The following is a 115,343-nucleotide window of genomic DNA, read 5'->3' on the forward strand; positions in this document are numbered from 1 at the left end:
TATTTGGAATCCTAAAAACGATCTTTTTATTCATTACCTACTCTTTGCATTTTATTTATAAACTAACTTGTTATTTACTATAAACTTTAATCAATCTTATAAATAATAAAGTTATCAGAATGTAATTAGAACTAATGAGTTTAAATTCTAATTTTATTAATAGAAAACATTTAGAAGTAATGGAGAATAGTTTAAAAATTAATTCTAATGGTAGTGAATTAAATCAAAGAAAAGAGAAGCGCTATAAGCCGGATTCTGTTAAAGCTTGTTATTTATCTAAGTTTTACATTACTACAAAACTTGAGCTGCTTACCCCTCATCAACGGACGGGCCGCCCTTTACTGATGATATACTTAGCATTGCACCGCATAGAGTTTACCTGGTTTCACTACAGCCGAACTGTACATACTTTCTGTTGCACTTGTCCTATTCTCTCGAATGACGGATGTTATCCGCTATGCTGCCCTACGGTGTCCGGACTTTCCTACCCAAATTGAAATTTGAATCAACAAGCCACGCTTCTCACTTGCAAAAATAATTAATAACTTTTTAATTCTTGATCATTTTTCTAGATAATATCATTTCACCCTTATTATATACATTAATGAAATAAATTTGAGAAGTTAATTTTGAAACATCTATTTTTTCTCGTTTGTTCAAATCGATAGTTTGCTTTTTGATAAGCTTACCAGAATTGTCAGTTATTCTCACTTCTGTTTTCTCTGTAAAGCCAGATTTGCTTTCTATAATAATGAAATCTTCCGCAGGATTTGGATATAAAGTAAAATCATATTGTTTTGACCTTAAATCTGAAATACCTAACTCAGTTTTATTAATAGTCCAGGAAATTGTAGAAAGATGTATTGTACTATGATTGTTCGTTCTTACCATTGTTGTATTATCATAAACACTGAAGAGAACCGTATTATTTCCTATATTCAATTGACTTGGTTGAATTGTAATATTGTTGGTATCATTTTGAAAAGTAGTCCCATTGATTTTCCATTCAGATTTTAAAGTATTAGGAACTGGTAAAATTAAGTTTACAGATAAATCAACATTAGAATTTGTATTAATTGTAGCAGAATTAGACGGTGTGAAGCTATCGATAGGATTTTTTACGGTATGTATTTTTTCGATTAATGTTTCTCTGCAGACATTACAAAATTGTCTATTCAGGTAGCGCATTTCACAATTTTGATGTGGACGATACCAAGCTGTATTCTCTGTAAATTGATAGATTCCGATATTTCCTGTATTGAGCCAGTTTTTCCAACGAACCGTTTCCGGGTCTGATGTTTTTGTTTTGTTCGGAGACTCGCCGGAGCCGGAGAACCAATATTCATCTGCTAATTTGCCGAATGAATGCCCTAACTCGTGATAAGCTACATCAGGAGCTTGATCATTTCTGGAAAGAAAAGCGTAAGTTCCACCACAACCACCATATTCGGTATTATTTCCTAAAATTAGAGCAATGTCAAATTCAGGAATGTTTGCGGCCAAAGTTTGAGTCACTTTAGTCGTGTTTCCGTAGATGCAGCGATGCGTTCCGGAGGTATCATAAGAAGTATTAAAATAATTGGTTGGGTTTGAGACGGGAATAACAGGTTCTGTAACGTCGGAAGCAGTTCCAGGATGTTTTACACCACTTTCTTGGGAAATCACTTTCAGGGCGTAGACATTAAAATAATTTTTATAGTTGGAATAAGGCGGTTTATTCATTAAATAATTCGAAACAAAAGTTGCATCTTGCATAAAGTCAGCCTGCTCACTAGCTGTATAGCCATCTCCTAAGATTACCAGATTGATTCTTTTGTCCTTTGTGCCGTTTTCTAATAAAGGAACCAAATCAAATATCTGGCTGTACGATAAATTGAAGATTAGAAAGCATAATAAGTAGAAATTTTTCATAATTATAGTTTTAGAGTGAAAAGTAGGGTAGAGCGATCATTTTCTGACTTATGGATTTCCAGTTTTGAGATATTGCCATAGTCATTGTAACGGTAAAAAAACTCAGCTTTATTAAGTTGTCCAATTTGTTTTTCCATAGATTCTTGTCCATAAGACTCAAAGACCGGTGAGAAAGGATTATCAATTTTAGCGGTTTTATAAACCTGATTATTCCTGTCGAAAAGGATTATTTTATAAAATGTATTGGTGATGTCTTTTGCTGTTCCAAATTCTTCATTTTTAAAAAATCCATCAGATACTTTTTTATCGACTAATGTTATGATCTCTTTCCCGTCAGCCGTTTTTTCTCCTTCAAAGAAAAGGTAAACCATTTTAGGTTGTGGTTTTTCATTCCTTTTATCCATTTCCGGATCTGACCGTACAATTGATTGATTGGTACAACTCATAATCATAATGAAAAGAAAAAAGAAATTGGCAACTTTATTGTTAATCATAAGTCAAATATAATCAATAATATATAATTAAATTAACATTTGTTTAACAAAATAATTTAAATCTCAATAAATATCTCCCAAACGAATAAATTCTTATCTTCGTCTCCGGAATGGAAAACAAACAGAAAGAATTTTCTAAGTTAATTAAAGATAATCAGGGACTTATCATAAAAGTCTCGCGTCTTTATACCCATTCTTTGGAAGATCAGGAGGATCTTTTTCAGGAGATTGTGTTACAACTCTGGAAATCTTACGACTCATTCCAGGGCAATTCGAAGATATCCACTTGGATGTATCGTGTGGCGCTAAATACAGCTATCACTTTGTTCAGAAAAAAGACAAAGCAGCCACAGACAGATGAATTGCAGGATTTTCACAGCAAAAACTATTTAGAAGATTCGGACGAAAAGCAACAGCAGATCTCTTTGTTGTATAAAGTGATCAAAATGCTGCCAGATGTAGAGCGGGCTATTGTAATGATGTATCTGGATGATGAACCTTATAAAGAAATTGCGGAAACGCTTGGTATCACAGAAGTGAATGCAAGGGTGAAAATGAACCGATTAAAAAAAACATTAAAAGAATTAATGATAAAGCATGCCTAATCAAGACTTTGATATAGATTCTCTGAAAAAATCTTGGCAAGACCAGGTGATTTCTGATGATTATAATCAGGAGGAAATCGAAGTGATGCTGAACAAAAAATCCAGAAATTATGTGAAATACATTCTGTGGATCAGTGTTGCAGAATTTGTAATATTCGGGATCATCAATTTTATAGCCTTGTTCTCCAACAGCTTCCATACAGATTTTACCAATATTCTTAACAAACTGCAAATCAGAAATCAAAATGAGGTAGAGTTTTCTTTGGACAAAATTTATAATGTAATGAAGGTTGCTAGTCTTGTGATAACCGGCGTCTTTGTTGTTATTTTTTATTCCAATTATAAAAAAATCAATATAGAAGCGAATCTCAAAAAATTCATTATTCACATTATCAAATTTAAGAGAGCAGTTAATCTGTTTATTTTCAGTAATATATTGTTGCTGTTTTTATTTATAGGAAGTTCTACTGCATTTATAGTTTTCACCATAAAAAAGCAAAATATTGAGATTGACAATCCCACATTTTGGAGTTTAATCATTGCGGTGATTGTAAGTTTGTTGGTATGTATAGTTCTGGTTCTGCTCTATTACAAAATCGCCTACGGAATTATATTGAAACGACTTTCTAAGAATCTGAAGCAGTTAGAAACCATAGATTCTCAAAAAGACTATTAATTAGTTTTAAGATTACGCGAAGCTCGACTCGTACGATTCGGACACCAGATAGTTCAAGTATAATTGGTTTTCAATTATGACATTGCGACATTTTTCCCTATCTTTGCACCCATTAAAAGTTCTTTGAAAATGCTGGGAAGAAGACAAATCCGCGAAAAAGTTATAGAAACGCTCTATTCTTATTATCAAAACCCCATCAAGTATGATGTTCTGGAGAAAAATATGTTCTCAGAAATCAACAAAATCTATCATCTTTATATTTACGAACTTAATTTTCTGGTAGGTCTGAAGCGTTTAGCAGAAGATCAGATCGAAATCGGAAAAAACAAATTTCTCAAAACGGATGAAGATGAAAATCCTAATCAAAAATTTATCAGAAACCAAATTCTCGCTCAGATAGAAGATAATGAAGAGAGAAGAAGCTTTTCTGAGAAACACAAAGAATTGATCTGGGATCCGAATGATGAAATTTTGGTAAAAACTTTTCAAAGAATCAAAGCTGGAAAACGTTATCAGGATTATATGGCTGATAGCGAAATTTCTTTCGAAGATGACCAAAAATTTATTGGTAAATTATTTTTGAGATATGTTGCGGAAAATACAGATCTGCATGACAGATTTGAAGAGAAAGAGATGTCTTGGGCGGATGACTTCCATATTGCCAATTCAATGATTCAGAAAACGATTGGTTTTATGAAGGAATCAGAAGCTTCTCACACATTAATCAAAATGCTGAAAGATGATGAAGATGAAGATTTTGCAAGAAAACTGGTGAGACAGGCGCTTAATAACTGGGACGAAACCGAAAAAAAATTGGAGTCGAAACTATTAAACTGGGATCTGGAAAGGATTTCTTTAATTGACAGAATTATTTTGGTTGCGGCAATTACGGAATTGGACAGTTTCCCATTGACAGCTTCAAGAATTATCATTAATGAATATATTGATGTTTCCAAAGTGTACGGAACAGACAAGTCCAATGTTTTTATTAATGGGATTCTTGACAAATACACAAAAGATTTAAATCGAATTTAATCAAAATATATTTTTAGTATTATGAAATCAATCAAAATATTAGCAGTAGCCGCACTTTGCACTCTTGCTTTTTCTTGTAACAAAAAAGAAGAGACAACTTCTGTTGAAAATAAAGATTCTGCTCAGGCAACAACAGTTGTGGAAGCGCTATCTCAAGAGTCTGCACATCCGGATGATGCAGCGTTAGTAAAAGAGGCACAGAGCAAACCACTGACAACTATTGCATTCAGTGAAACTGACCATAACTTTGGTGACATCAAAAAAGGTGAGAAAAAAGAACACGTTTACGAAGTAACCAACACTGGAACCAATCCGTTGATTATCTCTAATGTTAAGCCTGGTTGTGGATGTACAGTTCCAGATTATACAAAAGAACCAATCTTGCCGGGACAAAAAGGTAAAATCACTTTACATTTTGATTCTTCTAACTTTGATGGGGCAATCTACAAAGCAGCTGACGTTTTCTTAAACGTTGAAAAAGCACCGGTTAAATTAACATTCTCAGGTAACGTTATTCCATAATATATGTTGACAATATTTTTACAAGCAGCTCCAGCACAATCGATGACGCCAACGTTGTTGATGATTGGATTGATGTTCGTCGGATTTTATTTTCTGATGATCCGTCCACAGATGAAAAAACAAAAACAGGAAAAAACATTTCAGGAAGCTTTGAAGCCGGGCGCCAAAGTGGTTACAACTTCTGGAATGCACGGAACAATCTTCTCTATTAATGAAGATGGCGTAGTTTTAGAAACATTAAGCGGAAAATTGAAGTTTGAAAAAGCAGCAATCTCCAGAGATTTTACAATGGCCAGATTCCCGGAAACTTTTGGAGTAGAAAAGAAGAAATAATTTCAATCATTATTCTAAATATAAATCGCCCGAAATCGAAGATTTCGGGCGATTCTTTTTATCATCAAATCAACGATTTAACAAATTACCAAATCATCATTTCGTCACTTGATCAATAAACTCAAGAACAGAATCCTTGCTCCAATCCATAGAACTATCTTCTTTTTTCAGGATTCTTCCGTCTTTCCCAATCAGATAAGTTGTAGGAAAAGCAACAGGCAAAACTTTCGGATCCAATGGACTTTCAGCGATATAAACAGGAGCCGTATAATTATTTTCTTTCAGGAATTTTTTCACATCTTCCTCTTGATCCTGCATCGCAATGAGAGCAAATTCCAACTTATCTTTTCTCAGGTGATAAAGTTTCTCAATCGTCGGCCATTCAGTTCTGCAAGGTGGACACCATGTTCCCCAAAAATTAAGGAAAAGCACTTTTCCGCGCAGATTTTTCAGATTGGTACTACTTGTATTGATGCCTTTCAAATCGATGTTGAGAACATCGTCGGAAAGTGTTGTCTCATCATTGATTTTTGCAACTGTCGGACTCATCGCAATCTGTTCCGATACAAAATCACGAAGCGGTTTTATTAACGCAAAAGCCGACAAAACAACAACCAGTACAATATAGATTAGATTTTTTCTCAGAAAATTCATATCAAATAATTTAAAAATTGGGGCGTATCCCTCGCCAACGCTTATCATCCAGCCGCTCGGGTCGGGCTATCCACTACTATCTTTTGCTTGTCTTGCAAGACAAGCAAAAGGATATCCGTTTCTATCCCTTACGCAGATTCGTCATCAGTAGAACATTATAACAATTCCAGAAGTTCCTCTATCGTATCGAAGCCTCTGTTTTTAGCATAATAAGTCTGCAGTTCCACGTAGAATTGGTCTTTCGTGAATTCTTCAGGATTTGCTTTATGTTTATTCAAAAGTTCAGTGCCGTGCTTTGGTCTCGGCCCCCAATGAGCGATTTCGTTGAATTCTTCATCCAGAAAAATAACAATCGGAATTGATTTTCCGCCATTGGTTAAATAGCTGTCAATCAAACTTGGTTCTTGGTCTCGATAAGTAATTCTAACTTCAAACTGTTCAAAAAACTTCACAACAACAGGAATCACCTGACTGGCGTCGCCGCACCAAGACTCAGAAATAATCAATATTTTTCCCCGGAAGTTTTTTTGTGCAAACTTTTCAACCTGTTCAGAATTAGGAAGATATTTCTCTGTCATTCTGTTCATTCTTTGGATTCCTAATCGATAATATTCTGCGTAGTCGGCTTCTTGAGTATCTTTCGGATTTCCTAATCTCTCTCCGGCATCACGAAGATATTCTGTGTAAGAAACAGCGTTGTCCCAATATGGTTTGATGTCCATTATATTTTTCTGGTTTTATTGATTAAATACATATCTGCCAAAACAAAAGCAGCCAAACTTTCTACAATTGGCACGGCTCTTGGAACCACGCAAGGGTCGTGTCTTCCTTTGCCTTCAACAGTTACAGATTCTCCATCTTTATTGATGCTTTCTTGCGGACGAAGAATCGTTGCCACAGGTTTGAAAGCTGCTCGGAAATAAATGTCCATTCCGTTAGAGATTCCACCTTGGATTCCGCCTGAAAGATTAGATTGTGTTGTTCCATCTTGATTGAAAAGGTCGTTGTGTTCCTTTCCTGTCATTTTTGCACCGCAGAAACCACTTCCATATTCAAAACCTTTGCAGGCGTTGATATTTAGCATTGCTTTTCCTAATTCAGCGTGCAGTTTATTGAAAATAGGTTCACCCAACCCGGTTGGAACATTTTTTATGACACAAGTCACCGTTCCTCCAATCGTGTTGCCTTCTTTTTTAATTTCTTTGATTCTTTCAATCATCTTTTCGGCAGTTTCCTGATCTGGACAACGTACGATATTGCTTTCGGTTTTAGAAAAATCCAAAGCCTGATAAGGTTTCTCACAGAAGATTTCTCCAACTGAAGAAACATACGCATTAATTTCAATTTCCGGAAGAAGTTGTTTGGCTAAAGCGCCTGCAACAACCCAATTCAGAGTTTCACGTGCAGAAGATTTTCCGCCGCCGCGATAATCCCGGATTCCGAATTTTTGGTCGTAAGTATAATCGGCGTGACTGGGGCGATAAGCCTGTGCGATGTGATCGTAATCTTTGGAACGTTGGTTTTCATTTTCTACGATAAAACCAATTGGAGTTCCTGTAGATTTTCCATTAAAAATCCCTGATAAAAATCGAACTTTATCGCCTTCTTTTCTTTGTGTAACAATAGCAGATTGTCCTGGTTTTCTTCGATCCAGTTCTTGCTGAACTTTCTCAATATCGATTTCAAGACCAGCGGGAAAATTAGTAATAATTCCACCATAAGCTTCTCCGTGACTTTCGCCAAAGGAAGAGAGCGTCAAAAAGTTTCCTAAAACATTAAACATATTACAAAATTAAGGATTTTAAAGTGTTCTATTCTATATTTTTGTAAAATGAATTCTAGTAAAACTGTTCTGATTCTCGGTGCTAATTCGGATGTTGCAAAGCAAGCCATCAAACTTTACATTAATAAAGGCTATTCTGTGATTGCGGCTTCCAGAAATCTAAAATCTCTGGAAAAATTTGCTGATGAAAATCATCTAGATAAATCAAAAATAGAGATTAAATATTTTGATGCAACTGACTTTTCTTCGCATCAGAATTTCTATGATGAATTATCTGTAAAACCGAATATCGTTGTTTATGCAGCTGGATTTTTAGTAGAAAATCAGGAGGCTTTGAAGAATTTTGATGGAACTTTTGAAATGATTAAAACCAATTACATTGGAGCAGTTTCTATTCTAAATATCATAGCAACAGATAAGTCGAACAAAAATCTGGAAAGAATTGTTGGTTTGTCGTCACTTTCAGGAGTTCGAGGCCGTAAAAGTAATTTTGTTTATGGAAGTACAAAATCAGCTTTTACACAATATTTGGCTGGACTAAGACAGGAATTAAATTCAAGAAAAATTACTGTGAATGTTTTGGTTATCGGTTATATCAATACCAAAATCAATTCTGGATTGGAACTTAACAAAAATCTGATAATGGAACCGGATTATGTCGCTAAGTTCATTGTTGATGCTGGCAATTCTTTCACAATCGTACCGAACTGGAAATGGAAAATTATCTATTGGATTTTAAAATTATCTCCGGAATTTTTGGTTGCGAGATTGCCTTAATTTAACTCTAAATTTCCCTTAACCAATCGCTGTATGGATACCAAGATCTAAAAGCAAAAACAAATAATAAAAAAGGCAATTGCAAAAGCAATCACCTTCTATATATCGTTTTTGTGATTCTATGCTTTTGGTCTGAGTCGTCTGGACAAAAACACTAGTGCAGCGATGCCCAAGCCTGTCAAAAGCAAGTTTTTTTGTTTCTTCGATGGACTTAACATTGTTTGACCATAGATTCTCATTGGATTTTTGGAAGGTGTCAGAATGTTTCCGTCGGTATCTGCTTCGCTGCCTTCTTTCATTAATAAACGCAATGCCGCTGAAGTCGAATTGATAAGTGGTTTAGGAATCAGGCTATACATCCCTTTCATCACTAGAGAAGAGAAATCTGTAAATTTACTTTTTTGCGGATTTTTTGCCATTTCCACCATTGCTGCAGCTAACTTTTTTGGGTCAGAAGCTGTTGGCGGAATTTTAAAATCCAATCCGGAATATTTTGCCGAATGCATATTGCCTGTCGATTTTTGGATACTTGGATATAATCCACAAATATGAATATCCGGTTCATCCGAAACTTCGCCCTGAAGGCATTCCGTCATTCCACGGATGCCATATTTGGAAGCAGAATAAGCTGTGCCGTAAGGAGCCGGCATCCAGCCACCAATCGAGATGTTATTAATAAGAACACCGTGCTTTTGCTTTTTGAAAATAGGTAAAACACTTCTAGCACCGTGGAGATAGCCCAAAAGGTTGGTTTTGATGATCTGGTCTATGACCTCAATCGGTGTTTCTTCATATCTTCCGGTTGCCATTACACCGGCATTATTAACCCAGAAATCGATTGTTCCATTGATTTTCAATGCTTCTTCTGCCAGATGTTCAACATCCTTAAAATCCGAAACGTCAGTCGCTACACCTATAGCTATAGCACCAAGATTTTGACAGGTTTCAACTGCGCTTTCCAAGGCTTCTTTTCCGCGTGCTGCCAGTACAACATTGCAGCCTTCCCTGGCAAAAGCTTCCGCAGCCGCCAATCCTACGCCACTTGACGCACCGGTGATGACAACAGTTTTCTGACTGATAGACACTGGTTGTTCTGTACTTTTCATAAGAATTCATTTTGTGATTAGGTCAAATTCAAAGAGTATACCACCAGAGCTCTTCATTTTCATTATTGTTAAAATAAAATTAAAAAGTTAAATAATTGATAATGTCATAGTGACAAATAGAGGAAGAAAGAATGGATACACTCTAGAGCTGTAAATGCAATTTCAAAAAATCAACTCTTCAATAATAATTGAAATTAATTATCAAGTTTCTATCATCTTGGCAAAGCTTTTGTTTATAGGTAGGAACACTGAATTTATAATCACTAATACTTTTTTGATATGGAAGCCACAGAACTTAGACTTAATAATTTGCTGATGTACGGGGATTCGATTGTCCCGATTATGGGTGTCGAAAATAATAACGAGAGTGTCTTGGTCAAAATTGATGAAGATACTGCGATTGATTATAGAAAGTTAAAACCGATTGCACTCACGGTTGATTGGTTTTCAAAATTGGGATTCAAAGAAGCTTATCGCTCCAATAGCAGAATCAGATTCGATTTGCCAAATTGTTGCCGTTATGATTTTGATTTGGATTCAAACAAAATTTTGGAAGGATTTTTATTCTTCGGCAATTATATCAAGTGTAATTATCTTCATCAGCTTCAGAATATCTATTTTACATTAACTGGTGAAGAGCTCAAAATAGAGCACAAATCTCCCAAGATCCAAACCACTCTATCATAAATATTCTTGAAACCTGATTTTTATAAGTCAGGTTTTTTTTATTTTATTAATAATGAAGGAAATCTCACTTCTCACTTCTAATTTCTAACATCTTTCAAAGAAAACTCCTTACTTTTGTGTAAAATTGTTTAGAATTGAAAACCCATTTTATTGCGATTGGCGGTTCTGCGATGCATAATCTCGCTATTGCACTCAAAGATAAAGGCTATCAGGTCACTGGTTCCGATGATGCTATTTTTGAACCTTCTAGATCCCGACTGGAAAAGAAAGGAATTCTTCCCGAAGAAATGGGCTGGTTTCCGGAAAAACTGACTTCGGATATTGATGCCGTGATTCTCGGGATGCATGCCCACGCTGATAATCCGGAATTGGCAAAAGCAAAAGAATTGGGACTGAAAATCTATTCTTATCCGGAGTTTCTTTACGAACAATCCAAAGAAAAAACCAGAGTTGTGATTGGTGGTTCGCACGGCAAAACAACTATTACATCAATGATTCTTCACGTTCTGAACTTTCATCAGAAAGACATCGATTATATGGTTGGTGCGCAATTGGAAGGCTTCGATTGTATGGTTAAGATTACAGAGGATAATGATTTTATGATCCTAGAAGGTGACGAATATTTGTCTTCCCCAATCGATCTGCGTTCCAAATTTTTATTATACCAGCCCAATATCGCTTTGATTTCAGGAATTGCCTGGGATCACATCAATGTGTTTAAAACATTTGATGACTATGTGGAACAATTTAGAAAGTTTGTGGCGAGTATTACGCCAGGCGGCGTTCTCGTTTACAACGAAGAAGATGCTGAAGTTGTAAAAGTAGTTGAGTCTGCCGAAAATTACTTCCGGAAAATCCCTTACAAAACACCTGATTATGAAATCGTCAACGGCATTGTAAACCTTAAAACTGATATGGGTGACATTCCGTTATCCGTTTTCGGCAAACATAACCTGCTGAATATGGAAGGCGCAAGATTTATCTGTTCTCAGTTGGGCATAATGGAAGAAGAATTTTATGAAGCTATTATGAGCTTCAAAGGCGCTTCCAAAAGATTGGAGAAAGTAGAGAGACAAGATGGCGGTTTGCTTTATAAAGATTTTGCCCACGCACCAAGTAAAGTGAAGGCGACAGTTGCTGCTTTTGCAGAGCAGTTTTCAAAAACTGAAACATTTGGTTTTTTAGAATTGCACACTTACTCAAGTCTTAACCCGGTTTTCCTGGAACAATATGATCACGCTTTGGATGGATTAGATAATGCCGTCGTTTTCTATTCGGAAGATGCTTTGAAAATCAAAAGAATGTATCCGATTTCTCCCGAATTGATCAAAGAAAAATTCAAAAACGAAAACCTGAAAGTCTTTACCAATGCAGAAGATCTGCACGCTTATTGGAAGAATCTTGATAAGACTAAAGGTGCTTTTGTAATGATGAGTTCCGGTAATTTCGGTGGCTTGGATTTGACAAAATAATAATGACAACACTTCCTAAAAAAATATTAGCCAGACAAAAAGAAATCACTAATGATTTTCTGAAAATTGTTGACCAGAATCTGGCTGATGTTTTATCCGGAAAATCCGAAAACATCTACGAAATACGAGATGTTGCGGAGTTGATGCATATCCATCCGCGACATCTTAGTAATACCATAAAATTAGTCACGGGTAATTCGCCGTGTTCTTTTGTTGAAGATAAAATTCTTGATATCGCCAAGCAACATCTCGAAGACAACAAAATCAGCATCGCAGAAATTGCCAAAATGCTCACTTACGATCCTTCCAACTTTACTAAGTTTTTCAAGCGATTTGCAGGAATGACGCCGAAACAATACCGTGAAGCACATCTGGAAAAATCTGAAACTGTCACCATTTAAACTGAAACAGTCACCATTTTTTTTATCGGTTTAATTCTAACTTTGTGGTATAAAATTTACATTATGTCACAAAACAAAATTGCATTAATAACAGGCGGAAGCCGTGGACTTGGAAAAGAAATGGCTTTCCGGATTGCAGAAAAAGGATTAGATGTTATCATCACTTATAATAGCAAAAAAGAGGAAGCGGAAGCAGTAGTTTCTGAAATCGAAAAAACGGGGCGGAAAGCTTTGGCTATTCAATTAGACGTTTCTGATTCCAGAAATTTTGATTCTTTTTTCTCTCAACTCAAAACAGCTTTAAAAGATAAATTCGGTATTGAGAGATTTGATTATCTAGTAAACAATGCAGGAATCGGCATCAATGCGCCAATTGCAGAGATGAATGAAAATGATTTTGATGCTTTGGTTAATATCCAGTTCAAAGCCCCTTTTTTCCTGACTCAAAAATCTCTTGAACTAATGAATGACGGTGGTGGAATTATTAATATCTCTTCCGGATTAGCGAGGTTTTCAATGTTAGGTTACGGCGCTTATGGTGCTTTGAAAGGCGCTATCGAAGTTTTGACAAGATATGAAGCTCAGGAATTTGGAAAGCGCGGAATCAACGTCAATGTTGTTGCTCCGGGCGCTATTGAAACCGATTTCGGAGGTGGTGTTGTAAGAGATAATGTCCAGATCAATCAGCATATTGCCGGAACAACAGCGCTTGGCAGAGTTGGACTCCCGTCTGATATTGGTGGCGTTGTTGCTTTTCTTTGTACCGATGATGCGAAATGGATTAACGCACAAAGGATTGAAGTTTCCGGTGGCGTTAATCTTTAAAAATACTCAAAGCCTTTTGTATTAATCAAAAGGCTTTTCTTATCATAGTTTTCAGCGACTTATTATCAATCAATCCTTCCTGATAAAACAAAACCTTTCCTGCAGAATTAATCAAAATCCAGGTTGGATAAACCGGTTTTTTGTTTCTTTCCAATTCTAATGCCAATTCGTGGATACCTGCATTTCCATTCGAGATATACTGGTAAGTTTTGCCAAAGAATTCAATTTTCTCTTTCGATTTTTCTGTATCGAAGATGACAAAATAAACTTTTTCATTCATTTGATTTTTCAATTCGGGATCTTTTTCAATCTGGTGCATCTGGATTTTACAAATCGAACACCAACTTGTTTTCATATAAATCAAAGTTGGTTTCTCTAATTTCTCAGGTAAATTTTGGAATGAATAAGTTTTCAATTCCTGAGAATGAAGAATTCCAAAAGTCATTAATAGTAAAGAAGTTAATAGTTTCATCTTTTATTTTCTTAACACAAAGTCACAAAGGAATCACAACGAACACAAAGCTTTGTGATTCCTTTGTGTCTTTGTGGTTTATTAACTATCTGATTTGATACCGAATACCAATAAAACTTCGGATTCCCTGCATTGGCGCATAGCCGTATGTCGTATCAAAAGTATAACCATAAGGATTATTTATTACATCATCTACATTTTTATCAAACGGATCAAACGGTCTCAAAATCGGATTTTTTGGAACAAAATTCAACAGGTTTCTGATTCCACCATAGATTTCAAAACCATTTTCAAATTTCTTACTTAGCTGGATATTCATCAGTGTGAACCACGGCGAATATTCCGGTCGGAAATCGTTGGGAACCGTCGGTAAGCGCATTGGTCCGTATAATTGCCCGGTTAAATCCAGCGAAAATTGATTCTCGAATTGATAAGTCAAATTATAAGTTCCGCCCCATTTCGGAGCGTGCAATTGTTGTGTTTTTTCGTTGTCGTTCACAGAATAGACATCCATATAAGTTACACCAAGCATCATTTGGAATGGTAAAGTCCAATTCGTGCTCACATCAGCCGAAATTCCTCTGGAAATGGCGTGACCAGATAAATTGTTGTAAATGATTTTGTCCGGCTCCGAATCAAAATCACCAATGATCTTATTATTGAAATAAGAATAAAATCCATTCAAATCAACATTGATAAAATAATTGTTTACCGGAATTTTCATCAAATAACTAAAATTCGTGTTCAGAGATTTCTCCGGTTTCAAATCTTCTTTGATGACAACTTCCCTTGAACCAGTGAGTGCTGCGTGGTCTTCTGTAAAAAGATTCACAACACGAAAACCAGTCCCGAAACTCAATCTCAAAGTATTGTATGGATTGGGCTCAAATTTCCAGGCCAGTCGTGGCGAATGCACAGATTTGTGAGTCTTGTGATAATCATAACGATAGCCGATCAGTAAAGTGTTTTTGTCATTGATTTCCCACTTATCTTCTACATAAATTCCCGCAATGGGCGATTTCATTGGTTGATTTTCTCCTAATAAATTGGCTGTTCCAGGTGTATTGTCATCGTAGAAATTTGATTTATAACTGATTCCTGATTTCAGGTTATGTTTTCTCAATTGCTTTTCCCAATTCAGTTGCAGAAACAACACTTTTTGAGTCGCCATATACGGCGTGTTACCGTAGAAAGAATTTTGATCGTGATAATTATAGGAATATTGAAGCAGAAATTTTTCTTTCATCGGCAGTTGATAAATCCCAAAAAGTTCAAACCGATTAGTATAAATGCTTTCACCGTAAACATTGTCCGAACCTCGGTTTTTCTTTTTCCACTGCATTTCTCCGCCAAATCTGTCCTCATAAAAATACCTCAAAGCAAAACTCGCCAATCGGTTTTCTTTTCTTTTAAAATTCCATTTGTTGAAAATGGAGATTCGGTGTTGCAAAGCAGTGTCGGTAAAATTATCTTTATTCAGGTCAATTCTGTTTCCAAAATAGAAATAATTTAAGCTCAATAAACTCGAAAAATTTTTGTTGTCAATCACTTTTTTCGCAATGTCTAAATTGATTTCTCCTTGATTTCCGGTCATCATATCCGCTGAAAAATTCGGTGCTTGCAAGGCATTTTTTGTAATGATATTAATGATGCCGCCCATCGCTTCCGAGCCATAAATTGATGAAGCAGGGCCTTTTGTAATTTCGATTCTGTCGATCAGACTATTCGGGATTCCGCTCAGTCCATAAACTGTAGACAATGAACTTACAATCGGCATTCCGTCAATTAAAATCATCGTGTAAGCGCCTTCCAAACCATTAATATGAATGTCGCCTGTATTACAAACCGAGCAATTCAGCTGAGGCTTCACGCCGTTTACCATTGCAATGGCTTCGAAAACATTGGGTGTTGGATTCTTTCTGAAAAATTGTTGCGAATAAACATCCGTTGAAATAGGACTGTTTAGTTTTTTTACAGAAAACTGGGTGATTGTGACTTCATCAATCTCATTAGATCTCTTAATAGAATCAACAACAGTAGTTTTCGCAGAATCAATTTTGATGGAATCTGTCTGAGCAAAAATAAAATTTGATAAAACAAAAAAAGAAAGCAGGATTAATCTCATTAAAACAAAAATGTTAGACAAAGCTAACAAATTTATTTTAAAATGGAAGTTTTGTTTTAAAGTTAAATTTCAACGTAAAAAAAACTCACCAAATTTTGGTGAGTTAATTATTTATATCTGTCTGAATTTATAAAATGCAGTCCGAGGCTCTCGAAGATTACTATACTAATCTCTTCTGCTCAGAAAGATTCTCAGTATGTACCAGAACAAAAGCATAATCGAAGCAAACATCTGCAAAGCTGCACCGACATATTGCTCCTTATTGTAGATATTTTTGATGTTATATGTTTCGTAAAGAATGCTTGCACTTGCCAATCCAACCATTGCCAAAGAAAACCAAAGTCCCAGATTAAAACCAAAAACTGCACCTGCGACAATGACACCCAAAGCTACAAATCCGCCGATAACAATGATGTTTCTAAGAAAAGAAAAATCTTTGTTGGTGAAAAAAACAGTAGCAGTCAACCCTGCAAACATAAAAAGCGTTACCAGTGCAGCCTGAGTGATGACTTGTGGTGCATACAAACTTGCGATGCCCAACATCGGCAGAAAGATCACGGCTTCTATCAGAACATATAGTCCCAATCCCATATATTGTGTATTTCTGGAGAGAGAAAATGATAATTTGGTAGCCAGCATAGATGCTAGCCAAAATACACCGATAACCAAAAGCCAGATGTATTTTCCGGAAATCATAGTTAGGATAGTTTCCAGCGGTATCATTTTCAATAATAAATATTCTACTGCGCCGAAGGCTAAGATTGCCACCGCAACGTGCATATAGGTTTTTCTGTAAAATTCTGCTTTTTCGATTTCTGACAACTGAGAAACCATTAACGAATCATTCATTTGTTGTAAAATTAGTTATTCTCAAAGATAACATTTTATATTGATAAAGCTATCTTAACATTTTCATAATTCTTTTTAAAGCCGGGATTTTCAGGAGCCGGGAACCTGCTGTCCGCTATATCTTTTTTGTCATTGCGAACAGAGTGAAGCAATCTGTTCAACATTGTACAATCGCAATGACAAAAAAGGATGCCGCTACCATCAGGGCTAGGGTTTTTGACACCAAACAACTTTCAATACATTATAACTTTTTGCTGAGGTAACTGCCTTTGCGAGCCTTGTAGTCTTTCAATAATTAATAAAAATCTTTATGGACTTTGCGCTCAAACAAAAAAATATTACATTTGAGAAAAGCCAAATCTAATAAAATGAGATACGTTCAGCTGGGGAAAGTTCCTCAAAAAAGACACACGATTTTCAAATCCGAAGATGACCAGTTTTACTACGAGCAACTCTTTGGGACAGAAGGTTTTCACGGGATTGCATCGTTGCTTTATCATACGCATCGTCCGACTCAAATCAAATCGATTGGCAATGTGAAAGATATCACGGCAAAAATTGCGGTAGAAAAAAACGTAACGCCCAGAATGATAAAAGGGGCAAAAGTGACCGCTGAGGATGATTTTTTGGAAAGCCGAAAAGTCCTGATGCTAAACAACGACCTCAAAATGGGCTTGGCAAAACCTAGAAAATCCACAGATTATTTTTATAAAAATGCAGAATGTGACGAACTCCTTTTTGTCCACGAAGGAAAAGGTGTTCTGAAAACAATGCTCGGCAATATTGAATTTTCTGTTGGTGATTATCTTATTATTCCAAGAGGAACCATTTACCAGTTGGAATTGGAAACGGAAAATAACGTTTTCTTTTTTATAGAAGCACATTCGCCGATTTACACGCCAAAGCGTTACCGGAATGAGTTTGGGCAATTGCTGGAACATTCGCCATTTTGCGAGCGTGATATTATTCCGCCAACTTTCGTGGAACCAAAAAATGAGAAAGGCGATTTTCTCATCAAAGTCAAAAAAGAAAACCAAATTACCGATTTCGTCTATGCAACGCATCCATTTGATGTTGTCGGTTGGGACGGTTATTTTTATCCTTACAAATTCAATATCAAAAACTTCGAACCTATTACAGGTAGAATTCATCAGCCGCCTCCGGTTCATCAGAATTTTGAAGCGCACAACTTTGTGGTTTGCTCGTTCTGTGCACGGATGTACGATTATCATCCTCAGGCTATTCCTGCGCCTTACAATCATTCCAACATCGATTCAGATGAGGTTTTGTTTTACACAGAAGGCGATTTTATGAGCCGGAATCACGTGGATCTGATGGATTTTTCATTGCATCCGGGCGGAATTGTTCACGGTCCGCACCCGGGTGCGATGGAACGAAGCATTGGCAAAAAATTCACGGATGAATATGCGGTGATGGTGGACCCGTTCAGACCTTTGAAACTGACAGAGGAAGCTATAAAAGTAGAAGACCCGACTTACAAAACGAGTTGGTTGGAATAATATAAAAAACAAATAAAAGCTAACACAAGTGTTAGCTTTTATTATCTCATCCAGCCTTCTACCATATAATTCTTCTCAATTAATTTTTGTTCAGGTTTATTATCTGGTTTAAAATAAACTGAAATTTTTGAGCCATAAGGTTTTCCCCAATCTCCTTCATAAATTGTAAAAATTTTATGGAATAATTGTAAGTTGTCGTTTGGTTTTACTTTTATCAAACTTTTCTCCTTTATTTGTTGTTTAGATAATGGAATATTCTGTGTGATTTCGGATGCTTTCACATATAATTCCCCTTTTTTACTCGGCTTGTACCAGAAATAATATTCATAAATCCCAGGTTGAGAGTCATTTTTAATTTCTAAAGTATTATGTTCTCTGATAGTTAATGTGTCAATTTCAAATTTCGGTTTTTCAAACTTTATATTTTTTGGAATTTCTAAATCATCAGCAAAAAAATCATTAGAATAAAACATTAAAAAAGTTATTAAATAAATTATTGTGACTCCCAAAACTCCAAATTGTAAAAGACTGTAATACCATTTCGATTTGAAAACAATATACACTGATGAAATTATTACAATGATAATTGGGAAATATAATAACCATTCAAATATTTCTATGATAAATTTGTTGGCACATAATAAACTAATCAGGTAAATTCCGTAAATAACTAAATACAGAATAATTGGTTTCCACCAAGTTTTAAGAAAGTTACCAATCATTATCCTAACTTCCGGCAAAAGGACTTCCGAAAATCCCAACCGCCAATTCTGCCCAAACCAAAAAAAGAACTGCTAATGTTATCATTATCAATATCAATCTGCTTTTGGTTGTTTTGAATTTCTCCAGAATTAACTTAACAGTCAATGCTGTTCCGAAAAGTAAAATTCCTCCAATAACAAAATCAGATAACGACCAATTGACTTCTTTAGTAAACTGCATCGCAATCAGTGGAATGCTTAACAACGCTGCCGGAATCAAAAATAGAATAGTGTTTCTTTGACTTTTTGTAATCATAGCTCAAAAATATTAAATTAAACAATTGTAAAGAACTTTGAATTACAAAGTAAATAAATTTTATTTGAAATTTGAAAATTTATTTTCAATTATTTCTCAAAAAAGACTATTGAGTTGCATTAGCAAACGATTGGTTTATAAATTGATGGGTTTCTATATTTTAATTTATATGACTTTTTACCAAACTGATAACGCTCATTTTTTTGCTTATCTTTAGAAGGTAAATTTGTAAAAAAATAACTCGTTATGATCAATTACGTCAGCGCAGAAGAAGCGGTTTCAATCATTAAAAGTGGTGACAGGATTTTTGGACACGGTAGTGCCTGTACGCCAAATCTTTTGTATGATGAATTAGCCAAACAGTCTTCCCGTTTGAAAAATGTGGAAATGGTTTCCATCACACAACAAGGAAATGTAGAAATTGCTAAACCCGATTATAAAGACAGTTTTTATATCAATTCTCTATTTACATCAACGCCTGTGCGTGAAGCGGTTAATTCCGACCACGGTGACTTTGTCCCGATATTCCTAAGTGAAATTCCGATTCTTTTCAAAAACGGGATTCTGCCGATTGATGTGGCTTTGATAACGGTTTCACCACCGGATAATCACGGTTACTGTACCTTGGGAACTTCGGTTGATGTTGCTAGAAGTGCTATTGATACGGCTAAATCCATTATTGCTATCGTTAATCCAAAAATGCCGAGAACCCACGGTGACGGAATGATCCATATCAATAGAATTGAGAAAATGGTTTGGAGCGAAGAAGATCTTTTAACCATTGATTATGGTGCAAAAGTTGGTGCTGAGGAAATGCTTATCGGAAAACACGTTGCGGAATTGATTGATGACAAAGCGACGTTGCAAATGGGAATCGGAACCATTCCGGATGCAGTTTTGAAATGCTTGGGTAATCATAAAGATCTGGGCGTCCATACGGAAATGTTAAGTGACGGTGTTATTGATTTGATTAAAAATGACGTTATTAACAATAAATATAAGGGAACACATACCAACAGAACAATCACGAGTTTCTGCTTCGGGACGCGAAAATTATACGACTTTGTAGATGATAATCCATCGATTGCTTTTATGGATGTTCAGCACGTTAATTTCCCGATTAACATTATGAAAAACAAAAAAATGCATGCTATCAATTCGGCAATAGAAATTGACTTGACAGGTCAGGTTTGTGCAGATTCCATCGGGACTTATCAGTTCAGCGGTATCGGCGGACAAATGGATTTTATGCGTGGTGCTGCTTTGAGCGAAGGTGGAAAACCAATTATGGCAATCTCATCCAGAACCAAAAAAGGCGTTCCGAGAATTGTTCCTTTTCTGAAACAGGGCGCTGGTGTGGTGACGACCAGAGGACATATCCATTATGTGGTGACGGAGTTTGGAACAGCTTATCTGTATGGCAAAAACCTGCGTCAAAGGGCAAAAGCTTTAATCGAAATTTCGCATCCGGATGATCGAGAGATGCTGGACAAAGCAGCATATGAAAGATTCAGATAAGTTAATTTATTATTGAAAAGCCTTTATGTAAAGGCTTTTTATGTATATTTGATTGACATTATAACATATTTGATTGAAATCGATTTATAATTTAATTAAAGAAGAGATACGCCGGCAACCTAAGATCCAGGATTCTATTTTGGCAGATACTGACCCTTGGAAACGGAGTCATTATATTATTCTTGCCGAGATCATAAAAGAAGAATTGGCGCATAGAGAGGAGCTGCAGAATGACAGAAAATTTGAGTTAGGAACGAGTATTTCTCATATTACATTACAACGTTTCTTTGAGAGCGATTATGATTATAAAACGCATAATGATCTGCGTTTTCTTAAAACACTGGACAAAATATGTATTTTTCTGGGTTTCAAAGATCTTAACTCTTTTGTGAAAAGTGTCAAAGGCAATAACAGCTATGACGAATCCAAAGTTGGAAAGGAGTTTACAAAAGATATTGTTTATAAATACTGTCGGACCAATTTTGAATTTTTTAAATTTTTTCCGGAGCTGAGAATTGATGTTTTTGAAGACCTTATCTTCACAGAGTCGCCTTTTATTGAAAGAATCAAGAACTATAGTTCTCAGCTTTGTAAGAAAAAACTGAAACTTTTTACCAATAACAACCGTTCCAACTTCGAGATTTTTGACATCGATATTATTTCTGAAGAGAAGGAAATGGTGGTTATTAAAACTCAGGAATTTTGGAATCTTGTCTTTGTTGTAGAAAATTCCGACGAAGAATATATCGTTAATGAGTTGGATACACAGATCTATTTTATCAAAAAGATAAATAATGTCTGGAAAATTTGGGATAATTATAATCCTAATTCTGGATTGCTCAATAACGTAATACAAAAAAAGCCGTAAGACTGACGGCTTCATAAATCGTTCGGAAACACTTATGTTTTTAGAATCTTCGTAATTCTTTAGCAAATATAGAAATACTCCTTTAACGATTGCGAACTTAAACAAACTTAAAAATACATATTATTTATTTCGTATTATTTTACTGTTTTTTATATTTTAAAAATTAATAAAGTGTAATTATTTTTGATTATTTTATATAATAATTTTGAAAAATAATACTGATTAATATTTGTAATCATTTGAATTTTATTATAGTAATTATATTTATTTATTTTTAAGAAATTCATTTTTAGTGAACCTTCAAAATAATAATTCTTATAATTATAATAAAACTAACAACTGTTAGTTTATTGCTGAAAAATGCTTATCTTGGCATCATTAGATATAAAAGTAAAAAAGTAAAATGTCAACACTCACTTTTGCCGAGAAAATCGCACAAGCCGAGAATTTTCTCCCAATCAACGGAACCGATTTTATAGAGTTTTATGTAGGAAATGCCAAGCAGGCCGCTCATTTTTACAAAACGGCGTTTGGTTTTCAGTCTGTCGCTTATGCCGGCCCGGAAACGGGTGTCAGAGATAGAGCGTCTTATGTTCTGCAGCAAGGAAAAATCAGATTGGTTTTAACTTCTGGTCTTAAGTCAGATTCTCCAATCTGCGAACATCAGAGAAAACATGGTGATGGTGTCAAGATTTTGGCACTTTGGGTAGATGATGCTTACAAAGCTTTTGAAGAAACAACTAAACGTGGAGGAAAGCCTTATTTAGAACCTCAAACTTTGACCGATGAATTCGGGGAAGTCAGAATGTCCGGAATTTATACTTATGGCGAAACGGTGCATATGTTCATCGAGCGCAAAAATTATACAGGCGCATTTATGCCAGGCTACGAAAAATGGGAAAGCGATTACAATCCTTCAGATGTTGGATTATTATATGTTGACCATTGCGTAGGCAATGTCGGCTGGGATAGAATGATTCCGACAGTAGAGTGGTACGAGAAAGTAATGGGATTTGTGAATATTCTTTCATTTGATGATAAGCAAATCAATACAGAATATTCTGCATTAATGTCAAAAGTAATGTCCAACGGAAATGGTTTTGCTAAGTTCCCAATCAATGAACCAGCCGAAGGTCAGAAAAAATCTCAGGTGGAAGAATATCTGGATTTCTACGAAGGCGAAGGCGTTCAGCATATCGCAGTGGCAACAAAGGATATTGTAAAAACTGTAACAGAACTTAAAAATAGAGGTGTAGAATTCCTTTCTCCACCACCAGAAGCATATTATGAGATGATTCCGGAAAGAGTAGGTGCTATTGATGAAGATATTAAAAAACTTCAGAATCTTGGAATTTTGGTGGATTGTGATGAAGAAGGTTACTTGCTTCAGATTTTCACAAAACCTGTGGAAGACAGACCAACATTGTTTTACGAAATCATCGAGAGACACGGCGCTCAGAGTTTCGGAGCTGGGAATTTCAAGGCGCTTTTCGAAGCTTTGGAAAGAGAGCAGGAGAGACGCGGAAATCTTTAAACCCAAATTATTTTCTTATATTTTTACAATTAAAGCATTATTTTTAATGCTTTAATTTTTTAATCTAATTCTAAATTCAAAAAATGAAATCCTTCATCAATTATCCTTCAGATTCCGATTTTTCAATTCATAATATTCCGTTCGGCGTTTGTGTTTTCAACAAAGAATTTATTGCCTGTGCTACAAGAATCGGCGATATTGTCATCGATTTGGCAACGTTATTTGATCTTGGTTATTTTGAAAATATTAAAGGCTTTGAAGAAAATGTTTTCGAAGGGTATACGATTAACGAATTTATAGAATTGGGAAAACCAATTACGAATAAAGTTCGTGAGAAAATTCAGGAATTGTTGTTAGAAGATTCTTTGCTGTCGAAAGACGAAAGAGCTCTGGAAGAATGTTTTTACAATCTGGATGAAATCCAAATGATGATGCCTTTACACATCCCGAATTATACTGATTTCTACAGCAGTATCCAGCACGCCACCAATGTCGGGATGATGTTCCGTGATCCTGCGAATGCGTTATTGCCCAATTGGAAACATTTGCCGGTGGGTTATCACGGTCGTGCTTCGTCCATTGTTTTATCAGGAATTGATATTACAAGACCTTGCGGACAAATCAAACCTGCTGATTCTGATAAACCGATTTTCAGCGCATCGAAACAACTCGATTTCGAATTGGAAATGGCTTTTGTTGTCAATAAAAATACGGATTTGGGAGAAAGGATTTCTATTGCAGAAACTGAGGATGCGATTTTTGGAATGATGATTTTCAATGATTGGTCTGCAAGAGATATTCAAAGTTGGGAATATGTTCCGTTGGGTCCATTTTTAGGGAAAAACTTCGGGTCTTCTATTTCGCCTTGGATTGTGACTTTGGAAGCTTTACAACCATTTAAAACTGAATCTCCGAAGCAGGAACCTGAAGTTTTGGATTATTTGAAGTTCGAAGGCAATAAAAATTATGACATCAATCTTCAAGTTTATCTTAAGCCGGAAAATTCTGAAGAGAATCTGATTTCTGAAAGCAATTACAAATTTATGTATTGGAATATGTGTCAGCAATTGGCGCATCACACAGTGAATGGTTGTAATGTGGAAGTTGGTGATGTTTACGCCAGTGGAACGATTTCCGGTGAAGATGAAAAATCCTACGGTTCTATGTTGGAATTGACTTGGAGAGGCACAAAACCTTTGCAACTCAAAAACGGAATCGAAAGAAAATTCATAGAAGACGGTGACACTATTACGATGAAAGCCTGGTCAGAAAAAGACGGAATCCGGGTTGGATTTGGCGAAGTTTCGGGAAAAATTTTACCAGCTATTTAAATTTAATGAAAGTTTCTATTTGTTTATTTGTTCTCATCATTTTATCCAGTTGCAAAAAAGCTTCGGAAGGAATTAGCGATTGTATTTGTATGGTAAAAGACACTACGGATTCAATAATCACGATTACAAATCCTGCTTTTGAAATTAAAAATAATCAAGGATTTATAAATTACAATTGTGCTGAAGTTGAAATTGCAATCGCTTCTATAACAGATTCTGCTGGAGATGAGGTTTGTGAAAATTTAGTGGATGTTAAATGTATTTCGAATAAAACTTACAGTTTAAAATTGGCGAGCAAACTAAATTACTCATCTTCAAAATTCAAAGAAATAAATTCGACCGATGAATCTGATAAACGTTTCCTGATGAATGAATTAAAGGCAAATGCAAAACAAATTTTTGAGTTGAATATTAATAAGCAAAGAGAAATTATATCAATTAGAAAATTTGAAAAATAATACTTAATGAAAACCATCATCCCTTCCGATATTTCCGCAGTTCAATTGCAACAAGTAATGCAAACGGCGATTGCACCAAGACCAATTGCTTTGGCAAGTACGATTAACAGCAAAGGAGAAATCAATCTTTCGCCTTTTAGTTTTTTCAATATGTTCAGCACGGTTCCGCCGGTTGTGATTATTTCGCCTTCCAGAAGAGTGCGTGATAATACCACAAAACATACTTTGGAAAATCTGAAAGAAGTTCCGGAATTGGTGATTGGAAATGTCAATTTCGATATGGTTCAGCAGGTTTCTTTAGCCAGTACAGAATACGAAGATGGCGTAAATGAATTTATCAAATCCGGATTGACAATGAAACATGCTGACATCGTAAAACCACCGATGATTGCAGAATCTCCGGTTAATTTTGAATGCAAAGTTTTAGAAATTAAATCGCTTGGGAATTTTGGAGGTTCAGGAAATCTTGTGATTGCGGAAATTGTCAAAATTCATATCCAAGAAAAATATCTGGATGAGGCTGGAAATCTTGAACAGAAGCAGTTGGATTTGGTGGCGAGATTAGGAGGTAATTTCTATTCCAGAAACAATGAAAATAATATCTTCGAAGTTCCTAAACCATTAGTAACAAAAGGAATCGGTTACGACCAACTCCCTAACGAGATCAAACAAAGCGATGTTTTTACAGGCAACGATTTGGGAATGTTAGCGAATGTAGAAATTTTACCGATTGGGAATTTTTCTTCGGAAAAAGATGTACATTTATCAGCACAAAAGTTTTTAAAAAACAATGAAATCGATAAGGCTTGGGAAATTTTGAAACTTTAATAATGATTTAAAAAACTATAGCTTATAACCAAAAACTAACCCAAAACTATGAGAAAAACGGTATATAATGCCATCATCAGTATTCTGATTATGGTTATTTTGGTATCCGTTTTCGGTGTTATAAATACTCAAGTCAATCTGAAATATGAAACCGAAAATCCAAAAGGTTGTATTTCTATCATTACTGGTAGAGATCTTTGTTTATGGATTAAAAGTCTGAAAATTATCATTATCGTTTGTCTGATCTTGACTTCCGGAATGATAAGTTTTAGGTATAAATTGATTAAGGATTGAATTGATTATTTTTCTCGTTCAATTTTTAACGGATTTTGGCGAGTGTCAAAAATATCAACGATTCTGACTTGTAGACTCTCATCGTTTATTGAATATATTATTTTATAATTCGATTCTATAATATAGCGGTACTCAATATTTTTATGTTCTAAGGAGATTTCTCTTTGTCCAATTCTTGGAGTATTGATTAACTTATCAGGAGCTAAAAGAATTTTAACTATGATTTTTTGTGCAATTTCATAACTTTTAGATTTTTCTTGATAGTAAAGAAAAATTTCATCAATTTGTTGTTCAGAAAACTTTGACCAGACAATTTTATAAACCATATTTTGAAAGAAGTTCTTCGGTTGTTTTGAATCTCCCATTTTCAAAATCTTCTTCAGATTTTGCGATTCTTTCTTGAAGTTCCTCAATTGTAAACGGTTTCAACTCTTTTTCAGATTGTTTGGCTTTTTTCAGAAGTTTTTCGAATTGAGAAATCAATTCCTCATTTTGAAGATTCAGAAAAGCCTGAACAAATTCTATTTTTCTCGATTCGATATTCATTTTCAATAGGTTTTTAATCAAAATTACAAATTTATTCAATTCAATTTTAAATTAAATCGTCGTATCTCCATCCTCATTCACAACCTGCGCTTTGTAAAGAACAGAGTAATAACCATTTTTAGCAAGAAGTTCCTGATGCGTTCCTTCTTCCACAATCAGTCCGTGGTCCATTACGATAATTTTATCTGCTTTTTCGATGGTGGAAAGTCTGTGCGCTATGATGATTGAGGTTCTGTTTTTCGTGATTTTTTCCGTTGCTCTCTGGATGAGTTTCTCACTTTCGTGGTCGATGGAAGAAGTTGCTTCATCGAGAATCAGAATTTTTGGGTCAGAAAGATAAGCTCTTAAAAATGATAATAATTGTCTTTGTCCCAATGAAATAGAAGAACCTCTTTCACTCACCACATAATCATAACCGTTGGGCAATCTTTCGATGAACTCATCAACCTCAATTTCTCTCGCCGCTTTTTTGATATTTTCGAGTGTAATATCTTCGTCACCCAAAGTCAGGTTTTCGAAAATACTGCCGTGGAAAAGGAAAACATCCTGAAGTACAACACCAATATGACTTCTCAGATTGTATAATTCGTAATCTCTGATGTCCACATCGTCCAGCATTATTTTTCCTGAATTGATATCGTATAATCTGGTAATTAAACTGATAATCGTAGATTTTCCAGCTCCGGTTGCTCCAACAATCGCAACAGTTTCGCCTGGATTTACTTTGAAATCAATACCTTTCAGAACTTCCTGTTTTTCATCATAAGCAAAATGAACGTTTTGGAATTCGATCTTTCCATCAAAATGGTCTTTAGCAATTGTTCCGTTATTCGGCATCGCTTGGTCTTCGTCCATTACTCCGAGAACCCTTTCTGCTCCTACAATTCCTCTCTGAATATTATTAAATCTATCCGCAATCTGCCTCAAAGGGCGAATCAGCATATTAATAAACTGAATAAATGCAATGATAATTCCGGGTGTAGATTTAATAAAACCACCATAAAATAAAATGAATCCAATAAAAAGCGATGAAATCAATTCAACAACGGGAAAGAATAATGAGAAGATGAAAACTGTTCTTAACAATGCTTTTTTTAGTTCAATATTGATTTTATCAAATTTTGAAAACTCGGCTTCTTCTCTGTTAAAAACCTGAATCAAAGGCATTCCCGCCAAACGCTCCTGAACAAAACTGTTTTGTGTCGCCGTCCAGCTCCTTTCCGAGCCAAAAGCTACTTTTAACCGTTTTTGGAAAGCTCGTGTGATGATAACCATCAAAGGCAGAATCGCCAAAGAAATCATACTAAGATGGGTGTCCACCTGAAACATCGCAAAAAGAACCATTACGATTCTCAGGATATCGCCAAAAACCATCAAAAATCCATCGGTATAAACCGTTGCAATGGTTTCAACATCACCGACAGCTCTGGTTACAAGATTTCCAATGGCGGTTTTGTCAAAAAATGCAGTTTTGAAATAAATGAGCTTGTGATACAATCTTTCGCGGATATCACGGATAACATTCTGCGAAATGAAATTCGAGAAATAAACCAGGAAAAAATTAAGTATCGTTTCAGCAACAACTAGTCCGATGAGCAAATAAATATGCTTCATCAGCTGGGCTTTATCCTTTAGCTGAACAATGTCTATATCGACAACATTTTTAGTAAGAATCGGTCTGTAAGTGGAAACTATGGCGAGAAAAATTGAAATAATCAGTGTGAAAATAAACCACGACCTAAATTTCATTCCGATTAAAAATAATCGCTTGACAATGTCCCAGGTATTTTGTTGCTTCATCTGTTTTTATTAATTTTTCTAAGGTCAGATGGAACACCTTTAATTATACAAGGATAATTAAAAGAAAATTTGGTGAAGAGGTGTTTCATTTTACTCTTAGAATTCCGGCGTTTTTTCAATATCGAAAAAAATCTTTGCAAAAATAAGACTTTAAAAATTGAAATCTCAGCTTAATGATTTAAATATAAATTAAAAATCATAGCCAACGTCTACCAGAAAAAGACCTTGTGCAGGCGCTGAAACACCAGCAGAATTTCGGAATTTGTCTTCGATGATTTGTCGCAAATCGTTTGGCGTAATTTTTCCGCTTCCGACTTCAACCATCGTTCCAACGATTGCTCTTACCATATTTCTCAGGAATCGGTCAGCAGAAATCGTGAATTTTAATTGATTGCCAATCTGTTCCCATTCTGCTTTGTAGATTTTACAGATGTTGGTTTTGTTATCAGTATGAAGTTTGGCAAAGCTCGTAAAATCATCGTAGTCAAAAAGGATTTTGCAGGCCTCATTCATCAATTCGGTATTCAGAGGTTTCTGACGCCAATATTGCCAAGAGGAATCTTTGGAAAACGGATTTTTTTCCAATGAAATATAATATTCATAAGTCCTGTAAGTCGCACTGAATCTGGCGTGCAAATCAGCTGGAACTTCAAAAATTCTTTTAACGGCGATATTTTCTGACAAAAAAGAATTGAGTTTATGAACTAAGTTATCATCAAGGTTTTGTTCAGTTTCAAAATGCGCAAACATTTTCTTAGCGTGAACGCCAGTATCTGTTCTTCCTGCTCCGGTTGTTTTGATTGGTTCGCGGAGAATTGTTGACAAGGCTTTTTCCAATTCTTCCTGAACAGAAATCTGCTTAGGCTGAATCTGATAACCAAAATAAGCCGAACCGTTGTAAGAAAACTCTATAAAATATCTCATTTCAGCTGTAAATTTCCTGATTTTTTTTTAATTATAAAGTCTAATAAACCACAAAGTCACAAAAGCTTTTTATTATCTAAATTTTTGAAGTTTAAAAAACGGGGAAGAATTTTCTTTTGTGACTTTTTGTGGTTGAGAAATGTATTGTTACATAATTCGTAATTTCGTATTTCAAAATTCATTAAAAATGAAACCACTTAAAACCAACAAACTTTCCAATCCTTCCGAATTCATCAAGCTAATGATCATCATTTTTGTTTTGGTGTCAGTTTTTCTTTTCAGTCAGAAAACATCGGAAGACCAGTTGATTATCAACTTTTTTGTTTTGGGAATTCTGTTTTTTATCCTGCAATTGGTTTTTGTGATCATGTATAAAAAAGGAACTAAAACGTTGGCATTTTGGTTTCTGATTTTACTGGGATTATTACTCGCTGGCTCAATTGGAACAATTTGGTATATATTAAAATATGGTTCGGCTTTCCAGCATTAATGAAAAAATCAGTTCGTATTTTTGTAATCGAATCTAATTAAAATGAAACGTATTCTTCTTTTATCAGACACTCATTCTTACATCGATGACAGGATTCTCGATTATGCAAAAGATGCCGATGAGGTTTGGCATTGTGGCGATTTCGGAAATATGACTGTGATTGAGGAATTAGAAAAAATAAAACCCATTCGGGGTGTTTATGGTAATATTGACGAAGCCAAAATCAGAACGATTTTTCCGGAAGTTTTAAGTTTCAAATGTGAAGATGTGGATGTTTTGATGATTCATATCGGTGGTTATCCAGATAAATATTCGCCGCTAGCGAAAAAAGAAATTGCTGAAAAAAAGCCGAAATTATTCATTTCCGGACATTCTCATATTCTGAAAGCAATGTTTGATAAAAAGAATAATCTTCTTCATCTTAATCCTGGCGCCTGTGGAAAATCCGGTTGGCACAAAGTGAGAACAATGATGCGTTTCACGATCCATAAAGATGAAATTAAAGATTTGGAAATCATAGAACTCGGAAGTCGGGTTTGAGAATTTTAGAATTTTGTGAGTTTTTTAATCATTTATCATCACTTATCAATTATTATGAATGTTGGAGATTTAGTTTCTGTCATTGATGAAAATCTTAGAGGAAAAGTTCTGAAGATTATTGCCAATCAGGTAAAAATCGAAGATGAACACGGTTTTACCTATCAATTTTCTAAGGATAAATTAACAATCATTGATTCCGATTTGTATAAAAATTCTCCAATTATAAAGAAAAAAGAAACGCCCAAAATCACTTCAAAAAAGCATAACAAAGCGCCTTTGAAATTGGATTTGCATTTTGAGTTGTTAGTCAAAAATCCTTCGGATTACGATGCCTTTGAAAGACTGATGATTCAGAGAGAAAAATTACAGGAAACGATTGATTTTTGCAGAAAAAACAAAATCAAAACCTTACAAATCATCCATGGAATCGGCGATGGTGTTTTGCAAAAAATGGTTTATGATATTTTGGAAGGTCTTACAAATATCGAATACGACAGCGACGGATTTTTTTATCATCAATCCGGAAATGTTGAAGTCAAATTTTTATAAAAGTTTCAACTTCTATAAGCGAAGCGCCTTTGTGAGCCTTAAAGTAATTAATACTAAAAAAAATCTTGGTGTGCTTTGTGTTTAACAAATAATAAAAAATAATTATGTTCAGAAAACAAATCAGTCTTATTTTAATTTTAGTGTTTGCACTCAGCTTTGCTCAGACAGAATATAAAACTGAAAGCAATATCTCTTATTATCCTGAAAAAATCGGTAAAACGGATACTTACATCAGTTCTCAATGCAAACTGAATTTTTATTATCCAACTAATGTGAAAAATTTCTCAACCGTAATTTGGTTTCACGGTGGCGGATTAACTGGTGGAAATAACGAGTTGCCAAAAGAATTATTGAATGAAAATATTGCTGTGGTAAGCGTGGAATATCGGTTAGCTCCAAAAGTAAAAGCACCGGCTTACATAGAAGACGCAGCCGCTGCAACCGCTTGGGTTTTCGAGAATATTGAAAAATATGGCGGAAATAAGAACTTAATTTTCCAATCCGGACATTCGGCTGGAGGTTATCTGGCGATGATGATTACACTGGACAAAAAATATCTTCAGAAGTATAAAATCGATGCGAACCAAATTGCTGGACTGATTCCCTTCAGCGGACAAGCCATCACACATTTTCAGGTCAGAAAAGAACAAGGGATTCCGGAGCTGCAACCGACAATTGACCAATATGCACCATTGTTCCATGTCAGAAAAGATGCGCCGCCAATCGTTTTGATTACCGGCGATAGAGAATTGGAATTATTCGGACGATACGAAGAAAATGCTTATTTGGCAAGGATGTTGAAATTGGTCAATCATCCATCTGTAAAAATGCTGGAAGAAGATGGGTTCGATCACGTAGCGATGGCAAAACCTGGTTTTCCATTACTATTAAAAGAAATCAGAGAATTATCAAAGAAGATAAAAACACAGAAAAATTTAGAATAATGTTTACATTAGCACAAATAGAAGAAGCGCATTCCAAAGTTGAAAGCGGGAAAGGATTTCCTCAATTCGCAAAAACCATAAGAGAATTGGGCGTTAAAAGTCTGGAAACTTTTGTAGAAGACGGCTCGACTAATTACATAGGAGATGATGATTACAAAGTTTCCGCACCACAACAATACGCACCATTGTTGATTTACGGAATTGCAAATCCGGAGAAATTTTTAGCTGATTTACGAAATCATCAGCAAGGCGGAACCGATTTTTTCCAATTCTGCAAAGATTGTGCAGACAGCGGAATTTACAAATGGATTGTCGATATAGATGTTAAAACCTGTACCTATTATACAGAAAACGGAACAATCGTTTTTGAAGAGCGAATCCCGATTTAATAGGGATTTTTATTTTAATTCAAACTCACATCTTCCGGCGCATTTGCCCAGAGAAGAAATTCCCCACCAAGATTCTGCATAATGTTTTTCCAAAGATTCTGGTCATTCGGAAGTGTGTAATCCAAATTGTAAACATCCACAATTGTCCACATTTTACGTTGGATTTCGCTTTCCAATTGCAACGGAGACCAACCGGAATAGCCGGAAAAAACCTTGATGTCTCCAATGTTAGTAGAACCTTCAACAATTGACGAAACAACCGAATCAATATCTTCCGTAATGTAGAATTCATCATTGATTTCAGAATATTGTTCCGTAATTTTTTGACCTTTCAGGATAAAATAAACCTTATCATTTTCCACAGGTCCGCCTTCATACAAATCCACCGGAAACCCGAAAATATTCAGCAGACGGGAACTCATATTTTTGTTCTTTTTGTTCAAAATCAGCCCAAATGCACCATTCTCGTTATGCTCAATAATCAGCACCACGGAACGCGAAAATATATCGCCGGAAATATCAGGCGTTGAGATTAAAATTTTACCTTTGTAAGAGTAATTCATCTATCAAAGCTATTAAAAAATATTTTTTTTGAAAAAGAATTCAATGAAAATTTAAGTTAAATTGATTCAGATTCTAATAATTGGGGTGCCTTTATCCGCCCTCCGTTCCCGCTTCGCAAAGTTGAAGATTTTTCATTCAAATATAATTTCCCCATAATTTGAAGTTTTTATCTTTGATGAGTTTTACGTCTTTGCGAACTTAAAACAGTAATTATCTGAAAAATCTTAGCGAACTTTGCGTTCAAATAATTTCCAGCATTCAAATAAAATGAACAACGAAAACCTCCACGATAAAAGAAAAGTTTACGACAAATCTCAGTTAATCGAAAGCGAAATCAAGGAAAATCCAATCGAACAATTTCGCAATTGGTTTCTGGAAGCCGAAGAAAATCCACAAGTTTCCGAAGCCAATGCAATGGCAATTTCTACAGTCGAAGACGATGGATGTCCAAGAACCAGAATGGTTTTGCTGAAGTCTTACAATTGGGAAGGTTTCATTTTTTATACGAATTACGACAGTCGAAAAGGAAAATCGTTGGAGAAAACTCAAAAAGCTTGTCTTCATTTTTTCTGGCCAAGTCTTGAAAGACAAATTATTATCAAAGCCAATGTTGAGAGAATTGCAGAAAACCTAAGCGACGGCTATTTTCATTCTCGTCCAAAAGGAAGTCAGTTAGGTGCAGTTGTTTCGCCGCAAAGTCAGGAAATTCCAAACAGAGAATTTTTAGAAAGCAAGTTAAAAAATTTAGAAACCGGATATGAAAATAAAGAAATCCCAAGACCTAAAAATTGGGGTGGTTACATCGCAAAACCCTACGAAATCGAATTTTGGCAAGGCCGTCCGAATCGTCTTCACGATAGAATTCTTTACTCGTTGACAGAAGATTTTGATTGGAAGATTTCCAGATTGGCACCTTAAGTCTTAACATTTTTATAAAAGCTTTAACTCAGATTTTGGTTAGATTTTTCGTTATTTGTTTTATTAATAACAATCAAAACAATAATTATGAAGAATCTATTGAAAATTATCAGTGTTGTTGCGCTCAGCATTTTGCTGTCTTTCAGCTTATCAAAGGAGAAAAAAGTAGTGGTCATTGATGCTGGTCACGGTGGAAATGATTTGGGAGCTAACAGAAATGGGATTTCTGAAAAAGAAATTGTCCTTAATATCGCTAAAAAAATAAAAGCTCTCAACCAAAATCAAAATCTCGAAATCATATTGACTAGAGATGATGATAGTTATCCATCATTAGCGCAAAGAACAGAAAAAATCAATGAATTAAAACCTGATTATGCCATTTCTCTTCACGTCAACAACTCACCGAGACAAAGTACGGAGATGAAAGGCTTTGAAGTTTTCTTTCAAGACAATGAAGCTTCAAAAAATTTGGCAAATAAGTTTTCAGAAAAATTTAAAGATTCTAAAGTGAAAACTGCAAATCTCCATATTTTGAGAGAATCCAAAACGCCAACTGTCTTACTGGAATTGGGATTTATCAATAATCCGGACGAGAGAGATTATCTTGCCAGCGAAAAGGGACAAACTGAAACTGCAGAAAAAATATTAAGTGTGATTAATGGGCATTAATCATCCCAATAAAATAGATAAAAATCCAGCAAACGCTGGATTTTTTATTTATTTCTGGATTTCAAAATTTTCTCGACATCTTCTATTGTAAAACCTTTAGCTTTTAGTAAAATTAAATAATGATAAAGCAAATCCGCTGCTTCATTCAGGAAAAGATTATCATCATTATCTTTAGCTTCGATGACTAATTCTACGGCTTCTTCGCCTACTTTTTGTGCGACTTTATTAATGCCTTTTTTATACAAAAGATTGGTGTAAGAGTTTTCATCATTATTGTCAATCTTGTCAGAAATCGTTTGTTGCAATTCGTATAAAAATCCTTTTTCAGATTCTTCTGCAAAGCAAGTCGTTGTTCCGTTATGACAAGTTGCTCCAAGCGGTTTTGCTTTGATAAGAATTGTATCATTGTCGCAATCTAATTTCCAATCTATTAATTCTAGAAAATTTCCCGAAGTTTCGCCTTTTGTCCAAAGCCTATTTTTGGAACGGGAAAAAAAAGTCACTCTTTTTTTCTGCAAAGTTTTATCAAAAGCTTCCTGATTCATATAACCTAACATCAAGACTTTTAGATTAAGATAATCCTGAATAATAACAGGAACTAATCCTGTGTTCTCATCAAATTGTATTGTCATCTTATTGGTAAGTTTTTGGATTTGAGATAATTTTTAAGTTCCGGAATTTCGATTTCATTAAAATGAAAAATACTCGCTGCCAAAGCTCCGGTTGCTTTAGTTTTTGTGAAAACGTCTTCAAAATGTTGCATCGTTCCAGCGCCTCCCGAAGCAATCACGGGAATATTCACCAATTCCGAAAGTTGTTTTGTAATTTCTATAGCAAATCCTGATTTTGTTCCATCTGTATTCATCGATGTTAGGAGGATTTCGCCGGCGCCTAGATTTTCAACTTCTTTTGCCCAAGAAAATAATTCTTTTTCAGTTTCAGCTTTTCCGCCGTTACTAAAAATTTTGTTTTGATTTTCAACCAATTTGGTGTCAATTGCCACAACCATACATTGCGAACCAAATCGTTTGGAAACTTCGGTTATCAGATTCGGATTGGAAATCGCAGCCGAATTAATCGTGATTTTATCTGCTCCGTTTTTCAAAAGTTCTTCCACGTTTTCAAGTGTATTAATTCCACCTCCAACTGTGAAGGGAATGTTGATGTATTTTGCTATTTCTCTCACCAATGGAATCAAAGTTTTTCGACGTTCTTCGGTTGCAGAAATATCAAGAAAAACCAATTCGTCTGCGCCTTGGTCAGAATATTTGATGGCCATTTCCACAGGATTTCCGACTTCTTTCAAATCCAAAAAATTGACACCTTTTACCGTTTCTCCGTTTTTGATATCGAGGCAAGGGATGATTCGTTTTGCTAACATTAGAGAAATGGTTTTAAATCGTTAAACGTAATTCTGTTTTCATACAAGGCTTTGCCGATAATTGCGCCTTCACAACCCAAAGATTTTAATTGAACTAAATCGTTAGTAGAAGTAATCCCACCAGAAGCAATTAATTTGATATCGGGATTTTCGACAATTATTTTTTCATATAATCCGAAAGATGGACCTTTCAGCATTCCGTCTTTATCGATGTCTGTTGAAATGACGTACTTGATTCCGGATTCTGTTTTTTCTTTGATGAAGTCATAAATATTGGTTTCACTTTCTTCTAACCAACCGGAAACAGCAATTTTTTCTTTCCTTGCGTCAGCTCCCAAAATGATTTTTTCCGGGCCGTATTTTTCCAAAATTTCTAAAAATAATTCAGGGTTTTTGACAGCAACGCTTCCCAAAGTCACTTGTTTTGCGCCACTTTCAAAAGCGATTTTGATGTCTTCTTCGGATTTCAAACCACCCCCAAAGTCTATAATTAAGTTGGTTTTGATTGAGATTTCTTCTAATATTTTTTGATTGATGATTTGATTTTGTTTGGCGCCGTCCAAATCAACCAAATGCAAAAATTGGATTCCATTATCCTCAAAGTTTTTGGCGACATCCAAAACGTTTTTGCTGTAAATTGTTTTCTTGTTGTAATCGCCTTTGGAAAGCCGGACGCATTTTCCGTTGATGATATCTATTGCTGGGATTATTCTCATTTTCTATTTTGATTTTTAATGATTAAAAAGTTCAAACCACAAAAGCCACAAAAGATTTTTTTCATATTTGTTAGATATTCAAAAGCTTAAAAAAATCGGTTTCTTTTGTAAGGTATAATTTTCAGTAGTTGCTTTTGTTCCTTTTGTGGTTTTAAAACAATCATAATTTCAAAAAATTTTCTAATATTTTACTTCCGAAAACGCCACTTTTTTCTGGATGAAACTGGACGCCGAAAAAATTGTCTTTTTGCAAAGCTGTGCTGTAAGTTTCGTAATAATCGGTTGTGGCAATTGTATTTTCATTTTTCTCAGCATAATAACTGTGAACGAGATACATATAACTTTGCTCAGGAACATTTTTGAACAAATCCGATTTCAAATTATAAATCTGATTCCAGCCAATCTGTGGAACCAGCACAGAATCAGGAAATTTCTTCGCCGAAACATCAAAAATCCCCAAAGCTTTGGTGCCGCTTTCCTCCGAATATTTACAGAGCAATTGCATCCCAAGACAGATTCCCAAAAGGGGTTGTTTTAATTCAGGAATCAGTAAGTCCAGGCCAGTTTTTTTCAGAGAATTCATTGCAAAATACGCTTCTCCAACACCTGGAAATATCACTTTGTCAGCTTTGGAAATCTCGTCTGGATTGCTGGTTAATTTTGCTGAAAATCCTAATCTTTCTATCGCAAACAGAAGACTTTGCACATTTCCTGCTTTATAATCTATGATGACTGTTTTCATATTTTTTAATTTTGAGATGATAGATAAAAGACGGATAGATAACAGATGCAAGATTCAAAATCTATTATCTATCTGTCTGTCATCTATTGGTCTATTACAACATTCCTTTTGTTGATGGTAAAATCATTTTGTCCGAATCACGTTTTACTGCTGATTTTAAACACTTTGCAAAAGCCTTGAAAATCGATTCAATTTTGTGATGTTCATTATCGCCTTCGGCTTTGATATTGAGATTCGCTTTCGCCGAATCTGAAAAAGATTTGAAGAAATGGAAGAACATTTCAGTCGGCATTTTTCCAATCATTTCTCGTTTGAATTCTGCATCCCAAACCATCCAATTTCGTCCGCCAAAATCCAGTGCCACCTGCGCCAGACAATCATCCATCGGCAAAACAAAAGCGTAACGTTCGATTCCCAATTTATTTCCTAAAGCCTGATAAAAAGCTTCGCCTAGCGCAATTCCTGTGTCCTCAATTGTGTGATGTTCATCCACTTCCAAATCGCCTTCAACCTTGATTTCCAAATCCATTTGTCCGTGTTTTGCAATCTGGTCCAGCATATGGTCGAAGAATGGAATTCCCGTATCGATGTTGGATTTTCCTGTCCCGTCGAGGTTAAGTTTGATTTTGATTTTAGTTTCGTTGGTATTTCTGATAATTTCCGAAGTTCTGTTTTTGAGTTTCAGAAATTCATAAATAGCTTTCCACGAAGTCGTTTTTAGAGCAATAACATTTTCCAAATCATCGTTTTCTAAAATCTCGTCAGCTCCAAGACTTTCGTCATTATTAATGAAAATCGCTTTTGAGCCGAGATTTTTTGCCAATTTCACGTCCGTAATTCTGTCGCCAATCACGAATGAATTTTCCAAATCGTAACTATCCTTATCAAAATATCTCGTCAATAGACCTATATTCGGTTTTCTGGTTGGCGCATTATCTTTGGTGAATGTTTTATCTATGAAAATGTCTTCGAATTTAATACCTTCACTTTCAAAGGTTTCGATAATGAAATTTTGAACTGGCCAGAAGTTTTCTTCCGGATGTGACTTTGTTCCCAAACCGTCCTGATTCGTAACCATTACCAATTCATAATCCAATTCTTTCGCAATTTTTGATAAATAAGTGAAGACTTGCGGATAGAATTTCAGTTTCTGAAAAGAATCAACCTGATAATCTTCCGGTTCTAAAACCAAAGTTCCGTCACGGTCTATAAATAGCATTTTTTTCATTTTTTTATGGACTTTTTATTTTTATTAAGGCTTCGAGAGCCTCAGCCTGACAGCGTTTGATAAGCAATGTCACGCTGAGCGGAGTCGAAGTGTCTGTTTTTAGTTATTAATATTTTGAAGAGCTTGTATCAATTTTTCATTTTCTTCAGGAGAACCGATAGTAATTCTCAAACAGTTTTTAATTACAGAATTTCGGTTTCTGATAATCACATTTTTATTAACTAATTTCTGATAAACTGAATCTGCATTTTCTACTTCAATCAAAATAAAATTGGTGTCGGAAGGAAATGTTTTTTTTACCAAATTGATTTTTTTTAGACTTTCAATTAGATTCTTTTTCTCTTTCTGAATGATTTTGATATTTTCTGAAACCTGATTAATTTTTTCATTACTAAGTGTGTTTAGAATCGTATCCTGATTGAGCTGACTGATATTGTAAGGCGGTTTCACATTATTATAAAATTTGATAATTTCTTTGGAAGCGTAAGCAATCCCAACCCTCACAGAAGCCATTGCCCAAGCTTTACTGAACGTTTGGCTCACGATAAGATTCGGATAATTTTTGATCTGGTTTCTGAAACTTTCTTCTGGACTGAAATCGATGTAAGCTTCGTCAATGAAAACAATTCCGTTAAAATTTTCAAGAATATATTTAATATTTTTAATCGAATTTCCTGTCGGATTGTTTGGCGAGCAGATGAAAATAATTTTCAAATTTTCGTCATTCAAATAGGATTTTAAAGTCCCAAAATCGATTTGAAAATTCTTGTCCAAATCAAGATTGATTAGCTCTACATCATTGATATTGGCTGAAACTTCGTACATCCCGTAAGTTGGCGAAAATGTCAAAACCTTATCTTTTTTCGGTTCACAAAATATCCGGAAAGCCAAATCAATCACTTCATCGCTCCCATTTCCTAAGAAAATATTTTCAGTTGGGATTTGATTTATCTCACTTAATTTCTGTTTTACTTTGCTCTGATAAGGGTCAGGATAACGATTCAGTTCTCCGAAAGGATTTTCGTTCGCATCCAGAAAAATACCGTTTTCACCTTTGAATTCGTCTCTTGCTGAAGAATATGGTTCAAGATTCAGGATATTTCTTCTGATTAATTTTTGAATATCAACTTTCATTTTCTAAATATTTTAATCTTACCGAAACGGCATTTTTATGAGCCATCAACTCTTCGGCTTCCGCCATTAACTCAATGGTTTTTCCAATGTTTTGAATTCCTTTTTTTGTGATATTCTGAAATGTGATTTTCTTCACAAAACTTTCCAGAGAAACACCGCTGTAATTTTTGGCAAAACCGTTGGTAGGCAAAGTATGATTGGTTCCGGAAGCATAATCGCCGGCACTTTCCGGACTGTAATTTCCAAGAAATACTGAGCCTGCGTTCTTGATTTTATCAGTGAAATTTTCAGCATTTTTAATTGCTAAAATCAAGTGTTCCGGAGCATAATAATTCGAAAATTCAATCGCTTCATTAATAGAATTCAACAAAATGGATTTGCTGTTTTGTAAAGCAATTTCTGCAATTTCTTTTCTTGGTAAATCCGTTATTTGTTTCTTAATTTCAATATTAATTTCATTAATAATTTTCTCAGAATTACTTAATAAAATCACTTGAGAATCTGTTCCGTGTTCGGCTTGTGAAAGCAAATCTATAGCAACAAATTCAGGAGTCGAAGTTTCATCAGCAATCACCAAAACTTCACTTGGACCGGCTGGAATATCAATTGCAACACCATAATTCTGAGCCAGCTGTTTGGCCGAAGTCACATATTGATTGCCTGGTCCGAAGATTTTATCAACTTTCGGAATGGTTTCTGTGCCAAACGTCAAAGCTGCAATCGCTTGACTTCCGCCAATTTTGAAAATGTTTTTAATCCCAATCAAATCAGCTGTAAATAAAATCGCGGGATTTATTTTTCCGTTCTTATCGGGTGGCGAACAAAGTGCAACATTTTGACAACCTGCAATAGTCGCTGGAATTCCCAGCATCAGAACCGTAGAAAACAGAGGCGCAGTTCCTCCAGGAATATAAATCCCAATATTTTCAATTGCCCGACTTTCTCTCCAGCAAAAAACACCCTCTGTCGTTTCAATGATATTCTTTTCCTCTTGCTGTGAATTGTGAAATTTTTTAATATTTTCAGAAGCGATTTTAATGGCTGATTTTAGTTCCTCAGAAACTAATTTCTCTGCTTCATTGATTTCCGATTCAGAGACTTTCAAATCTTGGATTGAAACTTTATCAAATTTTTCTGTGAAGAATTTTAGTGCTTTATCACCGTTATCTTTAACTTCAGAAAAAACTTCTTTAACTTGACTTTCAAGATTTTCTTGATTTTGTAAAGGCCTCTCACAAAGCGATTTCCATTCGGAAATTGGTGGATATTTGTACTGCTTCATCATAATATCATTTTTTCAATTTCTAATACCAAAATTCCTTGCGCGCCTTCGTTTTTTAAATTCTCAATCACGTCCCAAAATTGATCTTCTTTGATTACTGAATGGATGGATGACCAGCCACTTTCTGCCAGAGGTAGAACCGTTGGCGATTTCATTCCGGGTAAGAGATTGATAATTTTTTCAAGATTCTGATTAGGTGCATTCAGAAGAATATACTTGCTCTCGGAAGCTTCTTTTACGGCATTAATTCTGAATAAAAGTTTGTTTAAAATCTCCAGATTTTCATTAGATAAATTCTCATTGGAAATCAAAACGGCTTCGCTTTCCAAAACAGTTTCAACTTCTTTCAAACCATTAGTCAGTAGAGTAGAGCCGGTACTGATGATGTCAAAAATGCCGTCGGAAAGTCCAATTCCTGGCGCAATTTCTACACTTCCGCCAATCTTTTCGATTTGTACATTGATGTTATTTTCTTGGAAATAGTTTGAAAGAATCTCTGGATAAGAAGTTGCTACTTTCTTATTTTCAAAATATTGGATTCCGTTATAATTTTCTTCTTTCGGAATTGCCAGAGACAATCTGCATTGCGCGAATCCAAGTTTCTGAACAAGATCAATATTTTTCTTTTGTTCCAGGACTTCATTCAGTCCGATGATTCCGATATCAGCAACGCCTTGCTCCACATATTGTGGAATATCATCATCACGAAGAAATAAGATTTCTAATGGAAAATTAGAAGAAACAGCCTTGAGCTTTCTGGTTCCGTTGGAGATTTTGATGCCACATTCTTCCAGCAGTTTCAGAGACTTTTCGCTCAGTCTTCCGTTTTTTTGAATGGCTAATTTTAGTTTACTCATTTTTGATTTTTATAGATAAAGCCTGAGTAAACAACAAGGAAAATTGGGAAACAAAAAACCGCCTGATTACTCAGACGGTTAATATTATTTTGAAGTTATGACATATCACTACCTTCCCGCCTGAACGTGAAAATGGTGATGATGATGCATAAGTTGTATAGACATTTCTTGCTTTTTTGTTGGGACAAATGTAGAACTAATTTTTAAATAATTATAAAATTATGTAAAAAAATTAATTAAAACTATCTTTCCATTGAGTAATCATTTCTGAAAATCTCGTGTTCTCAAAAGTTTTATTTCTGATTTTTGAAACTGTGTGAATGCCTTTTTCATCGGAGATTCTCAGGATTTCTTCAGCTTTTTGAGATTCGAAGGCGATGATTTCTGCTTCTTCTATTTCAGCCAGTTTATTTTTGTGGACAAAAGTGACAAAGTTTTCCATCAAAGGCGAAATGTATGCGCCTTCCGTTTGTTTTGGAATTTTAATGACATTCTCTTGAAGAAACAAAAGATTTCCAAAAATACTTCTTGCGATTTTTTTGTTCGGATTCAGAAGAATAACGTCATCCAAATCATTTTCTTTCGCATAAATTTCAGCATAGATATTCTCGGTTGAATGAACTCGGATATTACTCAAAAGATTCGCATTAACATTGATTTCCTTAATGAGATCCAGTTCAATATTACCTTGGATATCAAGAATGTCTCCCGATTCTTCCACTTCAAAATAGAAAGCGGTTTCAGATTTCGGAAGCGGTTTGTCTTCCTGCTTTCTGTAAGCCATCAGTTGGATAATTCCATTCTGAATACCTTTACTCATAACTTCTCTTTGGAATAATTCCTGAAAAAATTCTAAGGTGTATGTCAGCGGAATATTCAACCTCATTTTTCGCATCGATGCCATCAGGAAAAAATAAGATTCCTCGGCCATTATGAGATTTCCGTTTCTTACAAAGAACGATACCCAAACCGAATCACCATAAAGAAAAGAACGGTTGATAAGTTGAAGATTTTCTTCGGTGTAAACTAATTTTTGCATTGTAGTATAAAAAAATAATGAACGATAAAATCGTTCATCCATTTATTTTTAAGCGGCGCCTAATTTTATCTGTAAGTTCTCTATCAGGTTTTCCCAATAGAGTTTGTTTTCTTCCTCATCGCCAGGCTCACAAAAGTCGGTGATGTTAAGCGAAAGGTCATCCGTTATTTCATCAATGACGATAGAAAGCTCGAAGAAATATTTCGTCCCTTCATCCTCTTCCCAACGGAAACGCACAAAACTTTCCGGCTTGTAACGGATCAGTGTCGCCTTCTCAGCAGGGCCACCGCCCCAGCTGAAATAGAAATCGTCTCCACGTTCTACAACGTCGTCTGCAAACCATTCAGATAATCCTTCTGCACTTGCAAGATACTCATACAAAATCTCCGAGAGACAATGCATATTGTATTCATACTGCACTTTCGTTTTCGCCATATACTAATTCTAATTGTGGCGCAATATATAAATTAATTTCTTATTTCCAAATCAAAATGTCTATGGAAATTCAATTTTTTTATAGAAAATAAATATGATTTTTATTAGCTGATTTTGTACAGTTGATGAACACTAATTTTTATAATTATTAGGGCAGCTTAATCCGCCTTCCGCTCCCAATCTTTTTTGCAGACCATTCCAGATTTCCTAGAAATTGAGTGCCAGCAAAAAAGGATTTCCGCTCAAGTCGGGCTGCAGATTCGTCGTTAAATCAAGATTTTTTCTAAAAACTCAATATTGTCATTCCGTAGGAATCTCGACAGCGACGTTTAGATTCCTACGGAATGACAAATTGGATTTTAATTTAAAATCTATCCCACTTCATTTAAAGCTTCAATAATAATGGCGCAGCCTTTTCGGATTTCGTCTTCGGAGATTGTCAAAGGTGGTGAGATTCTCAGATATTCGTTTCTGTATAGTTGCCAGAAAACAATCAGACCTTTTTCCATACATTTTGAAGCGACTTTCAAAGTATATTCCGGAGAACCGAGATTCACTGCTAACATCAGTCCTTTCCCGTTGACGTTTTTGATTTTCGGATGAACCAATAATTCCCGGAAGAGTTTTTCCTTCTCATCTGTCTCATTCATCAGTCCGCTTTCCAAAACTTCTTTCAGAGTAGCGTGAGAAGCCGCAGCAATTAGTGGATTTCCTCCGAATGTCGTGATATGTCCCAGCTTCGGCGAATGTGAAAGGCTTGTCATAATTTCTTTCGAACTCATAAAAGCGCCAACCGGAACACCGCCGCCCATCCCTTTTCCCATTACCAAAATGTCAGGAACAATGCCATAATGCTCAAATGCAAACAATTTTCCTGTTCTTCCAAATCCAGGCTGAATCTCATCCAGAATCAACAAAGCACCAACTGCTTCGCAGCGTTTTTTCAGGTTGATGAAATAATTGTCTTTCGGAGTAATAAATCCAGCCGCTCCCTGAATGGTTTCTACAATGACGCAAGCTGTTTTCTCCGTGATTTTATCAAAATCATTTTCATTATTAAACTCGATAAAATTAACCATTGGCAACAAAGGACGGAATTCTCTTTTGTGAACTTCGTTTCCTGCAACAGACAATGCACCGTGTGTATTTCCGTGATAAGCATCTTTGAAGGCGATGATTTCTTCTCTTCCAGTATAACGTTTAGCTAATTTCAAACTGCCGTCAATCGCCTCTGCTCCAGAATTCACAAGATAAGTCACTTCCAAAGGTTCTGGTGTTGCTTTTGCCAAAAGCCTGCAAAGTTCCACCGGTTTTTCCTGAGCATATTCGCCGTAAACCATAACGTGCAGGTATTTATCTGCTTGTTCTTTGATGGCGTTAACCACTTTTGGATGAGAATGTCCAAGTGTATTGGCAGAAACGCCGGCTACAAAATCCAAATAGGCGCGTCCGTCTTTTCCATAGATGTAGCTGCCTTTCGCTTTTTCCACTTCGAAGCCTGCTGCATAAGGTGTTGTTTGAGCTTGATATTGATAGAAATTTTCTTTTAAATCCATTGTAAATAAAAACTGTTACAAAGTTCGCGAATTTTTGAATTTTTTAGTGATTCAAATGACAAAAATTTCAATCTTGGCGAAGCGCGCCCCGACTTGAACGGAGCTCTTTTTTTGTCATTGCGATTGTAGAAAGGTTCTACAGATTGTTTCACGTTGTTCGCAATGACAGAAAAAGCGGGAGTGGAAGGCGGATAAAGGCGCCACATTTTTACTCTACTCAATGCGAAAGATATTCTTACTTCTTAACCCGAACCGGTGTTTTTGGTTTGTTTTGCTCCTCAAGTTTTTTACGCTCAGCTTCTGCACGCTCAAAAAGAGAATTGTCGGATTGATAAACAATTTCCGGATAGTTCGGCGTGTCTAGAAAAATATCGCCCCATTTCTGCAGCCGGTCTCTGGTATTCCAGTTAAAATCCTTGAAGAAACGTTCATCTTTGGAGATTTTACTCATTGGATAAATATCCGAATTGGCACCGATATTACAATCGACCTGTTCCAGTTTTCGTTCTATGAAATGGGCCACAATTTCACCGCAAGTGGACAATGCGACGCCAATTCTGGTCACTTCTTTTGTTTTCTCGTTGGTGTCGTCTGCATAAGTTATGGCCTGTGCGTTGCCAACTGCTTTTGCAATATCTATGGCGTTATCTTTGAGATAAACAATCATATTCTTGCTTTTGATTTGATTGAACTCATCTTTCAAATTCAATGAGTCGGCTTTGCTGATGGCAAAAGCATTTCCAAGAACACGGATGGAATCGGTGATTTCTTTTTCAGGATTGCTGTAAACCCGGATTTCGTCGCCGGTGACCTGTTTTGCACCCATCCAGAGAATTGGTTTGCGCATTAGATGCATCTCGCCATCGGTCTCGTTGAAGCTCAATGAATCTGCGCGGCCCTGCATATTGGTTTTAAAAATCCGTACTTTTCTGAAGGCTCTCAGAAAGCTTTTCTTTTTCAAAGCGTTGGCAGAATCTGGCCTTTGAAATGTCAGAAATTTCTCTGCCGACATATATACCGAATCTTTGCTAAGAATTTTGACAGCGTAAGGTTTGTCGGTAATCATAGCCGAATCTTTTTTCTCGTAGATTTCTCCGTATCCTCCTTTGATATAGCGTTTTTGCTGTGGGTCGTCCAAAGTCACATTGCCGTTTCCTTCCCCGAAGCCTGTATTCCTGTTGAAGTATAATTTGTCTCCTGTCAGAATTTTATCGTTGTAATGGATTCTAGAGTTTTTATTAAGGAAAGATTCTCCTGTTTTAGAATTATATGTTCCTAATTCTGTGTAAACATATTGTTTGTAATTTTCCTTACTCCTGATGGTTGTTGGCCCAAAAAAATCGGATACGCCTGTATTTTGATTAGTCTTGATGTTATCGCTGACAATGGTATATTTATCCGTTTCGATGTTGGATCGGCCAACGAAATCAATCATTTTGGTATTGAGGTAATAAGTTGCCGTTTTGGTATACATTACGCTGCCATCATTGCTGTAGATGGTTCCGCCGGTGTTGAAATAAGCCGTGTTAGGAATTTTGTCGTAATAAAGCGTTTCGGTTTTTATGGTTTGCTTGGGGTCTGTCAATACTACATTTCTTTTGGCAATGCCTCGCTGTGTGTTGCCGTCGTATTCCATTTCTTCTGCGGTGATTCTGTTACCTTCGGCTGTAGTTAATATGACATTGCCAATAGCTTTGAGGAAATTTTCTTTTTGATAGAAAACAACTTCGTCAGCCGTCAAAACAGAACCTTGATGTTCAAACTGGACATTCCCAGAGAAAACCATATTTCCATCATACTTATCAGGGCTTATACCTGCAGTATCGGAATGGACGTGCTTTACTTTCTTAGAAGCATCAGTTTTAGCAGTAGGATTCTGATTATTGAAAAAAGGATCTTTTACCAGACCTGGATTTTGGGTTGGTGGTGTAACCTGTGAAAATATTCTAACAAAAATCAGAAATAGAACAACAAAAAAGGATTTCTTCATTAATTTTCAGACTTCTTGTGTCCGTAGAAGTATAAAGAGTGCGTATCAATACTTACGCCAAATGCTTTCTCGATAGAATCTTTGATCCCTTGGATTCTTGGGTCACAAAACTCGATGATTTCTTCTATTTCTTTATCAGAATTTTCTTTATAAATAACCAAGTGGTCGTGCTGCTTATCAAAGTAAGATTTCTCGTAGGAAGATGTGCTCAATGTTTTTTCCCCAAATTGGTGCTTCCTAATCAATCCGGCATCCAGAAAAATCTCAATTGTATTATATATCGTCGCTTTACTTACGTGATATTTTTTCTGCATCATCAGCAGATAAAGGTCATCCACGTTGAAGTGGTGCTCCATATTGTAAATCTCCTCAAGAATTGTATATCTCTCGGGCGTATTACGGAAGCCTTTATCCATAAGATATTGTCTAAGGACGTCTTTTATAGTTGCGATATTCAACTCTTTTTGTTTCGTATCCATAGTACAAAATTAAAGAAATTTTTCGGGATTATTCGTAATGCTTCTGTTCTACTTTTTCGATTCTTTCGATTTTTATTTTTTGATCAAGAAGCGGCGCCGATTCTACAACAACGTTATGACTTGCAACACCATAGGCGGTAAAATCATTGCTTCCCAATTTTTTCACGAAGTTATAAATGTTAAGAATAATCTTGTCCCTTATGGTCAGAAGGAAGTCATTGATATAAACATTATCGATGATAACGAATTTTAAATCCGGAGGTATGTTGTGCGCTCTCAGTGACGGATGCGAACTTCTTGGCGGAATCGTTCCATCTTCCATCATTTCTGCTAAAATCTGCTGAAAATAATCGTTGATTCTACGGTCTCTTTTGAATCCTAACAGGAAACTGATTTTGTAGATGGTTCCAGGCAGGATTTCCTCCACATGGTATTTAAAAGTGTAAGGATCTTCCTGATTGACGATGTTGAGGATGAAATAATGGTCGGCTCTTTTTGGTTGTGCTCTAATAATTGAATAAATGATTTTCGATTCTACTTCATCATCACGTTTTGCACGGCTGAAAAAGGCGAGGTTGGTCGCATATTTCGGAATCGTCTCATCCAGTTTCATATCCTTGATGGTCGAGATATATTTTTCAAGTTTTACGAATTTAATAAAAGTCGTCTTGATGATTCTGCCGTTGTACCAAGCATACATACAGATGCCAATGAAACCTGCGAGCAAAACCGACATCCAACCACCTTCGAAAAACTTGATGATATTAGCACTGAAAAATCCACCTTCGATCAGGATATAAACGACAGCGAAAAGACCAATCCATACTTTGTTAGTTCGTGTTTTAAGAAACCAGAATACCAGCAAGATTGTGGTCATCAGCATTGTGACTGTAATAGAAAGTCCGTAGGCAGCCTCCATTCTTCCCGATTCTTTGAAATACATTACCACCACGAAACAAAGCAACAAAATGCCCCAGTTGATTTTCGGAATGTACATCTGGCCTTTGATTCCGGACGGATATTCGATTTCCTGATTCGGCCAGAAATTGAGCGCCATAGCTTCGGAAAACATTGTGAACGCACCGGTGATTACGGCCTGACTGGCAATAATCGCAGCAGCTGTTGCAATCACGACGCCAGGAATAATAAACCATTCCGGCATAATTCCGAAAAATGGGTTCTTGCCGCGGAATACCTCGTGATAGTTGCTCAGTAACCAGGCGCCTTGACCTAGGTAATTGAGAATCAGCATTACTTTAACGAAAATCCAACTGATGCGGATGTTCTTGATGCCGCAATGTCCCAAGTCGGAGTATAAAGCTTCAGCTCCAGTTGTACAAAGAAAAACAGCGCCGAGAATGACAATCGCACTTGGTGAATTGTAAATGAGCTTGACCGCATAATAAGGATTAAAAGCCTTCAAAATCATTGGATGTTCCACCAAGTGAACCAATCCGAAACCGCCTAAAACTAAGAACCAAAGCACCATTACCGGTCCGAAAAACTTCCCGATAAAGCTGGTTCCAAATTGCTGAACAACAAAGATAATAATGAGAATTGCCAATGTAATCGGAACCACAGGTGGCTTGTGCATAACCAGCTCAAGACCTTCGATGGCCGACATTACGGTTAAAGAAGGCGTGATGATGCTGTCTGCAACCAGAGCGGCTGCGCCAATGATGGCAATGATGTAAAGCCATTTTTTCTTGAACCTTTTGACCAAAGAGTAAAGCGATAGAATGCCGCCTTCGCCTTTGTTATCGGCTCTCAGCGCAATGATCACATATTTGATGGTCGTTTGTAAGGTCAATGTCCAGATGATACAGGACAGTGCGCCTTCGATATATTCTTCGGAGATGATACCGCCAGCTTTTCCTGCATTGATAATGGCTTTCATCACGTAAAGCGGAGATGTTCCGATATCTCCGAAAACGATTCCCAAAGAGACGAGAACGCCTACCCAGGAAAGTTTTTTGAGGTCAAAGTGACCACTGCTATCTTGCGACATATTTTGTGTTGTCTTGAAAAATAATTCTGCAAATTTAGATTATTTTCCATTCAGAGAAATTTTTTTGTTGAAAATGTAATATTGAGCGAAATTAACCTCAAATCAGACATTGAAATTATATTGTTTCAAAAGCTTAAATATATTTGAAAAAGCTCCAAAATTTTCGGCTCATGAGATAATCAGGATTGTGCTCATTGGCGTAAGCTTCTCTTTCGAAACTAATATTTCGGTATGCGAGGTCAGGATTTTTATATTTCAGATATCTGAGATAATATTCGGTGAGATACCAGATATAGAAAGGTACCACTAATAATTCCAACTGCTGGCGGATGTGGATTCTTTCGTGGTTGATGAGCGTGCTATTTTGTCTGTACTCACTTTTTCTCAGCAATATAAACGGGAACAATGTAATCCCCGAAATTTTAGTATTTTTGAGTAATCTTTGGCAGATAATAATTATCATTTTGAGAATTTAGAGGTTAGAAGCTGACGCTAAATGGCATTGAAAAATTGGATTGGAGGACTAATCTGCAGCCCGACTTGAACGGAGCTCATTTTTTTGCGGTTGGAAAAGTGAGGCAAAAATAGCGGGAGTGGAAGGCGGAAAAGCTGCCATAATAATTTACATCAATAATCTATCAAAGATAAAAATTTTGGTACAGTTTTTTAACTTATGAAACTAAATGGCATCAAAGAAAACGAAGACTTTTATTATAACGAGCAAGGTTATAAGGTTTTTACAGAAAAATTCCACCTGAAGCGTGGTTATTGCTGTAAAAGCGGATGCAGGCACTGCCCGTACGGTTACGATAAAAAGACGGATACTTTTATAAAGAAAGCTAAAAATTAACAAATAATCTATGTTATGAAAAAATATATATTTATCCTACTGACGGCTGTTTCTCTTGGAATTACTTCTTGTAGTCCCTTTCAGGTAAAATCTGATTATTCTGCAACGGCCAATTTTGCTAATTACAAAACTTACCTGCTAAGAACAGATGATTTGAAACTGAACGATCTTGATAAAGACAGAGTTTTGAATGAATTGTCCAAGCAGATTCAGGCAAAAGGATTAACATCGGGGCAAAATCCTGATTTGATTATCAATGTAAAAGCGTCTCACAAAAAAGTTCAAGACATTACCACTTCTTACGGCGGAGGCTGGGGTTGGGGAAGACCTTGGGGCTGGGGTGGCGGTTTCGGTATGGGAAATACCTGGACCAACAATTACAACAGCGGGACAATTGTGATTGACATCATCGATGCAAAAACTCAAAAACTGGTTTGGCAAGGTGCGGGAAGCGGAATTTCTGTAGATTCGCCAAGATCGAAACAAAAACAAATTCCACAGGTTGTGGCTGAGATAATGGCTAATTATCCGCCGCAGAAAGGGAAATAATTTTAAATATATCTCAGATTTTATAGATTTCGCAGATGAATATTTGAGAAAAAATCTGCCTATTACAAAAATCTGCGGGAAGCATAAAAACCGCTATCATTTAGCGGTTTTTTTTTATTCCGAAATTTTTGTTATCATCAGTTCTTTAGCTTCTTTCAAAACTTCTGATTTCTTTTCTTGATTAAGTTCTAAAACATTCAACAAATTCTGATTATTGAATAATTCTTTTACCAAAACACATTTTTTCTCCAGCAATTTCTGCTTTTGTTTTCCCTCTAAAGTCGTCAGGCAAGTGATTGGATAAAGAGCATTTTGGTCCACCAAACTTTTGATGTTCTTATCTTTCGGATAATCCCAGGACAACAATCTCAATCCATAATATTCTGAAAAGGCTACGGAATCTTTGGTAAAATAAGTATTGGTAATCAGCCAGCCGTCGGTAAATTCGGTTTTGGTTCCGAAAAGATTGTATTGGATATCAGAAATATCTTTTATTCGGGATAAAACATACATTGGCGTTGTTACTGATATTTTCGTGTCTCCCGCATTCCGGAATTTACATTCTACCCAATAAGTTTTGTCGTTTTTCTTGGCGATGACATCCGCTTCGTGTGTCACCGAATGTCCTTTTATCAGTTGTCCCGTTTCGGTCTTGTAGCCGATGTTTTGAAAAACTCTTGATATCCATTGTTCAAAATAAAACCCTGCAGGTCCTAATTCCAGCAAAGCTTTTTTCAAACTATATCTAGCAGCGACAGAATTCGAGATTTTTTTCAGCTCTTCAAATGCCATTTTGTAAAGTTCGCCGGTTGTGATGCCTTCAAAACATTTTGGTAAAACTATTTCCAAAACCCTTTTCACAGATTGTTCACCTGCTCCCGAATTCCGGAGTGAGTTTTCTAGCTTTGAAATTTCAAATTCTACCGTTTCGCCAGCATTATTTTTTATTTTCATAATTTATATTTGAATTTATCGCAAAGTTTCTTTGCGTCTTTTAAACTTAGAATTTAATAAATTTTTGTGCCTTTGCGATAATTTTTTTTCGAATCTAAAGTCTTTTTTTCTTTTATTCCACAAACCAAATCTCAAACCGGCTTCCCTGTTCCAGAGGTTTATAATTCAAGTAGCCTTTATGGGCTTCGATAATACTTTTGCTGAGCGTTAAACCAATTCCGGAACCATTGCTTCTCGTCGTGAAAAACGGAAGGAAAATTTTATCCTGAATTTCCTTTGAGATTCCGGTTCCATTGTCTTCCACACTTAGAATGATACGTTTGTTGTGAGTTTTGATTTCGGTTTTAATTGTTCTTTCAACATTATCGGAAACGGCGTAAATAGCATTGAGATAAAGATTAATTAAACATCTTTCAATCATCTTTTCATCAGCAGAAATCAGATGATTTTCCAATGAATTGATAATGGTGATATGTTTTTTTTCAAATTCAGGCTTAAGAAAATTGAGTGAAGATTCTACAATATTAGATATGGAAATTGTTTTAAAAACAGGTTTTGGAAGTTCGGCAACCTGTCGGTAATCATCCACAAAATTCAGTAATTGTTTTGATTTTGAATTGATAATCATCAGACTTTCCTTCATATCCTGCTGATCTTCCTTTTCGATAATTTCCTGGTTGGCAATATATTCAAGATTCTGAATCAGACTGTTAACAGGCGTTAAAGTATTCAGAAGTTCGTGGGAAATTACTTTCATCAGGTTATTCCAGGCTAATTTTTCTTTTTGTTCAATAATTTTCTGAACCGATTCTAAACTGATGATGCAAAAGCGGTTTTTCACATTCTGAACTTTTTTCGTCCTTAATGAAAACGATTGTTTTGTATTTTCATTAATCGAAATATCAAAAAATTCCTGAGAGTTTTCGTAATTCGTTTGCTTGATGATTTGGTAGAAATCGGACGCTTTATTTTCGTAAAGATTCCACGAATTATACTTCGGGATTTCTAGAATTTCAAGAAAAATAGGATTCACATAAAAAACTTCCCAATCATCATTTTTCATTGACAAAATCATCAAACCTATTTCGAGTTGATTCAAAATTTCCTCATACAATAGTTGGTAAGATGATAACGAAAGATGCTCTTCTTTACTTTGATAATACAATTTCACAGCATTATCAACCAGACCGTTTTCCTCAGTTTTTGGAAACAATGAAAAATCCTTTTTCTGAATCGCCAAAAGCAGTTTTTCTGTTTTCTGGATGTAAGACAAAGCCGAGGTCTGCGCCAAAATAATGCAGACCAAACCGACCAATGAAAACAAAACGCAATTGATCCATTTATTTTGAGAATAAAAATCAAAAGCAAAAATCCCGCTGACAATCGAAAGCAGAATAAATATCAGCCAAAAAAACTGTTGTTTTTTCATAGTTTTTTATAAATATACTTTCCTTAAAGTTCTTAATTTCAATAAACTTGTTTATTCTTATTTAAAAATTAAGAAATGAAGAAGCCATTGATTCTAAATTTAAGAATTGATAAATCAATTTGATTAAGAATTTTAAGTTGAAATATTTTACTTAACTTCTAAATGTTTTAAAATTAAAGCTCAAATTTTTCCATTCTTCTGTATAACGCTGCTCTAGATAATCCCAAATCTTCCGCCGCCAGAGAAATATTTCCCCGATGTTTCTTCAATGCTTTTTTAATCAGGATTTCTTCCATTTCTTCGATGTTCAGATTCACGATTGTATTTTCTGATTCTTCATCTTGGGGCATCAGCAATTTAAGATTTTTTTCATTGGAAAGAATTACGCTTCGTTCGATGCAATGGTCGAGCTCACGGATGTTTCCAGGCCAGGAGTAATGGGTTAATTCAGAAATTAAATTTTCATTTAAAGCCAAATCAGGTTTGTGATATTTCTGCTTGTATTTTTCTAAAAAATAATCAGCTAAAGTTGAAATATCTTCAATCCGTTCTCTCAGACTCGGAATATTCAATTCAACCGTATTGATTCTGTAATACAAATCTTTTCGGAAACGGTTTTCAGCAACGGCTTTTTTGAGGTTTTCATTGGTTGCAAAAATGAATCTCACATCCAACAATCGTTCTTTGCTTTCTCCGATTCTCGAAAGTTTTCTGTTTTGAATCAAACTCAACAATTTAGTTTGGAGATGAAGCGGAAGATTTCCGATTTCATCAAGAAAAACGGTTCCGTTTTCGGCATTTTCGATTTTTCCGGCATAATCCTGATGCGCATCCGTAAATGCACCTTTTTTATAACCGAATAATTCCGATTCAAAAAGATTTTCCGAAAGACTTCCCAAATCGATATGAACAAAGGGCTGATTCTTCCTTTCCGACAATTCGTGAACGTGTTCTGCCAAAACATATTTTCCGGTTCCGTTTTCTCCCAAAAGCAAAACATTGGCATCGGTTGCAGAAACCCTCGAAATCTGATCCATCACTTCCTGCATTGCCGGAGATTGGGTTTCCAGTTGATATTGATTGGTTTTGATGCTGATATTTTCCCATTGATTCAGCTTCTTATTTTTTCGGGAAATATCGACAGCCAAATTTACGGAAGCGTAGAGTTTTTCGTTATTCCAGGGTTTTAGAATAAAATCGGAAGCACCGTTTTTCAGGGCTTCAACGGCTAATTCCACTTCACCGTAAGCCGTCATCAAGATAATCGGAAGCTGAGGTTCCAGCGTTTTGATTTCCTGCATCCAATACAATCCGTCCTGTCCGTTTTCAAAACCTTTCCGGAAATTCATATCCAGAAGAACCGCATCCACTTGCTGTTCGGATAAAAATTTCAGAATATTCTTGGGCTGACTGAGACAGCTCACTTCCGTAAAAAACTTTTTGAGCCAGACTCTCGCCGAAAACAAAATATCTTCGTCATCATCCACAATTAAAATATGAGCTTCTTTTTTTCGCATTTAAAATTTAAATTTTGGCTAAAGCCTTTTTGTTTTGTCTACTTTTTAAATGGGCTAAAGCCCATTCCTATTGATATTAATGCTAATTATTTTTTTAAGCATTAAAATTATATTTGTTTAAAAAAATCGAATTCTCGTGCCAGTGGAACGACAATTAAGTTATCAATTTTTCCCTAAAATAAAATGATTTATCATTTATAATTCATCATTTATAATTAATATGTCCGTTTCCGTACAAAAAGTGTCCGATAATGAACAGTTTTAAAATTAATAAAATTATATTTAATCACATTTACAGAGTGTTACAAGATTATAAATTTATGGCATTCACATTGTGTAATTATCTGTAAGTAAAACAGTTATCTAAATATGGATACGAAAATAGTAAAAAAGAAATCTAAACTAAAATTTGTCTCAATTATCATCGCATCTGCATTAGCGGTTTCGGTTTTCGGATGGTATTTTTTGAATCAGAAAAAAACGTATAATGTAAAGTCAGAAGATATCACGATTGATGAAGTGACGAATGGAAAATTCGAAGATATGTTGATGGTAACTGCACAGACGCAATCTCTTAATTCTTCTCTGGTGAATGTTTTGGAAGGTGGCGCGGTAAAAGAAATTTTTGCGGAGGACGGACAAATGCTGACAAAAGGACAACCCATCGCAAGAGTTTACAATCCGAATACAGAATTTAACTATCTGAATCAGGAAACGGGAATTATGCAGCAGATCAGCCAGATGAGAAGTTCGCTTTTAGAATTAAAGAATCAGGAATTCAGTCAGGATAAAGAATTATTGCAGTCTCAGAATGATTATAATACGGCGTTGCAGACTTTTAATCTTCAGAAAAGATTGTACGATGCGGAAATCGGAAAGAAAACCGATTATGATATTGCTTTACAAAATCTGAATTATCAGAAAGACAGAAAACGAATTGTTGAAAAAGGAGCTTCTAATGAGAAAACTTCGAGAAATGCCCAGTTTGCGGCGATTAATAATTCCATTAATCAGATGGAAAAAAGCTTGAATATTCTTCGCTCCAACAAAAATAATTTCCTCATAATGTCGCCGGCTTCGGGAAGGTTGTCGTCATTCAATATTTCTCTCGGACAAAATCTGACAAGTGGTGAAAGCATCGGGAAAATAGATTTGATGGGCGGTTACAAGTTGGTCGCAAAAGTGGATGAATATTATATTAATAAATTAACTACAGGAATCAAAGGAACGCTTGACAACAACGGAAAAGAATATGAAGTGATTATCACGAAGATTCTTCCGGAAGTGAAAGACGGACAGTTTTCTGTGGAACTGAATTTCATTGATGCAAAAATTTCAACCCTGAAAATCGGGATGACTTTCGGAGTGAAACTGAAATTATCTGCCGACACACAAAGTATGATGATTCCGAAAGGAAATTTCTACAAAGACACGAACGGGAAATGGATTTTTGTAGTGAAAAATAATAAAGCCGAAAAGCGAAACATCAGTCTCGGAAGAGAAAATCCTCTGTATTATGAAGTGGTTTCCGGATTAAAACAAGGCGAGTCTGTCATTACTTCGGATTATTCTGAATTGAAAAAATACGAATTATTAGATATTCAAAAATAACAGTCAGAGCCTGATTATTAAATAACACTAAAAAAATATAACGATGCAAAAACTATTATTACTATTAATAACAATGATTATCGGACTTTTTGTGTCCACAACAACATTGAAAGGAAATGATTTTTCGAATGGGATTCAGAAATCAGAAACAAAAACTTTTAATTTGGGTTTATTCAATGCTGTGAAAACTTCCCAGGCAATCGAAGTGGAAATTATAAAATCAAATGAAGAAAAAGCGGTTGCGACAAGCACGCATTTTTCAGAACTTAAAATCGAAGTGAAAAATAAAACGCTTTACATCCAATACAGACCTAATGTTTCGCTTCAGAATGCCGATACAAAAGTGGTTGTTTACGCAAAAGAGCTTGTAAAAGCAGAAGCCGGAAATGCCTCTTCTATAAAAGTGAAAAGCCTTTTTGAAACTGCTGAACAAACTTTTGAAAGCAATGGAAGCGGAAGAATTGTTGCGGATTCTAAAGCTTCGGTTGTTAATATCAATACCGATAGTGCAGGTGGATTTTCAGGAAAAATCAATACGAAAAATCTGAATGTTGATGCTAATTCTGCAAGTTCGGTAAAAATCAGCGGTTCTGCAGATAATGCGAAAATCAATGTGGATAGTGCAAGTTCTGTGGATGCCAAAAATATGAATATTCAAACTGCAAAAGCAACGGCAAGCGCAACATCATCGTTAACTTTAAGCGTTTCCAAAGAATTGACAGCTTCTGCAAGTTCATTAGCTAAAATCAGATACAAAACGTTATCGGGAATCAAATTTTCTGCGAACAGAAGTTCTGGTGGAACCATTGACTCACTTTAAAATAATTAAACTATAAACTTAGAAAACTCAGATTAAAATGAAGACCTTAAAGATGATTAATAAAAGCATTTTGACTTTGATGATGTTTTTATTGACGGTGAATCTGAAATCTCAATCAAAAGTGGATGTGGAATTCAACCCAAATATTGCCACGTATTCCGTTGTCGAATATCTTGTAGCGAAACATCAGGGAAGACTTTTCTACATCGACGGGAAAGCGGACATCGGTCATTTACCTTTGGCAGATTTGGCGAACAGAGAAATGGAAAAATATGATAATTCGAAAATCATCAAAGCGATGCAGGATTATCTGCAGGTTGCCGGCCAGCAACAGGATTTGACTTATCAGGTTTTACTGAAGCACAATATTTTTCCTGCAAAAGGCTACGCTTACCAGATTGAGGAAAATGATAATGCGAAGAAAAAAGCAGTGGAGAAATTCGCCGAACAGTTGAGAGAATTTTACATCGAAAGAAATCTGGGAAAATTCTTCAAAGATCAAAGTCATTTTTTAGAAGGTGCAAAGAAGGAGGTAAGAAAAAATATTCCGGCTGGCTATATGGCTAAAATGGAGCAATATTATGGCGAGAGGTTTCTGGCGTACAGATTCTGGATTAATCCGTTGGATATTATGCCTAACATTCCGGTCTTCTGGCACGGCAACGGCCCAATGATTAAGTCTGACAAAGGGCAGATTGCCAATATGATCAGCAGTCCTTATCTTCCGCTGGAAAAGAAAAATAATATCAGGGATTATAAAGAATTTGGTTTCGATCATCCGGAAACGCTCAACTTTTTAATCACACACGAGTTCGGGCATTCGTTTGTCAACCCGCATTTGGGCCCATATGAAGACAGGATTAACAAGAGCAGTAATCTGATGTCTGAGGCTCTTGTTGATAAGATGGCGATGCACGGTTATTCTTACTGGCCGTCTTGTGTTGCCGAGCATATCGTAAGAACTGGAGAAATCCGAATTGCGCTGGCTGATGGCAATCAGAAATTGGCTGAAAATTTACGAAAACAACATATGAATGACTATTCCTTTGTTCTGATTCCTGAATTTGAAAAGAAAATGGAAGTATATGAAAACAACCGTAAAAAATATCAATCGTTTAAAGATTTTGTTCCTGAATTGCTAAACGTTTTGGATGAAACCAGTGTCGAAAAAGTGAGAACAAAATTGGGTTTATCTAATGTAAAATACGAAGTGAATTTAACGGTAAATGTTCCCGAAAACAGCGGTGATGTTTATATTACAGGTAATCAGTCAAGCATCGGGAATTGGAATCCTAACGTCATTAAACTTAATAAAACCGGTGAAACAACCAGACAAATTACATTCAAAACTTACCCTGATTTGAAATTCAAATTAACCAAAGGAAACTGGGAAACAGAAGGGAAAATCGACGGAATCGAAGAAGGGAAAGATGTTTCTTTGTCACTGGATAAAAATACGAGTGTGAATTACACTGTGAAAAACTGGAAACAATAATTAAACAATCAATAAACTAAAATGCAAAATCGATTATTGTTTTTAATCACAGTCATTATAGGTCTTTTTGTTAAAGGGCAAAGTATTGATTTTAAATGGGAAAAAGATTCTATTAATGGGAAATTAGTTGATAAAATCGCAATGAGCGTGCCTTTCACTATCGAAAACAAAACGTATCGGTTTCAATTTGATTTAGGTGCTAATATGACTTTAATCTATGATAAATGCTTTGAAAAAACAGAGTTTATTAAGAATAAGAAAGTAGATGAAGCAATGGAAGCAGCTGGACACAAAGTTTTCACTGTCGATCATCAGAATTTCAGTGTTGGAAAATTAAAAGTTGAGAATTATAAACTTAACGGGCTTTTGAACTTCGAACAGGAGGAAGCTTGCGGTGTTGTGGGAGCAGATTTGTTTCAAAATAAATATCTGATTATTGATTTTCCTAACCAAAAAATAACTGTAAGTGAACAATTAAAAACCACTAAAAAAATTGATTTTGTTGACATCAAGATTATTAATAACAAACCGATTCTTCCTGTAGAGATTGATGGTAAAGTGTATCATTTTCAATATGATACGGGTGCAAGTATTTTTCCAATAGTTTCTTATAAAAAGAATTTTCAAAACTTAATTGATTCATCCAAAATTATTGAAAACTTTAATATCAGAAATTTTAATAATCCTCTGGTTGTAAAAGCAATAGAAACCAATAAAAATGTGATCATCGGAAAATCGGTATTCAATACCAAAGAGTTTTGGTTTACAGACGAAGATTACTTTTCCTTTGAACAACAGGGGCTCGACGGAGTAATGGGAAATGTTTTTTTCCTCGATAAAACAATAGTCATTGACTTTAAAAATAAAAAATTCGGAATCATAATTTAAAAAAATATACTATAATGATAAACATTCAAAACCTTTCAAAAGTCTATAAAACAGAAGATGTTCAAACCAATGCGCTTAACAATGTAAGCCTGCAAATCAAAGAGGGCGAATTCGTTGCGATAATGGGACCTTCAGGTTGTGGAAAATCCACTTTTCTTAATATTCTTGGACTTTTAGACAGCGCTTCTTCAGGTTCTTACCAATTTGAATCGGTTGAAACTATTGGAACTTCTGAAAAGAAAAAATCAGAGATCAGAAAGAAAAACATCGGTTTCATTTTCCAGAATTTTAATCTGATTGATGAACTGACAGTTTATGAAAACATTGAATTACCATTAATTTACAACGGTGTTTCCTCCTCAGAAAGAAAAAGAAGAGTGGAAGAGATTATGGAGAAAATCAATATCGCTCACAGAGCGAAACATTATCCACAGCAGCTTTCCGGCGGTCAACAACAGAGAGCAGCGGTTGCAAGGGCTTTGGTAACGAGACCAAAATTAATTCTGGCCGATGAGCCAACAGGAAATCTAGATAGTTCCAACGGAAATGAGGTAATGAATCTCCTTGCAGAACTTCACAGAGAAGGTTCTACGATTGCAATGGTAACGCACTCGTCTTACGATGCAGGTTACGCTTCCAGAATCGTGAATATGAAAGATGGTGAAATTTTCTCCGAAGAACATTCTTCCCAAAGAAAAGATGTTTTCGAAAAAGCAGACGCAAAAAACTTCGAATAATTGTTAAATAAGGATGTCTGATGATGGATGTTAGGTGAAAAATTTCCTACATCCAGCATCCTTCCTGCAACAAAAAAATAATTATGTTTAAAAATTGGCTCAAAATTGCCTTTATCAATTATAAAAAGAACTGGTTGTCTACCATCATTAATTTGTTTGGTTTAACCATCGGTTTGACAGGATTTATGCTCATCCTGATGCACTGGAATGACGAAGAATCCTTTGAAAAGTGGAATCCGAAAAAGGATGATATCTATTATTTCCAGACTTATTACAAAAAAGATAATGTTTATGGAGGTGCTATCTCAATTCCTTTGGCAGAAAATGCATTGAAACGAATCTCGGAAGTCGAAGATTATGTTTTGATGAATGGTTCTGATATGTCCTACAAAATGACCACCAAACATACGACGGCTTATCAGAAAGGCGGGATGTCGGTCTCAGAGAATTTTTTCAACTTGTTCCCATTCAAATTAGTTGCCGGGAGTTATAAAGACGTTCTCAAAAATGATAACAACATTGCTATTTCTAATGTTGTGGCAAAGAATCTTTTCGGAAAAACGGATGTCGCAGGCGAAACGATAAAAATTAACACCACAGATTATATTGTTACAGCAGTCTATGAACTGCCGGCCGGAAACAGCCAGATGAAGCCTGATTTTGTCTACAAACCTGCTGAGCAAATCAAAAATGATAAAGAAGCTTGGGGCAATTTCAATTATGCCGGTTTTTTTTTACTGAAAAAAGGTGCTGATCCTAGAAGCTTTGAGAAAAAATTCCTGGATATTATTATGCTTCGGGCAAAAATAAACTCTAAAGGTTCCGGAATGACACCTCAGCAGTTTATTGATACTTACGGACCGACAGATACACTGCTAACCCCGCTTGATAAAATAAAACTGCATTCAGAATCTACCTGGTTCGGGAAACCGGATTTCAAATCATTGATGATTCTGTTTACTTTATCTGTTCTGATTGTGATTTTATCAGCCATTAATTTTATTAATCTTAAAACAGCGCAGGCTTCTCAACGTGCGAAAGAAATTGGGGTTAGAAAATCGATTGGAAGTACAAAATCCAGTCTGGTTCTGCAATTTTTGATGGAAACTTTCCTGATTTGTTTTGCATCTTATCTTTTATCATTAGCGCTCACAGAAATTCTTTTGCCAAGTCTTAATAAGTTTTATAACAAGGAAATCGTGATGAACGACTGGCATATTTACTTCTATTCATTGGTGATGGTGGTTTTGGTTACGGTAATTTCCGGTCTTATTCCTGCTTTATATTTATCCAATTTCAAAGCCATAGAAACCCTGAAAGGAAACTTTGCAAGAAGCAGAAACGGTGTTTGGCTCAGAAACGGAATCCTGACTTTGCAATTAATCATTTCGTCATTCTTTATCATCGGCGGATTGATTGTCAACCAGCAGGTAAAACATATGATGAACAAAGATTTAGGTTTCAATGGAAATCAGATTTTTCAGATTAATTTCAATGAATTCAATAACGGAAAACCTTGGCTGAAATATGAAAGACTGAGAACAGAAATGGCTAAAATACCCGGTGTAGAAAGTATATCTTTTTCAGAAGCGCCTCCGGGAAGCAACAATCAAAGCAGTTCTAATATGGATTATCTGAATACCAGTATTCAGGCTCGCCACGGTTCAATCGACTACAATTACCTTCAGTTTATGAATGTTAAACTTCTGAAAGGACGTTTTCTAAATCCGAAATTATCATCAGATACAATTGACAATGCATTGGTTAATGAAGCATTTTTGAGAAAGTTCGGATGGACCAATGAGCAGGCAATGAAAAGGGAAGTCAGACCGGGGTTCGATAACAAACCTTATCATATCATAGGAATTGTGAAAGATTTCAACATCAGAAGCTTAAAAAGCGAAGTAGAGCCGATGATATTCTTCCACTACAGAGAAACTTCCTGGAAACGGTATAATGTCAGTAATATTCAATTGAAATTAAAAGCAGACGATATCGACGGAACTGTTAAAAGATTGAAAAATTATTGGCAGAATAATGTAGAACCGGGTTATCCGTTTGATTCTTATTTTATTGATAAGCAATTTGCCAAAACTTTTGAAACTTATCAGAAACAGCAGACACTTTTCACCATCCTGAACGCAATGGTTTTGATGGTAGCTTTATTAGGATTATTTGCTTTGTCTTCATTAATGATTGAGCAGAAACTGAAAGATGTGGCGATTAGAAAAACGTTGGGCGCATCAGACGGAACTTTAATTTTTGTTTTGACGAAACAATTTCTTTGGATTACGTTAATTGCGGTTCTAATAAGTATTCCGATCAGTTATTATCTGATGAACGAATGGCTGAAAGATTTTGCCTACCGAATCGATATGCCGGTCTTACCATTCATCCTGAGTATGATTTTATTATTGATACTGACTTTTGCAGTCGTAAGTATCAAAGCTTATGAGGCAACAAAAGTGAATTTAGTTAAATATTTGAAATACGAATAAAGATGGAAGCTAGAAGATAGATGCTGGAAGTTTTTCCATATAATAATTAACATCCATCTCCCCTCATCCATCTTCCAACCTAAAAACGAAACTATGCTAAACAACTGGCTCAAAATAGCATTCATCAATTACAAAAAAAACTGGCTTTCCACCATCATTAATTTGTTTGGATTAACGATTGGACTGACAGGATTTATGCTCATCCTGATGCATTGGAATGATGAAGAATCCTACGAAAGATGGAATCCAAAAAAGGAAAACATCTACGCTTTCCAAACTCACAACAAAGCAGAAAATACCTACGGAAATAATATTTCTGTTCCAATGGCAGAGCGTGCTGTAAAAGTGATTCCGGAGGTTAAGGATTTTGTCTTGTTCAATGGCTCGGGGATGGGTTATAAAATGACCACGAAAGTCAAAACCGTTTATCAGGGTGAAGGAATGTCGGCTTCAGAAAGTTTTTTTAATTTCTTCCCGTTCAGATTGGTCTCCGGAAGCTATAAAGATGCTTTGAAGGGTGATAAAGTAATGGCACTTTCCACAAAAGCAGCCAAAAATCTCTTCGGTAAAACCAATGTTGCAGGAGAAACTGTGAAAATCAATAATAAAAGTTTTGTTGTAACCGCAGTTTATGAATTGCCTGAAGCGAACAGCCAGATAAAACCGGATTTTATCTTCTCGCCGTATGAGCAGATGAAGGGTGATAAAGAACAGTGGGGGAATTTCAATTACGGCTGTTTCTTTTTGCTGAAACCCGGAACAGATGTAGAAGCTTTACAACAGAAATTCTACGACAATATCTTTTTGTACCGAGCAAAAATCAGTGCGCAAGGTGCAGGGGTTACACCTCAAAAATATCTGGAACTGTATGGTCCTACAGGAAGTTTGTTTACGCCGATTGACAAGATAAAACTGCACGCCAAAGCCTCTTGGTTTGGAAATGGAGATTTCAAAACGATGATGATTCTGTTTACGCTTTCTGTTTTGATTGTTGTTTTATCAGCCATTAATTTTATTAATCTGAAAACCGCTCAGGCATCTCAGCGTGCTAAAGAAATCGGCGTCAGAAAAGCAATTGGAAGTACCAAATCCAATCTTGTTCTTCAGTTTTTGTTGGAAACTTTTGTGATTTGTTTGGCGTCATATCTTTTGTCTTTGGCTTTAACAGAGCTTCTTTTACCAAGCTTCAACAAGTTTTACAACAAGGAAATCGTGATGAATGACTGGCATATTTACTTCTATTCATTCTTGATGGTTTTGGCGGTTACATTGATTTCGGGATTGATTCCTGCTACTTATCTAGCCAACTTCAAAGCTATTGAAACTTTGAAAGGAAATTTCGCCAGAAGTAAACACGGTATTTGGCTACGAAACGGGATTTTGACATTGCAATTAATCATTTCGTCATTCTTTATCATTGGTGGTTTAATCGTTAACAAACAGGTGAAATATATGATGGATAAAGACTTGGGCTTCAGCGGAAAGCAGGTTTTCCTGATTAATTTCAGTGAAAATAGCGACAAGCCCTGGCTGAAATATGAGCGCATCAAAAATGAAATGAGAAAAATAGAAGGTGTTGCCGATGTGTCTTACGGAGAAGCGGTTCCGGGAAGCGGGAGATTCAGCAATTCTAATATAGATTATATGGATAAAAGCATCTTTGCGCAGCACGGTTCTATGGATTATAATTACCTCCAGTTTATGGATGTGAAGCTTAAAAAAGGACGTTGGCTCAATCCGGATCTTGCTTCCGATACTATTACCAATGTCTTGGTCAATGAAGCTTTTGTGAACAAATTCGGTTGGACGGATGATCAGGCATTTAAGAATGAAGTTCGCCCGGGATTCGATAACAGACCTTACCATATTGTAGGGATTGTAAAGGATTTCAACGTTCTGAATCCCCGAAGAGCTATTGAACCCATTGTATTTTTCCATTACAGGGAAACAGACTGGAAACGATATAATGTCTATAACATTCAGCTGAAAATAAAACCGGACAATATCGATGGAACGGTAAAAAGAATAAAGTCTTATTGGCAGAAAAATGTAGAGCCTGGTTATCCTTTTGATTCTTATTTTATCGATAAAAAATTCGCTGAAAGTTTTGTTAAATATCAGAAACAACAGACACTTTTCACCATCCTGAACGCAATGGTTTTGATGGTTGCTTTATTAGGATTATTCGCGTTGTCATCATTAATGATCGAGCAGAAGCTGAAAGATGTGGCGATCAGAAAAACTTTAGGCGCATCAGACGGAAATTTAATTTTTGGGTTGACGAAGCAATTTCTTTGGATTACGTTCATTGCAGTTTTAATAAGTATTCCGATCAGTTATTATCTGATGAACGAATGGCTCAAGGATTTCGATTACCGAATTGATATGCCGGTTTTCCCGTTCGTCCTTAGTTTGATTTCTCTATTGATACTGACTTTTGCAGTTGTAAGTATCAAAGCTTATCAGGCGACGAAGGTGAATTTGGTAAAATACCTGAAATATGAATAAAGATGGAAGCTAGAAGATGGATGCTGGAAGTTTTTCCATATAATAATTAACATCCATCTTCCCTCATCCATCTTCCAACCTAAAAACGAAACTATGTTAAAAAACTGGCTCAAAATAGCATTCATCAACTACAGAAAAAACTGGCTTTCCACCATCATCAATATTTTGGGATTGAGTGTAGGGCTGTGTGTATTCTTATTGATATTTATCCATTGGCAGGATGAGAAATCTTACGAGCAGCATAATCCTAATAAGGACAAGATCTATTTTATAGAAAATGGAAATGCTTCTTTTGGGATTATGCCTTCTTCCAGTTATCCGGAATTGACAGTTTCCAAAGAGAAGTTTTCTGAGATAGAAGATTATGCGATTGCCAATTCTTGGAGCCATTACAAGACAAGACTGATTGCAGGGAAGAATTCAGCTTATACTTCATCTTGCCGTGCTTCGGGTTCTTATTTTGATTTTTTTCCATTCGAAAGAATTGCGGGAAGTTTCAAAAATGCCATCAGTGATGATAATAAAATGGCTCTTTCTGTGGAAACTGCAAAGTCATTATTCGGAGACGAGTATCAGAATTGTATTGGCAAAACGGTTAAAATTGATGATTCCCAGAATAAAGAATATGTGATTACGGCAGTTTATAAAAACCCTGCAGAAAATTCTGTTTTCAAACCTGGTTTTATAATGAAACATCCTGATATTGGAAAACAGAATAATTCGCAATGGACCAATTACAGTTATATAGGTTATTTCAAAATTAAACCAGGGACTGATATTCAAAATTTGGAGAAAAAACTTTCCGACCAGCAGGCTGCTCAGGAAAGGATTTTGTCAGAAAAATGGGGCGAGAAATATGATGAAAAAAATAGTGCGAAAGTTTATTTGACACCAATCAGCAAAATGAAATTGGAGGCCAAAAGTGAAGGTGTGCAGAAAGGTGATAAAAAATCAATTATAATTTTATTGAGTTTATCTGCATTAATTTTGTTGCTGTCGGGAATTAATTTAATCAATTTGAAAACGGCGCAGGCTTCTCAAAGAGCTAAAGAAGTGGGTGTGAGAAAAGTGGTTGGAAGTACAAAATCGAAACTGGTTTTACAGTTCTTATTGGAAACATTCATGATTTGTTTTGTAGCTTATATTGTCGCTTTTGCAATGGTTGAACTTCTGCTTCCCACGTATAACAAATTCCTCAACAAAGAAATCAAACTAAATGACCCGAATCTATTTATCTACACAGGATTATTATTGATTGTTTTTTCCTTGATTTCAGGTTTGATTCCGGCACTTTACCTTGCTAATTTCAAACCAATCAACACTTTGAAAGGCAATTTCGCCAGAAGCCGACACGGTATTTGGCTAAGAAATTCTATTCTGACTTTGCAGTTGATTATCTCATCATTTTTCATTATTTGTTCTTTGGTTATTCATACTCAGGTCAATTATATGATGAATAAAGATTTGGGATTCAAAGGAGACCAAGTCATTAATATTCAATTCAAAAAAACGGATTGGCAGAATGATTATAATTCAAAAAAATATATCCGACTGAAAAATGAAGTTTCAAAAATAGCAGGCGTTGAAGACATCACGGGTTCTATCAACTCCATAGGTATGGGATTTTCGAATGCTTCCGTTGTAAGAAGTGCATTAGATACACTCAAGTCAGTGGAAAATGTTATCGTAGGTGCAATTGATTATAATTATTTCAAATTCTACAAAATCAAATTTGCTTCCGGGCGAGATATGGATTTGCGTTTTGCTTCTGACACGATTTCCGGAGCGATTGCTAATGAGACTTTTATCAAAAAAATGGGCTGGAATCAGAATCAGGCGCTTGGAAAAGAATTGATTACAGGTTGGGAAGAAAAAGGTCACAATTATAAAATCATTGGTGTTGTCAAGGATTTCTATATGACGGGAATGGATAAACCGATTGAACCAATGGTGTTTTTCAATTATGATAGAAACTGGGCAAAAAATAATATGGGAAATCTCCAGATAAAAATCTCAGGTAATGATATCAATGGAACCCTTGAACGAATCAAAGAATTCTGGACAACTAAAGCAGAACCTGGTTATCCTTACGATTTTGAATTTGTAGATAAACAATTTGCTAAAACATATGAGAAATTCCAGAAGCAGCAGACCTTGTTCACCACTTTGAACATTGTGGTTCTGGTGATTGCATTGTTGGGACTATTCGCTTTATCATCATTATTAATAGAGCAAAAACTAAAAGATGTTGCCATCAAAAAAACTCTTGGCGCCGATGAAAAAACAATCGTTTGGGATTTGACTAAAAGGTTCTTATTGATTTGTGTGATAGCAGTTTTAATCAGTATGCCTTTCGGATATTATGCAATGAATGAATGGCTGAAAGATTTTGCTTACAGAATCGATATGCCGGTTTGGCCTTACGTTTTGAGTTTACTTTTATTATTGATTTTAACATTTGTAGTCGTAAGTTTCAAAGCTTACCGAGCAACCAAAATCAACCTTGTTAAATACTTGAAATACGAATAAAATGAAAAAAATAATCATCTTAACATTTACATTAATTATCAATCTGTTTTCCGCACAGACCAACAGATTCATTTACGAAATGGAAATGAAACTTAAGGATAAACCAATGAAAATGAATATGGTTTTGGACATTGATAAAGATTATACAAAATTTTACGATTACGATTTTCTAAAAAATGATTCTATCAGCAAGAAAACCGGAGAAAATTGGCAAACTAATACACAATCTGACCAGTTGATTCTGAGAAAAGCTAACTCCAACGAGAACAGAGCTTTTCACGACAATATGTTCGATTATTTTGTCATTGATTCCAAAGACGAAATGAATTGGAAAATCGAAAAGGAAACTAAGAAAAATGCTGAATATTCATTACAAAAAGCAACCACGGATTTCGGCGGAAGAAAATGGACTGCTTGGTTTTGTTCAGCCATTCCTTTTCACGAAGGACCTTACAAATTCAGAGGTTTGCCAGGATTAATTTTCGAACTGCAGGATGATAAAGGTGATTACAATTACACATTGTCAAAAAGCATCAATCTTCCGGAGACTTTCGTAACCACTAATTTTCTGGAAACCCATTATGGGAATCAGCCTGTGAAAGTCAATTTGAAACAATTCCAAAAAGTAAAGCTCGATTATTACAGTGACCCGGTTGCCGAGATGAGAAATAATCTTAAAACTGGCGGAACAGTGATTATTGGAGGAGAGAAAATCACAAGTCAAGAACAGCTGGACCAGAAAAGAAAATTTATTCAGGAGAGCATCAAAAATTATTATAATCCGATAGAATTAGACAAAGCGATTCCATATCCCAAAAATTAAAATTGTCAACGACAAACTATTATGAAAAAAATACTCTTCATATTATTAATCAATCTTCTTCCCGCTCAGCAGAGTTGGACACTCCAACAATGTCTGGATTATGCTTCAGCCAATCATCCATTGGTAAAACAATCTGCGGTTAATATTCAGAAAAATGAAAGACAGATTTCTGCCGCAAAAGGAATGCTGTTACCGTCTGTGGATGCTGGAGTCAATCATAATTATAATTTCGGAAACGGAATCAATCAGCAGAATAACCAGCGTGAAGCCATCAATACGCAAACGGATAATCTCTATGCACAGGCTAATTGGGAACTGTTGAACTGGAGAAATTATCTTAATATTTCTTTGTCCAAAATCAACAAGGAAAGTTCGACTTTCAAAATGAAACAGGCTCAGAATGAAGTTAGACTGAATGTCATTCAGATGTTTTTCACTTATCAGAACAGCAAAAGCTGGCTCGAGGTTTTAGAAACACAGCTTTCCGGAATCGAAGACCAAATTAAACGCACGGAGAAAGAAGTGGAAATAGGCAATCGTCCCAAAAGTGATATTTACGATATCAAAGCCAACCTTGGAACAATGCAGGAACAATGGGTTTCTGCGAAAAATCAGAGGGACCTTTCTAAAATTAATTTATTAAATTCTTTGGCGATTACAAAAGATACGCTGGATTTTACAATAGCCGAAGAAAATCTGGCAAGTTCAAATTTTAACGATGCTAATTTCATCCAAAATCTTCTGGAAAAAAATCCGGCTTATCAAACGACTCTCGCAGAAATCAAAGCCCAGCAGAAAAGCGTAGAAGTTGCAAAATCTGGCTATTTGCCAACCTTGAACGGCTCTTACATCTGGTCAAGTTTTTATAACAAAGTCTTGGGACAGCCAGCTCCGTCCAATTTTTCAGACCAAATCAAAACCAACAAAAACCAGCAATTAAGTTTCGGACTCAATATTCCGATTTTCAACAAACTGCAGGTTAAAAACAATGTCGAGATTGCCAAACTGAATGTCATCAATTCCAATTATGATAAAGATATTGTGATTAATGATTTGACAAAAAGCATCAATTCCATCAAAGCCCAATTCCTGAATGCCCAGGAAAAATACAATCTTTTGGAAGCCAATTTCGAAAACCAAAAATTATCATTCCAAAAATCCGAAGAAAAATACAAAGAAGGATTAATGGATGCCTACACATTTTTCGTCGTCCGAAATAACTGGCTACAGGCGAATTATAATTTGATTAACAGCAAAAATGATGTTGTCCAGCAGACAGAGCTGCTTAAAGTTTTTGAAGCTGGCTTATAACATTTAGATTCACAATGTCAGTCTGAGTATTTCGACTACGCTCAATATAAACTACGTCGAAGACTTTCATCAAAAAATTCTTATTATTATTTTCTTATGAATCCTTCCGAAGACTCACACTTTGGAGGGATTTTTTATTTTACTCATTTTAGGCGCCTATTTCCGCTTCCTACTCCCGCTTTTTTTTGTCATTGCGAACAAAGTGAAGCAATCTGTTGAACTTTTGAACAATCGTAATAACAGGAATTGAGCTCCGTTCAAACCTAACGAAGTGGCTCATCGATTCCATAAAATAAATTATAAAGACGAGATAAGTCTGGGCGCAGATTCGACATCAATACAACAATTATCCTAAAACACAATTTTGTCATTTCGTAGGAATCTAGACTGTTGAGATTGACTTCGTCGAACCACTTCGTTAGGTTTCCTACGGAATGACGAACTGGATGTTTTAATTTTATTTCTTTGATGAGCGAAGCGTCTTTGCGACCCTAAAAATATTTTCAATAATAATAAAAAAATCTTTGCACTCTTTGCGTTCAAAAATAAAAATTAATTCTAATTTTAATATAAGCGAAGCGCCTCTGTGAACCCTAAAATGTTTTCAATCAATTAATAAAATCTTTATAAACTTTGTGTTCAAAATCCCTCGCTTTTTAAATTTAAAAATCGCATTTTTGCAAACCTTCTCAAGCATAAATCAATGAAACGTCTAGACGTTCCATCTGACTTTAAAAACAATAAAAATTAAGATGAAACTTTGTATTGCCGAAAAACCAAGCGTTGCCCGTGATATAGCCAAAGTTTTGGGTGCTACAACGCCCAAAAGCGGTTATATGGAAGGAAACGGCTATTGCGTTACCTGGACTTTCGGTCATCTTTGCACTTTGAAAGAACCGCACGATTACGCTTCGCATTACAAATCCTGGGATTTAATTTTCCTTCCGATTATTCCCAAAAACTTCGGAATCAAACTGATTGATAACAATGGCGTTGAGAAACAATTTAAAACCATAGAAAAATTGGTTCAAGAATGCGATGAGGTCATTAACTGTGGTGATGCCGGACAAGAAGGAGAGCTCATTCAGCGTTGGGTTTTGCAGAAAGCGAAATGTGACAAACCAATGAAGAGGTTGTGGATTTCTTCTTTGACAGAAGATGCCATAAAAGAAGGCTTTGAAAATTTGAAACCGGCTGATGAATACAAAAATCTTTATTTGGCTGGTAATGCCAGAGCTATTGGTGATTGGCTTTTGGGAATCAATGCGACGAGATTATTCACAAAAAGATTTGGTGGAAACAAGGGTGTTTTGTCGATTGGACGAGTTCAGACACCAACTTTGGCGATGCTTGTTCAGCGTCAAAAAGAGATTGACGCTTTTACACAGGAAGACTACTGGGAGCTCAAAACCAAATATCGCGATGTGCTTTTCAGTGCGTCAATTGACCGATTGAAATCGTTGGAAAAAGCGGAACGAGGTTTGGAATATCTCAAACAGAATCAATTTGAGATTGTCTCTTTCGAAATCAAAGAAGGCAAGGAAAAAAATCCGAGATTGTTCGATTTGACAGGGCTTCAGGTCGAGGCCAACAAAAAATACGGTTTCTCAGCAGAACAGACTTTGAATTACATCCAAAGTCTTTATGAAAAAAAATACACGACTTACCCAAGAGTTGACACCACTTATTTATCCGAAAATCTTTATCCGAAAATTGCCGGGATTTTAAGAAGTATGACTATTTATTCGGAGTTTACAGTGCCGTTGCTGGCTCAGCCTATTCCGAAAACAAAGGCAGTTTTTGATGACACAAAAGTAACCGACCACCACGCAATTATTCCGACAGAAATTCCGCCTTCATCTAATCTTAGCCGGGAAGAGAAGCTGGTTTATGATTTGGTAGCGAGACGATTCATTGCTGTTTTCTATCCTGAATGTAAAATTTCAAATACTTTAGTAGAAGGTCAGGTTGGAACGATTCCTTTCAAAGCTTCGGGGAAACAAATTTTAGAGCCCGGCTGGAGAATCATTTATGCCAAAGACAAAAAAGAGGAGAAAGAAGAAAAAGATAAGGACGAGGAGCAGACGATTCCAAACTTCGTAGTCGGTGAAAAAGGAGACCACGAACCTTTGATTCATCAGGGGAAAACTTCGCCACCAAAACCATACACAGAAGCAACTTTGCTAAGAGCAATGGAAACGGCTGGGAAACAGGTCGAAGATGAAGAATTGCGTGAAATGCTGAAGAATAATGGCATCGGAAGACCTTCAACCCGAGCCAATATCATCGAAACGCTTTTCAAAAGAAAGTACATCGAAAAGAAACGTAAAAATCTCATTGCCACCCAAACCGGAATCGAATTGATTGATACAATAGAAGACGAACTTCTTAAAAGTCCCGAACTGACAGGAGAATGGGAATCGAAACTTAGAAAAATCGAAAAAGGAGAGTATGAGGCTACTCAATTCAAAGAAGAATTGATAGCAATGGTAACGGATTTGACTAACAAGGTCGTTAATGGAAAATCCAAAGTCATCGCTTTCCACGAGGAGAAAAAAGAAGCTCCAAAAGACAAAAAACCAAGAGCGAAAACCGAAATTGTCTGGGAAGAAACCCAATGTCCAAAATGTAAATCAAACAATTTGATGAAAGGCAAAACTGCTGTTGGATGTTCCGATTATAAAGGTTGTGGTTTCAAAGTTTCGTTTGAAATATTTGGAAAAAAATTATCAGAAAAGCAACTTCAGGATTTAATTCTGAAAAGTAAAACTTCCAAACTGAAAGGATTCATAGGCGAACAAGAAGAAGGAACTCTAATCTTAAACGAAGACTTTTCAATTAATATAAAATAAAATTTTCATCAATAGAAATGGGCTTTAGCCCATTTAATAGGATAAATGAAAAAGGCTTTAGCCAAAAATTATTATAAATTTTGGCTAAAGCCTCGAACTATTTTTCAAATTACATCGGGCTAAAGCCGGACGCCATTGATATTATTTTACAACAATCGCCTTTTTCAAGCTACTGTCGATTTTATAATCAGTCGAATTATTAATTCTCACATTTTCAAAAACGATATTTTGTGCGTTCTTGCCAATAATTCCCTTTTTACTCGTAATATTCACGTTTTTAAAAAAAAGATTCTCAATGAGTTTTTCAGGAAGTCCATTAAAGCTAAACGCCGTTTCAGACGAAGAACAGTTCACATTGCTCACATAAAAATCGTGAAAATAAGGCACTTTTTCACCTGTATGTTGCGCTGCTTCGCTTTCTTTGGTGCTTCCAACAGGCGCATCAGCATAGAACGTATCGAATAAAACCGCTTCTTTGATAATGTTTTTCATTTCAATATTATCGATGAAAATTTGGCTCACATCGCCGCCTCTTCCCGAGTTACTTTTCACACGAATTCCGATATCAGTTCCGTCAAAAGTACAGTTCGTAACGTAGATGTTTTTCATTCCGCCATCCGTGTTACTTCCGATGACGAAACCGCCGTGACCTTCATTCACAGTACATTCTGAGATAATGATATTTTGTAAAAGTGCTTCTCCATTTTTCGGTGTTCCGCTGGATTTCATACAAATTCCGTCATCGCCTGCATTCACTTTGGTGTTGTAGATAATCACATTTTTAGAAGCGCTGATGTCGATTCCGTCCCCATTTTGAGCCCATTTTGGATTATAAACGGTTGTATTTCTAATCACAAGATTCGTGATTTGTTTAGGATTGATAACAAATTTCGGCGAGTTTCTGAATGTTGGCCCATCAATCAAAAGATTCGTCACTTTTGATAAGGTGAACATCATTGGTCTCAGATAGTGGTGCAATTGCTGGTACATATCAAGCGTTGCATTCGGCATTTTGGTAATCACTTTAGCCAGTTCTTCGCCACGTTTTGCAGCTTCACTTGGATACCAGATTTTTCCGTCGTCACTCAAAACACTTCCGGATTTTGCAACCAATTCCTGCCATTGTCCTGCAGTCGTTTTGAATTTCTTCACAGGTCGCCACGCTTCGCCCGCACCATCAAAAATGCCTTTTCCTGTAAACGAAACGTCCTTCAGATTATTTCCCCAAATCGGCGGTGTTACTTCAAATTTTCCTGACGAAGTTTCTCTCATTGGGAATTGCTTGATATCGCTGCTGAACTGCACAATCGCACCTTCTTCAACGTGAAAATCGATTTTACTTTTTAGTTCGATTGGGCCAGTTAACCAAGTTCCGGCTGGGACAATCAATCTTCCACCACCGTTTTGAGCAATCGTAGAAATTGCTTTTTCGAATGCTTTTGTATTCAACGTTTTTCCATCGGCAACACCACCAAAATCCTTGAAGTTATAATCCTTTTGTGGAATCGTCGGCAAAACCATTTCCCCAAATTTGAAAGGTGCTTTCTCGATGTAATATTGGATGTCGTTTTTCTGCGCCGACATCATCGATACCACAGAAAGCGCAAGACCTATTAACAGTTTTTTCATTGTTTATATTGGAATTTATATTTAAAAAATTGATGATAAAAAACGTCTAATGAAAATCATTTGTCATTAATAATTCACCATTTATAATTATTTGAGCACTTAATCAGCCTGTAGTTTATCCTGAGAGAAGCTGAAGGGCTCCCAAACCTAACAAAGTGGTTCGACGAAGTCAATCTTTTCACTTCACTTCGTTGCGTAAAAAGGATTTCAGCTCAATGTACTCTCAAATTATACTTATGACTTTTTACTGTCTACCTTATACTATTGTGAGTGCAGGTAAATTTAAATAAAATATTGACTTGTGCAATCGATTGCGCAAAATAAAAAATAACGACACTCGGAAAGTATTATTAATCCTAAGAAAACTCAAAATCGGAATACGCTTTTTTCCACATAATTCTTATTAATTGCTTCAAATTTCTTTAATTTGCAATGCTAAAAATAATTTCAACAATGATTATTCAACCTAGAACAAGAGGATTTATTTGTTTGACTGCACATCCGGACGGAGCGCATCAGGCTGTAAAAAACCAGATAGAATATGTAAAGTCGGAAGACGAAATCAAAAACGGGCCTAAAAAAGTACTGGTAATTGGTGCTTCTACAGGTTTTGGTTTATCTTCCAGAATTGCTGCTGCTTTCGGTTCAGACGCATCAACAATTGGTGTTTTCTTCGAAAAACCGGCATCTGAAGGCAAAATGGGAACAGCGGGCTGGTATAACTCTGCTGCTTTCGAAAAAGAAGCACACGCAGCTGGACTTTACGCAAAGAGTATCAATGGCGATGCATTCTCTGACGAAGTGAAAAAAGAAACCATTGAATTGATTAAGAAAGATCTTGGTCAGGTGGATCTAGTAGTTTATAGTTTGGCTTCCCCAAGAAGAACACACCCAAAAACTGGTGTTGCTTATGCATCGGTTCTTAAACCAATTGGTCAGCCATTTACTAATAAAACAGTTGATTTTCATACAGGTGTCGTGTCTGATATCACCATTAATCCGGTTGAAAATGAGGAAGATATCGCCAACACCGTCGCTGTAATGGGTGGCGAAGACTGGAAATTCTGGATAGAAGATCTGAAAGCAGCAGGCGTTTTAGCAGAAGGTGTTAAAACGGTAGCTTATTCTTACATCGGCCCTGAATTGACTTTCCCAATCTATAGAAACGGAACCATCGGTCAGGCGAAAAACGATTTGGAGGCAACCGTTCCGGTTTTGAATGATTTACTGAAAGACTTGAACGGAAAATCTTATGTTTCTGTGAACAAAGCTTTGGTAACACAGTCCAGTTCAGCAATTCCTGTCGTTCCATTGTACATTTCCTTACTTTACAAAGTGATGAAAGCTAAAGGAACGCACGAAGGAACGATTGAGCAAATGCAGAGATTGTTTGCTGACAGATTATATACTGATAATGGAGAAGTGGCGTTGGATGAAGCAGGAAGAATCCGTGTGGATGATTGGGAAATGGCAGATGATGTTCAGGCTGAGGTTGCCAAATTATGGAAGGAAACAACCACAGAAAACCTTTCCGAAATCAGTGATATCGAAGGCTACAGAAAAGAATTTTTTAACCTTTTCGGTTTCCAGTTTGATGAAATTGATTATGAAAAAGATGCGAATGAGAACGTTCAGGTTCCAAGTATTGAAGGTTAATAATCAATAAATAAAAACGGCTACTGAAAAAGTAGCCGTTTTTTTATGGTTGAGATTGAGACTTTATCTCTTTCTGTTTTACATCATAATCGTGAAGCAGGTTGTGTTCCGGAGTTTGCTCGATAGCGTGCATTATTTTATCCAGAATCTGTGTTGCCGATTCATTATCATAATCGATATCCAAAGCCGGTTTGAACTCCATCGTAGGCTTCACACCAGTGACTTTGATTTTCAATCCTTTCTTGTCAAAAGCTCTTCGGAATCCATTAATTTTAATCGGAATTACAACAGGCCTTTGATTTTTAATCAATTTCGCCGTTCCTTTTCTGCCTTGTGCAAAAGCCGAAGTGGTTCCTTGAGGAAAAGTAATGACCCAGCCATTATCCAAGGCTTTCATAATATTTTCAACTTCGGTAAGATCTACCATCCTGTTCACATTTTGACCTTCAGCTCTCCAGGTTCTTTTTACTGTTACTGCACCGGCGATTTTAAATATTCTTGCAAGAATTCCTTTATTCATCGTTTCTTCTGCTGCAACATAATAGAAATCTACTTTTGGATTCAGAAGATAAACAGGATTTTTTATGGTGTTGTGATAACCATTATTTACTGCACAAAATGCGTGGTACATCGCTGCAACATCGGCAAAGTAAGTCTGGTGGTTGGAGACGAAAAGAACATTGGTATCAGGCAAATCCGTAAGGTTTTCCGTTCCTGAGATTTTCAGTTTATTAAAACCATTGAATCTTCTGTAAGAAACTAATCCCAGAATGAAAATAATTATCCTCTTCAGAATATAGATATTTCCAAAAGAATCGGTAAAAATATTTTTTTTTGCCATTGATATTTGATTATAATTTCTAAGGTCTTGAAATTACTGCAAAATTAAACATTTTTTAACAAGTTGCTGAACTCGCTCAAAATCATTGAAGTAGCTCCCCAAATGATATACCCATTGAAATCGATCACAGGAACTTCATAACCTTTCGTAGACGGTAAAGCCATTATTTTTGGCCGGTCCGGAAGATTAAGTAAAGATGAAATCGGGAATTCAATTAATTCAACGGCTTCGGTTTCCTGTAAAAAGAATTCCGGATTTTTCTTGGTATAAGAAACAAACGAATGAACATAGAAATTACTTGGCGGAATATAAATCGGAGACATCTCACGGATGATTCTTACATAATGTTCATCGATTCCCAATTCTTCGGAAGTCTCACGTTTGGCGGTGTAAGCAAAGTCCGGGTCTTCTTTTTCTCTTTTTCCACCAGGCAGAGAGATTTGTCCGCTATGTCTGTCGTTTTCATTCACACTTCTAACAATCAAAGGGAAATGCCATTCGTTATTCTTGAGATAAAGTAGAATATTGACGGCTGCAAACTTAGGATTTTTGGTCAGGATATCTTCGTAACTGAAAACAGGACGATAAGGCGGAGAATAAATTTTGTGTGCATTTTCGCCCAATAATTCCGCTGCTTTGATATCTCTGAGTAAATCTTTTCCAAAAATCTGCATATCTCAAAGATAAGAAAATTGAGACATTATCGCAAAGGCAAAAATTTTTGATTTATAAAATTCAAAAAGTCGCAAAGTTGAATCTTTGCGACTTTTATTATAATTGTTGTTATACTTGCGACTTTGTGATAGAAAAAATTAAAGATTAATTCCACGTCCTGCATAAAAATCCAAAACCTTGATGCTGAACAGATAATTATATTTTGCCTGCGCTACAGAACCTTGTGAGTTTACATAATTATTTCGGGCAATCGTTACATCATAGATTGTTGAGCGTCCGGCTGCATAACTTTTCTCCGCAAAATCTAATGCGAGTTTAGTGCTTCTTTCCGCTTCCATCGCAGCCAGGTAAACTTCATAATTGGAATCTGCATTGAACTGCGCTTGCTGGATATCCTGTTTCAACTGGAATTTTTGTTGTTCCAAATTGTTTTTAGCAATCGTCTCGTTGATTTTGGTCTGTTCAACCTGAAGCTTAGTAATTCCTTTGTTAAAAATCGGGATATTGGCTGATAAACTTAATTGCTGGCCAAAATTATCGCTGTATTGTTGAGTGAAATTTCTTTCGGTGACTGCCATAGGATTTCCGGCTGCATCTACACTGTAACCAATTGTATTTTTATTCAAAAGATTATTGTAGAAACTTCCGACACCGGCAGTTGCAGTTACTGTAGGCCAAAAGTTGGTTTTCACTACTTCAGTTTGAGCTTCAGCCGCTTTTATTCTGGTTTCCGCAGCTTTTACGATAGGCTGATTCTGATAAGCGATATTAAGAACATCTTCAACAGATTCGGTTTGCGGTGCCAGTTCATCAGGAACAGGAATATCCACCACATCAAAAGCCTTGTAATCTGGTAACTGAAGAAGCTGTGCCATTGCAAACAAAGCTTTATCCACATTGATTTGAGCCGTTTTTACATTCTGTTTTTCTCTGGCAAGAGAGGCTGCCGCTTCGGCTAAAACCGTTTGTGCAGTTGTTCCTACATCTGTTGTGATTTTCGCCCTATCGTATAATCTTTGCGCGTTATCCATCGCACTTTCAGAGATTTTTTTGATTTCTCTGTTTAGCATTACATTTAGATATTGCTGAGCAATTTGCAATGCGATGTTATTTTTAATGGTTTCGATGTCCTGCAGACTCGCTTCTACATCAAAACCTGTTTTTCTGATATTTTTCTCCAGCCTCCCGTTATTGAAAACCAACATACTGGCGCCAACGCTGGCTCCGTTGTAGTAGCTGTCATTACGAATACTGCTTGTCCCAACTAAAGTTTGTCCAAAATTGGCATTATTATTAATGGTTCCTGAAACTGAAGGCAAATATTCCTTTTTCGCCATTTCCAGATTTTTTGTCTGCACATCTTTGTTGTAAGCCTGCGCCTGGATCTGCAGATTGTTTTTAATTGCATAATCCACACATTCCTGAATCGTCCATTTCTTCTGAGAAAAACCCAAAACTCCGATAGACAAAAGCGAAATACAAAAAACTTTTTTTAGCATAAAAGAAAAATTATATACAATAAGACTTCGGAATTATAAAAATGTTACGCCTGTAATTAAATTTTTTTAAAATTTTGATTGAATGCAAAAATCAAAAAATATTTTTTATTTGACTGTAACAATTCGATATTCGGATTTACTTATAATGTAAAATCCAGACAATGTCGATTCTGAAAATTGAAGACCTCAACAAATCTTACGATACGGGAAAAAGCAAGCTTCACGTGCTGAAAGGTATTAATCTTAATATCAATCAAGGCGAGTTTGTATCTATTATGGGAAGTTCCGGTTCAGGAAAATCAACATTGCTTAATATCATTGGGATTCTGGATGAGGCAGATTCCGGGATTTATGAGTTGGATGGATTTCCTATTAAACATCTCACAGAAGTTAAAGCAGCAGAATACAGAAGCCGTTTTCTTGGATTTATTTTTCAGTCATTCAATTTGATTAATTATAAAACAGCGTTGGAAAATGTAGCGCTTCCTTTATATTATCAGAATGTTTCCAGAAAAGAAAGAACGAAAAAAGCGGAAGAATATCTGGAAAAAGTAGGCTTAAGACAGTGGGCGGAGCATCTTCCCAGCGAACTTTCCGGAGGGCAAAAACAGAGAATTGCCATTGCAAGAGCACTCATCACGGACCCGAAACTGATTCTGGCCGATGAACCAACCGGAGCTTTGGATTCCAAAACCACACACGATATTATGAAGTTGCTTCAGGATATCAACAACGAAGGAAAAACGATCGTTGTTGTAACCCACGAACCCGATGTTGCAGCTCAAACCAAAAGAAATGTTGTCTTAAAAGACGGAAGAATAGAAAGTGACGAGTTTATCAATCAAATTGTATTGTAGAATGCTAGATGATGGAGATTTGATGATGGAAGTTAACAATTGAATACATAAAATTAACAATTAAAAAATAATGCTAAAGGTGGAAAGATCTAACTCCTGCTTCTAGCATCTAACTTAAAAATATGTTTGACTTAGACCGCTGGCAGGAGATATTCAGTTCTATTCGCAGTAATGTATTGCGGACGGTGCTTTCCGGTTTTACGGTAGCGTTGGGATTATTCATATTCATTGTGTTATTCGGGATTGGAAACGGGCTTAACAATTCATTCTCGAAAGCTTTTATGAGAGATGCGACCAATCTCATTATGGTTTTTGCCGGAAAGACAACAATTCCTTACGCAGGGTTACAATCTGACAGGCAGATTTCATTTAACAATGATGATTTTGATGCGGTTGTAAAACAAAGTGGTAAAAAAATGGAGTACGGTTCGCCAAGATATACCACCAATCTTACCGTGAAATATGGAAAAGAAAGTGGCAATTATCAGATCAATGGTGTTCTGGGTGACGAAAAATTCCTTGAAAACCGTACAATGATAGACGGACGCTACATCAATCAAATGGATAACGAACGTAAGCAGAATGTTGCTTCTATCGGCAGAATGGTTTGGCGGGACCTGATACGGGATGGTAATCCGATTGGCAAATCTTTGCAAATCAACGGAACAATGTTCAAAGTTGTTGGTGTTTTTGAAGATCCTGGTGGCGATTGGGATGAGAGACATATTTCGGTTCCGCTTTCCACACTTCAGCAGATGAAAAAAAGTTCGGACACTATTAGCACGATAATGCTGTCTTATGACCAAAAACTGACACCAGACCAAGCCGTGGAATATGGTAAAGAAATAGAAAAAAATATCAGGAAAAGACATCAGATTTCTCCGGATGACCAGCAGGGGATTTTCGTTAATAATAATGCGGTCAATACCAAAGATTCTTTTGCATTCGTATTTGTAATTACTGTAGTCGTAGGATTTATCGGACTTGGAACTTTATTGGCAGGAATCATCGGTATCAGTAACATAATGGTTTACATCGTCAAAGAAAGAACCAAGGAAATAGGTGTGAGAAAAGCGATTGGCGCAAAACCTGCCGGAATTGTCGCATTGATTTTACAGGAAAGTATTGTTATTACGGTTATTTCCGGATTAATTGGCGTCGGACTTGGAGTCTTAGCTTTAAATCTCATTGGTAACCGCCTGGAAGAATATTTCATTACAGAGCCTTCCGTTGGCTGGGGACTGATTATAGCAGCATTTTTCTGTCTTGTTCTTTCCGGAACGATTGCAGGATTTGTTCCGGCTTACAGAGCATCCAAAATAAAACCGATTGAAGCTCTGAGAGCGGAGTGATGAGCGGGAGATTATTAGAGTTGGAGTGTTTTAGAGAGTTCCATAGGAACGGAATGTTTATATAGAATGTTTAACGCTAACAACAAAACAGCTCCGCAGGAGCCGCATAATAAAATGACTTTGAAAGTATTAAGGTTGGAGTATTTTAGAGTTATAAAATTTGAAATCGAATTATTAAGAAATCATAAAATCGTTCATCAATTATCATTAATAATTAATAATTAAAAAGACGTGAATATACTTTTCAAAAGAGATACCTGGCAGGAGATTTATTATTCCCTTCGGAATAATAAGCTAAGGACTTTCCTCACGATGATAGGCGTGGGCTGGGGTATGTTTTTGTATGTCAGTCTTTTGGGAGCGGCAAAAGGAATGGAAAATGGTTTCAATAAGTTGTTTTCCGGCTTTGCTACCAATTCTATTTTTCTTTGGTCGCAGAGTACCAATATTCCGTATGAAGGTTTCCCAAAAGGCAGAGCAATGAGCCTTCATCTTAAAGACATCGATTATCTTCAGAAAAAAATCCCGGATATCGATTACATCTCTCCACAGAGTGTGCGCGGAAACTTCGGGACGCCGGGCGACCAGATTTCCAGAAACGGAAAGAAAAACACCTATATGATTACCGGAGATTTTCCTGTTGGTAATCAGATTTCCAAGAAAAAATTATTGTTCGGAAGATATATTAATGATGCTGACATCAGTGGTAAGAAAAACGTCATTGTGATTGGAGAAGAGGTTTATAAGAATCTTTTCGATGCCAAGAAAAATGAAAATCCAATAGGGAAATCGGTTAACCTCAAAGGGATTTTCTTCTCGGTTGTTGGTGTTTTCCGTGTAGGAAAAGGCGGCGGAATGGAGAATGACCGTTCAGCATACATTCCGTTTTCAACATATTCAGGACTTTATAATGAGGGCGACAAAGTTGGTTTCCTGGCCATTGTCGGAAAACCTAATGCCGATGTATCTGTCATTGAAAGCAAGGTAAAAGACGAGTTGAAAAAGATCAATCACGTTTCGCCGGAAGACACGAATGCTTTTGGTAGCTTTAATCTGGCTAAAGAATTTAAGAAACTTACAGGTTTTCTTACAGGGATGCAATTGTTAACAATTATTGTCGGGACATTGACGATTTTGGCTGGTGTAATTGCAATCTCAAATATTCTTTTGATTACGGTAAAGGAAAGAACCAAGGAAATCGGAATCCGGAGAGCACTGGGCGCAAAACCTGCGGAAGTGAGGAATCAGATTCTTCTGGAAAGTGTTGTGATTACTTTGTCGTCGGGATTACTGGGATTTTTATCCGGAATTTTCTTGCTGATGATTCTGAATATTGCCACGATGAACAACGACTCCTTCCCATTTTATAATCCGACGGTTGATTACAGCAATGTATTCACGGCAATGGGAATTATGATTTTCCTTGGATTGATTATCGGATTGATTCCTGCACAAAGAGCGGTGAAAATCAGACCTATCGAAGCATTAAGAACTGAGTAAAACTAATAATTAACAATTATATTAATAATAAAAAAACTATATTTCTACATAATGGAAAAGAAGAAAAAATTTACATTCAAAAAAGCGATTTCCATATTTCTGGGATTGATTTTGGTGCTGGCTGTGGTTGGCGGAATCGGGTATCTTGTCAAATCCAATTCTAAGGAGAATGAAGTGTTTCTAACGAGAAAACCAACGATCCAGAATCTTGACGACAAAGTAATGGCAACGGGAAAAATAGAACCGCGCGAAGAGATTGAAATCAAACCGAATATTGCCGGGATTATCCAGACCATTAATGTAAAAGAAGGTGATAAAGTAGAAGCCGGACAACTGTTGGCAACTATCAGAATTGTACCTAATATCACTGAGGTTAACAATGCAACAATGCAAATCAATAATTCTCAGATTCAGCTGGCGAATGCAAAAATTAATGTTGAAAATCAGCAGAAGCAATATGAAATGCAGGCAAAATTGTACAAGCAAGGTGTGATTTCCAAGCAGGAATATATCACAGCTCAGCAACAATTGGAAACCACATTGCAACAGCAGAAATTAGCCAATCAACAACTCAATGCAGCTCAGAAACAATTACAGATCGTGAGAACAGGTGCTACACCAGAATTGCAAAGTATGGCAACAACTCAGATCCGTGCAAAAGCCGCCGGAACTGTTTTGGAAATTCCTGTGAAAGTGGGAAGCCAGGTAATTGAGGCCAACTCCTTCAATGCCGGGACTACAATCTGTTCTATTGCGGACCTCAACTCCTTGATTTTTAAAGGTGATATCGATGAAGCGCAGGCTGGAAAATTGAAGCAAGGAATGGATATGAATGTTGTAATCGGTGCTTTGCAGAACAAAAAATTTCCAGGTAAAGTGACCTTGATTGCGCCAAAAGGAAAAGAGGAGAGCGGTACGATTAAATTTGCTGTGGAAGGTGATGTTTTCAACAAAACCGGAGAATACATCAGGGCAGGATTCAGTGCGAATGGGGAGATTTTGCTGAGCTCTCAGAAAAATGCATTACTTTTAGATGAATCATTGATTCAGTACGAAAAAGGAAATAATAAATCTTTTGTAGAAGTCAAACAGCCTAACGGAAGTTTCAAGAAAACATATGTGAAGTTAGGGGCAAGTGACGGTATTAATGTTCAGATTCTTTCAGGAATCGATAAAAATGCTGAAGTAAAAGTTTGGAATCCTTCCGATAAAGATAAGGAAGAACTGAAAGATAAAAAGAAATAGATCTTTAAATTATAATTGTTAAAAGAAAATCGCAGCCAATTAATTGGCTGCGATTTTCTATTTTATATCGATTGTTTTTTACATTGGAGGCATATCATCTCCGCCATTGCTATTGGCGTTGATATCTTTTTTCTTCTTCGGTTGCTCAATTTTTTCACCTTGTTTGAAACGGTAGGTAAATGATACTGAAAACTGTCTAGGATTCCATTGCATATATTGGTACTGAGAATAACTTGGTGCATTGGTTGTACTTTCTCTCGCTCTGGTATTGAATATATCCTGAATATTGAATGCCAGTGTTCCATTGCCATCCAAGATAGTTCTTGTTGCTCCGAAATTGATAGAGTACATAGATTGTCTGTCAACACTTGCTGTTTTTTCCGGACCTCTGTAAAAACCCTGTACCTGTAAAGATGTTTTCTTGTCTGGTCGGAAAGTCGTTGTCAATCTTAACCTTGATGAGAATCCGCTTCCTTCATAGCTGAAATCTTTGTAAGAACCAGAATTATCATAACCAAATAAATCGACATTACCCATGATTCTTAACCATTTGAACGGATCGTAGGTAGCGTTAAGATCTAGACCGTAATTGGCTTCAGACCCCGCATTAACAGGCATTCTATAAAGGACTGTATTCCCGCTTGCATCCAAAGCATCGTATTGATAAAAATTGACTTCGTCCTGAGATTTTTTGAAATATAAAGTAGGATTGAATACGATTTTGCTTTTAGATAAACTATAGCCTAATTCAAATGAATTTTCATAAGTTGGGTTTAAATCAGGATTTCCTAAGAATAAACTTCTGTCATTACCAAAAGACATAAAAGGGATCAAAAACCAAGAACGCGGTCTGTTGATTCTTCTCGAATAGTTCAATAAAATCTGATTACTTTTATCTAGATTATAACTAAAAAAAGCACTCGGGAAAAAGCCTGTATAATTTTTTGGAACTTCTACTAATTCTGCAGTTTCCATACTTTTGAAGCTTACATCGATATTTGTATTCTCCATTCTCAAACCTAATTGATAACCAAAGTTTCCAATTTTGCTTCTGAATTGTGAATAGACAGCGGATATTTTTTCATTATATTTGGTATCGCTTGTGAATCTTTCTAAAACAGTAAAAGGACTATTATCCGTGCTTTGGTCTACAAAATAGCTGTAATCATTATTGTTCAAATCAAACCTAGCTCCTGCTTCGAATTTTGAATTTTCCCCGATTGGTAATTCGTAATCAGCTTTAGCAAGAAAAGTGGTATTCTTAGAATCGTTAAAAAGGTTGTTTACTGTAGTAGTAGAAGTTCCGTCACTCACAAAACTGGTTTGGTTGATAGGGCCGGAACTATTACTTTTATTAGTCTGATAACTCGTGGCAAGACTCAAAAGCTGTCCTTTATCTCCGATTTTTTGGTCAAATCCTAAATCAGCCTGGAAAGAGTTGTTATTTCTTAAAGATTCATTGATTCTGGTAGAATATTTATCTAACAGCGTGTATGGAACGTCAGGATAAAGAGGGTTTTTCACGTCTTTTCTTACAATTCTATCATATGTATTGATGGTTTCCATTCCTTCGTTTTCAAATGTCCTAAACATCACTGATGCATTTAAGGAGGATTTTTCTGTCAGGTCAACCACGAATCCTGTATTCACATTATAGTTTTTATTTTCGCTCTTATTCTTTCCTTTCTGGTCAGTAAAGACACTGGAATTATTGCCTAAATTGGCTGGGTCTAATAGATAATTATAAGTAGAATTGTTAGTAGATTTATTTCTGTTATAGCTTCCTCCGCCATTTAGATAATAAGTCCAGGCTCCTTTTTTCCAGCTTAAACTTGTGTTGAGTCTTGTATTAGGAAGATAGCCGAGCGTTCCTTCAACACTTCCGTTGAAACCGACTTTCGATGATTTTTTGAGAATAATATTTAAGATACCAGCTGTCCCGCTCGCCTCATATTTTGATGAAGGATTGGTGATGACTTCGATTTTTTCAATTTGGTCGGCTGGAATGGATTTCAAAGCATCCGCTCCGTCATCGATACCTAACAATGATGACGGCTTACCATTAATCAAAAATCTAATATTAGAATTACCTCTCATAGAGACAGTTCCATCTGTATCCACAGATACAGAAGGCACGTTGGATAAAACATCTTGAAGATTTCCACCTTTACTTACAATATCTTGCGAAGGATCATAAGTCTTTTTATCCAACTCCACTTTATAAGGTTTTGTAGATTGTGCAGTGATTACTACACCTTGGATGTCAGTTGTATTATTAAGATTAGCTTTTCCGTCAGAAACAATAACGAATGGTGCAATGGCTCCGGCTTTTTCTACTCTGATGGTTTGTGTGAATTTTTTATAATCAACTGCTTCAATGCTAACATCGTAGCTTCCTGGAACTAAGTCTAATTTATAGTTTCCATCAGCATCTGCCAATATAGCATCACTCAATTGAGAATTTTGTTGATTTTTAAAAGTTATGGATGCATACCCAATACCACCATTGGCATCTTTTACGTTTCCAGAAACATTCACTTTTTGCTGAGCCATTATAAAACTTGCTGCTCCAATGGTTAAGGCTAACCCAAAGAATTTTTTCTGAAATACATTTACAATTTCCGTTCGTTCCATTATCGTTTATTTTTCGCTTTTCTCTTTATTTTATTTGTTTGCTGTTCAGCCAGTCCTGATAGGCTTTTGCATTTTTGGCGTGTTCAGCATCATTGTCCGTGAATTTATGATAACCAAATCTCGCAGGGTCGGCGCACATAAAAATGTAATTGTTTTTTTCTGCGTCTAAAACTGCATTCAGTGAGTTTTTATCTACGATACAAATGGGGCCTGGCGGAATTCCTTTATTCGCATAAGTGTTGTAAGGAGAAGGCTCTTTCAGGTGTTTATAGTAAACTCTTTTAATTTGTTGAGTGAAATTATTCGCCTTGTTGACAGCGTAAATAACCGTAGGGTCACTCTGCAACTTCATTCCTTTTTTATATCGATTGATGTAAAGTCCTGCAATTGTTCTTTGTTCATCTGGTTTTCCGCCTGATTCTTTGTAAACGATAGAAGCTAATGCGTAGATTTGATCTCTGGTTAATCCGGATTGTTTTTCTTTTTCGATTCTGTCAGCTGTCCAAAAATCTTTGTAATCTGATTCGAATTTGTTGAAGAATTCTTTTGGTGTCACCGTCCAAAAAAAATCATATGTATTATTGAAGAAATATTTTTTAAGGTCTTCTGCGTTTTTGTAACCTTTACTGATAGCAATTTCGTTCAGTTGATTAGCAAATTTCAAAGAATCAACTTCTGTCTTTTTGGTAACTCTTCCGATCATCTGATAAACATCATCAAAATCTTTAATCCTGAAGGAATTAGGGGTTTGATTTCCAGCGATAATCATATTCGCAATTTCGCGGTTGTTCATTCCTGGTTTCAGTTCGTATCGCCCAGGTTTGTAATTTTCTTTCAGATTTTTATCGTCTGCAATACTCGCAAAATTGTCTTGATTCTTGATAAATGGAGAAATTGAATCCAGGATTTGTTTGTAAGAAGAATGATGTGGAATCAAAACAAATCCTTCTTTTTCCACATTATTACCAAGATATTTATTGTAAAATCGCAATCCAAAGAAACCAAGGATTGCTATTAATACAACTGATATGATAAGAATTATTTTTTTCATAGTTTAAATTAAAATTGAGTTATAGCTATTTTTTTAGAAAATTAAATTTCCAAATCTCTCAAACACTAAAACTCTCAAACCCAAGTCTCTCCTTTAAAAACCTGAACAGCTGGACCTTCTAACCAAATGTTTTTGAATCCGTCTCCATTTTTTTCGGCATAAACTTTCAAATTGCCGCCCATTACTTTAATTCCAACAAACGTTTGATTATTATTTTTCATAAAAGTTAAAGCTGCAGCCGTAACGCCAGTTCCGCAACTGTAAGTTTCATCTTCAACACCTCTCTCATAAGTTCGTACAAAAAGTTCCTTGTCAGACAATTTTTCTACGAAGTTGACATTGATACCTTCTTGCTTATAAGTTTCGGAATTTCGGATTTCGTTACCGTTTTTGTAAACATTATAATTATTTAACATTTCCACGTACTTAACATAATGTGGCGATCCCGTATTCAGAACAAAATCATTTCCGTCTTTATTGATGTTGTTTACATCACCCATTTTCAACTTTACAATACCATTTTTGATTTCCGCTTCATGGATTCCGTCAATAGCGGTAAAAGTTGTTCTATCTTCAATCATATCCAGAAAATGAGCAAAAGCCACAGAGCAACGTGCGCCGTTTCCACAGAAACTTTTAGAACCATCTGAGTTATAATAATCAACTTCAAAATCAACATCTTCTGCGGAATTAATTTTAATTAATCCATCTGCACCAATGCCGAATCTGCGGTCGCAAAGTTTCTGTATGTTTTCGATAGAAAGATCATCCCATTCGCCTAAACGGTTGTCTATCATTACAAAATCATTTCCAGTTCCTTGGTATTTATAAAATTTCATTATTTATTTGTCTGATTTTTAATTGTTTATTTTGATTTCTCTAATCCAAAATTAAGCCAGTAAAAATACTCAATTTATCAGGATTTCAATCTTGATATTTGTTATTTAAATTCGCTCTAAAATTCAGAATTATTTTACCACAAAGACAATTAGGAAATAGAGTAACATTATTTCAAAAAAGATAAAAAAGAAATTGGTAAACTTTATAAACCTATATTAACATTGTTTTTCTTTGATGAGCTTTACGTCTCTGCGAACCTTAAAATATTTTCAATAATCTGAAATAAATCTTTGCTTGCTTTGCGTTTATTATTCTACGAAGAATTTTGTATTGATTATAGAATTTCTCAATCTCTTGATATTAATATTTTTTAATAATATATAGCTATCTTTGTCCATTGAAAAATGAAAGAAGAACAGTTACTCGCTCTCATTATAAAAGCCAGAGATAAAGATCAAAAGGCTCAGACACAACTCATCAATATGTTTTGGGTTGATGTTTTTTCTTTTGTGATGAATAGGGTAAAGGATGAAAATGATGCTGATGAGATTACGGTTTCGGTCTTTTCAAAAGTTCTTAACAAGCTGGATTTATTTGATCCTAATTTTCAATTCAAAACCTGGATTCTGACAATTGCTCAAAATACAATCATCGATTTCTGGAGAAAGAAAAACAGAGAGAGTGAAGATGCAAGCGATGGATTGGAAAATGTAAAGAACGAATTTGCAAGGTCGCCGGAAGAATTGTTGATTTCCGAAGAAGACCAGCAAAAGATTATCAAAATTATCGAAACAATGGATGCTAAAAATCAGGACATCATCAGACTGAGATTTTTTGAAGAAAAAAGCATCAAAGAAATTGCGGAAGAACTCAATCTTTCCGTTGCCAATACAAAAGTAAGAATAATGAGAGCCAAGAAAATCCTGGCCGAGTTATTAAAAGAAGACGAAACGGATTTTTAATTTTAGAAAATCAGAATGGAAGAAACAGTGACTCAAAAACCCAAATGGATTCGTGTAAAATTACCAACCGGTAAGAATTACAGAGAACTGAGAAATTTGGTTGATAAATATAAACTGAACACAATTTGCCAAAGTGGAAGCTGTCCAAATATGGGCGAATGCTGGGGCGAAGGAACGGCAACATTTATGATTCTGGGAAATATCTGTACCAGAAGTTGTGGTTTTTGTGGTGTGAAAACCGGAAAACCAATGGATGTCAATTGGGACGAACCTGAAAAAGTAGCACGTTCTATCAAATTAATGAAAATCAAACATGCAGTCTTAACTTCGGTGGACAGAGATGATTTGAAAGATATGGGTTCGATTCTTTGGGCTGAAACAGTAAATGCGGTTCGCAGAATTTCTCCAGGAACAACAATGGAAACTCTAATTCCTGATTTTCAAGGTTTGACAAAACATATCGACAGATTGGTAGAAGTGTCGCCAGAAGTGATTTCTCACAATATGGAAACGGTAAAACGTCTGACGAGAGAAGTGAGAATCCAGGCAAAATACGAACGCAGTTTGGAGGTTTTGAGATACCTGAAAGAAGCAGGGCAAAATCGTACAAAAACTGGTGTGATGCTTGGTTTGGGAGAAACTAAGGATGAGGTTTTCCAAACGATTGAAGATATCAGAAATGCCAATGTGGATGTGATTACTCTAGGCCAGTATCTTCAGCCAACGAAAAAACATCTTCCTGTTCAGCGTTTTGTTTCTCCGGAGGAGTTTGATGAATATGGAGATTTTGCTAGAAATTTAGGTTTCCGTCACGTGGAAAGCTCACCTTTGGTAAGAAGTTCTTATCACGCGGAGAAACATATTCACTAAGAATTATTTCGATATAAAAATAAGAAAAGACTCCTATATGGAGTCTTTTACTTTTGGTTCTACTGGTTGCACTTTATCGGTTTGATTCATCTGTTCCACTTGTTGCGGAATAAACATCATATATGCGAAGTATCCTAAAAGGAATAAAACAACAATAATGATAATCGCCATCATTGGGCCTTTGTTGGTTTCGCTGTCTGGTTTTGGAATATCTGGTCTCATAATTTATTATTTTTAATAATATATCAAAACTGATGCCTTATTATTTTGAGCTTTTTTTGATTTGTAATTTGTTATGTTTTTATTTTTAATAGTAAAAAATAAGGGTTGTTGTTTTAAAATTTATAATTATTTAAAATTAACCCTATATATTTGCAGGGTTAAAATTTAAAATATGAAAATTGAAAAACGCTGGATAATATCATTTGTGGTAATAAGTCTTATTTCAATTACTGCATTGTTCTGGCCGGAACAGACTTCTTTACCAAAACCTGGAACTTTTCTTGGAGAAGATAATATTGTAGGTTCTGATGTGGCTTGGATTCTTGCTTCTTCCGGGTTGGTTTTATTAATGACGCCAGGACTTTCTTTCTTTTATGGGGGAATGGTTGGGAAAAAGAATGTTATTTCAACAATGTTACAAAGTTTTATTGCACTTGGTGTTATAAGTATTCTTTGGGTTGTTATAGGATTTAGTTTGTCGTTTGGCGATTCAATCGGGATTACCATTAATGGAGAACATTATGGTTTGATTGGAAATCCGACATCCTATTTGTTTTTTAACAACGTTGGTGTTTTTCCTCACAGCCAGATGGCTTCAACAATTCCATTTATTTTGTTCGCAATGTTTCAAATGAAATTTGCGGTGATTACACCAGCCTTGATAACAGGATCATTTGCAGAAAGAGTTAGGTTTATTTCTTACTTGCTATTTATGGTTTTGTTTAGCCTGATTATCTATACACCTCTTTGTCATATGGTTTGGCATCCGGAAGGTTTGTTGAACAAATATTTTGGCGTTAAGGATTTTGCAGGAGGCACAGTCGTTCATATGAGTGCCGGATTTGCCGCTTTGGCTGGTGCGATGATGATAGGAAAACGTAAAAATCCACACCACGAACCGTCTAATATTCCGTTTGTGATTCTCGGCACCGGAATGCTTTGGTTTGGCTGGTTTGGTTTCAATGCAGGCTCAGCTTTGTCGGCTAATGCAACCGCTGCGATGGCTTTTGGAACGACAACTGTCGCTTCTGCAACTGCAATGCTGACCTGGATTTTCTTTGACAGAATGAATGGTAGAAAAGTCTCTGCTTTGGGCGCTTGTATTGGAGCAGTTGTTGGATTGGTTGCCATTACACCGGCTGCGGGATTTGTGACAATTCCGCATGCTATTTTCATCGGATTTATTTCAGCAATTGTTTCAAACCTGATGTGCAACTGGAAAAGATTGAAAAAAGTAGACGATACTTTGGATGTTTTTGCTTGTCACGGTGTTGGCGGAATTATGGGGATGATTTTGACAGCAATGTTGGCTCAAGGTGAAAATGCAAGTTTGCTTCACGGTGGATTTGAAGTGTTTGCCCATCATATGATGGCGTTGGTTTTGGTTTCCGCATTTACATTTTTAGGATCTCTGATTTTATATAAATTCACAGATTTAATAATTCCGCTCAGAGTTGCAGAAGATTCCGAAAATATAGGTTTGGATTTGTCTCAGCACGATGAGAGTTTCTAGGCTTTAAATATGATATGAAGAAGGAAATAAGAACCAATTTGGTTCTTATTTTTTTGTACAAATTAGGATATGTTCGTTTTCGCTTAAACCTAAAAAATCATCTTTTGGGAAAGTTTGAACATCAACCAAAAATCCACTTTTTTCCAAACGTTCTTTCAAACCGTTGATAGAATAGATACGAACGTGATCATCTTGTCCGAAATGTTTTAATCGATCTTCTTTGGTTTTGATGGAAAAATCCTCATAAGTTTCTCCATTTTTAAAAGGTGTTTGGATGAGGCAGGTTCCATCAGCTTTTAAAACTCGGAAAAGTTCATTCATTGCTTGTTGGTCAGAATCGATGTGCTCTAATATATGATAGCAAATAATCAAATCAAAGCTTTCAGATTCTGCAGCAATATTGGTGATGTCAAAACGATAATCGGCTAAAAATTCATTCTCAAAATCGGTAGAAAAATAAGTGATGTTTTTATTTTTTTTGAGATTCCTGTAAATTGCTCTGGAAGGCGAAAAATCTAAAATCTTAATTTCAGATTTTAAATATTTCTCATTCAATATTTTCCAAAGTCTTCTCGTTCTTGGCAAACTGCCACAGACAGGACAAACTAAATTCCCATTTTCTACCAATACAAAATCTTTCAAGTGCTTTTTGCAAATATTACACTCGTGATTTTCACCTTTGTAGAGCGGATAAATCAACGAACGCAACAGAACCTCATTTTCAAAAAGAAACTTTTGAGGCATAATATTTTTGACGACTTTTTTTAAAGTTTTGTACATCCAGGATAAAAAATGAACCGCAAGATAATAAACATCTGTTATATTTAGGCGCTTTCCCTAAGATTTTCTAAATTCGTATCTTAAAATTTTTAAAATGACGAAATTCGGAGTTGATGCGGCCAGTTTTTATGTGCCTTCTTTATATTTAGAAATCAAAGACCTTGCAGAGAAAAGAGGAATAGAACCAGCAAAATTGGAAAAAGGTTTAGGCTTGCACAAAATGGCTTTACCCGATGTTCACGAGGATGCAGCGACTTTTGCAGCGGAAGCTTTGCTTAAATTAATTCAAGATTATAACATCAATCCGAAGGAAATTTCAAGAGTTTACCTCGGAACCGAAAGCGCTTTGGACGCTGCCAAACCAACAGCAACTTACGCTGTTCAAATGGTGGAAGAATTGCTAAGCGGGGAATTTGGGGAAAGAAGTTTCAAAAACTGCGACGTGGTTGATATGACTTTCGCATGCGTTGGCGCTGTTGATGCACTTCATAATTCGTTGGACTTTGTAAGAGCTAATCCGACTAAAAAAGCAATCGTTATCGCCAGTGATTATGCTAAATATGAGCTGGCTTCTTCCGGAGAATATACGCAGGGTGGAGGAGCAGTTGCGCTTCTGGTTTCTGCCAATCCAAGATTGGTTGAGATTGATAACAATTGGGGGGTTGCAACCGAAAGTGTTTTTGATTTCTTCAAACCGAGACGTCATCATTCAAAATCTGAATTTAATTCCGCGCCGGAAAATTATCCTGACAAAATTGAAATATTTACAGATGAGCCAGTTTTCGATGGTCAATATTCTAATCAATGTTATCAGGACAGGATTCGTGAGGCTTATCAGCATTATAAAGAGCAGACTTTCACCGTCAGACCTTACGAAGATTGGAGATATTTGATTTTCCATTTACCTTACGCATTTCACGGGAAAAGAGTGTTTACCGAGATTTATAGTATAGAAAATAATCTTGATTTTTCTGATGTTGAAAAACAAAAAGCAATCGCTAAATCTGAAGATTATATCAACTTCATCAATGAAAAAATTGAGAAGTCTCAAAGAGCTTCTTCCGAAATTGGAAATATGTACACGGCTTCTATTTTTATGGCGTTGCTGTCTGCACTACAAACTTCGTTTAACGAAAATGAAGATTTGACGGAGAAAGAAATTGGTTTCTTGGCTTACGGAAGTGGTTCCAAATCAAAAGTGTTTGTAGGAAAAATTTCTCCCGAATGGAAATCTATCGTAGAAAAATGGAACGTTTTCGAAAGCTTGAAGAACAGATTAGCAATTGATTTTGATACTTACGAGAAATTGCATCGCAAACAACTAGATTTTTCTGTGAATCCGGATTATAAAGGATTCGGATTGACAAGAGTTGAAAAAGAAAGTCCTGTTCTGAAGGGCGCAAGATATTATTCTTATCAAAAATAAGATTCTTACAATTAATTTGAATAAAAGCGAAGACGAGCAAATGATGTATTTGCTCGTCTTCTTTTGAAAATCTATAACTAACTACTAACTTAATTCAAAATAATTTTTTGGACTGAAAGATTTTTGGTGTTACGCCCTCCATTTGCTTGAAAACCCGGATGAAATAATTCGTATCCGAAAAACCAGTACTGAAAGCCGCTTCACTCACAGAATTATTACGAATCAATAATTCTTTCGCTTTTTTAATCCGCTCCTGAATAATAAATTCATTAGGAGAAAGCCCCAATTCTTCTTTGAACATTTTGAAGAAATTCGATTTGCTCACATAAGCCATTTTTGCAATTGCATCAATGGATAGTTTTTGATGTAGATTTTTCTTGATATAATCCGCAACAAAACCAATTCTTGACTTATTTTTCAAAGTGTTTTTCTCAACCAGATTTCTCGCCTGAGTTTGCATCAGTCTTATCAAAAGCTCTTTCAAAGCAAAATCTGCAATTACATCTTTATAAGAATTATCATCCATTGCAATTCTCATAATATTATTGGTCGCAGAAGCCAGCGCTTTGCTGTTCAATAGATAAAATTCTTCCAAAGAAATATTCCATTGCGAAGAATCATCCACTTTGGTCGCATTGAAATTAAGATGGTCTAATGACTGCTGCACAAATTCCGGATTCAATGTCAAAGAAATACACTGCGAAGCATTTTTATCAGCATCAGGAAAATCAATCACCATTGTTTCCCCAGGTGCAACCAAAACACTTTCTCCAGGCAGATATTCGAAGTAATTGCTTTTATCTTGGAGCTTCATCCATTTCTTTCCTCTCAACATCCCCGTAAACGCCAAATGTTCAAAGTGCAATTTCACATCATAAGCACTCTTATGCGTCTCATATATACTGAATTCACAATTATTTAAACTAAACTTGGTTTGATTTTCCACCAAAGTATTCAGCTTGTTTTCTTGCGTCAGATTAGGTTTGTTAAGTTGGAAATGATTTGGATTCATTACTCAAGATTTTTATAACATCTTGTTTCTCAAATATAATAAATTAAAAATTACGACCAAACATAATTTTTTCTTAATAATTATAAAGAATCTTAAAAGTAGGATTTTACTATTTTTTTGGAGAATTGTGCTATTCTGTTTATTTAATGTCTGGTTAACTTAGTCTTAATCAAATGTTAACTGATTATTAATTACAAAACAATATTATTATGAGCACAACAGTAGAAAAACAAAACTCGACAACATTAGCCTGGCCAGGATTCAAAGCTAAATATGATAATTACATCGGTGGGAAATTTATACCATCAGCTGGCGGACAATATTTCGATGTAGTTTCTCCGATTAACGGAAAAGTTTTCACGCAAGCTGCACACTCCAACAAAGAAGATTTGGAAAATGCTGTAAATGCGGCAGAAGAAGCTTTCAAAACTTGGAAAGACACATCTCCAACAGAACGCAGCATTATTCTAAACAAAATCGCAGACAGAATTGAGGAAAATCTCGAATACATCGCAACAGTCGAAACGATTGATAACGGAAAAGCAGTAAGGGAAACTTTGGCTGCGGACATTCCTTTGGCAATTGATCATTTCAGATATTTTGCTTCGGTAATCAGAGCGGAAGAAGGTTCACATAACGAGTTGGATAAAGACACCGTTTCATTAATCGTGCACGAACCACTTGGCGTCATTGCACAAATCATCCCTTGGAATTTCCCAATCTTAATGGCCGTTTGGAAACTGGCTCCGGCTTTGGCAGCAGGTAACTGCGTCGTTCTGAAACCGGCAGAAAGTACACCAATTTCCATTATGGTCTTGATGGAACTAATTGGAGATTTGCTTCCGGCAGGGGTTGTCAACATTGTTAATGGTTTCGGGGCAGAATTGGGAAGAGCTTTGGTAACCAATCCAAAAGTTAACAAAGCCGCTTTCACTGGTTCTACAGCAACTGGACGTCTGGTAATGCAATATGCAACAGAAAATATCATTCCTGTGACGTTGGAATTAGGAGGAAAGTCGCCTAATATTTTTTTCAATTCCGTAATGGATGCCGACGATGAGTTCTTGGATAAAGCAATCGAAGGTGCCGTTCTTTTTGCTTTAAACCAAGGTGAGATTTGTACTTGTCCGTCCAGATTATTGGTTCAGGAAGATATTGCGGATGCTTTCATCGCTAAAGTGATTGAAAGAACAGAAGCAATTAAAGTCGGAAATCCATTAGATAAAACAGTAATGATGGGAGCACAGGCTTCTAAAATCCAAAAAGATAAAATCGAAGGCTACCTGAAACTGGGTAAAGAAGAAGGCGCAGAAGTATTGACTGGCGGAGAAGCCAACCACATCGAAGGTCTGGAAGATGGTTACTACATCAAGCCAACCATTTTCAAAGGTAATAACAGAATGAGAATTTTCCAGGAAGAGATTTTTGGTCCGGTGCTGGCGTTCACGACTTTCAAAGATGAAGCGGAAGCTTTAGAAATCGCGAATGATACGATTTATGGTCTTGGAGCCGGCGTTTGGACTAGAGATGCGCATCAGTTGTATCAGATTCCTCGTCACGTTCAGGCGGGTAGAGTTTGGGTCAATCAGTATCACGCATATCCTGCTGGAGCACCTTTCGGAGGTTACAAACAGTCCGGCGTTGGTAGGGAAAATCACAAAATGATGCTCGACCATTACCGTCAAACCAAAAATATGTTGATATCCTATAACAAAAACAAATTAGGATTCTTCTAATAAGATTTGCACATTATTTCTCTCGCGGATTTTACAGATTTAGCAAATGAATGTTGCATAGAATCTGCACAATTTGCTAAATCAGCGAGAAATTATAAAAAATAGTTGTGTTTTTTAAGGGCGTGCCCGCTTGCCTTGGCTTTGTCCGGGGCGGCGGTCGGGCTTTTCAGGGCTCCTCCGCCTCTGCCGGATCCGGTGCTCCGCTGCGCTCCGCACTCTCGCCTGCGGCGAGACCCTTACAATCCCTCACGCAAATGACACATTGATAGAAATTTGGAACATCAAATAACAATAAAAACAACAATAATTAACCATTTAAAAGTAAATTATGATTCCAAAAACAATGAAAGCGGCCGTTGTACAAGGTTACGGACAGCCATTGAAAATTATGGAAGTTCCGGTAAGAGAACCCGGACGTTATGAAGTATTAGTAAAAGTAATGGCCTGTGGTGTTTGCCATACAGACTTACACGCTGTGGACGGCGATTGGCCTGCAAAACCAAAAATGCCCCTGATTCCGGGACATGAAGGTGTCGGAATTGTAGTGGCTTGCGGTCCGGAAGCGATGGTGAAAGAGGGTGATGCCGTTGGAGTTCCTTGGTTGTATTCGGCTTGTGGATGCTGCGATTATTGTATCACGGGTTGGGAAACATTGTGTGAAGCTCAGCAAAACGGAGGTTATAGCGTAGATGGCGGATTTGCAGAATATGTGATTGCAGATTCCAGATATGTAGGACATTTGAAAGACAATGTGAACTTCTTAGAAATCGCTCCGATTCTTTGCGCTGGTGTAACAGTTTACAAAGGTCTTAAAGAAACGGAAACAAAACCAGGAGAATGGGTTGCCATTTCCGGAATTGGTGGATTAGGACACGTTGCAGTTCAGTATGCTAAAGCAATGGGAATGCACGTTGCAGCGATAGATGTTGCGGATGACAAATTAGAATTGGCTAAAAAATTAGGTGCGGATTTAGTTGTGAATGCTAAAGAAACCGACCCAGGAACCTATCTTCACAAAGAAGTTGGAGGAATGCACGGTGCGTTGATTACCGCTGTTTCTCCAATTGCTTTCAAACAAGGAATCGATGTTCTTAGAAGAAAAGGGACTATTGCACTCAATGGACTTCCGCCAGGTTCTTTTGAACTTCCGATTTTTGAAACGGTTCTTAAGAGAATTACAGTGAGAGGTTCTATTGTTGGGACCAGAAAAGACCTTCAGGAAGCGCTTGATTTTGCCAACGAAGGTTTGGTAAAAGCTACCGTTACTTCTGCAAAACTGGAAGATATCAACGATGTTTTTGACAAGATGAAGGCAGGACAAATCGACGGACGTATCGTTCTGGATATTGCTGGACAAAATTAATTTATTGTTATTTGTGTTTTTGAGCCCGGCAGATTTTGTTTGTCGGGTTTTTATTAATTTTAATTAAGATTTAGAGACTTCGACTCCGCTCAGTCTGACAATGTTGATCAATAATTAGTATTAGAGATGTCATCCTGAGCGGAGTCGAAGGATTTCATAAGCTAAACTTTAAAGAGAAAAATATGGAAACCAAAGATAAAATCTCAAGACTTTCCGTAACCGAAAAAGCTTTGGAAGTCATCTGGGAGCTGGAAAAAAAACACGGTGAACTAATGTTCTATCAGGCCGGTGGCTGTTGCGAAGGGACACAGCCACAATGTTTTGAGAAAGGAGGCTATTTTCCGAGAATGAATGACGCAATGATTGGAACCATTAACGACCACGAGTTCTGGATAGATCGCGACCTTTTCGAATATTGGCAATATTCTCATTTTACTCTGGATGTTTTGGATGGCTGGGGACCTGGTGGTTTTTCTCTGGAAACGCCATTAGGCAAAACCTTCAAAGTTCATTATCGATTGTTCACGCCTGAAGAGCTGGAAAATCTGGAACCTATTAAGAGAAGTGAATAAGATATTTGCTTTAATTAGATTTCAACATCCTGGTGTGTAGATTTTTATCTATAATTGATTTTTGTATTGATTTATTTTTTAGGTTTACTGTAATAATTTAAAAAAAATACAAATGTCAATCAAGTACACAGTAGTAGAACGCGGTGAGCCAGGCGTAACTGGCGGTGGTAAAAAGAAATGGTATGCACAGGTACAATATGATGGTGAGATGACCGTTGATGATCTGGTGGCTGAAATCGAAAAGTTCTCTGCATTGAGTGAAGCGGACATCCGCGGCGTAATCATTGCTTTGGAGAATGTGATCCACAAAGAGCTGGTTAATGGTAAAATTATTCGTCTGGACAAACTGGGAAGTTTCTACCCAAGTCTTAGCAGTAGTGGTGCGGATAGTGAAAAAGATTTTAGTGTAAGCTATATCAAAGGTGCAAAAGTGAATTATCGACCTGGGAAGCGCATCACGGACTCATTGACCACAGCTACTTTTAGCAAGAAGAAATAATTTTAAAAATGACTGCGCAGCCAAGACCCCGTCGCTGCGCAGAGACAGACCCGAGACTGCGCAGCCATCAAACGACGGCTGCGCAGGTTTTTTGTGATAGAGCCGCAGGATTTACTCTAAAGGTCATTTCAAGACCGAATATCACAAGCTAACTTAGATTAGAGCGGTGTACTTTATTACTTTTTAAACAGCTTTGGTTTTCACAAATTTAGAAACGATCATCGATGCCAAAATATTCCCAACGGAATTGAGAACCGTTGCCAAAGGGTCAACCAAAGTTCCGATGATGATGACTGCAGGAACCACATCAGGCGGAATTTTGTAAACCGAGATCATCAGCATTTCTCCGATATAACCGCCATTCGGGATTCCGCCCGCGACGGCGCTTACGAAAACTGTGATTCCGAGAGCCATTATGAGATTCATTGGTTCGAAAAAGTTCCAGCCAAGTAATTGGAAAGCAACATAAATCTTGATAATCGAAGAAATCGACGAACCGTTTTTATGAATCGTAGTTCCAATGGGAATTACAACGTTGGCGATGGAAGCAGGAACGCCCATTCTTTTGGCAGCCTCAATCGCAACAGGCATTGTCGCCAGACTGCTGCACGTACTGATAGCAGTTGCAGTGGGTAAAAGACTTTCTTTCCAAAACGCTTTTACGCCATTTCCTGATTTCCAAATAAAAGCATAAAGACTGAAAAATACAATGAAATAAATAGTTCCTGCAACATAATATAATCCCAAAGGTTTGGCATAAAATCCGAAAAGCTGAGGTCCAATCGTTCCGACCTGGTAAGCGAAATAAGCGCCTAATCCAATTGGAGCGACTTTCATTATTAATAACAAAAGCTGTTTCATCACTTCGTTGCCAGAAAGGATGAAGTTTTGAAATACTTTCCCTTTTTCTCCCGACTTTCTGATGGATATTCCGACTAAAAATGAAAATACCAGCAATGCTAACATATTCTGTCTCGAGAACAAATGATAGAACTCGCTGACCGTGAAAAATCCTACAATCTGGTCATTGATATTGGCATTATTCTGAAGATTTTCTGATATGGTTTCGCTGATGTTTTTCGGCGTTTCGGTTGGGAAAAAGTAAACCATTATAATGCAAAACGTTGCCGAAATCAATATAAAACTTAAGAAAGTCAAAGCCATTGTTCCGATAATTTTGCCCAGTTGATTTTGCTGTTCGATGCCGGAAATAGCAGAAACAATTGCAAAAAATACCAATGGAATTACTGTTACAAACAACAGATTCAGGAAAATATCGCCAATCGGTTTCAGATAAGTTACAAAATCAGGTGCGAAAATCCCGACAAGACTTCCAATGAAAATCCCGATGAGAAGCAGTATTATGTTGCTGTAGTTTTTCCAGAAAGATGATTTCATTCCCAATTTTAATCAAAGATAATTAATTCTTAACCACAAAAGAAACAAAAGAAGTGAAGGTTGACAAAAGCTTTTGTGGTTTAACAAAAACTTTTTATTTTGACTTAAGTAATTGAATTATTTCCGAGATTTGTCTATATGAAAACAGCAGTTCTGATTACTATCGGCGACGAGATTCTTTCGGGAAATACCGTTGATACCAACTCTAATTTTATTGCGACACAACTCAAAGAAATTGGAATAAAAGTGCTTTCTATTTTTACAATTCCGGACGAGGAACAGGCGATTATTTCCACTTTAGGAATAGCTTTTGAAATGGCTGATTTGGTTTTCACAACCGGTGGATTGGGACCAACGAAAGATGACATTACTAAAAAGGCTTATGCAGAATTCTTTGAAGATGAAATGATTTTCTCTGACGAAATCTATGAACATCTACGAGCTTACCTCGAAAAAAGAAACCGACTCTGGATTCTGGAACATAACAAGGACCAAGCGATGGTTTTGTCCAAGGCAAAGATCTTCCTCAACTATTTCGGAACGGCGCCTTGTATGGTTTTGGAGAAAAATGGAACTTATTGCTTCAGTTTGCCGGGTGTTCCGTACGAGGTAAAACCTTTGGTTAAAGACCAGATTATTCCTTTCCTGAAAGAAAAATTATCGCTTGAACATATCGTAACCAGAATTGTTTCTGTGGTGGATATTCCGGAAAGTATCTTGTCAGAAACCATTGAAGAATGGGAATTGGCTTTACCAAAACACATCAGCTTATCTTACCTGCCAGTTGGAACAAGAGTGAAATTGAGATTGACAGCTTCCGGAACTTCTCAGGAATTGCTGAATGCAGAGCTGGAAAACGAAATCACAAAGCTGTTTCCTTTAATCGGAGAAAATATCATTGCTACACAGGAAGATAAAATCGAGAAAATTCTTGGCGAATTATTAACGGATAAACAACTGACAATTTCCGTTGCGGAAAGTTGCACAGGCGGAGAATTGGCTCATTTGATAACGTCGGTTTCCGGAAGTTCCAATTACTTTCTGGGAAGTGTTGTGACTTATGCCACCCAAAAGAAAATCGACATTTTGAATGTCAATCCCAAAACGGTTGAAGAATTCACGGTCGTAAGTGAACAAGTTGCTTCTGAAATGGCAATCGGCTGTCAGGATTTATTCAAAACCAATATTGCAGTTTCTACAACTGGCGTTGCAGGTCCATCAAAAGGCGAAGATGGAAAAGATGTGGGAACGGTTTTTTATACGATTAGAATTGGAAATGAAGAAGTAACTTCTAAGTTATTTCTGCCACATTTGGAACGACTGGATTTTATGCATTTTGTTTCGCAAAAAGTAATTCAGGACATTGTTTCATTATTGATCAAAAAATAAAAAAAGACAGCTCAAAGGCTGTCTTTCTAACTTTTTAGTATCTAAAGTTTAACTCCCTATTTCAAAATTTCTTTCAAGAACATTAATGTATGATTCCACGCTCGCTTTGCCATGACTTCGTTATAGTCCGGCGCTTCCGGATTAGTAAAAGTATGGGTTGTATTAGCATAAGTGATGATTTGCCAATCCGCTTTGCCGTCATTTAATTCTTTTACAAAAGCGTCATAATGCACTTGAGGCACAGTTCTGTCATTGGCAGGATGCTCTACCAAAACCTTGGTAGTGATTGGATTATTTGGCCTTTCAGAATCTTTTGCTAAACCACCGTGGATAGACACAACTCCAACAACAGGTAGATTTCCTCTTGCTGCTTCCAAAGCGCCTGTTCCGCCAAAACAGTAGCCGATCACAGCAATCTTATCAACATTAGCACCTGATTTTTTTAATTCTTCCAAAGCCAAAGAAATTCTCTTTTGATACAGATTAAAATCTTTCTTATAAGTATTTGCAAGTCTGGCGGCATTTTCGTTACCAGCCGGAAGATTGCCTTCTCCATAAATATCTGCTATGAAAGCAATGTAGCCTTGTTTTTGTAATTCAAGTGCTGCATTTTTGGCTTCATTATCGATACCTTTCCAGGCTGGTAAAATCAAAACTCCGGGAAGTTTTTTTCCTGCATTAGACGTTACCATTCCCAAAAGTTTTTGTTCACCGTCCTTGTAAGAAATAGTTTTTAGTTTTTGAGCAAACGCTAATTGGATTCCGAAGAAAAGACTTAATAGTGTAATTGAAATTTTCATAAAGAATGATTCTATTATTGGTTTGTATTGGATTTAATAGTTTTAAATAAGTTCATCAAAAATACAAAAATACTGAAAACAACAAGCTGTAAACCTACATAATGCCAACCACCCAATTCCCAGCACTTCAAACCGATAAAGGTTCCGATAGCACCGCCGGCAAAATAAGAGGTCATATAAATCGTATTGATTCGGCTGTTCGCTTTTTGGTCTAATCTGTAAATCAATGCAACGTTTGTCACCTGAATGGATTGGACACCAACATCGATAAAAATCACAGCTAAAATAATTGATATTAAATAACTTGGAAACAGAAAGATAATCACCGAACCTACTAACAGAATGATACTTGCAATCAGCTGTGTTTTGCCGGAACCTCCTTTATCAGACGCTTTTCCAATCATTGGTGCAACTAGTGCGCCTGCAATTCCCAGCATTCCGAAAAGTCCGATAGTGTCAGAGCTGTATTGGTAAGGTTTTTCGACTAAAAGAAATGTCAAAGTCGTCCAGAATGAACAAAAAATAGAAAATGCAATTCCTCCCATTATTGCATATAATCTCAGCTGTGGAAATCGTTTTAACTGATAAAATGATGATGAAATTAATTTAAGATAAGAATCACTGAAGGTTGGTTTGACACTCGGTAATTTGAAATAGACAAATCCTAGAGACAAAATCGTGAATCCAGCCGAAATATAATACACCATTTTCCAATTGCTCCATTCGGCAATGTAACCGCTGAAAACTCTCGCCATTAATATCCCGACAAGAATTCCGGTAAAAATAATCCCGACATTTTTTCCTTTTTCATTGCCAGATAATTCGGCGGCCATTGGTAAAATAACCTGCGCTGCAACGGCAGTCAAACCAAGCAATAAACTGAATAAAAAGATGAAGTAATAATTGGAAACAATTCCGATTCCTGCAAGAATACAGAATAATATAGCCAGCAAAATGAGTATCAGTTTTTTACGATTAACTTTATCGCCTAGCGGAACCAGAGTCAATAATCCTGCGCCATAACCGACTTGTCCCAAACCTACCATAATGCCCATTTTACTTTCGGAAACTTTGAATGTCTCTGCAATCTGATGCAGAATCGGCTGTGCGAAATAGATATTGGAAACGCAAATTCCCGCAACGACCGCCATTCCGAGAACCTGAAATTTGGAAAGTTGAGACCCGGAGTTTAAAGAAATGTCGCTCATTATTTTAAAAATTCTTTTAAAGGTTGGATGAATCGGTCAAAAACCTCGATGTGTGGAAGATGTCCCACATTCTCTATTTCTACCAATTTCGAACCTTTTATTTTTTGCTGAGTGGCTTTGCCTAATAAGTCGTAACGTCCCATCGATTCGGCTAATTTTTTATCTTTCACATTGGCTTTTCCAATCGCTGTTCGGTCTCTTGTTCCGATGATTAGAAGCGTGGGAACATTCAGGTTTTGAAATTCATAAACCACAGGTTGCGTGAAGATCATATCCGAAGTTTTGGCGTTCACAAGAGCGACTTTTGGATAATCCGGTGATTTGGTCCAGCCTGTCAAAAGGTAAACCCATTCGTCATATTCGGGTTTCCATTGGTTGTCGTAGTAGAAATTACTTTGATATTTTTTGGCGGATTCGTAATCGGCTTTCAGTTCGGTTTCATAATTTTTATCGATAGAAGTGTAAGGCGCAACGAGTTTCCAATCTTCCAAACCAATTGGGTTTTCAAGGATTAATTTCTCCACCATTTCGGGATACATCAATGCAAATCTTGTTCCCAGCATGCCACCCATCGAATGTCCAAGAAGATAGATTTTATCGAGTTTCAATTCATATAAAACAGCTTTCGTATTTTGAGCCAATTGCTGAAAAGTGAATTGATACTCCGTCGGTTTGGACGATTTGCCAAATCCAATTTGGTCAGGAGCAACCACCCGAAATCCTTCTTTTGTCAAAGCCTGAATCGTTGTTTTCCAATAGGCACCATTGAAGTTTTTTCCGTGAAGCAGGACAATTGTTTTCCCATTGGGTTTTCCCGGTTTGATGTCCATATACGCCATCTTCAAATCCTGGTTTTGACTTTTGAAATTCAGAAAATGAACATCGTAAGGATATTGATAATTTGTCAGCATAATGTCCAGAACCGGACGTTTTTCCTGACTTAACAAAAGAACTGAAATAATAAAGAATAATAGAGCAAAAAACTTTTTCATAGAGCAATAATAAAGCTTTTTGTAGCAAGAATAGTGCCCTGTAGATTGATATATCAATAAGGATTCATTAATAAAATCTAACTCGAAAACTTGGGTGAATAGTTAAGGATCTTTATAAATCTTAAGCGTTTCGTCAGCCTCACCGTGACATTCTAGAACTAAAGTAATTAATGTTAGTCTGGGCAGAGTCGAAGACTTTATACATTGTCAGATTGAGGCTCTCGAAGCCCTTCAACGAATTACCTTTTAGACTTCATCGCTTTCACTTTCGCAACAGCATCATCTTTCAATAATTCCTGGTATTCCTCCGACTCAGCTGGAATCAATTTTATTTTTGAATCCTGATTATGAAAAATCCCAAATCCATTTTTCTTAGCTAAAGGCGAAGTCCGCAGACAAGCTTGTCCTTTTGAAAAATAATTCTGTTTCTCCTTTTCCAATTCTGAAGACGAAATATCATTTCGTTCCGCAAAAATTTCGAACAGCAATTCGTCTGAAGTATATTTCAGAGGATGTTTGGACAGTTTTTCGTATTGATAATTAGCAATCGTCTTTTTATCATTTTTCACAACCGGAATCACCGATGCAGAAACCGGAGAGTCTTCTGCGATTTCTATCAAGGTGTTGGTGTAGTTGGTGGTGTGTGGTTTCATTATTTAATAACTTTTTGAATAATTAGTACACTTAAAGCAGAAATTAAAATTGCAATATAATTCCAAAAAGTTAATTCTATATGAGGAGCTTGTAGTCCATTACTGAAAGGGTTTGCTTTAAAATAGAATATTAAAATAGAAAAACAAATTCCAACAAAAATTAAAATATTCCAATCGTATTTATACTCAAGCTTTTTTCTGAAAATATAAACAACCAAAACACTTATGATAAATCCAAATATATTTGTCAGAATAATTAGAAAGGGAGCCATTCCAGCAACGCCTCCCGGAAATTGAGATGATTTTAAAATATAAATTATAGTTGATGCTATAATTATTAAAACAAAATTAATAACATTTTTATACATTTTTGGAAATTATGTTGTTGCAACAATATTAGCTTTCGACCTAACCAACCACAATCCAACAAACGTCAAAAATCCATTCAGGATAATCAGTTCCACACCAATTCTGTAATCCGTGTTATTCGTCACCAAGTAATTAATCAGATAAGTCACCACAGGCGCCAAAATAGTCACCGCCAAAATCGAATATTTCTTCGTGATTTGATATTTCGTCAAAATTCCGAAAGCAAATAATCCCAACAATGGTCCATAAGTATAACCCGCGATTTCCATTATCAGATAAACAATCGATTTGTCATTCAAAGCTTTGAAAACCATTATCAATGCAAAGAAAATCACTGTGAAAGTCAAATGAACTTTCATTCTCAGATGCTTCTTTTGTTTCTCGGTTTTTTGCTGGTCTTCGTTGAGATTCAGTAAATCGACGCAATAAGAACTCGTCACCGCAGTCAAAGCACCATCAGCAGAAGGAAACAGAGCCGAAATCAAACCGATGATGAAAATCACAGAAAGCGCCATTGGAAAATGTCCCTGAAGCGATAGAGCAGGAAACAAATCGTCACCCATTATGTTTTTGATTTGACCGGCAGAATCCTTGAATCCGAAAGTATTCGTAACCACTTCTTTTCCATCCACCATCGTCGATATTTGTCCGTAATCAGCACCGTGCTGCATCGCAAAAAGATAAAGCAAACCGCCAAGGAATAAAAATGCCAGATTCACAAAAAGCAAAGTTCCGGCAAACGTCAACATATTCTTTTTCGAGTTTTTCAGATTGTCCACCGAGATGTTTTTCTGCATCATTTCCTGGTCAAGACCCGTCATTGCAATCGTAATGAACATCCCGCCCAGAATCGTTTTCAGGAAAAATGTTTTAGAATTCACATCCGTATTGATAAAATGCGTGTATTGCTTCTGCTCAAGAATCGTGAATGCTTCCCCAAAAGACAGATTGAGATTCAATAAAATATAAACAATGCAGGCAATCAAACTGATAATCATAAACGATGTTTGCAACGTATCCGTAATCACAATCGTCTTCACACCGCCTTCAAACGTGTAAAGCAAAATCATCAGAAGTAGGACAAAAGCCGTTACCCAAAACGGCACACCAAGCGCCTCCAAAAGGAAAATCTGAAGAATATTCACAACCAGATACAATCGTGCTGTCGCTCCAATTGCTCTCGAAATGATAAAAAATAAACTGCCGATTTTATGTGCTTCCACATTGAAACGTTTCCCCAGATAAGTATAAATCGAAGTCAGATTCATCCGGTAATAGAGTGGTAGCAAAACACCAGCAACGATGAAGTAGCCGATGAAAAACCCAATTACCATCATATAATATTCGAAGCCGCCGTATGGATTTTCACCACCCAAAAATTTCCCGACCGTTCCCGGAACCGAAATAAACGTCACGCCGGAAAGCGACGTTCCAATCATCCCAAACGCCACCAGCCACCACTTACTTTTCTTGTTTCCGATGAAAAAAGACTGGTTGTCGGAGTTCCGACTCGTAAAATAAGATATGACCAAAAGGCCGATAAAATAGGCAAAAACGAATAATAGTAAAACTGTTCCCGGATTCATTGTTCAAATTTGAGTTGAACAAAAATAGTTTTTTTATCGAGACAAAAGTTATTTTGCAGGCAACATCTTTTTGACAACGATATAAAGAAGAACGGCTGATATTGCTAGAACAGAAAAAGACCCAATCCACAAACTATCAAACCCGAATCGACTCACTACATAAGTCCCCAAAAACGGTGTAATGATAAACGAAAAAGAAAAAGCAATCCCGTTCACACCCATATAGGCGCCTTTGTTTCCGTTTTCGGAACGTAGTGCTGTAACGGTTGACATAAACGGAAGCGCCCAGATCTCTGCAACACACAAAACTGTCATTGCGATAATCAGCCAGGGTATGTTGCTCCCGAAAATCAGCATCAGATAAGACAACCCGGCTAAAAAAACACCGGCAAATAGAATCTGCGAAATCTTCATTGTCCGCTCGGCAATACTTACTAAAGGCATTTCCAGCAACACGATAATAAATCCGCTGTAACCCAGGATAAAACCAATCGTACTCTGACTAAGCTTCGCCACATCTTTATAAAACAAAGGAATCGTATTGAAGAATTGGAAAAAACAAATTGCGAATACGGTACACAAAAAGCTGTAAAGCAAAAACGGATAATCTTTGTAAGGTGATTTTCCTGCCTTTTTAATCACCTGTGCTGTCTCAGATTTTTTTCTCTCACGGAAGATTTTATTCCGCTTTCGAAAAAAGATGACGTAGATAATTCCGGCAATTACAGCACCAATAAAGTTGACAACAAACAGGAAGTTATAAGAAATCCCGGACAAGATTCCGCCCAAAGCAGGACCGATGGAAAACCCAAGATTGATGGCCATTCTGTTGAGTGAGAAGGCTTTCGTCAGGTTTTCGGGCCTTGCATATTTAGTAATCGCCACAGAGTTGGCAGGTCGAAAAGTATCGCTAATGGTACTCTGAAGAAATATCAGAACCGCCATCATCTCAACACTCGGAAAAAAAGGAATAATGAGAAAAATAGGCGCACTGAGAAACAAGCTCCAAGTCTGGATATAGTATTCTCCGAACTTATCCGTCAGGTAACCACCAAGCCAGGAACCAACTACTGAGCCGATGCCATAGAAGCTCAAAACGATTCCCGCATTCTCCAGAGAAAACTTCAGATGATCTGTCATATAAACACCCAAAAACGGTAAAACCATCGAACCGGAACGGTTGATAAGCATCACAATGGACAACATCCAGGCTTCTCTGGACAGTCCTTTGAAAGTGTTGATATAATAATTGAGAAATTTCATCCGAATAATCAGAATGCAAAAATATTATTTTGATTTCTATATTCTGCTGAATTTTAAATTAAATAAAAAAAGACTTATCAAATATTTGATAAGTCTTTTTTTATTGTTAAGAAAGCTAGTTTTTAGGGATTGTCTTTTTGATCTCGGCCAATGTGGCTGTGCTCGGCAAGCCTTGTACTTGTTTTTTTGTACTTACTTGCTTTTTATTACTGACCGTTCTTCCGGGAATACTTGCTTTAATTTCGTAAATGTCAGAAGCCCCAGGAATCGTTTTTCCAGATGGAGCAGAAGAGTTTTTATTCTGAGTTTTTGATTTTTGAAGACCTTCTTCCGAGGCCAGACCAGTTCTCTCAACTTTCTTTTCTGCAGCTTTGTCTTTGTAAGCTTTGGCATTGGCTTCTATTACCTCTTTCGGGATTTCTTGTTTTTCTTCAGCGGTTTTGCTTTCCTGCGCCATTGCAAAAGATGTTCCTGCAATCATTAGAATTGTGATATATAAATTTTTCATTTTGTTTAAATTTTAAATTATTTGATACTGATTAGAACATTGATTTTACCGATGTCTTTACCATCATAAGACTGCAAAGCTTTTCCAAGAACTTGTCCTACTTTTACTTTATCGATATTGGCTTTCATTGCCACACCAGCTATGGATGAGGTTACTAACAAATCTCCTCTTTTGATTGCGCCTCCTTCCAGACAAACTTTTGTTGGGATGACACCAATGACGCCCATTGGAACTTTGTCAGAAATATCTGTGTCGATATTTTCTTCCGTCAAAAGTACACCAGGTTTTGTAGCATAAACACCCGCAACTAGGTTAGAATAAGGTGTTGAGGATTTTTCTACAGTTCTGTCAGAATCGGCCGAAATTACCAGGATGTCTCCGGTTTCATATTGTGAAATATGACCTTCTACATCAAATGCTTCGGCAATATCAGCGCCACTATTTTGAGTTCCTCCATTGAAGAAACCTCTTCCTGCTTTATTGATCCGGGCTACATTGGCACTACCGCTTTGGAATGTAGCAAGATTTCCGGAGGCTCCAATATGATTTACCAAAAGTGTTGATCCGGTTCCTGTTGTTGTAATATGTACGGTAGGCTGTCCATTAGAGTTATTAAAATTAGCAAATCTTCCGGCTTTACCAGTTCCGAAGTTAGGCGTGAATCCTGATATTGCATTTCCTGCGCCATCTGCACTTGCTTCTATACCATCGCCACTTCCTCCTGCGTTTGCAGTAATTCCATTTCCATTACCTTCTGTAAGTGCTAATAGTGCAGGTCCATTTCCTGATGTATTGCTTGCATAAAATAATCCGGCATATCCACCAGTTCCAGAAGAGAGTCCATAGATACCAGCAGTTCCGAAGTTGGCAAATTGAGAGTTAACTTCTCCTTTTACTGCTGGAGATGTCCCTGTAGTTCTATCGACTTTAAAGTTTCCGGCTGTTCCGTTTCCAACAGTAGTAACAGTGATTACATCGCTCTCGTTATCTTCGTTAAAGTTATTAAATCTCCCTGCGCGACCTTCGGAAAAAGTAGGAACCCAAGCATACAAGGCATTTCCACTACCATCAACGTTGGTTTCTATACCGTTTCCGTTTTTTCCTGCATTGGCGGTAATGGCATTGCCGTTTCCATCATTAATAGCGACTACTGCTGGACCATTTCCATTTGTATTGGAAGCGTGAAAAAGACCTGCAAAACCTCCGGTTCCAGAAGATACACCGAATACACCTGCTGCTCCGAAGTTTCCGAAAATCGTTTTTACTTCTCCTCGTACAGCGGCAGCAACGCTATTTGTATTATTAACTAAGAAAGACGCTGCATTTCCTTCTGTATTATCGGGAATATTACCATTGCTATTGGTTTCTACTTCAAATGTGTTTCTTTCATTATTTGTATTTAGATTTTCAAATCTTCCAGCGCGACCTTCACTACCACCGAGACCTACTTGACCGTAAACACCCACTCCTGTTCCTGAAGTATTTGTGGCAATAAATCCACGTACGCCATAACCGCCGCCATCGTTACGTCCAACAACAGCTCCGGCAATGTCACTCGTTGTTCTACCGACTATGGCTTCACCTGCTCCATTGTTATCTCCAACAATCCCCGCAGAGGTTAGCTGGCTTGTGATACCGTGGATAGCAAAGCCATTTCCTGTGCTGCTTTTGACGCCAATACCATTTCCTGTTGTATTTACATTAATAACATTACCATTTCCGACGGTGTTGGCATTCAAAACATTGTTGTTGTTGGAATTACTGAATATTGAAATATTGGCAGGAATGCCTGCGCTGCTTGTTGCTGTAAGTCCTGTTCCGGTATTACTATTAGCATATACCCCTGTTCCATTGGCTGATGAGTTACCATAAACACCCAAGCCGTTTGGTGTAGATCCATAAACGCCCCAACCGGTACCTGCCTGAGATCCCCAAACGCCAATTCCTAATCCGCCAGTGCCACTGTTAATCCCTTTTACAGCGGTTGAAAATCCACCTGGAGTAGTATTGGTTACAATACCTCTTACAGCTGCAATATTAGAAGTAGTTGTGTTATTAGTTCCTTCGAGTGAAGTGCCGTCTCCATCATTGTTTATCGAAAATAGAGTTGATGCATTGTTTTGTGCTGCTATGAAAGGCAGTGTCAAACTTCCGCTTCCTCCACTTCCGGAAGATTTTGCATACAAAGCATATGGAACACTTAACAATTGACTCGTTCCTGCGATAGTATAATTAGTTCCACCAGCTGGATCTGTTTCGGTTTTAAGATAATAGGAGTTTCCGCCCCAGTTGATGGTGTTGAATGTTCCGCTGAGTACCGTACCTGATCCGATTTCCAAACTTACCAGACCATTGACATTAGTCGTTCCAGTGATTCTTTCGGAATAAACAGATGTTCCTGCTGCTGAACCTTGCAGGACGCTAACTCTCACAGCGACGTTTTGATTAGCCAAAAGCTGTCCGGTATTGTTTCTGATAATAGCCTGATAGCTCATTTTTTCCGGAGCCTGTGCAGAAACCAAATAAGTTCCTAAGGCAAAGGCTGCAATGAATACAATTTTTTTCATAAGTATTATTTTTTGATGATTTTAAATGTTTTGATGTTTTGGTTATTCTGGAAAATCTGAATGATGTAGACAGAAGCAGGCAGGAGCGAGAAGTCCAGTTCACTCTTCTGTTGAGAGATGTTCCCTTTTTTTACAATTTTTCCCTGAACGTCAAATAGGGCGTAATTGGAACCTTGATAATTTCTGTCATTGAAATCGATGAACAAAAAATCTTTAACAGGATTGGGATACAAAAGGATGTTTCTCTCTTTGTGGTCTATATCTTCTACAGCCAGTGTGATGATTTCATAGGCGTGCTGTATGCCCTCCATTACCTGAGTATTATTGCCTTTTTGCAGGTAATCAATCTCTCCGACGGTGTAGGATGAACTGCCGCCGCTTCCGGTGGCCGTCATTCCTGTCGATGCGATGGTTTTTTGTGCTTTAAATAATCCTGTCGGAAAAATCGATAGAATCAAAAGCCGAATGAGTAACTGATTTTTCATAAGGTGAATTTTTCTATTCCAAAGTTAGAATTACGATGCCTGATGAAAACGTGAAATAGATAAACGACAATTTTAATAGACCAATGACATTTTATAATTAAATTAGTAGAAACTAAAGTGTTATGATTAAAAAAATCCTTTTTTTTGTTTCATTCTTACCACTTATCCTGTATTCTCAGGCATTTTCAAAACTTGCATTTTATAAGCAGGCATTGAAAAAAAATGCCAATGATGAAAAACAATTTCAGCTGCAGCAGGAGCTTGTGAATATTTACAGGATTTATAACCCCGACAGTTGCCTCTTTTATACTAAAAAGAATTTTGGCCTCATTAGAAAAAACGAGTGGAATCCAAAAAAAGGTAGAGCACTTTTGGGACTTGTAAGTTATTATACCGAAAAAAATAATATCAAATCTGCTTATAAATATAATCAGGAATCCTTCAAAATCAATAAAGACAATAAAGATCAATCTGCGTTGGCCGATAACTATTATATGTTTGCGAGGCTCTATCATCAGAAAGGGGAACACGCACAGGCTGTCCGGAATTATTTGAAATCTATTGATGTTGGAACCCAAAGCAATAATCTTTGGATTGTCTGTTCGGCATACCGAAGTCTGGCGTTTTTATATCTGGATGAGTCGAATAAAGAAAAATCTTATGAAAACATCAATAAGGCGCTGAAGATTGCAAACAAGTCGAATTTACTGGAAGCGTCAGGATTCTGCTATGGCGTTTTAGGTGAAATTGACAGAAGTTTCGGGAATGCTAAAGAAGCTCAGTTAAATTTCTTGAAATCCTACCAATATTTTAAGTTTACATAATAAATATCTTAAATACCAAATGCAAAGAAAAATTTTAAATAAAAGACAAGTGAAAAATGTTAAAATCAATGACATTGAGTATTTTGATGTTCAGGATATAAAAGATAATCATCCTGATCTGAAAATAGAGGTTGAAAAAATTGTTCATATTGAAGATGTTACTTTAATTGAAGCGAAGTATGTTCATTTGCAACTGAGTTTAATAAAATAATAAAGCAGGTATTTAAGAAATAACCTGCCTTGTGTAAAGAAATATATTATTACCTAATTTTATAAATCACTATAATGTCATATGACCTCCCTGTCTTCCTCCTGGACCAGATTTTGGCTTAGGCTTCTTAGAAGCGCCATTCTGCTCAATGATAAATTCGAAAACTTTTCCGGCATCCACCTCTTCACATTCAACTATTTCAGAACTTATATAAATGTATGATACATCTCCACTGGCAAGATAAACTTCTTCATAATATTCATAAATACAAGTATAGCTAAGATTTTTTTCAAATTTTATACTATAAAAATCTTGATTAATATTGTTTGCAAAAGCATTATGAGAAATGCTCATCACAAAAATAGTACTAATTATTTTTTTCATATTAAAATATTTTATCATAAATATATGAAGAATTTCCTAATTATAAAATTTTGTATTTAAATTATTGTAGCTTTAATGAGGTTTTATAAAATCCTATTAATGAGGAAAGTAGGCGTTTTCCTGATGCTTAATTCAATTTTGTTTCTATTCTCACAGAAGCAACCAGATCTTTTGCAGTATAAAACGACGGAAGAAAAAATTAAAGCATGGGACTTATATTGTGATAGCTTATCTGAATCTGAAAACTTTCCTCTATTAATCAAAGAATCTGATATCGGAATTACACTTGCAAAGAATAATAACAAATATCTGTCAAAATTCTATTTCTACAAAGGTTATGGCTACGAATACACCAACAATCAATACGAAAAAGCAACCGTTTATTTTGAAAAATCATTACAACTTGCTAAAGGTAAATATCAAGAGCAAGAGGTGTTGGCGCTTATGAGGCTCAATTATATGTATTATTCTATAAAAGAATATAAGAAAGGAGAAGAACTGATCAATTATGTCAAAAAAATTGTTGATACCGTTAAAATCAAAAATCTTAAAGCGACATTATTAGGAAGCATTGGCGAATATTATTTGGATAGGTCTGAGTTTGAAAATTTTATTAATTATAAGCTAAAAGCTATCGATTATTTGTTGTTGGATAAGAGTAAAAGGGAAACCAGAAATAATATTGGCATATCATATCTCCAGATTGCCGATGCTTATAACGATATGAAACAATTTGAAAAAGCAGTAGAATATACCCACTATGCTGTTCCATATCTTAAAAGGTCAGACGGAATCGCTTTTTTGTACAATACCTATATAGAGGCTTATACCAATTTGGGAAATATTGATTTGGCTAAAAAATATTATCTGGAGCTTTACGAAATTGGAAGAAATAACCAAATGCTCTTTCTGAACGTCAGTTATGCCAACCGAAATATGTCCGAGTTTTATCTGGGAAAAAACAGACTAGAACTGGCAGATGATTATGCTGATAAAGCTTTACTTTTTGCAGAAAAATCAAACGATGAAGAAATCCTGATGGAGGCTAATACTATAAAAGGGAAAGTATTGGTTGGTCAAAGGAAATATTCTGAAGCCATTAAGATCCTTAAAAAAGCTCTAAATTTTGCTTATATCTACGACAAACGTTTTTTTGCAGAAATCAATAAAAAACTGTCCGAAAGTTATGCTGCCCAAAAACAATGGGACAAGGCTTATCAATATTATAAAGCTTACAGCCAGACCAATGATTCGCTTTCGGTAGAATCAGGAAAACAGAGTCTTGCAAATGCAGAAGCGAAATTTCAGAATAAAAGTAAACAACAG

At 36.3% G+C, this 115,343-nt stretch carries 111 protein-coding genes and 1 other RNA gene (1 of these 112 running past the window's edge); 55 read left to right on the top strand and 57 right to left on the bottom strand.

Annotated features, from left to right (window positions below):
• Positions 1 to 228: 228 nt before the first annotated feature.
• The 3 genes from rnpB to BXY58_RS07645 form a co-directional block, all read right to left on the bottom strand.
• An RNA gene (gene rnpB, locus BXY58_RS07635) (RNase P RNA component class A) lies at positions 229 to 525 on the bottom strand.
• A 24-nt stretch (positions 526 to 549) separates the two neighbouring features.
• Entirely contained in the window at positions 550 to 1,911 is a 1,362-nt protein-coding gene (locus tag BXY58_RS07640) for a T9SS type A sorting domain-containing protein (protein WP_120213276.1), read from the bottom strand.
• A gap of 2 nt (positions 1,912 to 1,913) precedes the next feature.
• Positions 1,914 to 2,405, bottom strand: coding sequence for a hypothetical protein (locus tag BXY58_RS07645; protein ID WP_120213277.1), 492 nt, complete (start codon positions 2,403 to 2,405; stop codon positions 1,914 to 1,916).
• Between the two features lie 110 nt (positions 2,406 to 2,515).
• Between BXY58_RS07645 and BXY58_RS07650 the strand changes: the two genes are divergently transcribed.
• The 5 genes from BXY58_RS07650 to yajC all read left to right on the top strand — a co-directional run bounded on the left by BXY58_RS07650 (position 2,516) and on the right by yajC (position 5,576).
• Positions 2,516 to 3,010 (top strand): RNA polymerase sigma factor, encoded by a 495-nt coding sequence (locus BXY58_RS07650; RefSeq protein WP_120213278.1) that lies wholly within the window; start codon positions 2,516 to 2,518, stop codon positions 3,008 to 3,010.
• Positions 3,003 to 3,686: a beta-carotene 15,15'-monooxygenase gene (locus tag BXY58_RS07655; RefSeq protein ID WP_120213279.1), complete on the top strand. Its 684-nt coding sequence runs from the start codon at positions 3,003 to 3,005 to the stop codon at positions 3,684 to 3,686. The genes BXY58_RS07650 and BXY58_RS07655 overlap by 8 nt, the downstream gene beginning before the upstream one ends.
• Positions 3,687 to 3,815: 129 nt before the next feature.
• Complete coding sequence (locus tag BXY58_RS07660; protein ID WP_120213280.1) at positions 3,816 to 4,721, top strand: transcription antitermination protein NusB; 906 nt, start codon at positions 3,816 to 3,818, stop codon at positions 4,719 to 4,721.
• A gap of 21 nt (positions 4,722 to 4,742) precedes the next feature.
• Positions 4,743 to 5,243, top strand: a complete 501-nt coding sequence (locus BXY58_RS07665) for a DUF1573 domain-containing protein (protein WP_120213281.1) — start codon at positions 4,743 to 4,745, stop codon at positions 5,241 to 5,243.
• A gap of 3 nt (positions 5,244 to 5,246) precedes the next feature.
• A complete protein-coding gene (yajC, locus tag BXY58_RS07670; protein WP_120213282.1) occupies positions 5,247 to 5,576 on the top strand; it encodes a preprotein translocase subunit YajC in 330 nt (109 codons plus the stop codon).
• Positions 5,577 to 5,672: 96 nt separating this feature from the next.
• On the opposite strand, the gene BXY58_RS07675 is transcribed toward yajC, so the two are convergent.
• The 3 genes from BXY58_RS07675 to aroC all read right to left on the bottom strand — a co-directional run bounded on the left by BXY58_RS07675 (position 5,673) and on the right by aroC (position 8,013).
• Positions 5,673 to 6,230: a TlpA family protein disulfide reductase gene (locus BXY58_RS07675; RefSeq protein ID WP_120213283.1), complete on the bottom strand. Its 558-nt coding sequence runs from the start codon at positions 6,228 to 6,230 to the stop codon at positions 5,673 to 5,675.
• Between the two features lie 155 nt (positions 6,231 to 6,385).
• Complete coding sequence (locus BXY58_RS07680) at positions 6,386 to 6,952, bottom strand: thioredoxin family protein (protein ID WP_120213284.1); 567 nt, start codon at positions 6,950 to 6,952, stop codon at positions 6,386 to 6,388.
• Entirely contained in the window at positions 6,952 to 8,013 is a 1,062-nt protein-coding gene (gene aroC, locus BXY58_RS07685; RefSeq protein ID WP_120213285.1) for a chorismate synthase, read from the bottom strand. The genes BXY58_RS07680 and aroC overlap by 1 nt, the downstream gene beginning before the upstream one ends.
• Positions 8,014 to 8,061: 48 nt before the next feature.
• Between aroC and BXY58_RS07690 the strand changes: the two genes are divergently transcribed.
• On the top strand, positions 8,062 to 8,790 hold the full coding sequence (locus tag BXY58_RS07690; protein WP_120213286.1) for an SDR family NAD(P)-dependent oxidoreductase: 729 nt from the start codon (positions 8,062 to 8,064) through the stop codon (positions 8,788 to 8,790).
• A gap of 119 nt (positions 8,791 to 8,909) precedes the next feature.
• Here BXY58_RS07690 and BXY58_RS07695 read toward each other — a convergent pair whose 3' ends face one another.
• On the bottom strand, positions 8,910 to 9,896 hold the full coding sequence (locus BXY58_RS07695) for an SDR family oxidoreductase (RefSeq protein ID WP_120213287.1): 987 nt from the start codon (positions 9,894 to 9,896) through the stop codon (positions 8,910 to 8,912).
• Positions 9,897 to 10,175: 279 nt separating this feature from the next.
• On the opposite strand from BXY58_RS07695, the gene BXY58_RS07700 reads away from it, so the two are divergent.
• The 4 genes from BXY58_RS07700 to BXY58_RS07715 all read left to right on the top strand — a co-directional run bounded on the left by BXY58_RS07700 (position 10,176) and on the right by BXY58_RS07715 (position 13,281).
• On the top strand, positions 10,176 to 10,583 hold the full coding sequence (locus BXY58_RS07700) for a hypothetical protein (RefSeq protein WP_120213288.1): 408 nt from the start codon (positions 10,176 to 10,178) through the stop codon (positions 10,581 to 10,583).
• A 134-nt stretch (positions 10,584 to 10,717) separates the two neighbouring features.
• Positions 10,718 to 12,055 carry a UDP-N-acetylmuramate--L-alanine ligase gene (locus tag BXY58_RS07705; protein WP_120213289.1) on the top strand — a complete coding sequence of 446 codons (1,338 nt, stop codon included), beginning with the start codon at positions 10,718 to 10,720 and terminating at the stop codon, positions 12,053 to 12,055.
• 2 nt (positions 12,056 to 12,057) lie between these two features.
• On the top strand, positions 12,058 to 12,456 hold the full coding sequence (locus tag BXY58_RS07710) for a helix-turn-helix domain-containing protein (protein WP_120213290.1): 399 nt from the start codon (positions 12,058 to 12,060) through the stop codon (positions 12,454 to 12,456).
• Positions 12,457 to 12,519: 63 nt separating this feature from the next.
• Positions 12,520 to 13,281 (top strand): SDR family NAD(P)-dependent oxidoreductase, encoded by a 762-nt coding sequence (locus BXY58_RS07715; RefSeq protein ID WP_120213291.1) that lies wholly within the window; start codon positions 12,520 to 12,522, stop codon positions 13,279 to 13,281.
• A 25-nt stretch (positions 13,282 to 13,306) separates the two neighbouring features.
• Here BXY58_RS07715 and BXY58_RS07720 read toward each other — a convergent pair whose 3' ends face one another.
• From BXY58_RS07720 to BXY58_RS07730, 3 genes are all read right to left on the bottom strand, one after another.
• Positions 13,307 to 13,753 carry a thioredoxin domain-containing protein gene (locus BXY58_RS07720; protein WP_120213292.1) on the bottom strand — a complete coding sequence of 149 codons (447 nt, stop codon included), beginning with the start codon at positions 13,751 to 13,753 and terminating at the stop codon, positions 13,307 to 13,309.
• Between the two features lie 85 nt (positions 13,754 to 13,838).
• Positions 13,839 to 15,878, bottom strand: coding sequence for a TonB-dependent receptor plug domain-containing protein (locus BXY58_RS07725; RefSeq protein WP_120213293.1), 2,040 nt, complete (start codon positions 15,876 to 15,878; stop codon positions 13,839 to 13,841).
• 165 nt (positions 15,879 to 16,043) lie between these two features.
• On the bottom strand, positions 16,044 to 16,727 hold the full coding sequence (locus BXY58_RS07730) for a Bax inhibitor-1/YccA family protein (protein ID WP_120213294.1): 684 nt from the start codon (positions 16,725 to 16,727) through the stop codon (positions 16,044 to 16,046).
• Between the two features lie 368 nt (positions 16,728 to 17,095).
• Between BXY58_RS07730 and BXY58_RS07735 the strand changes: the two genes are divergently transcribed.
• On the top strand, positions 17,096 to 18,247 hold the full coding sequence (locus tag BXY58_RS07735; protein WP_120213601.1) for a homogentisate 1,2-dioxygenase: 1,152 nt from the start codon (positions 17,096 to 17,098) through the stop codon (positions 18,245 to 18,247).
• A gap of 41 nt (positions 18,248 to 18,288) precedes the next feature.
• Here the strand turns inward: BXY58_RS07735 and BXY58_RS07740 are convergent, their stop codons facing one another.
• Together BXY58_RS07740 and BXY58_RS07745 are read right to left on the bottom strand one after the other, a co-directional pair.
• Positions 18,289 to 18,969: a hypothetical protein gene (locus tag BXY58_RS07740; RefSeq protein ID WP_120213295.1), complete on the bottom strand. Its 681-nt coding sequence runs from the start codon at positions 18,967 to 18,969 to the stop codon at positions 18,289 to 18,291.
• A 4-nt stretch (positions 18,970 to 18,973) separates the two neighbouring features.
• Complete coding sequence (locus tag BXY58_RS07745; RefSeq protein WP_120213296.1) at positions 18,974 to 19,264, bottom strand: hypothetical protein; 291 nt, start codon at positions 19,262 to 19,264, stop codon at positions 18,974 to 18,976.
• Positions 19,265 to 19,510: 246 nt separating this feature from the next.
• Here BXY58_RS07745 and BXY58_RS07750 point away from each other — a divergent pair, with 246 nt between their 5' ends.
• The 7 genes from BXY58_RS07750 to BXY58_RS07780 all read left to right on the top strand — a co-directional run bounded on the left by BXY58_RS07750 (position 19,511) and on the right by BXY58_RS07780 (position 26,095).
• Positions 19,511 to 20,782, top strand: a complete 1,272-nt coding sequence (locus BXY58_RS07750; protein WP_120213297.1) for an acetyl-CoA hydrolase/transferase family protein — start codon at positions 19,511 to 19,513, stop codon at positions 20,780 to 20,782.
• 139 nt (positions 20,783 to 20,921) lie between these two features.
• Positions 20,922 to 21,650: a hypothetical protein gene (locus tag BXY58_RS07755; protein ID WP_244926047.1), complete on the top strand. Its 729-nt coding sequence runs from the start codon at positions 20,922 to 20,924 to the stop codon at positions 21,648 to 21,650.
• Positions 21,651 to 22,053: 403 nt separating this feature from the next.
• On the top strand, positions 22,054 to 23,184 hold the full coding sequence (gene hppD, locus BXY58_RS07760; protein WP_120213299.1) for a 4-hydroxyphenylpyruvate dioxygenase: 1,131 nt from the start codon (positions 22,054 to 22,056) through the stop codon (positions 23,182 to 23,184).
• 83 nt (positions 23,185 to 23,267) lie between these two features.
• On the top strand, positions 23,268 to 24,515 hold the full coding sequence (gene fahA, locus BXY58_RS07765) for a fumarylacetoacetase (RefSeq protein ID WP_120213300.1): 1,248 nt from the start codon (positions 23,268 to 23,270) through the stop codon (positions 24,513 to 24,515).
• 5 nt (positions 24,516 to 24,520) lie between these two features.
• Positions 24,521 to 24,973 (top strand): hypothetical protein, encoded by a 453-nt coding sequence (locus tag BXY58_RS07770; protein ID WP_120213301.1) that lies wholly within the window; start codon positions 24,521 to 24,523, stop codon positions 24,971 to 24,973.
• 6 nt (positions 24,974 to 24,979) lie between these two features.
• Positions 24,980 to 25,801, top strand: coding sequence for a flavin reductase family protein (locus BXY58_RS07775; RefSeq protein WP_120213302.1), 822 nt, complete (start codon positions 24,980 to 24,982; stop codon positions 25,799 to 25,801).
• 48 nt (positions 25,802 to 25,849) lie between these two features.
• Positions 25,850 to 26,095: a hypothetical protein gene (locus BXY58_RS07780; RefSeq protein ID WP_120213303.1), complete on the top strand. Its 246-nt coding sequence runs from the start codon at positions 25,850 to 25,852 to the stop codon at positions 26,093 to 26,095.
• A 5-nt stretch (positions 26,096 to 26,100) separates the two neighbouring features.
• On the opposite strand, the gene BXY58_RS07785 is transcribed toward BXY58_RS07780, so the two are convergent.
• The 4 genes from BXY58_RS07785 to truA all read right to left on the bottom strand — a co-directional run bounded on the left by BXY58_RS07785 (position 26,101) and on the right by truA (position 29,365).
• On the bottom strand, positions 26,101 to 26,460 hold the full coding sequence (locus tag BXY58_RS07785) for a type II toxin-antitoxin system RelE/ParE family toxin (protein WP_229728406.1): 360 nt from the start codon (positions 26,458 to 26,460) through the stop codon (positions 26,101 to 26,103).
• Positions 26,411 to 26,641, bottom strand: a complete 231-nt coding sequence (locus tag BXY58_RS07790; RefSeq protein WP_120213305.1) for a hypothetical protein — start codon at positions 26,639 to 26,641, stop codon at positions 26,411 to 26,413. Before BXY58_RS07790 ends, BXY58_RS07785 begins: the two co-directional genes overlap by 50 nt.
• A 51-nt stretch (positions 26,642 to 26,692) precedes the next feature.
• A complete protein-coding gene (locus tag BXY58_RS07795) occupies positions 26,693 to 28,441 on the bottom strand; it encodes an ABC transporter ATP-binding protein (RefSeq protein WP_120213306.1) in 1,749 nt (582 codons plus the stop codon).
• Positions 28,442 to 28,630: 189 nt separating this feature from the next.
• Positions 28,631 to 29,365 carry a tRNA pseudouridine(38-40) synthase TruA gene (gene truA, locus BXY58_RS07800; protein ID WP_120213307.1) on the bottom strand — a complete coding sequence of 245 codons (735 nt, stop codon included), beginning with the start codon at positions 29,363 to 29,365 and terminating at the stop codon, positions 28,631 to 28,633.
• Between the two features lie 187 nt (positions 29,366 to 29,552).
• Between truA and BXY58_RS07805 the strand changes: the two genes are divergently transcribed.
• From BXY58_RS07805 to BXY58_RS07825, 5 genes are all read left to right on the top strand, one after another.
• On the top strand, positions 29,553 to 29,855 hold the full coding sequence (locus tag BXY58_RS07805; RefSeq protein ID WP_120213308.1) for a hypothetical protein: 303 nt from the start codon (positions 29,553 to 29,555) through the stop codon (positions 29,853 to 29,855).
• A gap of 42 nt (positions 29,856 to 29,897) precedes the next feature.
• Positions 29,898 to 30,395, top strand: coding sequence for a metallophosphoesterase family protein (locus BXY58_RS07810; protein WP_120213309.1), 498 nt, complete (start codon positions 29,898 to 29,900; stop codon positions 30,393 to 30,395).
• A gap of 54 nt (positions 30,396 to 30,449) precedes the next feature.
• Complete coding sequence (locus BXY58_RS07815; RefSeq protein WP_120213310.1) at positions 30,450 to 30,944, top strand: Smr/MutS family protein; 495 nt, start codon at positions 30,450 to 30,452, stop codon at positions 30,942 to 30,944.
• Between the two features lie 104 nt (positions 30,945 to 31,048).
• Positions 31,049 to 31,888 (top strand): alpha/beta hydrolase, encoded by an 840-nt coding sequence (locus BXY58_RS07820; RefSeq protein WP_120213311.1) that lies wholly within the window; start codon positions 31,049 to 31,051, stop codon positions 31,886 to 31,888.
• Entirely contained in the window at positions 31,888 to 32,277 is a 390-nt protein-coding gene (locus tag BXY58_RS07825) for a DUF1398 domain-containing protein (RefSeq protein ID WP_120213312.1), read from the top strand. The genes BXY58_RS07820 and BXY58_RS07825 overlap by 1 nt, the downstream gene beginning before the upstream one ends.
• A gap of 14 nt (positions 32,278 to 32,291) precedes the next feature.
• Here the strand turns inward: BXY58_RS07825 and BXY58_RS07830 are convergent, their stop codons facing one another.
• Positions 32,292 to 32,840, bottom strand: coding sequence for a YqgE/AlgH family protein (locus BXY58_RS07830; protein WP_120213313.1), 549 nt, complete (start codon positions 32,838 to 32,840; stop codon positions 32,292 to 32,294).
• A gap of 268 nt (positions 32,841 to 33,108) precedes the next feature.
• Here BXY58_RS07830 and pdxH point away from each other — a divergent pair, with 268 nt between their 5' ends.
• Both pdxH and BXY58_RS07840 read left to right on the top strand, forming a co-directional pair.
• Complete coding sequence (pdxH, locus tag BXY58_RS07835) at positions 33,109 to 33,759, top strand: pyridoxamine 5'-phosphate oxidase (protein ID WP_120213314.1); 651 nt, start codon at positions 33,109 to 33,111, stop codon at positions 33,757 to 33,759.
• 87 nt (positions 33,760 to 33,846) lie between these two features.
• The gene (locus BXY58_RS07840; RefSeq protein ID WP_229728407.1) at positions 33,847 to 34,428 is read left to right on the top strand and encodes an N-acetylmuramoyl-L-alanine amidase family protein; all 582 of its coding nucleotides are present in this window, start codon (positions 33,847 to 33,849) and stop codon (positions 34,426 to 34,428) included.
• A gap of 44 nt (positions 34,429 to 34,472) precedes the next feature.
• Here the strand turns inward: BXY58_RS07840 and hisIE are convergent, their stop codons facing one another.
• The 15 genes from hisIE to BXY58_RS07920 form a co-directional block, all read right to left on the bottom strand.
• Entirely contained in the window at positions 34,473 to 35,060 is a 588-nt protein-coding gene (gene hisIE, locus BXY58_RS07845) for a bifunctional phosphoribosyl-AMP cyclohydrolase/phosphoribosyl-ATP diphosphatase HisIE (protein WP_120213315.1), read from the bottom strand.
• Positions 35,057 to 35,809 carry an imidazole glycerol phosphate synthase subunit HisF gene (gene hisF / locus BXY58_RS07850; RefSeq protein ID WP_120213316.1) on the bottom strand — a complete coding sequence of 251 codons (753 nt, stop codon included), beginning with the start codon at positions 35,807 to 35,809 and terminating at the stop codon, positions 35,057 to 35,059. Before hisF ends, hisIE begins: the two co-directional genes overlap by 4 nt.
• Positions 35,809 to 36,525, bottom strand: coding sequence for a 1-(5-phosphoribosyl)-5-[(5-phosphoribosylamino)methylideneamino]imidazole-4-carboxamide isomerase (gene hisA / locus BXY58_RS07855; RefSeq protein ID WP_120213317.1), 717 nt, complete (start codon positions 36,523 to 36,525; stop codon positions 35,809 to 35,811). The genes hisF and hisA overlap by 1 nt, the downstream gene beginning before the upstream one ends.
• 160 nt (positions 36,526 to 36,685) lie before the next feature.
• Positions 36,686 to 37,267 (bottom strand): imidazole glycerol phosphate synthase subunit HisH, encoded by a 582-nt coding sequence (gene hisH, locus BXY58_RS07860; RefSeq protein WP_120213318.1) that lies wholly within the window; start codon positions 37,265 to 37,267, stop codon positions 36,686 to 36,688.
• 94 nt (positions 37,268 to 37,361) lie between these two features.
• Positions 37,362 to 38,495, bottom strand: a complete 1,134-nt coding sequence (hisB, locus tag BXY58_RS07865) for a bifunctional histidinol-phosphatase/imidazoleglycerol-phosphate dehydratase HisB (RefSeq protein ID WP_120213319.1) — start codon at positions 38,493 to 38,495, stop codon at positions 37,362 to 37,364.
• A gap of 99 nt (positions 38,496 to 38,594) precedes the next feature.
• A complete protein-coding gene (gene hisC / locus BXY58_RS07870; RefSeq protein WP_120213320.1) occupies positions 38,595 to 39,629 on the bottom strand; it encodes a histidinol-phosphate transaminase in 1,035 nt (344 codons plus the stop codon).
• Positions 39,619 to 40,911: a histidinol dehydrogenase gene (hisD, locus tag BXY58_RS07875; protein WP_120213603.1), complete on the bottom strand. Its 1,293-nt coding sequence runs from the start codon at positions 40,909 to 40,911 to the stop codon at positions 39,619 to 39,621. Before hisD ends, hisC begins: the two co-directional genes overlap by 11 nt.
• On the bottom strand, positions 40,911 to 41,768 hold the full coding sequence (gene hisG / locus BXY58_RS07880) for an ATP phosphoribosyltransferase (RefSeq protein ID WP_120213321.1): 858 nt from the start codon (positions 41,766 to 41,768) through the stop codon (positions 40,911 to 40,913). The genes hisD and hisG overlap by 1 nt, the downstream gene beginning before the upstream one ends.
• 232 nt (positions 41,769 to 42,000) lie before the next feature.
• Positions 42,001 to 42,807, bottom strand: a complete 807-nt coding sequence (locus tag BXY58_RS07885) for an aminotransferase class IV (RefSeq protein ID WP_120213322.1) — start codon at positions 42,805 to 42,807, stop codon at positions 42,001 to 42,003.
• A 48-nt stretch (positions 42,808 to 42,855) separates the two neighbouring features.
• Positions 42,856 to 43,242 (bottom strand): START-like domain-containing protein, encoded by a 387-nt coding sequence (locus tag BXY58_RS07890; protein ID WP_120213323.1) that lies wholly within the window; start codon positions 43,240 to 43,242, stop codon positions 42,856 to 42,858.
• Positions 43,243 to 43,613: 371 nt separating this feature from the next.
• Entirely contained in the window at positions 43,614 to 44,798 is a 1,185-nt protein-coding gene (locus BXY58_RS07895) for an aspartate aminotransferase family protein (protein WP_120213324.1), read from the bottom strand.
• A gap of 235 nt (positions 44,799 to 45,033) precedes the next feature.
• Positions 45,034 to 46,788 (bottom strand): OstA-like protein, encoded by a 1,755-nt coding sequence (locus BXY58_RS07905; protein ID WP_120213326.1) that lies wholly within the window; start codon positions 46,786 to 46,788, stop codon positions 45,034 to 45,036.
• Positions 46,788 to 47,267, bottom strand: coding sequence for a Fur family transcriptional regulator (locus BXY58_RS07910; protein WP_120213327.1), 480 nt, complete (start codon positions 47,265 to 47,267; stop codon positions 46,788 to 46,790). Before BXY58_RS07910 ends, BXY58_RS07905 begins: the two co-directional genes overlap by 1 nt.
• Before the next feature lie 28 nt (positions 47,268 to 47,295).
• Positions 47,296 to 49,275 carry a KUP/HAK/KT family potassium transporter gene (locus BXY58_RS07915; RefSeq protein ID WP_120213328.1) on the bottom strand — a complete coding sequence of 660 codons (1,980 nt, stop codon included), beginning with the start codon at positions 49,273 to 49,275 and terminating at the stop codon, positions 47,296 to 47,298.
• 133 nt (positions 49,276 to 49,408) lie between these two features.
• Positions 49,409 to 49,735 (bottom strand): hypothetical protein, encoded by a 327-nt coding sequence (locus BXY58_RS07920; protein ID WP_120213604.1) that lies wholly within the window; start codon positions 49,733 to 49,735, stop codon positions 49,409 to 49,411.
• Between the two features lie 213 nt (positions 49,736 to 49,948).
• On the opposite strand from BXY58_RS07920, the gene BXY58_RS16910 reads away from it, so the two are divergent.
• Positions 49,949 to 50,125, top strand: coding sequence for a C1orf53 family protein (locus tag BXY58_RS16910; protein ID WP_170144209.1), 177 nt, complete (start codon positions 49,949 to 49,951; stop codon positions 50,123 to 50,125).
• 15 nt (positions 50,126 to 50,140) lie between these two features.
• On the top strand, positions 50,141 to 50,674 hold the full coding sequence (locus tag BXY58_RS07925) for a DUF4136 domain-containing protein (protein WP_120213329.1): 534 nt from the start codon (positions 50,141 to 50,143) through the stop codon (positions 50,672 to 50,674).
• A gap of 114 nt (positions 50,675 to 50,788) precedes the next feature.
• Here the strand turns inward: BXY58_RS07925 and BXY58_RS07930 are convergent, their stop codons facing one another.
• The 3 genes from BXY58_RS07930 to BXY58_RS07940 form a co-directional block, all read right to left on the bottom strand.
• Entirely contained in the window at positions 50,789 to 51,628 is an 840-nt protein-coding gene (locus tag BXY58_RS07930) for a restriction endonuclease (protein ID WP_120213330.1), read from the bottom strand.
• A gap of 112 nt (positions 51,629 to 51,740) precedes the next feature.
• Complete coding sequence (locus tag BXY58_RS07935; protein ID WP_120213331.1) at positions 51,741 to 53,057, bottom strand: sensor histidine kinase; 1,317 nt, start codon at positions 53,055 to 53,057, stop codon at positions 51,741 to 51,743.
• Between the two features lie 173 nt (positions 53,058 to 53,230).
• Complete coding sequence (locus tag BXY58_RS07940) at positions 53,231 to 54,574, bottom strand: sigma-54-dependent transcriptional regulator (RefSeq protein WP_120213332.1); 1,344 nt, start codon at positions 54,572 to 54,574, stop codon at positions 53,231 to 53,233.
• A 369-nt stretch (positions 54,575 to 54,943) separates the two neighbouring features.
• On the opposite strand from BXY58_RS07940, the gene BXY58_RS07945 reads away from it, so the two are divergent.
• From BXY58_RS07945 to BXY58_RS07995, 11 genes are all read left to right on the top strand, one after another.
• Complete coding sequence (locus tag BXY58_RS07945; RefSeq protein ID WP_120213333.1) at positions 54,944 to 56,185, top strand: efflux RND transporter periplasmic adaptor subunit; 1,242 nt, start codon at positions 54,944 to 54,946, stop codon at positions 56,183 to 56,185.
• Positions 56,186 to 56,228: 43 nt separating this feature from the next.
• On the top strand, positions 56,229 to 57,005 hold the full coding sequence (locus BXY58_RS07950) for a GIN domain-containing protein (RefSeq protein WP_120213334.1): 777 nt from the start codon (positions 56,229 to 56,231) through the stop codon (positions 57,003 to 57,005).
• Positions 57,006 to 57,042: 37 nt separating this feature from the next.
• Positions 57,043 to 58,500 (top strand): DUF4932 domain-containing protein, encoded by a 1,458-nt coding sequence (locus BXY58_RS07955; RefSeq protein WP_120213335.1) that lies wholly within the window; start codon positions 57,043 to 57,045, stop codon positions 58,498 to 58,500.
• A 21-nt stretch (positions 58,501 to 58,521) separates the two neighbouring features.
• Positions 58,522 to 59,388, top strand: coding sequence for a pepsin/retropepsin-like aspartic protease family protein (locus BXY58_RS07960; RefSeq protein WP_120213336.1), 867 nt, complete (start codon positions 58,522 to 58,524; stop codon positions 59,386 to 59,388).
• 14 nt (positions 59,389 to 59,402) lie between these two features.
• Complete coding sequence (locus BXY58_RS07965) at positions 59,403 to 60,125, top strand: ABC transporter ATP-binding protein (RefSeq protein ID WP_120213337.1); 723 nt, start codon at positions 59,403 to 59,405, stop codon at positions 60,123 to 60,125.
• An 83-nt stretch (positions 60,126 to 60,208) separates the two neighbouring features.
• The gene (locus BXY58_RS07970) at positions 60,209 to 62,623 is read left to right on the top strand and encodes an ABC transporter permease (protein WP_120213338.1); all 2,415 of its coding nucleotides are present in this window, start codon (positions 60,209 to 60,211) and stop codon (positions 62,621 to 62,623) included.
• Between the two features lie 93 nt (positions 62,624 to 62,716).
• Positions 62,717 to 65,131, top strand: a complete 2,415-nt coding sequence (locus tag BXY58_RS07975) for an ABC transporter permease (protein WP_120213339.1) — start codon at positions 62,717 to 62,719, stop codon at positions 65,129 to 65,131.
• 93 nt (positions 65,132 to 65,224) lie between these two features.
• On the top strand, positions 65,225 to 67,660 hold the full coding sequence (locus tag BXY58_RS07980) for an ABC transporter permease (protein ID WP_120213340.1): 2,436 nt from the start codon (positions 65,225 to 65,227) through the stop codon (positions 67,658 to 67,660).
• A gap of 1 nt (position 67,661) precedes the next feature.
• On the top strand, positions 67,662 to 68,483 hold the full coding sequence (locus tag BXY58_RS07985; RefSeq protein WP_120213341.1) for a GLPGLI family protein: 822 nt from the start codon (positions 67,662 to 67,664) through the stop codon (positions 68,481 to 68,483).
• A 21-nt stretch (positions 68,484 to 68,504) separates the two neighbouring features.
• Positions 68,505 to 69,794, top strand: coding sequence for a TolC family protein (locus BXY58_RS07990; protein WP_120213342.1), 1,290 nt, complete (start codon positions 68,505 to 68,507; stop codon positions 69,792 to 69,794).
• A 752-nt stretch (positions 69,795 to 70,546) separates the two neighbouring features.
• A complete protein-coding gene (locus BXY58_RS07995) occupies positions 70,547 to 72,646 on the top strand; it encodes a type IA DNA topoisomerase (RefSeq protein ID WP_120213343.1) in 2,100 nt (699 codons plus the stop codon).
• A gap of 141 nt (positions 72,647 to 72,787) precedes the next feature.
• Here BXY58_RS07995 and BXY58_RS08000 read toward each other — a convergent pair whose 3' ends face one another.
• Positions 72,788 to 74,275 carry a glycoside hydrolase family 28 protein gene (locus tag BXY58_RS08000; RefSeq protein WP_120213344.1) on the bottom strand — a complete coding sequence of 496 codons (1,488 nt, stop codon included), beginning with the start codon at positions 74,273 to 74,275 and terminating at the stop codon, positions 72,788 to 72,790.
• 453 nt (positions 74,276 to 74,728) lie between these two features.
• Here BXY58_RS08000 and fabV point away from each other — a divergent pair, with 453 nt between their 5' ends.
• The gene (gene fabV / locus BXY58_RS08005; RefSeq protein WP_120213345.1) at positions 74,729 to 75,931 is read left to right on the top strand and encodes an enoyl-ACP reductase FabV; all 1,203 of its coding nucleotides are present in this window, start codon (positions 74,729 to 74,731) and stop codon (positions 75,929 to 75,931) included.
• Between the two features lie 43 nt (positions 75,932 to 75,974).
• Here fabV and BXY58_RS08010 read toward each other — a convergent pair whose 3' ends face one another.
• From BXY58_RS08010 to BXY58_RS08020, 3 genes are all read right to left on the bottom strand, one after another.
• Positions 75,975 to 76,772 carry a lysophospholipid acyltransferase family protein gene (locus BXY58_RS08010; protein WP_120213346.1) on the bottom strand — a complete coding sequence of 266 codons (798 nt, stop codon included), beginning with the start codon at positions 76,770 to 76,772 and terminating at the stop codon, positions 75,975 to 75,977.
• A 44-nt stretch (positions 76,773 to 76,816) separates the two neighbouring features.
• Complete coding sequence (locus BXY58_RS08015) at positions 76,817 to 77,446, bottom strand: NUDIX hydrolase (protein WP_120213347.1); 630 nt, start codon at positions 77,444 to 77,446, stop codon at positions 76,817 to 76,819.
• 138 nt (positions 77,447 to 77,584) lie between these two features.
• Positions 77,585 to 78,946, bottom strand: coding sequence for a TolC family protein (locus tag BXY58_RS08020; protein WP_120213348.1), 1,362 nt, complete (start codon positions 78,944 to 78,946; stop codon positions 77,585 to 77,587).
• Between the two features lie 167 nt (positions 78,947 to 79,113).
• Between BXY58_RS08020 and BXY58_RS08025 the strand changes: the two genes are divergently transcribed.
• The 4 genes from BXY58_RS08025 to BXY58_RS08040 all read left to right on the top strand — a co-directional run bounded on the left by BXY58_RS08025 (position 79,114) and on the right by BXY58_RS08040 (position 83,900).
• Positions 79,114 to 79,803: an ABC transporter ATP-binding protein gene (locus BXY58_RS08025; protein WP_120213605.1), complete on the top strand. Its 690-nt coding sequence runs from the start codon at positions 79,114 to 79,116 to the stop codon at positions 79,801 to 79,803.
• A 122-nt stretch (positions 79,804 to 79,925) separates the two neighbouring features.
• Entirely contained in the window at positions 79,926 to 81,155 is a 1,230-nt protein-coding gene (locus BXY58_RS08030; RefSeq protein ID WP_120213349.1) for an ABC transporter permease, read from the top strand.
• Positions 81,156 to 81,386: 231 nt separating this feature from the next.
• Positions 81,387 to 82,655: an ABC transporter permease gene (locus BXY58_RS08035; RefSeq protein WP_229728408.1), complete on the top strand. Its 1,269-nt coding sequence runs from the start codon at positions 81,387 to 81,389 to the stop codon at positions 82,653 to 82,655.
• Positions 82,656 to 82,706: 51 nt separating this feature from the next.
• Positions 82,707 to 83,900, top strand: a complete 1,194-nt coding sequence (locus BXY58_RS08040) for an efflux RND transporter periplasmic adaptor subunit (RefSeq protein ID WP_120213351.1) — start codon at positions 82,707 to 82,709, stop codon at positions 83,898 to 83,900.
• 78 nt (positions 83,901 to 83,978) lie between these two features.
• Here BXY58_RS08040 and BXY58_RS08045 read toward each other — a convergent pair whose 3' ends face one another.
• The 3 genes from BXY58_RS08045 to dapF form a co-directional block, all read right to left on the bottom strand.
• Positions 83,979 to 86,534 (bottom strand): TonB-dependent receptor domain-containing protein, encoded by a 2,556-nt coding sequence (locus tag BXY58_RS08045; protein WP_120213352.1) that lies wholly within the window; start codon positions 86,532 to 86,534, stop codon positions 83,979 to 83,981.
• A gap of 25 nt (positions 86,535 to 86,559) precedes the next feature.
• On the bottom strand, positions 86,560 to 87,585 hold the full coding sequence (mltG, locus tag BXY58_RS08050; RefSeq protein WP_120213353.1) for an endolytic transglycosylase MltG: 1,026 nt from the start codon (positions 87,583 to 87,585) through the stop codon (positions 86,560 to 86,562).
• Between the two features lie 74 nt (positions 87,586 to 87,659).
• Complete coding sequence (gene dapF / locus BXY58_RS08055; RefSeq protein ID WP_185140467.1) at positions 87,660 to 88,424, bottom strand: diaminopimelate epimerase; 765 nt, start codon at positions 88,422 to 88,424, stop codon at positions 87,660 to 87,662.
• A gap of 405 nt (positions 88,425 to 88,829) precedes the next feature.
• Here dapF and BXY58_RS08060 point away from each other — a divergent pair, with 405 nt between their 5' ends.
• Positions 88,830 to 89,387, top strand: a complete 558-nt coding sequence (locus BXY58_RS08060) for an RNA polymerase sigma factor (protein WP_120213355.1) — start codon at positions 88,830 to 88,832, stop codon at positions 89,385 to 89,387.
• 15 nt (positions 89,388 to 89,402) lie between these two features.
• Positions 89,403 to 90,257 carry a lipoyl synthase gene (lipA, locus tag BXY58_RS08065; protein ID WP_120213356.1) on the top strand — a complete coding sequence of 285 codons (855 nt, stop codon included), beginning with the start codon at positions 89,403 to 89,405 and terminating at the stop codon, positions 90,255 to 90,257.
• 33 nt (positions 90,258 to 90,290) lie between these two features.
• On the opposite strand, the gene BXY58_RS08070 is transcribed toward lipA, so the two are convergent.
• A complete protein-coding gene (locus tag BXY58_RS08070) occupies positions 90,291 to 90,479 on the bottom strand; it encodes a hypothetical protein (protein ID WP_120213357.1) in 189 nt (62 codons plus the stop codon).
• A gap of 172 nt (positions 90,480 to 90,651) precedes the next feature.
• Between BXY58_RS08070 and BXY58_RS08075 the strand changes: the two genes are divergently transcribed.
• A complete protein-coding gene (locus tag BXY58_RS08075) occupies positions 90,652 to 91,992 on the top strand; it encodes an ammonium transporter (RefSeq protein ID WP_120213358.1) in 1,341 nt (446 codons plus the stop codon).
• Positions 91,993 to 92,037: 45 nt separating this feature from the next.
• On the opposite strand, the gene BXY58_RS08080 is transcribed toward BXY58_RS08075, so the two are convergent.
• Positions 92,038 to 92,736, bottom strand: a complete 699-nt coding sequence (locus BXY58_RS08080; protein ID WP_229728409.1) for a class I SAM-dependent methyltransferase — start codon at positions 92,734 to 92,736, stop codon at positions 92,038 to 92,040.
• A 130-nt stretch (positions 92,737 to 92,866) separates the two neighbouring features.
• Between BXY58_RS08080 and BXY58_RS08085 the strand changes: the two genes are divergently transcribed.
• On the top strand, positions 92,867 to 94,198 hold the full coding sequence (locus BXY58_RS08085) for a hydroxymethylglutaryl-CoA synthase family protein (protein WP_120213360.1): 1,332 nt from the start codon (positions 92,867 to 92,869) through the stop codon (positions 94,196 to 94,198).
• 94 nt (positions 94,199 to 94,292) lie between these two features.
• Here BXY58_RS08085 and BXY58_RS08090 read toward each other — a convergent pair whose 3' ends face one another.
• Positions 94,293 to 95,210 carry a helix-turn-helix domain-containing protein gene (locus BXY58_RS08090; protein WP_120213361.1) on the bottom strand — a complete coding sequence of 306 codons (918 nt, stop codon included), beginning with the start codon at positions 95,208 to 95,210 and terminating at the stop codon, positions 94,293 to 94,295.
• Positions 95,211 to 95,419: 209 nt separating this feature from the next.
• Here BXY58_RS08090 and BXY58_RS08095 point away from each other — a divergent pair, with 209 nt between their 5' ends.
• From BXY58_RS08095 to BXY58_RS08110, 4 genes are all read left to right on the top strand, one after another.
• Positions 95,420 to 96,946 carry an aldehyde dehydrogenase family protein gene (locus BXY58_RS08095; protein WP_120213362.1) on the top strand — a complete coding sequence of 509 codons (1,527 nt, stop codon included), beginning with the start codon at positions 95,420 to 95,422 and terminating at the stop codon, positions 96,944 to 96,946.
• A 328-nt stretch (positions 96,947 to 97,274) separates the two neighbouring features.
• Complete coding sequence (gene adhP / locus BXY58_RS08100) at positions 97,275 to 98,309, top strand: alcohol dehydrogenase AdhP (protein ID WP_120213363.1); 1,035 nt, start codon at positions 97,275 to 97,277, stop codon at positions 98,307 to 98,309.
• Between the two features lie 182 nt (positions 98,310 to 98,491).
• Positions 98,492 to 98,881 (top strand): DUF779 domain-containing protein, encoded by a 390-nt coding sequence (locus BXY58_RS08105; protein ID WP_120213364.1) that lies wholly within the window; start codon positions 98,492 to 98,494, stop codon positions 98,879 to 98,881.
• Between the two features lie 112 nt (positions 98,882 to 98,993).
• A complete protein-coding gene (locus BXY58_RS08110; RefSeq protein WP_120213365.1) occupies positions 98,994 to 99,380 on the top strand; it encodes an HU family DNA-binding protein in 387 nt (128 codons plus the stop codon).
• 183 nt (positions 99,381 to 99,563) lie between these two features.
• On the opposite strand, the gene BXY58_RS08115 is transcribed toward BXY58_RS08110, so the two are convergent.
• Positions 99,564 to 100,778, bottom strand: coding sequence for a dicarboxylate/amino acid:cation symporter (locus tag BXY58_RS08115; RefSeq protein WP_120213366.1), 1,215 nt, complete (start codon positions 100,776 to 100,778; stop codon positions 99,564 to 99,566).
• Between the two features lie 138 nt (positions 100,779 to 100,916).
• Here BXY58_RS08115 and BXY58_RS08120 point away from each other — a divergent pair, with 138 nt between their 5' ends.
• Positions 100,917 to 102,167 (top strand): CinA family nicotinamide mononucleotide deamidase-related protein, encoded by a 1,251-nt coding sequence (locus BXY58_RS08120; protein ID WP_120213367.1) that lies wholly within the window; start codon positions 100,917 to 100,919, stop codon positions 102,165 to 102,167.
• A 56-nt stretch (positions 102,168 to 102,223) separates the two neighbouring features.
• Here the strand turns inward: BXY58_RS08120 and BXY58_RS08125 are convergent, their stop codons facing one another.
• From BXY58_RS08125 to BXY58_RS08170, 10 genes are all read right to left on the bottom strand, one after another.
• The gene (locus BXY58_RS08125) at positions 102,224 to 102,967 is read right to left on the bottom strand and encodes a dienelactone hydrolase family protein (RefSeq protein WP_120213368.1); all 744 of its coding nucleotides are present in this window, start codon (positions 102,965 to 102,967) and stop codon (positions 102,224 to 102,226) included.
• Positions 102,968 to 102,981: 14 nt separating this feature from the next.
• Positions 102,982 to 104,175, bottom strand: coding sequence for an MFS transporter (locus BXY58_RS08130; protein ID WP_120213369.1), 1,194 nt, complete (start codon positions 104,173 to 104,175; stop codon positions 102,982 to 102,984).
• On the bottom strand, positions 104,175 to 105,167 hold the full coding sequence (locus tag BXY58_RS08135; RefSeq protein ID WP_120213370.1) for an alpha/beta fold hydrolase: 993 nt from the start codon (positions 105,165 to 105,167) through the stop codon (positions 104,175 to 104,177). The genes BXY58_RS08130 and BXY58_RS08135 overlap by 1 nt, the downstream gene beginning before the upstream one ends.
• 239 nt (positions 105,168 to 105,406) lie before the next feature.
• Positions 105,407 to 105,820: a DUF6157 family protein gene (locus BXY58_RS08140; RefSeq protein WP_120213371.1), complete on the bottom strand. Its 414-nt coding sequence runs from the start codon at positions 105,818 to 105,820 to the stop codon at positions 105,407 to 105,409.
• The gene (locus BXY58_RS08145; protein WP_120213372.1) at positions 105,820 to 106,188 is read right to left on the bottom strand and encodes a hypothetical protein; all 369 of its coding nucleotides are present in this window, start codon (positions 106,186 to 106,188) and stop codon (positions 105,820 to 105,822) included. Before BXY58_RS08145 ends, BXY58_RS08140 begins: the two co-directional genes overlap by 1 nt.
• 9 nt (positions 106,189 to 106,197) lie before the next feature.
• On the bottom strand, positions 106,198 to 107,775 hold the full coding sequence (locus tag BXY58_RS08150; protein ID WP_120213373.1) for a sodium:solute symporter: 1,578 nt from the start codon (positions 107,773 to 107,775) through the stop codon (positions 106,198 to 106,200).
• Positions 107,776 to 107,823: 48 nt separating this feature from the next.
• Complete coding sequence (locus tag BXY58_RS08155; RefSeq protein ID WP_229728410.1) at positions 107,824 to 109,038, bottom strand: MDR family MFS transporter; 1,215 nt, start codon at positions 109,036 to 109,038, stop codon at positions 107,824 to 107,826.
• 115 nt (positions 109,039 to 109,153) lie between these two features.
• On the bottom strand, positions 109,154 to 109,546 hold the full coding sequence (locus BXY58_RS08160) for a hypothetical protein (protein WP_120213374.1): 393 nt from the start codon (positions 109,544 to 109,546) through the stop codon (positions 109,154 to 109,156).
• Between the two features lie 17 nt (positions 109,547 to 109,563).
• On the bottom strand, positions 109,564 to 112,113 hold the full coding sequence (locus tag BXY58_RS08165) for a beta strand repeat-containing protein (protein ID WP_120213375.1): 2,550 nt from the start codon (positions 112,111 to 112,113) through the stop codon (positions 109,564 to 109,566).
• Between the two features lie 5 nt (positions 112,114 to 112,118).
• The gene (locus BXY58_RS08170) at positions 112,119 to 112,598 is read right to left on the bottom strand and encodes a T9SS type A sorting domain-containing protein (RefSeq protein WP_120213376.1); all 480 of its coding nucleotides are present in this window, start codon (positions 112,596 to 112,598) and stop codon (positions 112,119 to 112,121) included.
• A gap of 122 nt (positions 112,599 to 112,720) precedes the next feature.
• On the opposite strand from BXY58_RS08170, the gene BXY58_RS08175 reads away from it, so the two are divergent.
• Together BXY58_RS08175 and BXY58_RS08180 are read left to right on the top strand one after the other, a co-directional pair.
• Positions 112,721 to 113,422, top strand: a complete 702-nt coding sequence (locus BXY58_RS08175; protein WP_120213377.1) for a tetratricopeptide repeat protein — start codon at positions 112,721 to 112,723, stop codon at positions 113,420 to 113,422.
• Between the two features lie 19 nt (positions 113,423 to 113,441).
• Positions 113,442 to 113,633: a hypothetical protein gene (locus BXY58_RS08180; RefSeq protein ID WP_120213378.1), complete on the top strand. Its 192-nt coding sequence runs from the start codon at positions 113,442 to 113,444 to the stop codon at positions 113,631 to 113,633.
• Positions 113,634 to 113,702: 69 nt separating this feature from the next.
• Here the strand turns inward: BXY58_RS08180 and BXY58_RS08185 are convergent, their stop codons facing one another.
• The gene (locus BXY58_RS08185; protein ID WP_147366826.1) at positions 113,703 to 114,017 is read right to left on the bottom strand and encodes a hypothetical protein; all 315 of its coding nucleotides are present in this window, start codon (positions 114,015 to 114,017) and stop codon (positions 113,703 to 113,705) included.
• A 99-nt stretch (positions 114,018 to 114,116) separates the two neighbouring features.
• Between BXY58_RS08185 and BXY58_RS08190 the strand changes: the two genes are divergently transcribed.
• On the top strand, positions 114,117 to 115,343 hold the 5' portion of the coding sequence (locus BXY58_RS08190) for a tetratricopeptide repeat-containing sensor histidine kinase (RefSeq protein WP_170144210.1). It continues 855 nt past the right edge of the window; only the first 1,227 of its 2,082 coding nucleotides appear in the window; the start codon lies at positions 114,117 to 114,119; the stop codon falls past the right edge of the window.

This window comes from Epilithonimonas arachidiradicis (genome assembly GCF_003610695.1).
GTDB classification, from domain to species: Bacteria; Bacteroidota; Bacteroidia; order Flavobacteriales; family Weeksellaceae; genus Epilithonimonas; species Epilithonimonas arachidiradicis.

What these genes read in the sequence shown, in the direction of transcription:
- BXY58_RS07640 (WP_120213276.1), bottom strand. Translation starts at nt 1,911, where the DNA reads ATGAAAAATTTCTACTTATTATGCTTTCTAATCTTCAATTTATCGTAC.
- BXY58_RS07645 (WP_120213277.1), bottom strand. Translation starts at nt 2,405, where the DNA reads ATGATTAACAATAAAGTTGCCAATTTCTTTTTTCTTTTCATTATGATT.
- BXY58_RS07650 (WP_120213278.1), top strand. Translation starts at nt 2,516, where the DNA reads ATGGAAAACAAACAGAAAGAATTTTCTAAGTTAATTAAAGATAATCAG.
- BXY58_RS07655 (WP_120213279.1), top strand. Translation starts at nt 3,003, where the DNA reads ATGCCTAATCAAGACTTTGATATAGATTCTCTGAAAAAATCTTGGCAA.
- BXY58_RS07660 (WP_120213280.1), top strand. Translation starts at nt 3,816, where the DNA reads ATGCTGGGAAGAAGACAAATCCGCGAAAAAGTTATAGAAACGCTCTAT.
- BXY58_RS07665 (WP_120213281.1), top strand. Translation starts at nt 4,743, where the DNA reads ATGAAATCAATCAAAATATTAGCAGTAGCCGCACTTTGCACTCTTGCT.
- yajC (WP_120213282.1), top strand. Translation starts at nt 5,247, where the DNA reads ATGTTGACAATATTTTTACAAGCAGCTCCAGCACAATCGATGACGCCA.
- BXY58_RS07675 (WP_120213283.1), bottom strand. Translation starts at nt 6,230, where the DNA reads ATGAATTTTCTGAGAAAAAATCTAATCTATATTGTACTGGTTGTTGTT.
- BXY58_RS07680 (WP_120213284.1), bottom strand. Translation starts at nt 6,952, where the DNA reads ATGGACATCAAACCATATTGGGACAACGCTGTTTCTTACACAGAATAT.
- aroC (WP_120213285.1), bottom strand. Translation starts at nt 8,013, where the DNA reads ATGTTTAATGTTTTAGGAAACTTTTTGACGCTCTCTTCCTTTGGCGAA.
- BXY58_RS07690 (WP_120213286.1), top strand. Translation starts at nt 8,062, where the DNA reads ATGAATTCTAGTAAAACTGTTCTGATTCTCGGTGCTAATTCGGATGTT.
- BXY58_RS07695 (WP_120213287.1), bottom strand. Translation starts at nt 9,896, where the DNA reads ATGAAAAGTACAGAACAACCAGTGTCTATCAGTCAGAAAACTGTTGTC.
- BXY58_RS07700 (WP_120213288.1), top strand. Translation starts at nt 10,176, where the DNA reads ATGGAAGCCACAGAACTTAGACTTAATAATTTGCTGATGTACGGGGAT.
- BXY58_RS07710 (WP_120213290.1), top strand. Translation starts at nt 12,058, where the DNA reads ATGACAACACTTCCTAAAAAAATATTAGCCAGACAAAAAGAAATCACT.
- BXY58_RS07715 (WP_120213291.1), top strand. Translation starts at nt 12,520, where the DNA reads ATGTCACAAAACAAAATTGCATTAATAACAGGCGGAAGCCGTGGACTT.
- BXY58_RS07720 (WP_120213292.1), bottom strand. Translation starts at nt 13,753, where the DNA reads ATGAAACTATTAACTTCTTTACTATTAATGACTTTTGGAATTCTTCAT.
- BXY58_RS07725 (WP_120213293.1), bottom strand. Translation starts at nt 15,878, where the DNA reads ATGAGATTAATCCTGCTTTCTTTTTTTGTTTTATCAAATTTTATTTTT.
- BXY58_RS07730 (WP_120213294.1), bottom strand. Translation starts at nt 16,727, where the DNA reads ATGAATGATTCGTTAATGGTTTCTCAGTTGTCAGAAATCGAAAAAGCA.
- BXY58_RS07735 (WP_120213601.1), top strand. Translation starts at nt 17,096, where the DNA reads ATGAGATACGTTCAGCTGGGGAAAGTTCCTCAAAAAAGACACACGATT.
- BXY58_RS07740 (WP_120213295.1), bottom strand. Translation starts at nt 18,969, where the DNA reads ATGATTGGTAACTTTCTTAAAACTTGGTGGAAACCAATTATTCTGTAT.
- BXY58_RS07745 (WP_120213296.1), bottom strand. Translation starts at nt 19,264, where the DNA reads ATGATTACAAAAAGTCAAAGAAACACTATTCTATTTTTGATTCCGGCA.
- BXY58_RS07750 (WP_120213297.1), top strand. Translation starts at nt 19,511, where the DNA reads ATGATCAATTACGTCAGCGCAGAAGAAGCGGTTTCAATCATTAAAAGT.
- hppD (WP_120213299.1), top strand. Translation starts at nt 22,054, where the DNA reads ATGTCAACACTCACTTTTGCCGAGAAAATCGCACAAGCCGAGAATTTT.
- fahA (WP_120213300.1), top strand. Translation starts at nt 23,268, where the DNA reads ATGAAATCCTTCATCAATTATCCTTCAGATTCCGATTTTTCAATTCAT.
- BXY58_RS07770 (WP_120213301.1), top strand. Translation starts at nt 24,521, where the DNA reads ATGAAAGTTTCTATTTGTTTATTTGTTCTCATCATTTTATCCAGTTGC.
- BXY58_RS07775 (WP_120213302.1), top strand. Translation starts at nt 24,980, where the DNA reads ATGAAAACCATCATCCCTTCCGATATTTCCGCAGTTCAATTGCAACAA.
- BXY58_RS07780 (WP_120213303.1), top strand. Translation starts at nt 25,850, where the DNA reads ATGAGAAAAACGGTATATAATGCCATCATCAGTATTCTGATTATGGTT.
- BXY58_RS07785 (WP_229728406.1), bottom strand. Translation starts at nt 26,460, where the DNA reads ATGGGAGATTCAAAACAACCGAAGAACTTCTTTCAAAATATGGTTTAT.
- BXY58_RS07790 (WP_120213305.1), bottom strand. Translation starts at nt 26,641, where the DNA reads ATGAATATCGAATCGAGAAAAATAGAATTTGTTCAGGCTTTTCTGAAT.
- BXY58_RS07795 (WP_120213306.1), bottom strand. Translation starts at nt 28,441, where the DNA reads ATGAAGCAACAAAATACCTGGGACATTGTCAAGCGATTATTTTTAATC.
- truA (WP_120213307.1), bottom strand. Translation starts at nt 29,365, where the DNA reads ATGAGATATTTTATAGAGTTTTCTTACAACGGTTCGGCTTATTTTGGT.
- BXY58_RS07805 (WP_120213308.1), top strand. Translation starts at nt 29,553, where the DNA reads ATGAAACCACTTAAAACCAACAAACTTTCCAATCCTTCCGAATTCATC.
- BXY58_RS07810 (WP_120213309.1), top strand. Translation starts at nt 29,898, where the DNA reads ATGAAACGTATTCTTCTTTTATCAGACACTCATTCTTACATCGATGAC.
- BXY58_RS07815 (WP_120213310.1), top strand. Translation starts at nt 30,450, where the DNA reads ATGAATGTTGGAGATTTAGTTTCTGTCATTGATGAAAATCTTAGAGGA.
- BXY58_RS07820 (WP_120213311.1), top strand. Translation starts at nt 31,049, where the DNA reads ATGTTCAGAAAACAAATCAGTCTTATTTTAATTTTAGTGTTTGCACTC.
- BXY58_RS07825 (WP_120213312.1), top strand. Translation starts at nt 31,888, where the DNA reads ATGTTTACATTAGCACAAATAGAAGAAGCGCATTCCAAAGTTGAAAGC.
- BXY58_RS07830 (WP_120213313.1), bottom strand. Translation starts at nt 32,840, where the DNA reads ATGAATTACTCTTACAAAGGTAAAATTTTAATCTCAACGCCTGATATT.
- pdxH (WP_120213314.1), top strand. Translation starts at nt 33,109, where the DNA reads ATGAACAACGAAAACCTCCACGATAAAAGAAAAGTTTACGACAAATCT.
- BXY58_RS07840 (WP_229728407.1), top strand. Translation starts at nt 33,847, where the DNA reads ATGAAGAATCTATTGAAAATTATCAGTGTTGTTGCGCTCAGCATTTTG.
- hisIE (WP_120213315.1), bottom strand. Translation starts at nt 35,060, where the DNA reads ATGACAATACAATTTGATGAGAACACAGGATTAGTTCCTGTTATTATT.
- hisF (WP_120213316.1), bottom strand. Translation starts at nt 35,809, where the DNA reads ATGTTAGCAAAACGAATCATCCCTTGCCTCGATATCAAAAACGGAGAA.
- hisA (WP_120213317.1), bottom strand. Translation starts at nt 36,525, where the DNA reads ATGAGAATAATCCCAGCAATAGATATCATCAACGGAAAATGCGTCCGG.
- hisH (WP_120213318.1), bottom strand. Translation starts at nt 37,267, where the DNA reads ATGAAAACAGTCATCATAGATTATAAAGCAGGAAATGTGCAAAGTCTT.
- hisB (WP_120213319.1), bottom strand. Translation starts at nt 38,495, where the DNA reads ATGAAAAAAATGCTATTTATAGACCGTGACGGAACTTTGGTTTTAGAA.
- hisC (WP_120213320.1), bottom strand. Translation starts at nt 39,629, where the DNA reads ATGAAAGTTGATATTCAAAAATTAATCAGAAGAAATATCCTGAATCTT.
- hisD (WP_120213603.1), bottom strand. Translation starts at nt 40,911, where the DNA reads ATGAAGCAGTACAAATATCCACCAATTTCCGAATGGAAATCGCTTTGT.
- hisG (WP_120213321.1), bottom strand. Translation starts at nt 41,768, where the DNA reads ATGAGTAAACTAAAATTAGCCATTCAAAAAAACGGAAGACTGAGCGAA.
- BXY58_RS07885 (WP_120213322.1), bottom strand. Translation starts at nt 42,807, where the DNA reads ATGCAAAAATTAGTTTACACCGAAGAAAATCTTCAACTTATCAACCGT.
- BXY58_RS07890 (WP_120213323.1), bottom strand. Translation starts at nt 43,242, where the DNA reads ATGGCGAAAACGAAAGTGCAGTATGAATACAATATGCATTGTCTCTCG.
- BXY58_RS07895 (WP_120213324.1), bottom strand. Translation starts at nt 44,798, where the DNA reads ATGGATTTAAAAGAAAATTTCTATCAATATCAAGCTCAAACAACACCT.
- BXY58_RS07905 (WP_120213326.1), bottom strand. Translation starts at nt 46,788, where the DNA reads ATGAAGAAATCCTTTTTTGTTGTTCTATTTCTGATTTTTGTTAGAATA.
- BXY58_RS07910 (WP_120213327.1), bottom strand. Translation starts at nt 47,267, where the DNA reads ATGGATACGAAACAAAAAGAGTTGAATATCGCAACTATAAAAGACGTC.
- BXY58_RS07915 (WP_120213328.1), bottom strand. Translation starts at nt 49,275, where the DNA reads ATGTCGCAAGATAGCAGTGGTCACTTTGACCTCAAAAAACTTTCCTGG.
- BXY58_RS16910 (WP_170144209.1), top strand. Translation starts at nt 49,949, where the DNA reads ATGAAACTAAATGGCATCAAAGAAAACGAAGACTTTTATTATAACGAG.
- BXY58_RS07925 (WP_120213329.1), top strand. Translation starts at nt 50,141, where the DNA reads ATGAAAAAATATATATTTATCCTACTGACGGCTGTTTCTCTTGGAATT.
- BXY58_RS07930 (WP_120213330.1), bottom strand. Translation starts at nt 51,628, where the DNA reads ATGAAAATAAAAAATAATGCTGGCGAAACGGTAGAATTTGAAATTTCA.
- BXY58_RS07935 (WP_120213331.1), bottom strand. Translation starts at nt 53,057, where the DNA reads ATGAAAAAACAACAGTTTTTTTGGCTGATATTTATTCTGCTTTCGATT.
- BXY58_RS07940 (WP_120213332.1), bottom strand. Translation starts at nt 54,574, where the DNA reads ATGCGAAAAAAAGAAGCTCATATTTTAATTGTGGATGATGACGAAGAT.
- BXY58_RS07945 (WP_120213333.1), top strand. Translation starts at nt 54,944, where the DNA reads ATGGATACGAAAATAGTAAAAAAGAAATCTAAACTAAAATTTGTCTCA.
- BXY58_RS07950 (WP_120213334.1), top strand. Translation starts at nt 56,229, where the DNA reads ATGCAAAAACTATTATTACTATTAATAACAATGATTATCGGACTTTTT.
- BXY58_RS07955 (WP_120213335.1), top strand. Translation starts at nt 57,043, where the DNA reads ATGAAGACCTTAAAGATGATTAATAAAAGCATTTTGACTTTGATGATG.
- BXY58_RS07960 (WP_120213336.1), top strand. Translation starts at nt 58,522, where the DNA reads ATGCAAAATCGATTATTGTTTTTAATCACAGTCATTATAGGTCTTTTT.
- BXY58_RS07965 (WP_120213337.1), top strand. Translation starts at nt 59,403, where the DNA reads ATGATAAACATTCAAAACCTTTCAAAAGTCTATAAAACAGAAGATGTT.
- BXY58_RS07970 (WP_120213338.1), top strand. Translation starts at nt 60,209, where the DNA reads ATGTTTAAAAATTGGCTCAAAATTGCCTTTATCAATTATAAAAAGAAC.
- BXY58_RS07975 (WP_120213339.1), top strand. Translation starts at nt 62,717, where the DNA reads ATGCTAAACAACTGGCTCAAAATAGCATTCATCAATTACAAAAAAAAC.
- BXY58_RS07980 (WP_120213340.1), top strand. Translation starts at nt 65,225, where the DNA reads ATGTTAAAAAACTGGCTCAAAATAGCATTCATCAACTACAGAAAAAAC.
- BXY58_RS07985 (WP_120213341.1), top strand. Translation starts at nt 67,662, where the DNA reads ATGAAAAAAATAATCATCTTAACATTTACATTAATTATCAATCTGTTT.
- BXY58_RS07990 (WP_120213342.1), top strand. Translation starts at nt 68,505, where the DNA reads ATGAAAAAAATACTCTTCATATTATTAATCAATCTTCTTCCCGCTCAG.
- BXY58_RS07995 (WP_120213343.1), top strand. Translation starts at nt 70,547, where the DNA reads ATGAAACTTTGTATTGCCGAAAAACCAAGCGTTGCCCGTGATATAGCC.
- BXY58_RS08000 (WP_120213344.1), bottom strand. Translation starts at nt 74,275, where the DNA reads ATGAAAAAACTGTTAATAGGTCTTGCGCTTTCTGTGGTATCGATGATG.
- fabV (WP_120213345.1), top strand. Translation starts at nt 74,729, where the DNA reads ATGATTATTCAACCTAGAACAAGAGGATTTATTTGTTTGACTGCACAT.
- BXY58_RS08010 (WP_120213346.1), bottom strand. Translation starts at nt 76,772, where the DNA reads ATGGCAAAAAAAAATATTTTTACCGATTCTTTTGGAAATATCTATATT.
- BXY58_RS08015 (WP_120213347.1), bottom strand. Translation starts at nt 77,446, where the DNA reads ATGCAGATTTTTGGAAAAGATTTACTCAGAGATATCAAAGCAGCGGAA.
- BXY58_RS08020 (WP_120213348.1), bottom strand. Translation starts at nt 78,946, where the DNA reads ATGCTAAAAAAAGTTTTTTGTATTTCGCTTTTGTCTATCGGAGTTTTG.
- BXY58_RS08030 (WP_120213349.1), top strand. Translation starts at nt 79,926, where the DNA reads ATGTTTGACTTAGACCGCTGGCAGGAGATATTCAGTTCTATTCGCAGT.
- BXY58_RS08040 (WP_120213351.1), top strand. Translation starts at nt 82,707, where the DNA reads ATGGAAAAGAAGAAAAAATTTACATTCAAAAAAGCGATTTCCATATTT.
- BXY58_RS08045 (WP_120213352.1), bottom strand. Translation starts at nt 86,534, where the DNA reads ATGGAACGAACGGAAATTGTAAATGTATTTCAGAAAAAATTCTTTGGG.
- mltG (WP_120213353.1), bottom strand. Translation starts at nt 87,585, where the DNA reads ATGAAAAAAATAATTCTTATCATATCAGTTGTATTAATAGCAATCCTT.
- dapF (WP_185140467.1), bottom strand. Translation starts at nt 88,424, where the DNA reads ATGAAATTTTATAAATACCAAGGAACTGGAAATGATTTTGTAATGATA.
- BXY58_RS08060 (WP_120213355.1), top strand. Translation starts at nt 88,830, where the DNA reads ATGAAAGAAGAACAGTTACTCGCTCTCATTATAAAAGCCAGAGATAAA.
- lipA (WP_120213356.1), top strand. Translation starts at nt 89,403, where the DNA reads ATGGAAGAAACAGTGACTCAAAAACCCAAATGGATTCGTGTAAAATTA.
- BXY58_RS08070 (WP_120213357.1), bottom strand. Translation starts at nt 90,479, where the DNA reads ATGAGACCAGATATTCCAAAACCAGACAGCGAAACCAACAAAGGCCCA.
- BXY58_RS08075 (WP_120213358.1), top strand. Translation starts at nt 90,652, where the DNA reads ATGAAAATTGAAAAACGCTGGATAATATCATTTGTGGTAATAAGTCTT.
- BXY58_RS08080 (WP_229728409.1), bottom strand. Translation starts at nt 92,736, where the DNA reads ATGCCTCAAAAGTTTCTTTTTGAAAATGAGGTTCTGTTGCGTTCGTTG.
- BXY58_RS08085 (WP_120213360.1), top strand. Translation starts at nt 92,867, where the DNA reads ATGACGAAATTCGGAGTTGATGCGGCCAGTTTTTATGTGCCTTCTTTA.
- BXY58_RS08090 (WP_120213361.1), bottom strand. Translation starts at nt 95,210, where the DNA reads ATGAATCCAAATCATTTCCAACTTAACAAACCTAATCTGACGCAAGAA.
- BXY58_RS08095 (WP_120213362.1), top strand. Translation starts at nt 95,420, where the DNA reads ATGAGCACAACAGTAGAAAAACAAAACTCGACAACATTAGCCTGGCCA.
- adhP (WP_120213363.1), top strand. Translation starts at nt 97,275, where the DNA reads ATGATTCCAAAAACAATGAAAGCGGCCGTTGTACAAGGTTACGGACAG.
- BXY58_RS08105 (WP_120213364.1), top strand. Translation starts at nt 98,492, where the DNA reads ATGGAAACCAAAGATAAAATCTCAAGACTTTCCGTAACCGAAAAAGCT.
- BXY58_RS08110 (WP_120213365.1), top strand. Translation starts at nt 98,994, where the DNA reads ATGTCAATCAAGTACACAGTAGTAGAACGCGGTGAGCCAGGCGTAACT.
- BXY58_RS08115 (WP_120213366.1), bottom strand. Translation starts at nt 100,778, where the DNA reads ATGAAATCATCTTTCTGGAAAAACTACAGCAACATAATACTGCTTCTC.
- BXY58_RS08120 (WP_120213367.1), top strand. Translation starts at nt 100,917, where the DNA reads ATGAAAACAGCAGTTCTGATTACTATCGGCGACGAGATTCTTTCGGGA.
- BXY58_RS08125 (WP_120213368.1), bottom strand. Translation starts at nt 102,967, where the DNA reads ATGAAAATTTCAATTACACTATTAAGTCTTTTCTTCGGAATCCAATTA.
- BXY58_RS08130 (WP_120213369.1), bottom strand. Translation starts at nt 104,175, where the DNA reads ATGAGCGACATTTCTTTAAACTCCGGGTCTCAACTTTCCAAATTTCAG.
- BXY58_RS08135 (WP_120213370.1), bottom strand. Translation starts at nt 105,167, where the DNA reads ATGAAAAAGTTTTTTGCTCTATTATTCTTTATTATTTCAGTTCTTTTG.
- BXY58_RS08140 (WP_120213371.1), bottom strand. Translation starts at nt 105,820, where the DNA reads ATGAAACCACACACCACCAACTACACCAACACCTTGATAGAAATCGCA.
- BXY58_RS08145 (WP_120213372.1), bottom strand. Translation starts at nt 106,188, where the DNA reads ATGTATAAAAATGTTATTAATTTTGTTTTAATAATTATAGCATCAACT.
- BXY58_RS08150 (WP_120213373.1), bottom strand. Translation starts at nt 107,775, where the DNA reads ATGAATCCGGGAACAGTTTTACTATTATTCGTTTTTGCCTATTTTATC.
- BXY58_RS08155 (WP_229728410.1), bottom strand. Translation starts at nt 109,038, where the DNA reads ATGAAATTTCTCAATTATTATATCAACACTTTCAAAGGACTGTCCAGA.
- BXY58_RS08160 (WP_120213374.1), bottom strand. Translation starts at nt 109,546, where the DNA reads ATGAAAAATTTATATATCACAATTCTAATGATTGCAGGAACATCTTTT.
- BXY58_RS08165 (WP_120213375.1), bottom strand. Translation starts at nt 112,113, where the DNA reads ATGAAAAAAATTGTATTCATTGCAGCCTTTGCCTTAGGAACTTATTTG.
- BXY58_RS08170 (WP_120213376.1), bottom strand. Translation starts at nt 112,598, where the DNA reads ATGAAAAATCAGTTACTCATTCGGCTTTTGATTCTATCGATTTTTCCG.
- BXY58_RS08175 (WP_120213377.1), top strand. Translation starts at nt 112,721, where the DNA reads ATGATTAAAAAAATCCTTTTTTTTGTTTCATTCTTACCACTTATCCTG.
- BXY58_RS08180 (WP_120213378.1), top strand. Translation starts at nt 113,442, where the DNA reads ATGCAAAGAAAAATTTTAAATAAAAGACAAGTGAAAAATGTTAAAATC.
- BXY58_RS08185 (WP_147366826.1), bottom strand. Translation starts at nt 114,017, where the DNA reads ATGAAAAAAATAATTAGTACTATTTTTGTGATGAGCATTTCTCATAAT.